104 protein-coding genes and 3 tRNA genes (2 of these 107 only partly in view) are annotated in these 115,343 nt (G+C 35.8%); 68 read left to right on the forward strand and 39 right to left on the reverse strand.

Annotation, left to right across the window (positions count from 1 at the left end):
- The 5 genes from pyk to ACJJVJ_RS10840 all read right to left on the reverse strand — a co-directional run.
- Positions 1–1,344 carry the 5' portion of a pyruvate kinase gene (gene pyk, locus ACJJVJ_RS10820; protein ID WP_104514094.1) on the reverse strand. Its footprint begins 87 nt before the window's first position, so 1,344 of the gene's 1,431 nt are visible here — the first part of the coding sequence; it begins with the start codon at positions 1,342–1,344; the stop codon falls past the left edge of the window.
- Positions 1,344–1,832 (reverse strand): IPExxxVDY family protein, encoded by a 489-nt coding sequence (locus tag ACJJVJ_RS10825; protein ID WP_104514093.1) that lies wholly within the window; start codon positions 1,830–1,832, stop codon positions 1,344–1,346. The genes pyk and ACJJVJ_RS10825 overlap by 1 nt, the downstream gene beginning before the upstream one ends.
- Before the next feature lie 183 nt (positions 1,833–2,015).
- Complete coding sequence (rnc, locus tag ACJJVJ_RS10830) at positions 2,016–2,750, reverse strand: ribonuclease III (protein ID WP_104514092.1); 735 nt, start codon at positions 2,748–2,750, stop codon at positions 2,016–2,018.
- A gap of 18 nt (positions 2,751–2,768) precedes the next feature.
- A complete protein-coding gene (gene fabF, locus ACJJVJ_RS10835) occupies positions 2,769–4,016 on the reverse strand; it encodes a beta-ketoacyl-ACP synthase II (RefSeq protein WP_104514091.1) in 1,248 nt (415 codons plus the stop codon).
- A gap of 10 nt (positions 4,017–4,026) precedes the next feature.
- Positions 4,027–4,263 (reverse strand): acyl carrier protein, encoded by a 237-nt coding sequence (locus ACJJVJ_RS10840; RefSeq protein ID WP_015361896.1) that lies wholly within the window; start codon positions 4,261–4,263, stop codon positions 4,027–4,029.
- A 154-nt stretch (positions 4,264–4,417) separates the two neighbouring features.
- Between ACJJVJ_RS10840 and purN the strand changes: the two genes are divergently transcribed.
- From purN to murI, 6 genes are all read left to right on the forward strand, one after another.
- The gene (purN, locus tag ACJJVJ_RS10845; protein ID WP_104514090.1) at positions 4,418–4,981 is read left to right on the forward strand and encodes a phosphoribosylglycinamide formyltransferase; all 564 of its coding nucleotides are present in this window, start codon (positions 4,418–4,420) and stop codon (positions 4,979–4,981) included.
- Positions 4,981–5,457: a ribonuclease HI gene (gene rnhA / locus ACJJVJ_RS10850; RefSeq protein ID WP_405370241.1), complete on the forward strand. Its 477-nt coding sequence runs from the start codon at positions 4,981–4,983 to the stop codon at positions 5,455–5,457. Before purN ends, rnhA begins: the two co-directional genes overlap by 1 nt.
- A 178-nt stretch (positions 5,458–5,635) precedes the next feature.
- On the forward strand, positions 5,636–5,866 hold the full coding sequence (locus tag ACJJVJ_RS10855; protein WP_104514086.1) for a FeoA family protein: 231 nt from the start codon (positions 5,636–5,638) through the stop codon (positions 5,864–5,866).
- Positions 5,859–7,979: a ferrous iron transport protein B gene (gene feoB / locus ACJJVJ_RS10860; protein ID WP_405370243.1), complete on the forward strand. Its 2,121-nt coding sequence runs from the start codon at positions 5,859–5,861 to the stop codon at positions 7,977–7,979. Before ACJJVJ_RS10855 ends, feoB begins: the two co-directional genes overlap by 8 nt.
- On the forward strand, positions 7,979–8,110 hold the full coding sequence (locus ACJJVJ_RS10865; RefSeq protein WP_104514084.1) for a FeoB-associated Cys-rich membrane protein: 132 nt from the start codon (positions 7,979–7,981) through the stop codon (positions 8,108–8,110). Before feoB ends, ACJJVJ_RS10865 begins: the two co-directional genes overlap by 1 nt.
- 74 nt (positions 8,111–8,184) lie before the next feature.
- On the forward strand, positions 8,185–8,970 hold the full coding sequence (gene murI, locus ACJJVJ_RS10870; protein ID WP_405370245.1) for a glutamate racemase: 786 nt from the start codon (positions 8,185–8,187) through the stop codon (positions 8,968–8,970).
- Here the strand turns inward: murI and ACJJVJ_RS10875 are convergent.
- Genes ACJJVJ_RS10875 through ACJJVJ_RS10890 form a run of 4 tightly spaced genes read right to left on the reverse strand, consistent with a single transcriptional unit; the run spans position 8,967 to position 13,123 of the window.
- A complete protein-coding gene (locus tag ACJJVJ_RS10875; protein ID WP_405370246.1) occupies positions 8,967–9,701 on the reverse strand; it encodes a LytR/AlgR family response regulator transcription factor in 735 nt (244 codons plus the stop codon). The two genes, murI and ACJJVJ_RS10875, sit on opposite strands and share 4 nt — an antisense overlap.
- A 10-nt stretch (positions 9,702–9,711) precedes the next feature.
- Positions 9,712–10,143, reverse strand: coding sequence for a hypothetical protein (locus ACJJVJ_RS10880; protein ID WP_405370247.1), 432 nt, complete (start codon positions 10,141–10,143; stop codon positions 9,712–9,714).
- Between the two features lie 4 nt (positions 10,144–10,147).
- On the reverse strand, positions 10,148–10,777 hold the full coding sequence (locus tag ACJJVJ_RS10885; RefSeq protein WP_405370249.1) for a hypothetical protein: 630 nt from the start codon (positions 10,775–10,777) through the stop codon (positions 10,148–10,150).
- A gap of 3 nt (positions 10,778–10,780) precedes the next feature.
- Positions 10,781–13,123 carry a histidine kinase gene (locus ACJJVJ_RS10890; protein WP_405370251.1) on the reverse strand — a complete coding sequence of 781 codons (2,343 nt, stop codon included), beginning with the start codon at positions 13,121–13,123 and terminating at the stop codon, positions 10,781–10,783.
- 200 nt (positions 13,124–13,323) lie between these two features.
- Between ACJJVJ_RS10890 and ACJJVJ_RS10895 the strand changes: the two genes are divergently transcribed.
- The 6 genes from ACJJVJ_RS10895 (at position 13,324) to ACJJVJ_RS10920 (ending at position 19,263) form a co-directional block, all read left to right on the forward strand.
- Positions 13,324–14,355, forward strand: a complete 1,032-nt coding sequence (locus ACJJVJ_RS10895) for a hypothetical protein (RefSeq protein WP_405370253.1) — start codon at positions 13,324–13,326, stop codon at positions 14,353–14,355.
- A gap of 119 nt (positions 14,356–14,474) precedes the next feature.
- Positions 14,475–17,093, forward strand: coding sequence for a DNA mismatch repair protein MutS (mutS, locus tag ACJJVJ_RS10900; protein ID WP_405370255.1), 2,619 nt, complete (start codon positions 14,475–14,477; stop codon positions 17,091–17,093).
- A gap of 81 nt (positions 17,094–17,174) precedes the next feature.
- Positions 17,175–17,246 (forward strand) — tRNA-Gly (locus ACJJVJ_RS10905).
- A gap of 56 nt (positions 17,247–17,302) precedes the next feature.
- Positions 17,303–17,388: transfer RNA gene (locus tag ACJJVJ_RS10910), tRNA-Leu, on the forward strand.
- A 397-nt stretch (positions 17,389–17,785) separates the two neighbouring features.
- Positions 17,786–18,241: a hypothetical protein gene (locus tag ACJJVJ_RS10915; protein ID WP_405370257.1), complete on the forward strand. Its 456-nt coding sequence runs from the start codon at positions 17,786–17,788 to the stop codon at positions 18,239–18,241.
- A 188-nt stretch (positions 18,242–18,429) separates the two neighbouring features.
- Positions 18,430–19,263, forward strand: a complete 834-nt coding sequence (locus ACJJVJ_RS10920; RefSeq protein WP_405370258.1) for a universal stress protein — start codon at positions 18,430–18,432, stop codon at positions 19,261–19,263.
- 38 nt (positions 19,264–19,301) lie between these two features.
- Here the strand turns inward: ACJJVJ_RS10920 and ACJJVJ_RS10925 are convergent, their stop codons facing one another.
- Complete coding sequence (locus ACJJVJ_RS10925; RefSeq protein WP_405370260.1) at positions 19,302–20,003, reverse strand: Crp/Fnr family transcriptional regulator; 702 nt, start codon at positions 20,001–20,003, stop codon at positions 19,302–19,304.
- 165 nt (positions 20,004–20,168) lie between these two features.
- Between ACJJVJ_RS10925 and ACJJVJ_RS10930 the strand changes: the two genes are divergently transcribed.
- The 12 genes from ACJJVJ_RS10930 to ACJJVJ_RS10985 all read left to right on the forward strand — a co-directional run bounded on the left by ACJJVJ_RS10930 (position 20,169) and on the right by ACJJVJ_RS10985 (position 29,764).
- Positions 20,169–22,571, forward strand: coding sequence for a heavy metal translocating P-type ATPase (locus ACJJVJ_RS10930; RefSeq protein WP_405370262.1), 2,403 nt, complete (start codon positions 20,169–20,171; stop codon positions 22,569–22,571).
- Position 22,572: 1 nt separating this feature from the next.
- Positions 22,573–22,812, forward strand: a complete 240-nt coding sequence (locus ACJJVJ_RS10935) for a hypothetical protein (protein WP_104514074.1) — start codon at positions 22,573–22,575, stop codon at positions 22,810–22,812.
- An 89-nt stretch (positions 22,813–22,901) separates the two neighbouring features.
- The gene (ccoS, locus tag ACJJVJ_RS10940) at positions 22,902–23,111 is read left to right on the forward strand and encodes a cbb3-type cytochrome oxidase assembly protein CcoS (RefSeq protein ID WP_104514073.1); all 210 of its coding nucleotides are present in this window, start codon (positions 22,902–22,904) and stop codon (positions 23,109–23,111) included.
- A 2-nt stretch (positions 23,112–23,113) separates the two neighbouring features.
- A complete protein-coding gene (gene ccoN / locus ACJJVJ_RS10945; protein ID WP_104514072.1) occupies positions 23,114–25,315 on the forward strand; it encodes a cytochrome-c oxidase, cbb3-type subunit I in 2,202 nt (733 codons plus the stop codon).
- 3 nt (positions 25,316–25,318) lie between these two features.
- Positions 25,319–25,513, forward strand: a complete 195-nt coding sequence (locus ACJJVJ_RS10950; RefSeq protein ID WP_104514071.1) for a CcoQ/FixQ family Cbb3-type cytochrome c oxidase assembly chaperone — start codon at positions 25,319–25,321, stop codon at positions 25,511–25,513.
- Positions 25,513–26,466 carry a cbb3-type cytochrome c oxidase N-terminal domain-containing protein gene (locus tag ACJJVJ_RS10955; RefSeq protein ID WP_405370266.1) on the forward strand — a complete coding sequence of 318 codons (954 nt, stop codon included), beginning with the start codon at positions 25,513–25,515 and terminating at the stop codon, positions 26,464–26,466. Before ACJJVJ_RS10950 ends, ACJJVJ_RS10955 begins: the two co-directional genes overlap by 1 nt.
- A gap of 10 nt (positions 26,467–26,476) precedes the next feature.
- Entirely contained in the window at positions 26,477–26,800 is a 324-nt protein-coding gene (locus tag ACJJVJ_RS10960; protein WP_104514069.1) for a hypothetical protein, read from the forward strand.
- A gap of 16 nt (positions 26,801–26,816) precedes the next feature.
- Positions 26,817–28,238 (forward strand): cytochrome c oxidase accessory protein CcoG, encoded by a 1,422-nt coding sequence (gene ccoG, locus ACJJVJ_RS10965; RefSeq protein WP_104514068.1) that lies wholly within the window; start codon positions 26,817–26,819, stop codon positions 28,236–28,238.
- Positions 28,239–28,273: 35 nt separating this feature from the next.
- Entirely contained in the window at positions 28,274–28,414 is a 141-nt protein-coding gene (locus ACJJVJ_RS10970) for a hypothetical protein (RefSeq protein ID WP_170034474.1), read from the forward strand.
- A 32-nt stretch (positions 28,415–28,446) separates the two neighbouring features.
- Complete coding sequence (locus tag ACJJVJ_RS10975; protein WP_405370268.1) at positions 28,447–28,893, forward strand: FixH family protein; 447 nt, start codon at positions 28,447–28,449, stop codon at positions 28,891–28,893.
- A 2-nt stretch (positions 28,894–28,895) separates the two neighbouring features.
- The gene (locus tag ACJJVJ_RS10980) at positions 28,896–29,603 is read left to right on the forward strand and encodes a sulfite exporter TauE/SafE family protein (RefSeq protein ID WP_104514066.1); all 708 of its coding nucleotides are present in this window, start codon (positions 28,896–28,898) and stop codon (positions 29,601–29,603) included.
- Between the two features lie 17 nt (positions 29,604–29,620).
- Positions 29,621–29,764, forward strand: coding sequence for a hypothetical protein (locus ACJJVJ_RS10985; protein WP_405370270.1), 144 nt, complete (start codon positions 29,621–29,623; stop codon positions 29,762–29,764).
- Between the two features lie 82 nt (positions 29,765–29,846).
- On the opposite strand, the gene hemN is transcribed toward ACJJVJ_RS10985, so the two are convergent.
- From hemN to ACJJVJ_RS11030, 9 genes are all read right to left on the reverse strand, one after another.
- Positions 29,847–31,208 carry an oxygen-independent coproporphyrinogen III oxidase gene (hemN, locus tag ACJJVJ_RS10990; protein WP_405370272.1) on the reverse strand — a complete coding sequence of 454 codons (1,362 nt, stop codon included), beginning with the start codon at positions 31,206–31,208 and terminating at the stop codon, positions 29,847–29,849.
- Between the two features lie 91 nt (positions 31,209–31,299).
- Positions 31,300–32,997, reverse strand: coding sequence for an ABC transporter ATP-binding protein (locus ACJJVJ_RS10995; RefSeq protein WP_405370274.1), 1,698 nt, complete (start codon positions 32,995–32,997; stop codon positions 31,300–31,302).
- Complete coding sequence (locus tag ACJJVJ_RS11000) at positions 32,975–33,685, reverse strand: 3'-5' exonuclease (protein ID WP_104514063.1); 711 nt, start codon at positions 33,683–33,685, stop codon at positions 32,975–32,977. Before ACJJVJ_RS11000 ends, ACJJVJ_RS10995 begins: the two co-directional genes overlap by 23 nt.
- A 3-nt stretch (positions 33,686–33,688) precedes the next feature.
- Positions 33,689–36,034, reverse strand: a complete 2,346-nt coding sequence (locus tag ACJJVJ_RS11005) for a transglycosylase domain-containing protein (RefSeq protein WP_405370277.1) — start codon at positions 36,032–36,034, stop codon at positions 33,689–33,691.
- Positions 36,021–36,515, reverse strand: a complete 495-nt coding sequence (locus tag ACJJVJ_RS11010) for a gliding motility lipoprotein GldH (protein WP_405370279.1) — start codon at positions 36,513–36,515, stop codon at positions 36,021–36,023. The genes ACJJVJ_RS11005 and ACJJVJ_RS11010 overlap by 14 nt, the downstream gene beginning before the upstream one ends.
- Positions 36,515–37,990, reverse strand: a complete 1,476-nt coding sequence (locus ACJJVJ_RS11015; RefSeq protein WP_405370281.1) for a stage 0 sporulation family protein — start codon at positions 37,988–37,990, stop codon at positions 36,515–36,517. The genes ACJJVJ_RS11010 and ACJJVJ_RS11015 overlap by 1 nt, the downstream gene beginning before the upstream one ends.
- A gap of 193 nt (positions 37,991–38,183) precedes the next feature.
- Positions 38,184–38,257, reverse strand: a tRNA-Asn gene (locus ACJJVJ_RS11020).
- A gap of 108 nt (positions 38,258–38,365) precedes the next feature.
- On the reverse strand, positions 38,366–39,706 hold the full coding sequence (gene rseP / locus ACJJVJ_RS11025; RefSeq protein ID WP_405370283.1) for an RIP metalloprotease RseP: 1,341 nt from the start codon (positions 39,704–39,706) through the stop codon (positions 38,366–38,368).
- A gap of 102 nt (positions 39,707–39,808) precedes the next feature.
- Positions 39,809–41,755 carry a M1 family aminopeptidase gene (locus tag ACJJVJ_RS11030; protein WP_405370285.1) on the reverse strand — a complete coding sequence of 649 codons (1,947 nt, stop codon included), beginning with the start codon at positions 41,753–41,755 and terminating at the stop codon, positions 39,809–39,811.
- Positions 41,756–41,839: 84 nt separating this feature from the next.
- Here ACJJVJ_RS11030 and ACJJVJ_RS11035 point away from each other — a divergent pair, with 84 nt between their 5' ends.
- The gene (locus tag ACJJVJ_RS11035; RefSeq protein ID WP_405370287.1) at positions 41,840–42,523 is read left to right on the forward strand and encodes an SCO family protein; all 684 of its coding nucleotides are present in this window, start codon (positions 41,840–41,842) and stop codon (positions 42,521–42,523) included.
- A 109-nt stretch (positions 42,524–42,632) separates the two neighbouring features.
- Positions 42,633–43,565 (forward strand): DUF3078 domain-containing protein, encoded by a 933-nt coding sequence (locus ACJJVJ_RS11040; protein ID WP_104514057.1) that lies wholly within the window; start codon positions 42,633–42,635, stop codon positions 43,563–43,565.
- A gap of 78 nt (positions 43,566–43,643) precedes the next feature.
- Here ACJJVJ_RS11040 and ACJJVJ_RS11045 read toward each other — a convergent pair whose 3' ends face one another.
- Positions 43,644–46,055 (reverse strand): outer membrane beta-barrel family protein, encoded by a 2,412-nt coding sequence (locus ACJJVJ_RS11045; protein ID WP_405370289.1) that lies wholly within the window; start codon positions 46,053–46,055, stop codon positions 43,644–43,646.
- Positions 46,056–46,146: 91 nt separating this feature from the next.
- On the opposite strand from ACJJVJ_RS11045, the gene lepA reads away from it, so the two are divergent.
- Complete coding sequence (gene lepA / locus ACJJVJ_RS11050; RefSeq protein ID WP_104514055.1) at positions 46,147–47,946, forward strand: translation elongation factor 4; 1,800 nt, start codon at positions 46,147–46,149, stop codon at positions 47,944–47,946.
- Between the two features lie 98 nt (positions 47,947–48,044).
- Here the strand turns inward: lepA and ACJJVJ_RS11055 are convergent, their stop codons facing one another.
- Positions 48,045–49,901: a sodium:proton antiporter gene (locus ACJJVJ_RS11055; RefSeq protein ID WP_104514054.1), complete on the reverse strand. Its 1,857-nt coding sequence runs from the start codon at positions 49,899–49,901 to the stop codon at positions 48,045–48,047.
- A 122-nt stretch (positions 49,902–50,023) separates the two neighbouring features.
- Between ACJJVJ_RS11055 and ACJJVJ_RS11060 the strand changes: the two genes are divergently transcribed.
- The 5 genes from ACJJVJ_RS11060 (at position 50,024) to ACJJVJ_RS11080 (ending at position 56,176) form a co-directional block, all read left to right on the forward strand.
- A complete protein-coding gene (locus tag ACJJVJ_RS11060) occupies positions 50,024–50,872 on the forward strand; it encodes a universal stress protein (RefSeq protein ID WP_104514053.1) in 849 nt (282 codons plus the stop codon).
- Positions 50,869–53,085, forward strand: a complete 2,217-nt coding sequence (locus tag ACJJVJ_RS11065) for a SulP family inorganic anion transporter (protein ID WP_405370293.1) — start codon at positions 50,869–50,871, stop codon at positions 53,083–53,085. The genes ACJJVJ_RS11060 and ACJJVJ_RS11065 overlap by 4 nt, the downstream gene beginning before the upstream one ends.
- A 63-nt stretch (positions 53,086–53,148) precedes the next feature.
- Entirely contained in the window at positions 53,149–54,003 is an 855-nt protein-coding gene (locus tag ACJJVJ_RS11070; RefSeq protein WP_405370294.1) for an MBL fold metallo-hydrolase, read from the forward strand.
- Between the two features lie 27 nt (positions 54,004–54,030).
- Entirely contained in the window at positions 54,031–55,656 is a 1,626-nt protein-coding gene (locus tag ACJJVJ_RS11075; protein ID WP_405370296.1) for a S8 family peptidase, read from the forward strand.
- A gap of 355 nt (positions 55,657–56,011) precedes the next feature.
- Entirely contained in the window at positions 56,012–56,176 is a 165-nt protein-coding gene (locus tag ACJJVJ_RS11080; RefSeq protein WP_405370298.1) for a hypothetical protein, read from the forward strand.
- Here ACJJVJ_RS11080 and ACJJVJ_RS11085 read toward each other — a convergent pair.
- Entirely contained in the window at positions 56,173–56,757 is a 585-nt protein-coding gene (locus ACJJVJ_RS11085; RefSeq protein ID WP_405370300.1) for a riboflavin synthase, read from the reverse strand. The two genes, ACJJVJ_RS11080 and ACJJVJ_RS11085, sit on opposite strands and share 4 nt — an antisense overlap.
- Positions 56,758–56,816: 59 nt before the next feature.
- Between ACJJVJ_RS11085 and pdxA the strand changes: the two genes are divergently transcribed.
- From pdxA to ACJJVJ_RS11125, 8 genes are all read left to right on the forward strand, one after another.
- Positions 56,817–57,866 (forward strand): 4-hydroxythreonine-4-phosphate dehydrogenase PdxA, encoded by a 1,050-nt coding sequence (pdxA, locus tag ACJJVJ_RS11090; protein ID WP_405370302.1) that lies wholly within the window; start codon positions 56,817–56,819, stop codon positions 57,864–57,866.
- Between the two features lie 62 nt (positions 57,867–57,928).
- A complete protein-coding gene (locus ACJJVJ_RS11095; RefSeq protein ID WP_405370304.1) occupies positions 57,929–58,471 on the forward strand; it encodes a YceD family protein in 543 nt (180 codons plus the stop codon).
- 2 nt (positions 58,472–58,473) lie between these two features.
- Complete coding sequence (gene rpmF, locus ACJJVJ_RS11100; RefSeq protein WP_041495498.1) at positions 58,474–58,671, forward strand: 50S ribosomal protein L32; 198 nt, start codon at positions 58,474–58,476, stop codon at positions 58,669–58,671.
- Between the two features lie 150 nt (positions 58,672–58,821).
- Entirely contained in the window at positions 58,822–59,817 is a 996-nt protein-coding gene (locus ACJJVJ_RS11105) for a beta-ketoacyl-ACP synthase III (RefSeq protein WP_104514046.1), read from the forward strand.
- Positions 59,818–59,838: 21 nt separating this feature from the next.
- On the forward strand, positions 59,839–60,333 hold the full coding sequence (gene accB / locus ACJJVJ_RS11110) for an acetyl-CoA carboxylase biotin carboxyl carrier protein (protein ID WP_405370306.1): 495 nt from the start codon (positions 59,839–59,841) through the stop codon (positions 60,331–60,333).
- A gap of 93 nt (positions 60,334–60,426) precedes the next feature.
- On the forward strand, positions 60,427–61,773 hold the full coding sequence (gene accC, locus ACJJVJ_RS11115; RefSeq protein WP_104514044.1) for an acetyl-CoA carboxylase biotin carboxylase subunit: 1,347 nt from the start codon (positions 60,427–60,429) through the stop codon (positions 61,771–61,773).
- Positions 61,774–61,908: 135 nt separating this feature from the next.
- A complete protein-coding gene (locus tag ACJJVJ_RS11120; protein WP_405370309.1) occupies positions 61,909–65,319 on the forward strand; it encodes a hypothetical protein in 3,411 nt (1,136 codons plus the stop codon).
- 222 nt (positions 65,320–65,541) lie between these two features.
- On the forward strand, positions 65,542–66,318 hold the full coding sequence (locus ACJJVJ_RS11125) for a hypothetical protein (protein ID WP_405370310.1): 777 nt from the start codon (positions 65,542–65,544) through the stop codon (positions 66,316–66,318).
- A 71-nt stretch (positions 66,319–66,389) separates the two neighbouring features.
- On the opposite strand, the gene ACJJVJ_RS11130 is transcribed toward ACJJVJ_RS11125, so the two are convergent.
- The 6 genes from ACJJVJ_RS11130 to panC form a co-directional block, all read right to left on the reverse strand.
- Positions 66,390–66,929, reverse strand: coding sequence for a TlpA family protein disulfide reductase (locus ACJJVJ_RS11130; protein WP_405370312.1), 540 nt, complete (start codon positions 66,927–66,929; stop codon positions 66,390–66,392).
- A gap of 41 nt (positions 66,930–66,970) precedes the next feature.
- A complete protein-coding gene (radA, locus tag ACJJVJ_RS11135) occupies positions 66,971–68,341 on the reverse strand; it encodes a DNA repair protein RadA (RefSeq protein ID WP_104514041.1) in 1,371 nt (456 codons plus the stop codon).
- On the reverse strand, positions 68,342–69,517 hold the full coding sequence (locus ACJJVJ_RS11140) for an alpha/beta hydrolase (RefSeq protein WP_104514040.1): 1,176 nt from the start codon (positions 69,515–69,517) through the stop codon (positions 68,342–68,344).
- Between the two features lie 30 nt (positions 69,518–69,547).
- Positions 69,548–70,483 carry a YbhN family protein gene (locus ACJJVJ_RS11145; RefSeq protein ID WP_405370314.1) on the reverse strand — a complete coding sequence of 312 codons (936 nt, stop codon included), beginning with the start codon at positions 70,481–70,483 and terminating at the stop codon, positions 69,548–69,550.
- A gap of 51 nt (positions 70,484–70,534) precedes the next feature.
- A complete protein-coding gene (gene panD / locus ACJJVJ_RS11150) occupies positions 70,535–70,885 on the reverse strand; it encodes an aspartate 1-decarboxylase (RefSeq protein ID WP_104514038.1) in 351 nt (116 codons plus the stop codon).
- A gap of 62 nt (positions 70,886–70,947) precedes the next feature.
- Complete coding sequence (gene panC, locus ACJJVJ_RS11155; RefSeq protein ID WP_405370316.1) at positions 70,948–71,838, reverse strand: pantoate--beta-alanine ligase; 891 nt, start codon at positions 71,836–71,838, stop codon at positions 70,948–70,950.
- Positions 71,839–71,914: 76 nt separating this feature from the next.
- Here panC and ACJJVJ_RS11160 point away from each other — a divergent pair, with 76 nt between their 5' ends.
- The 6 genes from ACJJVJ_RS11160 (at position 71,915) to ACJJVJ_RS11185 (ending at position 78,374) form a co-directional block, all read left to right on the forward strand.
- Complete coding sequence (locus ACJJVJ_RS11160; protein ID WP_104514037.1) at positions 71,915–72,745, forward strand: glycogen/starch synthase; 831 nt, start codon at positions 71,915–71,917, stop codon at positions 72,743–72,745.
- A gap of 4 nt (positions 72,746–72,749) precedes the next feature.
- Positions 72,750–74,387: a DUF4270 domain-containing protein gene (locus ACJJVJ_RS11165; protein ID WP_405370318.1), complete on the forward strand. Its 1,638-nt coding sequence runs from the start codon at positions 72,750–72,752 to the stop codon at positions 74,385–74,387.
- An 11-nt stretch (positions 74,388–74,398) separates the two neighbouring features.
- Positions 74,399–76,246: a glutamine--fructose-6-phosphate transaminase (isomerizing) gene (gene glmS, locus ACJJVJ_RS11170; protein WP_405370320.1), complete on the forward strand. Its 1,848-nt coding sequence runs from the start codon at positions 74,399–74,401 to the stop codon at positions 76,244–76,246.
- Positions 76,247–76,288: 42 nt separating this feature from the next.
- Positions 76,289–76,495 (forward strand): hypothetical protein, encoded by a 207-nt coding sequence (locus tag ACJJVJ_RS11175; RefSeq protein WP_405370322.1) that lies wholly within the window; start codon positions 76,289–76,291, stop codon positions 76,493–76,495.
- 19 nt (positions 76,496–76,514) lie between these two features.
- Complete coding sequence (atpD, locus tag ACJJVJ_RS11180; RefSeq protein ID WP_104514033.1) at positions 76,515–78,026, forward strand: F0F1 ATP synthase subunit beta; 1,512 nt, start codon at positions 76,515–76,517, stop codon at positions 78,024–78,026.
- A 72-nt stretch (positions 78,027–78,098) separates the two neighbouring features.
- Positions 78,099–78,374, forward strand: coding sequence for a F0F1 ATP synthase subunit epsilon (locus ACJJVJ_RS11185; RefSeq protein ID WP_104514032.1), 276 nt, complete (start codon positions 78,099–78,101; stop codon positions 78,372–78,374).
- 308 nt (positions 78,375–78,682) lie between these two features.
- Here ACJJVJ_RS11185 and ACJJVJ_RS11190 read toward each other — a convergent pair whose 3' ends face one another.
- The 3 genes from ACJJVJ_RS11190 to ACJJVJ_RS11200 form a co-directional block, all read right to left on the reverse strand.
- Positions 78,683–79,108, reverse strand: a complete 426-nt coding sequence (locus ACJJVJ_RS11190) for an ankyrin repeat domain-containing protein (RefSeq protein ID WP_405370324.1) — start codon at positions 79,106–79,108, stop codon at positions 78,683–78,685.
- Between the two features lie 139 nt (positions 79,109–79,247).
- Entirely contained in the window at positions 79,248–79,451 is a 204-nt protein-coding gene (locus ACJJVJ_RS11195; RefSeq protein ID WP_298951872.1) for a helix-turn-helix transcriptional regulator, read from the reverse strand.
- Positions 79,452–79,454: 3 nt separating this feature from the next.
- Positions 79,455–79,994 (reverse strand): DUF2975 domain-containing protein, encoded by a 540-nt coding sequence (locus ACJJVJ_RS11200; protein WP_405370327.1) that lies wholly within the window; start codon positions 79,992–79,994, stop codon positions 79,455–79,457.
- Positions 79,995–80,313: 319 nt separating this feature from the next.
- Here ACJJVJ_RS11200 and ACJJVJ_RS11205 point away from each other — a divergent pair, with 319 nt between their 5' ends.
- The 7 genes from ACJJVJ_RS11205 (at position 80,314) to ACJJVJ_RS11235 (ending at position 87,080) form a co-directional block, all read left to right on the forward strand.
- Positions 80,314–81,435 (forward strand): aminotransferase class I/II-fold pyridoxal phosphate-dependent enzyme, encoded by a 1,122-nt coding sequence (locus tag ACJJVJ_RS11205; RefSeq protein ID WP_405370328.1) that lies wholly within the window; start codon positions 80,314–80,316, stop codon positions 81,433–81,435.
- On the forward strand, positions 81,432–81,845 hold the full coding sequence (locus ACJJVJ_RS11210; RefSeq protein WP_405370329.1) for a hypothetical protein: 414 nt from the start codon (positions 81,432–81,434) through the stop codon (positions 81,843–81,845). Before ACJJVJ_RS11205 ends, ACJJVJ_RS11210 begins: the two co-directional genes overlap by 4 nt.
- Positions 81,838–82,455, forward strand: a complete 618-nt coding sequence (bioD, locus tag ACJJVJ_RS11215) for a dethiobiotin synthase (protein WP_104514026.1) — start codon at positions 81,838–81,840, stop codon at positions 82,453–82,455. The genes ACJJVJ_RS11210 and bioD overlap by 8 nt, the downstream gene beginning before the upstream one ends.
- Entirely contained in the window at positions 82,452–83,729 is a 1,278-nt protein-coding gene (gene bioA / locus ACJJVJ_RS11220) for an adenosylmethionine--8-amino-7-oxononanoate transaminase (RefSeq protein WP_405370331.1), read from the forward strand. Before bioD ends, bioA begins: the two co-directional genes overlap by 4 nt.
- A 101-nt stretch (positions 83,730–83,830) precedes the next feature.
- The gene (locus ACJJVJ_RS11225; protein WP_405370333.1) at positions 83,831–84,958 is read left to right on the forward strand and encodes a beta-ketoacyl synthase N-terminal-like domain-containing protein; all 1,128 of its coding nucleotides are present in this window, start codon (positions 83,831–83,833) and stop codon (positions 84,956–84,958) included.
- Between the two features lie 110 nt (positions 84,959–85,068).
- Positions 85,069–86,157 carry a biotin synthase BioB gene (gene bioB, locus ACJJVJ_RS11230; RefSeq protein WP_405370335.1) on the forward strand — a complete coding sequence of 363 codons (1,089 nt, stop codon included), beginning with the start codon at positions 85,069–85,071 and terminating at the stop codon, positions 86,155–86,157.
- A 50-nt stretch (positions 86,158–86,207) separates the two neighbouring features.
- Positions 86,208–87,080, forward strand: coding sequence for a cupin-like domain-containing protein (locus ACJJVJ_RS11235; RefSeq protein ID WP_405370337.1), 873 nt, complete (start codon positions 86,208–86,210; stop codon positions 87,078–87,080).
- On the opposite strand, the gene ACJJVJ_RS11240 is transcribed toward ACJJVJ_RS11235, so the two are convergent.
- The 4 genes from ACJJVJ_RS11240 to ACJJVJ_RS11255 all read right to left on the reverse strand — a co-directional run bounded on the left by ACJJVJ_RS11240 (position 87,070) and on the right by ACJJVJ_RS11255 (position 89,811).
- Complete coding sequence (locus ACJJVJ_RS11240; protein WP_405370339.1) at positions 87,070–87,543, reverse strand: regulatory protein RecX; 474 nt, start codon at positions 87,541–87,543, stop codon at positions 87,070–87,072. The two genes, ACJJVJ_RS11235 and ACJJVJ_RS11240, sit on opposite strands and share 11 nt — an antisense overlap.
- 102 nt (positions 87,544–87,645) lie before the next feature.
- Positions 87,646–88,620, reverse strand: coding sequence for a porphobilinogen synthase (gene hemB / locus ACJJVJ_RS11245; RefSeq protein WP_104514020.1), 975 nt, complete (start codon positions 88,618–88,620; stop codon positions 87,646–87,648).
- 2 nt (positions 88,621–88,622) lie between these two features.
- Entirely contained in the window at positions 88,623–89,009 is a 387-nt protein-coding gene (locus ACJJVJ_RS11250) for a hypothetical protein (RefSeq protein WP_405370341.1), read from the reverse strand.
- 49 nt (positions 89,010–89,058) lie between these two features.
- Positions 89,059–89,811 carry an SDR family NAD(P)-dependent oxidoreductase gene (locus tag ACJJVJ_RS11255; RefSeq protein WP_405370343.1) on the reverse strand — a complete coding sequence of 251 codons (753 nt, stop codon included), beginning with the start codon at positions 89,809–89,811 and terminating at the stop codon, positions 89,059–89,061.
- Positions 89,812–90,055: 244 nt separating this feature from the next.
- Here ACJJVJ_RS11255 and ACJJVJ_RS11260 point away from each other — a divergent pair, with 244 nt between their 5' ends.
- The 13 genes from ACJJVJ_RS11260 (at position 90,056) to ACJJVJ_RS11320 (ending at position 106,542) form a co-directional block, all read left to right on the forward strand.
- Positions 90,056–91,060 (forward strand): MoxR family ATPase, encoded by a 1,005-nt coding sequence (locus ACJJVJ_RS11260; RefSeq protein WP_104514706.1) that lies wholly within the window; start codon positions 90,056–90,058, stop codon positions 91,058–91,060.
- Positions 91,061–91,173: 113 nt separating this feature from the next.
- Positions 91,174–92,037 (forward strand): DUF58 domain-containing protein, encoded by an 864-nt coding sequence (locus ACJJVJ_RS11265; protein WP_104514017.1) that lies wholly within the window; start codon positions 91,174–91,176, stop codon positions 92,035–92,037.
- Positions 92,034–93,683: a hypothetical protein gene (locus tag ACJJVJ_RS11270; RefSeq protein WP_405370345.1), complete on the forward strand. Its 1,650-nt coding sequence runs from the start codon at positions 92,034–92,036 to the stop codon at positions 93,681–93,683. Before ACJJVJ_RS11265 ends, ACJJVJ_RS11270 begins: the two co-directional genes overlap by 4 nt.
- Positions 93,683–94,693 carry a vWA domain-containing protein gene (locus tag ACJJVJ_RS11275; protein ID WP_405370346.1) on the forward strand — a complete coding sequence of 337 codons (1,011 nt, stop codon included), beginning with the start codon at positions 93,683–93,685 and terminating at the stop codon, positions 94,691–94,693. The genes ACJJVJ_RS11270 and ACJJVJ_RS11275 overlap by 1 nt, the downstream gene beginning before the upstream one ends.
- Positions 94,694–94,812: 119 nt before the next feature.
- Positions 94,813–95,844 carry a VWA domain-containing protein gene (locus tag ACJJVJ_RS11280; protein WP_405370348.1) on the forward strand — a complete coding sequence of 344 codons (1,032 nt, stop codon included), beginning with the start codon at positions 94,813–94,815 and terminating at the stop codon, positions 95,842–95,844.
- Positions 95,837–96,685, forward strand: coding sequence for a tetratricopeptide repeat protein (locus tag ACJJVJ_RS11285; RefSeq protein ID WP_405370350.1), 849 nt, complete (start codon positions 95,837–95,839; stop codon positions 96,683–96,685). Before ACJJVJ_RS11280 ends, ACJJVJ_RS11285 begins: the two co-directional genes overlap by 8 nt.
- Positions 96,685–98,451: a BatD family protein gene (locus ACJJVJ_RS11290; RefSeq protein WP_405370352.1), complete on the forward strand. Its 1,767-nt coding sequence runs from the start codon at positions 96,685–96,687 to the stop codon at positions 98,449–98,451. Before ACJJVJ_RS11285 ends, ACJJVJ_RS11290 begins: the two co-directional genes overlap by 1 nt.
- A gap of 1 nt (position 98,452) precedes the next feature.
- Complete coding sequence (locus ACJJVJ_RS11295) at positions 98,453–99,211, forward strand: tetratricopeptide repeat protein (RefSeq protein WP_405370354.1); 759 nt, start codon at positions 98,453–98,455, stop codon at positions 99,209–99,211.
- A gap of 112 nt (positions 99,212–99,323) precedes the next feature.
- On the forward strand, positions 99,324–101,171 hold the full coding sequence (locus ACJJVJ_RS11300) for a SulP family inorganic anion transporter (protein ID WP_405370356.1): 1,848 nt from the start codon (positions 99,324–99,326) through the stop codon (positions 101,169–101,171).
- A 219-nt stretch (positions 101,172–101,390) separates the two neighbouring features.
- A complete protein-coding gene (locus tag ACJJVJ_RS11305) occupies positions 101,391–102,386 on the forward strand; it encodes an NAD(P)H-dependent glycerol-3-phosphate dehydrogenase (RefSeq protein ID WP_104514009.1) in 996 nt (331 codons plus the stop codon).
- Between the two features lie 14 nt (positions 102,387–102,400).
- Positions 102,401–103,957, forward strand: a complete 1,557-nt coding sequence (locus tag ACJJVJ_RS11310; protein ID WP_405370358.1) for an aldehyde dehydrogenase family protein — start codon at positions 102,401–102,403, stop codon at positions 103,955–103,957.
- Between the two features lie 335 nt (positions 103,958–104,292).
- Positions 104,293–106,107 (forward strand): hypothetical protein, encoded by a 1,815-nt coding sequence (locus tag ACJJVJ_RS11315; RefSeq protein WP_405370359.1) that lies wholly within the window; start codon positions 104,293–104,295, stop codon positions 106,105–106,107.
- Positions 106,108–106,542: a hypothetical protein gene (locus tag ACJJVJ_RS11320; protein WP_405370361.1), complete on the forward strand. Its 435-nt coding sequence runs from the start codon at positions 106,108–106,110 to the stop codon at positions 106,540–106,542.
- A 303-nt stretch (positions 106,543–106,845) separates the two neighbouring features.
- On the opposite strand, the gene folK is transcribed toward ACJJVJ_RS11320, so the two are convergent.
- On the reverse strand, positions 106,846–107,976 hold the full coding sequence (gene folK / locus ACJJVJ_RS11325; protein WP_405371250.1) for a 2-amino-4-hydroxy-6-hydroxymethyldihydropteridine diphosphokinase: 1,131 nt from the start codon (positions 107,974–107,976) through the stop codon (positions 106,846–106,848).
- Positions 107,977–108,040: 64 nt separating this feature from the next.
- Here folK and ACJJVJ_RS11330 point away from each other — a divergent pair, with 64 nt between their 5' ends.
- Complete coding sequence (locus ACJJVJ_RS11330; protein WP_405370363.1) at positions 108,041–108,739, forward strand: queuosine precursor transporter; 699 nt, start codon at positions 108,041–108,043, stop codon at positions 108,737–108,739.
- 9 nt (positions 108,740–108,748) lie between these two features.
- Complete coding sequence (locus ACJJVJ_RS11335) at positions 108,749–111,484, forward strand: AsmA-like C-terminal region-containing protein (protein WP_405370365.1); 2,736 nt, start codon at positions 108,749–108,751, stop codon at positions 111,482–111,484.
- Between the two features lie 73 nt (positions 111,485–111,557).
- Here ACJJVJ_RS11335 and ACJJVJ_RS11340 read toward each other — a convergent pair whose 3' ends face one another.
- From ACJJVJ_RS11340 to ACJJVJ_RS11350, 3 genes are all read right to left on the reverse strand, one after another.
- A complete protein-coding gene (locus tag ACJJVJ_RS11340) occupies positions 111,558–112,361 on the reverse strand; it encodes a TIGR03915 family putative DNA repair protein (protein ID WP_405370366.1) in 804 nt (267 codons plus the stop codon).
- Positions 112,358–113,620: a putative DNA modification/repair radical SAM protein gene (locus tag ACJJVJ_RS11345; RefSeq protein WP_405371251.1), complete on the reverse strand. Its 1,263-nt coding sequence runs from the start codon at positions 113,618–113,620 to the stop codon at positions 112,358–112,360. Before ACJJVJ_RS11345 ends, ACJJVJ_RS11340 begins: the two co-directional genes overlap by 4 nt.
- Before the next feature lie 123 nt (positions 113,621–113,743).
- Positions 113,744–115,343 carry the 3' portion of a DNA polymerase III subunit alpha gene (locus tag ACJJVJ_RS11350; RefSeq protein WP_405370367.1) on the reverse strand. The gene runs 1,523 nt beyond the window's last position, so the window shows 1,600 of its 3,123 coding nt (coding positions 1,524–3,123); its start codon lies off the right edge, out of view; the stop codon is at positions 113,744–113,746.

Below are 115,343 nucleotides of genomic sequence, written 5' to 3' on the forward strand. Positions count from 1 at the left end.
TTCTACATAGCCATTTTCTTTTGCAAATTTATTTACGTCTTCGATAGTCTCGTCTGTGCTAACAAAACGGTCATAGAAAAATGCTTTAACACCCCAAAGTAGACTTAACTGAGTAAGTATGCGATGGTTGCTAGTAAAGGTAAGTATGTGTGCATCTGGTCTCCAGGCGCTTATCTGGAATGCTGTGTAACCAGAGTTAGTCATGGTAGTAATAGCTTTTGCGTCTATTTCATCGGCCATTTTTGCAGCGTGATAACATACCGATTTAGTAATATATCTTTTAGTCTTAATATGTGGTGCGCTATATGGAACAGATATTAATTCACTGTCTTCAACAGCTCTACATATACTCGCCATTTTTTCAATCACTTGAACAGGATACTGACCTACAGATGTCTCTCCGGATAGCATTACAGCATCTGCTCCATCCATTACAGAGTTTGCAACATCATTCACCTCTGCTCTAGTAGGAGTAAGGCTAGTAATCATCGTTTCCATCATTTGTGTTGCGATAATTACAGGAATACGAGCTTTCTTAGCTTTAAGAACTAGTGTTTTTTGTATCAATGGTACTTCGTGTGCAGGAATTTCTACACCTAGATCACCACGAGCCACCATTAAACCGTCACAATAAGCGACGATTTTATCAATGTTTTCAACTGCTTCTGGCTTTTCTATTTTTGCAATAATAGGAATCTTCTCCTCTGAGTGCTCACTTATTAATTCTTGCAATTCCATTAAATCACGGCTGTGACGTACAAATGAAAGAGCCATCCAGTCTACTTGTAGTTCACAAGCAAAAATAGCATCTACTACATCCTTTTCTGTTAGAGCAGGAAGAGATATGTCAGTTTGAGGTAAATTAACACCTTTCTTAGATCTTAATGGACCACCTTGAATAACCTTAGTAACAACGTCTTTTACACCATCGGTAGAGATTACTTCAAACATGAGTTTACCGTCATCTAGTAATATGCGTTCTCCTGCTTTTACATCTCTAGGAAAGTGCTCGTAGTTCATATAAACACGCTCTGCAGTACCTTTAAAGGGCTCTCCGGTAGAAATAGTTATTTGATCACCTGGATGAACAACTACTTCTTCTTTCATAACACCTACACGCAATTTAGGGCCTTGTAGGTCACCTAAAATACCGGTAGCAAATCCATGCTCTTCATTAATATCGCGTATCATTTGCACGCGTTCTCTTACATCTTCATGGTCTGCATGTGAAAAGTTAATTCTAAACACATTTACACCAGCGATCATCATATCTAGTAATACTTGCTTTGAAGCAGTAGCAGGCCCTAGAGTTGCGACGATTTTAGTTTTTTTGTTTTTTGGCATTATTCAAATATTAAATAATCTTGTTGTTTTATTTTAAAAGTATCTACAGGATAGACACTAATAACTTGAGGTATTTCCCCAAGAGTATTTATTAGTTTTTTGAGCGGGAAAAAGTCTTCTTCTTTCTCAATTTTAAGTAAAAAGTCTACCGTCCCATATTCTTTGATCAGTACAGTTTTAACTTGCGTTGCATCTGTTTGATCAAATAAGCTTAACGATACCGATTCTTCATTTGAAATTCCCCAATATTTATTAGGTATCAAATAGAACGGTGCATTCTGTTCTTTGTCAAAATGTTTATACACCGGATAATTTGCGGTATAAGCTGGTTCTATAATATCTTGATCTACCGCAGTTCTTGCAAAATTAATTTGTAAAAACTTATTAAGTAAATAAGCCATTCTATAAGGCTCTATGGTAGAATGTATAGCAATTAATATGAAAGGCTCTTCTTCTAATTCCCAATCTGTTAATTTGTGAACCGCCATATATTTGATATTATTAACCTTGCTAATTTAAGAAGACCATATGCAATTTTACCGCCTATTCACTTTAATTAAACGTAAATAATTACGAAAACGATAGTAGTTATGGTGTTATTTTAAGTATTTGATATTATTCCGCTTTTGCGAAAGCGAGAAATGCAATTAAGATATGCTCAGATAGAGTCTCTAGAATTTATCTTGTAACGCAAAGAATGCTCTCTTACTTGCTTTTTCTTCCGCTTTTTTCTTAGATGTAGCTCTTGCCTTTGCAATTACTCGATTATCTATAGAAAGCTTAACTGAAAAATGTCTTACATCACTAGCACCGGTGTCTTCATAGGTGTCGTAGTCAAATTTCTTCTTATGCTTTTGACACCATTCTATAAATAAACTTTTATAAGAAATAACTTTACCGTCTAGCTTCTCAATATCTACGTAAGGTTCTATAACCTTTTTGAAAATAAATTCTTTACAAACTACATAACCGCGATCTAGATAAACCGCACCTACGAGTGCTTCAAATAAATTACCGTGAATATTTGCGCCAAAGTTGCGAGTAGGAACTTGTGTTTGTGCATGATCTATTAGATTAAAATCTCTACCCAATTCATTTAAATGTTCCCTACTTACGATTTTAGAACGCATTTTTGTGAGATAACCTTCGTCACCGCTAGGTACTTCATTGTAAATATATTCTGCTATGACCGCACCTAGAATAGCGTCTCCTAAAAATTCTAGACGTTCATAACTTTGCGCAAAACCTTTGTCTGTCTTTAATCCCATTGATTTATGGGTAAAAGCAGTTTCGTATAAAGAAATGTCATGGGCCTTGAGGCCTGTCATTTTCTTAATCGCACTAAATAATTTCTCGTTAGTATGAGCTTTACTTCGAGATTTAAATATTTTGCGTATTCTATTCATACGGATTAAAAGATCGGTTTAGATCTTTCTAAAGGCAATACAACAGTTATGTCCACCGAAACCGAAAGTGTTACTCAATGCAACGTTTACCTCTCTTTTTTCAGGTTTGTTCAATACCAGTCGTAATGATGGATCTATATTTTCATCTACAGTGGTATGATTTATCGTCGGTGGGATAATTCCCTCGTTGATAGCCATTACACTTGCAATTGATTCTATAGCACCAGCAGCACCTAGAAGGTGGCCTGTCATAGACTTAGTAGAATTGATACTTATGTTAGGAGCGTGATCACCAAATACGGCTTTTATGGCCTTTAACTCTGCAACGTCACCTAGAGGTGTAGATGTTCCATGAGTGTTAATGTGATCTACGTCTTCAGGATTAATACCTGCATTTTGTAGCGTGTTTTTCATTACAGCTATTACGCCACGTCCTTCTGGATCTGGAGCTGTAATGTGATATGCGTCACTAGAGAAACCACCACCTATAACTTCAGCATAGATTTTTGCTCCACGAGCTTTTGCATATTCATAGTCTTCTAGAACTAGAGCACCAGCGCCTTCTCCTAATACAAAACCATCTCTGGTCGCATCAAATGGACGACTTGCAGTCTCAGGGCTTTCATTGCGAGTTGATAATGCATGCATGGCGTTAAAACCGCCCATACCTGCTTGTGCAACTGCAGCTTCAGAGCCACCAGTTACTATAACGTCACAATGTCCTAGTCTAATATAATTAACAGCGTCGAGCATAGCATTTGCACTCGATGCGCATGCAGATACTGTAGTATAGTTAGGTCCCATAAAGCCATATTTTATAGAAATATGAGCGGGAGCTATATCTGCAATCATTTTTGGTATAAAGAAAGGATTAAATCGTGGCGTACCGTTACCGGCAGCAAATGACTTAACTTCTTCCTGAAATGTTTCTAGACCACCTATTCCAGCACCCCAGATAACACCGACTCTATACTTATCTATAGAGTCGATATCTAATCCAGAGTCGGCTATCGCTTCATCGCCTGCTACCAGTGCATACTGTGCAAATCGATCCATACGCCTAGCTTCCTTGCGGTCTATGAAATCAGTCACCGTAAAGTTCTTGATTTCACAAGCGAATTTTGTCTTGAAATGTTCTGTATCAAAGTATGTGATAGGAGCACAACCGCTCTTACCAGCTTTTAACGCCTCCCAATATTCTTCTAGGTTATTCCCTATAGGAGTAAGGGCACCCATTCCTGTAATGACAACTCGCTTTAATTCCATGTAATATAAATTACGCTTTTGCTTCTTCTATGTATGAAACAGCTTGACCTACTGTAGCTATGTTTTCAGCTTGGTCATCTGGGATCTGGATATCAAATTCTTTTTCGAATTCCATGATCAACTCAACTGTATCTAGTGAGTCTGCGCCTAAGTCGTTTGTGAAGCTTGCTTCTGTTACAACTTCGTTTTCGTCAACACCTAATTTGTCTACGATAATCGCTTTTACTCTTGATGCAATGTCTGACATAATAATCTAATTTTAATTTTAAATGAATCGCAAAAATAACAAACTTTGGGTTAATACCATGTTTTAGTCATTTGAGTTAACTTGCAATTTCATTTATTTTAATAATAATAACTAACTCATCACTGGCTTTGCAACAAGCCTGCCAAATAAATTTATGAAAAAAATAATAATCCTTGCTAGTGGTAATGGTACTAATGCTCAGTCTATTATGGATCATTTTAAAGAGGTGGATTCTGTTCAGGTTTCTTTAGTTTTGTCTAATAAACCTCAAGCATTTGTCTTAGAAAGAGCGAGTAAATTTGGTGTTCCTGCGATGAGTTTTAATAGATCTGCTTTCGCGAAAGCGGGAACAGTAGAAACTCTTTTAAAGGCAGAAATGCCTGATTTACTAGTGTTAGCAGGCTTTTTGTGGAAAATCCCAGAAAGTCTCGTAAAATTATTTCCAAATAAAATTATTAACATTCACCCTGCTTTATTACCTAATTACGGCGGTAAAGGCATGTATGGCATGAATGTACACCGTGCAATTATTGAAAATAAAGAGCAAGAAAGTGGGATAACCATCCATTATGTGAATGAAAATTATGACGAAGGCGCCATAATAAAGCAAGCAACTTGTCGTATTTCTCAAAACGATACTGCCGATGATCTTGCAGCAAAAATTCATAAGTTAGAACAAGAGCACTTTGCTAAGACTATAGAGGAATTACTTAAATAATGGATCAGGTACATATATATACAGATGGATCTTCTCGTGGTAATCCAGGACCAGGAGGTTATGGAATAGTGATGATAGCCGTAGGAAAGAATTTTAAAAAAGAATTTTCTCAAGGATATCGCAAGACCACTAACAATCGTATGGAACTTCTTGCTGTGATTGAGGCGCTAGAAAAGATAAAACCAGATCATAAAGTAGCTATCACTGTTTTTACAGACAGTCGTTATGTAAGTGATGCTATCAATAAAAACTGGATGGCAGGCTGGATAAAACGCAAATGGAAAAATGTGAAGAATCCAGACTTATGGAAACGTTTCTTAAAAGTCTACAATCGTACACAACCTAAAATGCAATGGGTAAAAGGGCATAATGACCACCCTATTAATGAACGTTGTGATGCGCTGGCGGTAAATGCTGCTTTGAATAAATCAAATCATTTAATAGATGAAGGGTTTGAGCAACAGAATAATAAATAGATCTTTAATTAGAGTATTTTAATTCTGTGAAAAATTTCTTAGGTGATTGTTACTTTTATTTCTTCCGCTTTCGCGAAAGCGATATGAAAGCAACCTTCCCACATCTTTAACAACATAAATTTTAACAAACCACTGCGTTAGCTTATTTTTGCTTATTCAAATTTATTCTAAATAAGAGTTGGGTATTACTATCGCACATTTAAAAAGAGGAGAGACGGCTATAATCAAACAGTTTGATGAAATAGACGTGCCGTTAAAATTATTAGAAATGGGATGCCTGCCAGGTAATCGTGTTACTATGATGCAGTCTGCACCTTTTAAAGACCCTATATATCTAGATATTAATGGTACTCATCTTGCGATAAGAAGAGAAACAGCGCTTAAAATTAGTGTAGAAATTCATGGGTAAGTCAATTAATGTATCGTTAATAGGTAATCCCAATACTGGGAAAACCTCTCTTTTTAATAGACTTACTGGTCTTAATCAACAGGTAGGAAACTATCCTGGTATAACGGTAGAAAAGAAAGAAGGAATCTGCAAACTAGATCGTGGTCTTAAAGCACATATTCTAGATCTTCCAGGGACGTATAGCCTTAATACCACATCTTTAGACGAGAGTATAGTTATAGAAACTTTACTTAATAAAAATTCTAAAGATTTTCCAGATGTCGCCGTAGTGGTGTCTGATATTGAAAACCTAAAACGTAATTTACTAGTCTTTACACAAATTAAAGATTTAGAAATCCCTACCATACTAGTCATTAACATGGCAGACCGTATGAAGCGTAAGGCGATTTCTCTAGATATCGAGCTCATGGAAGAAGAGCTTAATACTAAAGTGGTTCTAGTTAGTGCTCGTAAAAACGAAGGGATAAAAGATCTTAAAGATGCGATAGCAAGTTATAAACAACTCACCTCTCAACCTTGCGTAAACGCATCTGTAATAGATGTACCTTATTTTGATACACTAAAAAAAACATATCCTAACCAGCAGGTTTATAAACTGTGGTTAGTAATTACACAAGATGTCAACTTTGGTAAACTAGACCGTAATAGAGAACTAGACGACCTGAAACAACATAAATTTGATATTAAGTCCGAGGCCGACTTAAAGAAAATGCAACACAAAGAAACCGTGGTGCGTTATCAATTTATTAATGGTTTACTTAAAAAGGTACTTACCGTTGACGCGGCAAATGCTAAGGATATAAGAACAAGATTAGATCGCATTCTATTACATAAAGTGTGGGGTTACTTGATCTTTTTTGTAATTCTATTTGTGATTTTTCAGGCCATTTATGACTGGAGTACTTATCCTATGGACTGGATAGATGCAGCATTTGCTAGTATGAGCACTTGGGTTAATAACTTGCTTCCAGCAGGACCACTCACAGATTTACTGTCAGAAGGTATCATACCAGGTCTAGGTGGGATAGTCATATTTATACCGCAAATAGCCTTTTTATTTCTCTTTATAGCCATTCTAGAAGAAAGCGGTTATATGAGTCGTGTGGTCTTTCTTATGGATCATATCATGAAACGATTTGGCCTTAGTGGTAAAAGTGTGGTGCCGTTAGTCTCTGGAGTAGCTTGTGCGATACCAGCAGTAATGGCAACTAGAAACATAGAAGATTGGAAAGAGCGTTTAATAACTATACTAGTAGTGCCGTTTACAACCTGCTCTGCTAGATTACCAGTTTATTTAATTATCATATCTCTAGTAATTCCAGATCAACGCATACTGGGTGGTGCCTTTAATATGCAGGGACTTACACTTATGTTGCTGTATTTATTAGGTTTTGCTGCTTCTATATTTTCTGCATGGGTATTAAATAAAATACTACCTATTAAGCGCAAAACATTTTTTGTTATGGAAATGCCAGCTTATAAGCTACCTATGTTTAAAAACGTAGCTATAACGGTAATTGAGAAGACCAAAAGCTTTGTAGTAGGAGCAGGTAAGATAATCATGGCTATATCTGTTGTGCTATGGATTCTTGCTAGTTATGGTTTAGGAGAACAATTTAATAATGCAGAGGCTATTGTAAAGGAACAATATGCTGGACAGAACTTAAGTGATCAAGAAATGGATCAAAAGATCGCCTCTCATGAATTAGAGTACAGTTTTATAGGTTACATAGGTAAAGGAATAGAACCAGCCGTAAGACCACTAGGGTACGACTGGAAGATAGGAATAGCCATAGTAAGCTCGTTTGCAGCACGTGAGGTTTTTGTAGGTACACTAGCTACTATTTATAGTGTAGAAAGCGATGGAGAAGAAGAGCAAACGATTAAAAACCGCATGGCTGCAGAAACTAATCCTATTCTAGGTGGGCCTTTATTTAACTTTGCTAGTGGTATTTCTCTATTGCTATTTTATGCGTTTGCCATGCAATGTATGAGCACGCTAGCTATAGTAAAACGAGAAACCAATAGCTGGAAATGGCCAGCAATTCAATTTTTCTTCATGACTGCTGCGGCTTATTTTGCAGCTTTAGGAGCTTATCAATTTCTCAAGTAATGGAAATATTTCAAACTATATCTGTATTTGTAATAGCTGTTGTTGCTATTCTCTGGTTATTTAGAAAATCTATTTTCCCTAAAAGATTCAATTCGTCTAGTTGTGGTGATGGTGATTGTGGCTGCCATTAGATTTTGATGGTTCCGCTTTCGCGAAAGCGAGACTAAAATCAATTATCTAGACTAGAATTTTCTATTTTTACCATATGAATGATCGCCCGATAGGTTTTTTTGATTCTGGAGTAGGTGGCACGAGTGTGTGGAAAGAGGTGATAGAGTTATTACCACATGAGAATACCATATATCTTGCCGACTCTAAATATGCACCCTATGGACGCAAGTCAAAGCAACAAATCATTGAGCTTTGTATTAAAAACACAGAATATCTTTTAAGTCAAAATTGCAAACTGATAGCTATACCATGCAATACAGCTACTACTAATGCTATATCTTATTTAAGAGCAAATTACGACGTGCCTTTTATAGGTATAGAACCGGCTATAAAGCCTGCTGCACTTAAAAGTGATACTAAGAAAATAGGAATTCTAGCGACTAGAGGAACACTTTCCAGTGAGTTGTTCAATAAAACTCAAAAAGAATTTACACAAGATGTAAATACCATAGAAATAGTTGGGACTGGTATTGTAGAATTAATAGAAGCTGGTAAGACAGATAGTGAAGAGATGCAGGATCTCCTTATAAGTATTACAGAGCCGTTTATGATCTCAGGTATCGATTATCTAGTCCTAGGCTGTAGTCACTATCCGTATATAAAAGAAATGCTGCAAGAGCTGCTTCCTGCTCGTGTGCGTATTATAGACTCCGGTGCGGCGGTAGCAAGACAGACTTTAAATATATTAAAGTCTCAAAACTTAATTAACCGGAATACAGCGCCTGGTAAACACTTACTTTATTCTAATTTAAAGACAGATGTGCTAGATGCATTAACTCAAGAAATAGCAAATCGCGAGGTTCAATTACTGGACTTTTAAGAGAAGTACTCAAATAAAGCTAATTTTTTACTCGGGCTTACAGGTAGTTCTTTATCACCTAACATCACACTGCCACCTTTACCTTTTTTATAAGCTGTTACATGAGATACGTTAATCAAATGCGATTTATGAATGCGTGCAAAACCTTTATTAGATAACATATCATCAAAATGTTTTAAGGTCTTAGAGACTAGCTTCTTGTCGTTTTCTAAGAAGATATGAGTATAATTATCATCTGCAGTGCAATAGATAATATCCTTTATAGGCAATACCTCAAAACCTTCTTGGGTAGGGATAGTAATTTTATCAGTAAGCTGTGATGTGTTCTCTTCTTTAATACTCAAATCTACATTGACTTCATTTTCACGTTCTTTAATAGCGCTTACTATTTCAGTCGCTTTTATCAATTCATCTATGTCAATAGGTTTAGTCAGGTAATAAGCCGCCTGTTGATTAAGCGCATCTTTTGCATACTGATCATAAGCGGTTACAAAAACCGTCTCAAAAGTACGGTTAGGTAATTTATCAAGAAGATCAAACGCAGTTCCATAAGGCATTTCTACATCTAGAAAAACTAAGTCTACCTCTGTTTTTTCAAGTAAAGTAAACGCCTCTTCTACATTAGTGGCCTCATTAAGAACCTCTACTTGCGGACAATATTTTGAAATGTAATTTTTTAAAATGTCTCTAGAGATTTTCTCGTCTTCTACTATTATGGCGGTTAGTTTCATAGATTTTAGTTTACTTAGATGATTCAATTCTAGTTCTTAAAAAATCAAGATATTTTGGGTCGTCTTCAGAAAAAAGTTCTTCTCCTTCTAGAGCATAAGCACGTATTAATTCGTCGGCCGCCTGGTCTAAGAATTCCATTTCAAATAAGCATTGTCCTAATCTCAAGTGTAAAAAGGGATTTCCTATAGCATCGGGACAGTACATAGCATTGCTCAAATTATCTATTCCTGCCTCGTAATCTTTTCCGAGAAAGTTAGCGTCTCCTATGGCTGCCAAAACCCAGGTAGTAGCTTTCCATTCATTTTTAGGTTCAGGAATTAAATTAAAAGCATTCCAGTATTCTGTAAGTGCTTCATCATATTTCCCTTCCTCGGCTAGCGTATCTCCAGATTGGGATAAGCTTTTGATCTCTTCATGTATTTTGTCTTCTATCCCTTTCATGATTTTAATCTTCTTTTTTCCAGATGTTGAATTCAGTTCTAATGATATCGAGTATTTCACACATGTAAATTAACTCATCGACGTTTGGATATCTTTTTAGATATAGATCTGGATTTCCATAACTAAAGGTATTTGTGCCGTTATAAGTTTTTACTTGAACAATAAACGATTCTCCGTCCGTTGTACTCATTTTTGAGATAGGCGTCCAGTAAAATATTAAGATTTCACCTCTTCTTGAAGTGTCTATTTGTTTAACAACTTCTTTTCTTGATTCTAATTTCCATTCGATTCTTTCCATGTCAGGCAATTCAAGAGCGTAGCTTCTTATTAAATTTTCAAAGACAAATTCTTTATCATTCTTAGATTTCAAATCTCTTTTTTTAATTTTCAAGGTATCTTGTGGGCGGACTTTAGCAAAATGTTCAAAAAACTCTACTTTCCATTCGATGGAATCTTTGTAGATCCTAAAAACAGAAGTGTAGTTAGTTATTCCTTGATCTTGATAAACGCGTATTTCTCGATTATAAGAAAGAGAATCTGTAAGTTTCAAATCTGTATTGATTTGCTTGATGTTTTGCGCAAAGATTCCAGTAGGTGATAAAAAAACTAGTATGATAAAAATATTTTTCAGCATAATTTAATTTTTAAAATTCACAACAACGGTAGTCCCAACATCTGGACTCAATCCAGCATCGCTTACTTTTATATCAATCTCACAATCATGTAATTCATTCAATAAAGCGACACGGTTTTTGATATTACCCAATCCTTTAGAATCGCGCTTTTTTTGATGTTCGGTTTTAATAGCCTTAGACTGTTCTCTACCTATTCCATTATCGGTTATGGTGACTTTGATTCCTTTTTCTGCTTTCGCGAAAGCAACATTTAAATAGCCTTTTTCGTTTTTATAACGCAATCCATGCCACACGGCATTTTCAATTATAGGTTGCAACAACATAGGAGGCACTTGCAAATGAGCTTCTTTTATAGCAAGATCAATGTCTAGCTTAAAATCAAACTTATCTTTAAATCGCTCGTGCTCCAGTTTCAAGTACAACCCTAAAAGATCTATTTCTTTTTCTAGCGGTATAAAATCTAACTCGCTATTTTCAAGAACGCTACGCATCAATTTAGAGAAATCTGCTAGGTATTTGTTTGCAGCACGCTCGTCGTTTTGAGCAATGTAGTTGTTCACAGAATTCAGTGCATTGAATATAAAATGCGGATTCATCTGACTGCGCAATGACTTTAAGGCTAGTAAGTGGTTGTTGATTTTTTGCTGCTTGTTATTGCGGTACATAAAATAAGCCAGGGTAAGTAATAGCAGGCTTAGAGCCACTAGAGAATAAATAATCCAGCGCTGTCGCTGGTTCATCTCTTGAGTCAGTTCTCGCTCTGTGTTGATCAATGCTATTTTATTCTCAGTTAGCTCGCGATCTTTTTCTAAGGTTAGAATTCTAGTCTGTTTTGAAACCAGCTCTTTTGCTTTTCTAGCCGTTTCTTCCAGTTCATTTTCCTTTTCTAAATAAAGCGCATCTACGGTATTGATGTATAGTTCATTATAAGAGAGAGCTTTTTTAGTATTCCCAGCTTTTTTATTCAATTCATAAAGACTTTTTGCCGCGTCTTTCTTGATGGCAAGGTCATTATTAACTGTTGCTTCTTCTAGACTAGCTTCAAAAAAGGAAATTGCTTCACTAATTTTATTTTGAGATTTTAAAGCCTCAGCTATTTTAAGTTGTTCTTTTTGCTTGGTCAGTCCTAAATTAGTGTTTTCTGTCACAGGAGCAATTGAGGTAGTTTCTACTGGACTATCCATGGCTATTTCTTCTATGTCATATTCACTAGAGACACTTTCTGATTCGGCCATGGCTTTAGGGCTGTTTAAAAAACCTTCTTTATGGTCTGTTGTAATACTTTCTGGTTTTCCTTTTACCCTTTTTTTGTCAGCGGCTATTTCGTCTAGAAGTTGTATGTTGTTTTTACGCAGTGCTATTTCTTTGTCAAATTGTGCATTGCTATTGTAGAAATCTGCAGTTTGAGATTGTGTGACCACATTTGCCTTGGGGCTCTCTTTTTTAGATTCTTTAATAGCTGTGTTGTAATAGGACTCTGCGTCGTCCAGTTCACCTAGAGAATTATAAATACTAGCAATATTTGTGTTGATGCTAGTCATTTCGCTCTTTCTATTAGCTAGTGCAGCTATCGATAGCGCTTCCTTGTAGGTTTCTAGTGCTTTAGTCTCGTTGTTTGTTTTTGAATAAGCATCTGCCAGACCATTAAGTCTTGCTAGTTGATCTGTAGTAGTAAGAGCACCAGCTTTTTTATTAGGATTAATTTTATAGGCAGTAATAGCTTCTTGATAATTACCATTTAATCGCAGGGCGTCTGCTTTTTTAATTGTGATTTTAAACGATTTCTCTAGTGCTTCAGCTTGCGTATAATTATCTATAGCAAGATCGTACTGTTTATTAAACGTATAAAGATCACCTAGCTTTTCATAGGCAGCACTTTCTTGTGTTGTAGATAATGATTTAGGGTTGTTAGACAGTGCTGCGATAAGGAAATCGGCAGTTTTTTGAGCGTCTTTTTTCAAATAAAATTGTGCGCTATCCATGGCGATTTTATAAGACAGAGTACTTAGTTTTTGAGTGTCTTGTTCAGGATTTTGAACGCGTATTTCTATATCTTCATTAGATCTAATGCGGTAATAAACGGTTTCAAAATCAAGACCTCTTATCACTATTTCTTCTCCCATATTTGCAGGTAGTTTAAAATAGCCCATCCCATTTGTAGTGGCATAGCGGCCCATTTTACCTTCTACATTTGCTCCAGAAATAGGCGTTCCGTCTTCATTAAGAACACGTCCTTCTAGAGTCATCGTGGTTTCTAGATTCCTCGATGTTTTAAATCCAGTGTTTTGTGCCATCAGTGTTTGAAGGCTCAATAACACAATTAGTAAAGTAAATAGCTGTCTCATTATGGTGTAAACTTAGTCATTAAAAAATATATGCACCTCGTTAAAATGTTCGTTTTGGGCAGTATAGATGGTGTTTTTACCGCTTTCGCGAAAGCTGACTCACCAACTATCTATTTTCCCTCATTCAAACTGCGGTTTCCCTCATTCTAACTATATAAAGGTTTTTTATACTGATAGATTTGATTCAAAATCAAGTCAAAATGAAAAAGATCTTCACTACAGTTTTAATGCTTACTGCGTTAATAATCAGTGCTCAGCATATGGGTGATTTTCAAAATCAGGCAGAAGACCTGTCCATATCAAGAGCAAACATTGCGACCAGTATGGGAAATGGTGCTGTTTATAGAAAAGCCTATGCAGAAGCATACACACCATTGAGACCTACTAACGTGTTGAGTATTAATCTAAGATCGCTATATAATGTTGATGCAACAGATTATACGGCTGTGTTTAACATAATCCAAGTGGGTAAAACTGCCGAGGAGACGACGCAACTTATGAATGATAAAATTGAGTTGATTAAGAAAGAACTGACGCAAAAAGGTTTTCAAGGACAGTTTGCACTTGATATGATTTCCTTTGTACCGCAGTATGAAATAGAAGTGACTAAAAAACTATTTTCTAAAACCTACACAGAAGTTCCTGTAGGTTTTGAACTCCAGCAAAATTTATTAATCAGTTATAGAAAAGATACTGATTTTCAAAAAATCCTCACTGCCTGTGGTAAAGCTGAAGTTTATAACCTGGTTAAGGTGGATTATTACGTAAAGAATCTAGAGGCAGTTTATGAAGATTTACAAAATAAACTACTTGTTGAGGTGGCTAAGAAGAAAGCGTATTATGAGAAATTAGGTTTTGAAATGAAGAATTACAACGTCATGATGGCCGATAAAAAATACTACCATACACCTAAGGATTTTTATAAAAGCTACCTCGCTGCCGAAAATGTAAGTATGGAGTCCTTAAAGAATCAAAAGAGCGTGACTAAGGTGAGAAAACCTACTTCTTATTACTATGATCCTATACCGTATAATGGGTATGATATTGTTGTAAATGCTGCAATTACAAAACCAGTAATACAATTAGGTATGGATTTAAGTCTACAATACACTCTCAAACCTGTTGAAAAGAAACCAGATCCGAAACCTGCTCCTGTTAAAACACCGCATCCTAAGGTATATGTGGTAAGTCCTAATGGACCTATAGATATCAAACAATTACCTAATAATTAAATTATTTCTACTAAAGAACTTTTGTAAGAGTATAATGTACTGTTGAAAAAAGTTCTTTGGTTTAGGATTGATGACAGTGGCTAAATCGTACTTTTGACATTCATAAAAAAGTATCAAATTTGGCCACTAAATCAAAGAAGGTAACGCCTTTAATGCAGCAGTATAATAAGATCAAGACTAAATATCCTGATGCCTTATTGTTATTTAGAGTTGGAGATTTTTATGAAACCTTCGGTGAAGATGCTATCAAAACAGCACGCATTGTTAACATCGTACTCACTAGCCGTAATAATGGTGGCGACCAGATAGAGTTAGCTGGTTTTCCACATCACTCGTTAAATACTTATTTGCCTAAACTGGTAAAAGCAGGTGAACGCGTTGCTATTTGTGATCAACTAGAAGACCCTAAACAGACTAAAAGTATTGTAAAACGTGGGGTTACAGAGTTAATTACTCCTGGAGTATCACTTAATGATGAGGTTCTTAGCTCAAAAACAAATAACTTTCTCGCGGCTCTTTCGGTAAGTAAGAACTTATATGGAGTAGCCTTTCTAGATATTTCTACAGGAGAATTTCTTGTGTCTCAAGGCTCTAAAGAAGAAGTGGATAAGTTATTGCAAAATTTTAACCCTAGCGAGCTTTTAGTCACTCGTAATGATAAAAAAGAACTAGCAATAGAGTTTCCATATGATTTACCATTCTTCCACTTAGACGACTGGGTTTTTCAAATAGATTTTGCAAAAGAATCTTTGCTTAAACATTTTAAGGTAAATTCTTTGAAAGGTTTTGGAGTAGAGAAATTAGATCAAGCATTAATATCTGCTGGGTCTATACTGCATTATCTAGAAGAGACACAACATGATAAACTAGACCATGTATCAAACATCTCTCGTATAGAAGACGACAATTTTGTGTGGATGGATCGTTTTACGGTTCGCAATCTAGAACTTTATACACCACTCAGTCAGGGCGCAGTTACTTTAATAGATATCATAGACCAGACTACAACAGCTATGGGTGGTCGCATGCTCAAAAGATGGATGGCTTTTCCATTAAAAGATGCTTCTCAAATTAAGAAACGTCATGAGGTCGTAGAGTTTTTTACTAAATCACAAGAGCAACAAGAAGAGATTAAATCATATCTAAAACGCATGAGCGATTTAGAACGATTGATTTCTAAAGTTGCTGTTGGTAAGATTTGTCCAAGAGAAATAGTGCAACTCAAAAACAGTTTAGAAGCTATAATACCAGTAAAAGAAAAGGCGATTAGCTCAAATAATAAAGCTCTTAATATCATAGGAGAGAGTTTAAACCCTTGTGTACATTTAATAGATTTATTTAAGCAAGCTATTGATGAGCAGGCTCCTGTAAATATTTTAAAAGGTAATACGATTGCTCAAGGTTATCATGCAGAGTTAGATGAGTTGCGTGGTCTTGCAACTTCAGGAAAGGATTACCTTGATAATATGCTAGCCAGACATGCTGAAGAAACAGGAATTACAAGCCTTAAAATTTCTAGCAATAATGTTTTTGGATATTACATAGAAGTAAGAAACACACATAAAGATAAAGTACCAGAAGAATGGACTAGAAAACAGACACTGGTAAATGCAGAGCGTTACATTACTGAAGAACTTAAAGAATATGAGGGTAAAATATTAGGTGCCGAAGAACGCATCAATGCATTACAGCAAGAGCTTTTTGATAAAGTAGTAAGAGAGATACTTCCTTCTATAAAAACTATTCAAACGAACTCTCAATTAATTGGACAACTAGATTGTCTTATTTCTTTTGCATCTCATGCAGTTAAATCAAATTATGTGCGTCCAGAATTACTGGATAACGATGACTTGATTATAAAAAATGGTCGTCATCCTGTAATAGAAAAAATGCTCCCTGCAGATGAGCCATACATCCCTAACGATGTACAACTAGATAGGGATAGCCAACAAATAATCATGATTACTGGGCCTAACATGAGTGGTAAAAGTGCCATTTTAAGACAGACGGCATTAATTGTACTGCTTGCTCAAATAGGTAGCTTTGTTCCTGCCCAAGAGGTGAAAATGGGAATCGTTGACAAGATTTTTACAAGAGTAGGTGCAAGTGATAATATATCTCAAGGAGAATCTACTTTCATGACAGAGATGAATGAGAGTGCAAGCATCTTGAATAACATAAGCGAGAAGAGTCTTGTGTTGCTCGATGAGATAGGTCGTGGTACAAGTACATATGACGGTATATCTATAGCATGGGCTATTACAGAATATTTACATGAGCATCCTTCTAGTCCTAAAACACTTTTTGCAACACATTATCACGAGCTTAACGAGATGACCTCGCAATTTGAACGTATTAAAAACTTTAATGTTGAGGTAAAAGAGCTTAAGGATAAGGTATTATTTATGCGCAAACTAGTCGCTGGAGGTAGTCATCATAGTTTTGGTATCCATGTTGCAAAAATGGCGGGAATGCCCCAACAAGTGATTTCTAAAGCTAATAAAATCCTCAAAAGACTAGAAAAAACGCACAAACAAGAAGACTCTAAAGAGGCGATGAAGGATTTACAAGAAGAAGAAATGCAATTAAGCTTCTTTAATCTAGACGATCCTCTGCTAGAAAACATCAAACAAGAAATCCTTCAAGTGGACATAAACACCTTAACACCAGTAGAAGCACTCATGAAATTGAATGAGATAAAACGCATGCTTGTAAAAAAAGAGAAAGTAAATCAATAATTTTTCGTTTTTTTCTTTGTAGAATAAAGAAAGTTGTTAAATTTGCAACCGCTTTGAAAAGCAACTGAGTTTTTCAATTTTGCGAAAGTAGCTCAGGGGTAGAGCATCACCTTGCCAAGGTGGAGGTCGCGAGTTCAAATCTCGTCTTTCGCTCTAAAATTTGTTCTTAAATAGATTTTAAATACCAATGATGTGTCGCTGACACAATCGCTCGAGTGGTGGAATTGGTAGACACGTTGGACTTAAAATCCAATGGGTAGTAATGCCCGTACGGGTTCAAGTCCCGTCTCGAGTACTTGTAAGCCTCGTAATCTTTTGATTACGAGGCTTTTTTTTGTCTTTTAATGACATGTTTCTTATCTTTTCGATTTACTTTAATACTTCTTTTATCTTTTTATATAGTAAGCCTCACTTTTATGTTGATTTAGTAAGGCGAGTATTTTTGTAATATTCATTTCACTGATTGATACCGGTGGGTAGTTATCGCATTTTAATACTATATTTAAATTTATTAGTTGCTTTAGCTGGTAGCCAGCATCTATTAGTAGTTAAAAGATAAAATCATTAATAGGTTTATCACTTTGTTGCTACTCGTTAGAGGTGAGTACTAGAGCTAGTTGAGAATATTTCCTATTGTTGGGTTAATTTTGCAAATGCGATGTCAGTACAGATGTATTAAATGTCAAACATAGATGAAAATTAAAATTTTAATAGTTCTGTTTTTTCTGAATCTTTGTTTTTCGGCTTGTAATGAAATTGAAGAGTCTAATTTAAATTACAAAATCAATACTTTTTTATCAAATACCGATGATGAAACACTAACTAATGGATATAAATTTAAAATCTATAATGAAGGGGTAGGTAAAGACATTTCTAAACCTATTCCTAATGATACGATCCTTATATTGAAAAACGAATTTTCCAAGAAAATAATATCCTCTAAAATAAACAGAGGGAAGGTTCTTCTATTGGATAGTACTAAGATTTGTGAGTTGTCCTATAAGCATGATCAAAAAGGGGAGGTGATGAGATCTTTTCTTTTCATTTCACAATGCGATAGAAACAAAGGTTTATCATTAGAAATAAAAAATTGGGTACCACAATATTATGAGCAGTGCTTTAAATGTATTGAAGTGTCTATTAATTAATAATTAAAGTTATTCCCCTGCCAGCAAAAGTGTCCTCGCTCGTTATCCGTTCAACAAGGGCGAAGGGTTGTAATTGAGTAAAGTGAAATTAAAAATCTGCACCTTTTTTTAAACACTGATAAAAGTCACCGTTTGCAAATGGTCTACTGGATTACTTTTGACATATCAAATTTTTAAAAAGTATTCTTATGAAAACCATCCTTATTCCTGTAGATTTCTCTAGTACATCAAATAAAGCTCTTGAAGTAGGAGTAACTATTGCAAAACGTATCAAAGCAAAAATTGTTCTTACCCACATGGCAGGCGTAGAAAATGGTTTAAATAAAGAGCCTAACACTGCAGAGGAGGTTGTTTTCTATAGCAGACTGATAGGTAAAAAATTTGAAGAATTTTTAGACCGTCCATTTCTAGAAAATGTAGAATATGATACGGTTTTAAAACAGCATCTTGATTTTGGTAGTATGAATGACTTTGCCAAAGAGATAGACGCATCGCTTATCGTTATGGGAAGTAACGGTGCAAATGGCATGACAGAGATCTTAAAAGGTAGTAATGCAGAGAAGGTAGTACGATCTTCAGAAGTGCCGGTTCTAGTGGTTAAGGATAATGATATCAATTTTGCTCCAGAGCGTATTTTGTACGCTAGCGATTTTCATCTAGAAACCGTAGGTGCATACCATAGAATTATAGAAGCAGCTACTATGCTTAACGCGCGTATTGACTTCTTATATATCAATTTACCAGGTAAAAACTTTAAGAGCACATCTCAAATGGACGAGACTTTACTTAATTTCTTTAGTGAGGTAAAACACCCTGATCCTGTTGCGGCTATTAAAACAGTAAACCGATATGCAGACCACACGGTAGAAAAAGGTGTTATGAATTATGCATCATTATCTGCTGCAGACGTGATTGCTATCCCTACACATGGTAGGACTGGACTTTCTCATTTCTTTCAAGGAAGTATAAGTGAAGATATTGCAAATCACTCTGTGGTGCCTGTTCTTACGGTAAAGATGTAAGTAGATTACGCTTTCGCGAAAGCGAAACACACAAAAAACTACAAGCCTTCTACTAACCTGTAGAGGGCTTTTTTATCTTCTAATTTTATACGTTTACCGTCGGTGCTTATCCAACCTTCTTTCTTAAATATGGTGAGAGTTCTTATACAAGCCTCCTTTGCAGTACCTACTACATTTGCGATATCTTCTCTAGTAAGAGTCATGATTATGTAACCGTCAGCATCTGTGCCAAAGTTTTTATCTAGATACATCAAGGTCTCTGCAACACGTTGTTTTACTGTCTTTTGTGCCATGTTTACAATCACATTATCTGCAAATTTGAGATCATTTGCCATGTGGATTAATATAGCCTTAGTAAAATTAGGATTAGAATCTAGACTGTCTGTAAGGTGTTTTTTAGGAATGTAACACACTTCCATATCGTTTAAAGCCACAGCGCTTAGGTTGGTCTTTTCTTCAGTTATGACAGAGCGTTGACCTAGTACCTCACCTTTAGTTGCTATTTTCACTATGGTATCTTTTCCATTATCACTTAACTTAGATAATTTAGAAACACCATTGCGCACACAATAAACACCGTCTAGACGTTCTCCTTCTTCAAAGATAGTAGCCCCCTTTTTAATAGATTTTGAGGTTTTACTATCAGAAATACGTTTAAGCTCTTCTTTATTAAGAGCTTTTAATGAGTTTAACTGTCTTACTATACAGTTTTCACAACGACCTTCTACGTGGCTATTCATATTATGGATAAAGTCTTAAAGGTACAGAGGTTATTTACTACCGCAAAGTAAATGCGATGTAAATCTTATAATTGAGTTAAAAAAGGCAGGTGACAAAAGTCATCGTTTTAAAGCGAGAAGTATGAGCAAATTTGCATTAGGTATAATGAGCAAATTTAATAAACTATGGAATCATGTTTCCATTGCGGTGATGACTGTACAACTACAGTTATTGAGCACCAGGATAAGTATTTTTGCTGTCATGGGTGTAAAACCGTTTTTGATATTCTTAATGATAATGATCTCTCGTATTATTACGAGTTAGAGCAATCTCCTGGGACAACACCATCTAGATTTGAAGGTAAGTTTGATTTCTTAGAGAACGATGTAATTGCAAAAAAGCTACTAGAATTTGACGAGCAAGATGTACAGGTAGTCACTTTTGTTATTCCTTCTATACACTGTAGTTCTTGTATATGGGTTTTAGAAAACCTAAATAAATTGCATCCAGATGTTACTACCTCTCAGGTTAATTTCCCTAAGAAAAGTGTGCGTATTACCTATAATTCTGCTCAATTAAATTTACATCAACTGGTTTTATTGTTGTGTAAAATAGGGTATGAGCCCTACATATCTCTAGATGACGCAACAAAGAAAACCTCTACTATAGATCGCAGTCTTATTTATAAGTTAGGTATTGCAGGTTTTGCTTTTGGTAATATTATGTTTTTATCTTTTCCAGAGTACTTTGAGGTGTCAGAGTTTTGGTTAGAGCGTTATAAATATATATTTAGGTGGTTAATGTTTGTGTTTGCGTTACCGGTGGTATTCTATTCTGGTAGTGATTATCTAGTGTCTGCTTATAAAAGTGTGCGTTCTAGAATGCTTAATATAGATGTACCTATTGCGATAGGTATTCTTGTGTTGTTTCTACGTTCTACGGTAGAGATAGTAATGGATTGGGGTACTGGCTTTTTAGACAGTATGGCTGGTCTGGTTTTTTTCTTATTATTAGGTAAGTTTTTTCAGCAAAAAACCTATTCATTTTTATCTTTTGAAAGAGATTATAAATCATATTTCCCGATAGCGGTAACACGATTAGACAAAGCAGATTCTAGCAAGGAAGAACAAGCACAGGTTTATGATCTAGTAGCTGGCGACAGGATCGTGATAAGAAACGGAGAACTCATACCAGTAGATGGTATTCTTATTAAAGGTAACGCACTTATAGATTATAGCTTTGTAACTGGCGAGGCAGAGCCTGTTAGTAAAAACTCTGGAGATAAACTATATGCAGGTGGTAGACAGCAGGCTGGCGTTATAGAACTGGATGTTTTAAAATCTGTAGAGCAAAGTTATTTAACGCAATTATGGTCTAACGAGATTTTTAATAAAAGCGCCGAGAGTCTTTTCCAGAGTATTACAGACCAGATAAGTAAGCGTTTTACCATCAGTATTTTGAGTATAGCGGTACTGGCAACTATGTTCTGGTTGTGGTACCAGCCTTCTCTTGCGCTTAATGTATTTACCGCGGTTCTTATAGTAGCCTGTCCATGTGCCATAGCTCTTGCAGCACCTTTTACATTAGGTAATTTACTTAGGATTTTTGGTAAGCATAAATTCTATTTAAAAAACAGCAGCATTATAGAACAGCTGGCTTCTATAGATACTGTGGTTTTTGATAAAACAGGTACGCTTACTACCAGTCATAAAAGTGTTATTACTTATGAGGGTATCGCATTAACGGTAGATGAGCAGTCTTTGCTTACCTCTACATTGAGAGCGTCTAACCATCCATTGAGCCGTTCACTTTATGGTATGTTACAAGAAAACAACATCTGCTCACTAGACGATTTTAGTGAAGAGATAGGTAAAGGAATTACTGGTGTGCTCAATAACAATCGTGTAAAAGTGGGTTCTTATGCATTTGTGTCTGATGGTAGTTCCGCTTTCGCGAAAGCGGATTTAAATCAAACCACGGTGCACATAAGTGCAAATGAAGTGTATAAAGGTTGTTATGTGTTCTATAACGAATACCGTGACGGCATGAAGCATGTGTTTGACACACTTTCTGTGGATTGTGATCTAGCAGTTTTATCTGGAGATAATGAAGGAGAGAAAGAGCATTTAGAAAATATACTGCCTAAGAATACCGCATTAGTGTTTAATCAGAAACCAGGCGATAAACTTAATTACATCAAAGAATTACAGAGTCATGGTAAGAAAGTCCTTATGATAGGCGATGGGCTAAATGATGCTGGTGCACTTGCTCAAAGTAATGTAGGACTGGTCATTTCAGAAAATGTAAATGTTTTTTCACCTGCTTGTGACGGTATAATCGATGCTACACGTTTTAAAGATATTACCACCTTTATAGATCTATCTCGTAAAGGGAAAAAGGTCATACAGTATGCCTTTATATTCTCGCTTATTTACAATCTAGTAGGCCTAGGGTTTGCCATTTCTGGACATCTAGCTCCTGTAGTTGCTGCTATTTTAATGCCGCTTAGTTCTATAAGTATAGTTGTATTTACTACTATTTACACCTATTTCTTAGGGAGAAAACTTAACCACAAAACAACAATTTAAGATGAAAAAGGAAGCTCTTCAACTCGATTTAGAATTAAACACTCTCAAGAATTTATACATGCAAAGTAATTGTACTGCGTGTGCAGTGATGCAACAGTATTTTAAAAGAGAATACCATAATGCACAAGCACAATTAAAGTCACTAGAGCAACAGTCTTTTACAAAGGAAGATGTGAAAGGTATCTCTATCAATACATTACAGCAGTCTACAGCCCTGTTAGGATTATACATAATGGTGTGATTTTTTACACACAATTAAATTCAAAAGCTGACATATGTCATCGTTTGTAAAAGGTTACCACGGTAATTTTACCACTTTATTAAACAACTATGAATATCATTTATATGCTTCTCGCAATAAGCGTTTGTGTCGCAGTTATCTTCTTTGTAGCCTTTATTCTATCGGTTAAAAAGGGGCAGTATGACGACACATACACACCGTCTGTGCGCATGCTTTTTGACGATGAGCTTATTAAGGAAAAGGGCACGGACAGCGCAAAATCAAATCAACCTATTTTATTGAAAGATCAACTCAAGTAACTATGGAATTACAAAAGTTTTATTACGATAACAAAATCGTACGCAATTTTATCATTGCTACAATGTTCTGGGGCGTTGTAGGAATGAGTGTAGGGCTGCTACTAGCCTTTATGTTTTTATTTCCTAACCTGACAGATGGTATCTCGTGGTTAAGTTTTGGTCGTTTACGTCCATTACATACTAATGCGGTCATATTTGCATTTGTAGGAAATGCCATTTTTGCTGGAGTTTATTATTCTAGTCAGCGTCTTCTTAAGGCAAGAATGTGGAAAGACTGGTTGAGTAAATTAAACTTTTGGGGTTGGCAGGCTATCATAGTAGGTGCTGCGATAACACTACCTCTAGGTTATACAACTTCAAAAGAATATGCAGAGTTAGAATGGCCATTTGATATAGCTATCGCTATTATTTGGGTTGCTTTTGGTGCTAACCTTATAGGTACTATTCTTAAAAGAAGACAGCGACATTTATATGTTGCGATATGGTTCTATCTAGGGACATTTGTTACCGTAGCAGTTTTACATATAGTTAATAGTATGGAAGTACCTGTAGGAGCTCTTAAGAGTTATTCTATGTATGCTGGTGTGCAAGATGCGCTGGTGCAATGGTGGTACGGACATAACGCGGTTGCCTTTTTTCTAACCACACCTTTCTTAGGTTTGATGTATTACTTTGTACCTAAAGCAGCAAATAGACCGGTGTATTCTTATAGATTATCTATAGTTCACTTCTGGTCATTGATCTTTATTTATATATGGGCAGGACCGCACCATTTACTATACTCTGCATTACCAGACTGGGCACAAAACCTAGGTGTTGCTTTTTCAATTATGTTGCTTGCTCCATCTTGGGGTGGTATGATTAACGGATTGTTAACCCTACGTGGTGCATGGGATAAAGTTCGTACAGATCCTGTTTTAAAATTTATGGTAGTAGCCATTACAGGATATGGTATGGCCACCTTTGAGGGACCTATGTTATCTCTTAAAAATGTAAATGCTATTGCTCACTTTAGTGACTGGGTTATCGCTCACGTGCATGTAGGAGCACTAGCGTGGAATGGTTTCTTAACCTTTGGTATGGTTTACTGGATGGTACCTAGATTATTTAAGACAAAGTTATGGTCTACAAAACTAGCCAATGCGCATTTCTGGATAGGAACATTAGGAATCATATTATACGCATTACCTATGTATGTGGCTGGTTTTCAACAAGCGTTAATGTGGAAAGAATTTAATCCAGATGGTAGATTAACCTACTCTTTCTTAGAAACACTTATAGAAATTATCCCTATGTACTGGATGCGTGCTATAGGAGGAACTATGTTTATTATAGGTGCTTTAACAGGTGTTTGCAACCTTATTATGACAGCTAGAGCTGGTTCTCAAGTAACTGATGAGCTTGCCGAAGCAGCAGCTCTTGAAAAAGTAACTAAGAACCGTACTAATAAAGAAGGATACCATACCTGGTTAGAAAGAAGACCAGTTAAATTAACCTTGTTTGCTACAGTAGCTATTCTTATAGGTGGTATGGTGCAAATTATTCCATCCTTAATGGTAGACGATTATATACCAGTAATCTCAAGTGTAAAACCATATACACCTCTAGAACTAGAAGGTCGTGATATATACATAAGAGAAGGTTGTGTAGGGTGTCACTCTCAAATGGTGCGTCCATTTAGAAGTGAAGTAGAGCGATATGGAGAATATGCTAAGGCAGGAGAATTTGTTTACGACCATCCATTTTTATGGGGTAGTAAACGTACCGGTCCAGATTTATTACGTGTAGGTGGTAAGTACAGTGATAACTGGCACTTAAATCACTTTTACGATCCGCAGAGTACGTCAGAGGGTTCTATAATGCCATCTTATAAATGGCTTATTCAAAATGAGCTGGATAAAAGTTCTACAGAAACTAAGATGGAAGCTATGGTGTCCTTAGGTGTGCCATATACTCAAGAAGAAATAGACCGCGCACAAGAATGGATGCTAGAACAAGGTATCGAGATAGAAAAAAATCTTTATAGTGATCCTGATTTTGCAAAAACCTATGAGGCAGATAAGAAGTATGCTCTAGATAATGGAGAAGAGTTTATAGAAATGCGCAACCGTGAATTGATCGCAATTATCGCATACCTACAACGCTTAGGAACAGATATTAAAGTTACAACTGCAGATGGTACTGCACTAAACATAAATCAATAAGTTATGTTGAAATTTATAAAAGGAAACCTAGAAAACATTGATGGAGTAGAGATCTATCCATTGATATCATTACTTATATTTTTCTTCTTTTTCATGGGATTATTCTGGTGGGTATTTACCGCAAAGAAATCACATATTGTAGAGGTAAGTAATATCCCGCTTAATGATGATACTATTAACCCTAATCAATTAAAATAATGAGAAATACAGCATCATATTTACGTGTATTAGGAGTAGCTATTTTGGGGTACTTATTCCTTGATTGGATAGGGACCACAGGAGAAGAATCTATATTTATAGAGCAACCATTATTATGGGCTATTCTAGGTGTTATTATACTGTTTTATATAGCAGGAGAAGCTTGTGTGACGACTTTACAAAGTATTTTATACCATAGTCTTAAACCAGAAGCTCAAGAAAAGTACGATGAGAATGCCGCTGTCGCAAAGGCAAATCAATTTAAATGGATTAAGGATAAATACAAAGCATCATTAGGAAGTAGAGATATAGAAGATGAGCACGAGATTATTCTAGACCATAACTATGATGGTATTCAAGAATTAGATAACAATTTACCGCCATGGTGGGTTTATGGATTCTATGCATCTATCATATTTGCAGTTATTTATCTGGTAAGATTTGAAGTCTTTAATGACTATAATCAAGAAGAAGAATATGAAACAGCTGTCGCTGCTGCAAAAATAGAAATAGAAGAATGGAAAAAAACCGCAAAAGATCTAGTAGATGTAAATACGGTTGTATTGCTTACCGATGCTGCAGACCTTAAAGCAGGTGAAGCCATTTTTGGAGAGAACTGTATCGCCTGTCACAAGATAGATGGTGGTGGTGGTATCGGTCCTAATCTTACCGATAAACACTGGATTCTAGGTGGCGGTATTAAAAATGTATTTAATACCATATCTGAAGGTGGTAGATCTGGAAAAGGAATGGTTTCTTGGAAAAAAGATTTAAAACCAGCACAAATGGCTCAAGTAGCTAGTTATGTCATCAATTTTCAAGGTACAACTCCTGCAGACCCTAAAGAGCCAGAAGGTGATTTATGGATAGACCCTAATGCGCCTGTAGAAACTCAACCAGAGGTAGAAGAGATCGTTCAGGACTCTATTATAGTAGTAGATATTAATAATTAAAAACAGTAAGATGCTTATTCTTAATGAAATGTCTGAAGCGCTAGCATCGAGTAAAGAACCTCTCATAAAACAGATTTATGAGAAAGCAGGAAAGAAACTGCTAGCGATAGGATTGCGTCGTGGAGTAGAATTACCAGAACATATTGCACAAGAAAAGGCAAAATTAATGGTAGTACAAGGAGAGATAGATTTTAATACGGCAACACACAGTTATCGTTTAGAACGTTTTGACTCTTTTGATATCCCTAAGGATATAAAACATTCTGTAGTAGGCGTTTTTGACGCTGTTTTTTTACTGCTACTAGGCGACTCAAAAGAGTTGACTGTTTTTTAAAAATAAATAAATCATCATGGCAGATCAAGGTCAAGAAAATTTTAGAGATACCATAGGCACGCTTAATGAAGAAGGTAAGCGTGCATGGGTATTCCCTAAAAAGCCCTCAGGTAAATGGTATGAGTATCGCAAGTATGTGAGTTATGCTTTATTACTTATTTTGTTCTCTGCGCCATTCATAAAAATCAATGGCAACCAGTTCATGATGTTCAATATTTTAGAACGTCGTTTTAATATATTCGGTTTTCCGTTTTGGCCTCAGGACTTTTACTTATTTGTAATCATGATGATTATAGGGGTAGTCTTTGTTATCTTTTTTACAGTAGCCTTTGGGCGTTTATTTTGTGGCTGGATATGTCCACAAACCATTTTTATGGAAATGGTTTTCAGACGTATCGAGTACTGGATAGATGGAGATAGAGGTAAGCAAATACGTCTTGCAAAAATGCCATGGAATGCTGAAAAAATCAGAAAAAGAGTTCTCAAATGGAGCATCTTTTTTATTATCTCGTTCTTAATAGCAAACATATTCTTAGCTTACTTAATCGGTAGTGATGAGCTTATTAGATACATTACAGACGGGCCGTCGCAACATGGAAGTACGCTCATTTCTTTAATGATTTTTACAGGAGTATTCTACTTCATTTTTGCCTGGTTTAGAGAGCAAGTATGTATTATAGTATGTCCTTATGGACGTTTACAGGGTGCTCTTCTTGATAATAAATCTATAATAGTTGCCTATGATCATAAACGTGGTGAGAAAGAAGAAGGTAGAGCAAAGTTTAAAAAGAAAGAAGATCGTCCAGCATCAGGAAAAGGTGACTGTATAGACTGTTCTGCATGTGTACATGTCTGTCCTACAGGAATAGATATACGTAATGGTACACAACTAGAATGTGTAAATTGTACAGCCTGTATAGATGCGTGTGACCACATGATGGAAGCTGTAGATCTACCTAAGGGTCTTATACGTTACACTAGTGAAGACAACATTGAAAAGGGTGAGAAATTTAAACTGACTCCTAGGCTTAAAGGGTATATAGTTGTTTTAGGAATTCTTACCGCCGTGTTAATAGGAATGCTATTTCTGCGCAATGATGTAGAGGCAAGTATTTTAAGATTACCAGGTCAGTTATATGAACATAAAGCAGATAATATTATTAGTAATGTCTATACCTATAAACTAGTAAATAAAACGGTAGAACCTATTGATAGTATCACCTTCCGTTTAAAATCTCATAAAGGAACAATTAAGCTGGTTTCTAACACGAGTGTAACTGTGCCAGAGGCAGGACTAACGCAAGGAACTCTTTTTATAGAAATTAATGCTAGTGCTATTAAGACTGATAAGGAGCGACTAGAAATAGAAATTATGAGTGGTGATCAAGTAATAGAAACTACTACTACAGCCTTTTTAGGACCACGTAGTTATAATTAATACCGCTTTCGCGAAAGCGTAACAAACATCTAACTATGAGTGCAGAAAAAAAGAATTGCTGTCAGGGTTGTAAAAAAGGGCAACCAGGTTTAAATCAAAGTTGCCAGGCAAAATTAATGATGGAAAAACTGGCCAATAAATCTATTGCTACAGAAAAGAAAGCAGTAGTTAAATAATTAATAGCCGCCGACTAAATCGGATTAAGGAGATGAAATGGAATTGGGGAACAGGAATAGTAGTAGGTATGTCTTGCTTTATAGGCTTTATACTATACTTTGTAATCACCATGATTACAGACCAGCGATATAGTCATGACCTAGTAACAGAAGAATACTATGAGAAAGAAATGTACTATCAAAATGAGATAGATGCAGAGACAAATGCAAATAACCTCTCTGAGAAAATAGTAAGTAAAAGAACTGAAAACGGATGGATGATTACTTTTCCATCGCAGCTAAACGTAGAGAAAATTAAAGGTAAAATGTTCCTTTATAGACCGTCTAATCAAGTATTGGATTTTGAGACTAAACTTTCACTATCTGATCATAATTTGCTCATACCTGACAATAAAATGATAGGCGGTCGCTGGAATATTACTATAGACTGGACGTATGATGGGCAGTCTTACATGTATAAAGAAGAAATACTTTATTAAGAATGTTGTGGTCTGCGCTCATATTTGGTTTACTGGGTAGTTTTCACTGTGTGGGAATGTGCGGTCCTATTGCATTTTTATTGCCATTAGATCGCAAGAGTAAGAGTAAACGCTTTTTCCAGTTATTGGGTTATCATGGAGGTAGGTTGTTTACCTATGGCTTTTTAGGTTTTGTATTTGGTTTTTTAGGTAAAAGCATGCACCTTTTTGGTATACAACAGCAGCTATCTATCATTATAGGTGTCGCGATGATTATAGTGGTTTTGATACCTACTAAGATATTTAATAAATACAACTTTTCTAGACCTATATATGCTCTAGTAGGAAGGGTGAAAAGTGCGATGGGAAAAGAACTTAAAAAGAAAGATCCAGGTACTTTTTTCACTATGGGTTTTCTTAATGGTTTATTGCCTTGTGGTTTAGTCTATATGGCAGTTTTCGGTTCTTTAGCTTCTGGTAGTGCTGGATATGGCGCTTTATACATGGTTCTTTTTGGGCTAGGGACAGTGCCTTTAATGACTACCGCGATATACCTAGGTAATTTTTTAAAGGGACAGGCAAAACAAAAGGTATTAAAGCTGATACCTGTTTTTGTAATAATAATAGGATTACTATTTATAGTAAGAGGTCTGGGATTAGGTATTAAATACATATCACCATCAGAATCTGTTGCTATGGAAACGATATCGGCAAACCAGAGTTGTCATTAACTAATAAATTAAATTATATGAAAGCAATTTTTTTACCTCTTGTAAATTGGGGAATGGGTACTGTTATAATAGGTGTGTTTGCCGTGGTTTGTATAGCGCTAGTGTTAGTAGTCTATAGTCTAGCAAACGGTGATAAAAAAAGTACTGATACAGAGAAGTAGACCTCTAATGTTTGTTCTTTCTAGATAACAAAAAAGGAAAGCCGCAGGCTTTCCTTTTTTTAGTTAAAACTTAAATGTCAATCTATACCGTCATAGAAAATAATTGAGTATCTGGTTTTTTACGTTGCAATCTCATGTCAAAGGGTAGACAAACATTACGCACATAGGCTCTTCCTTTTTCGGTAATTTGAATCTTATGAGCATGAGTAATTACTAGACCATCTTTCTCTAGTTCTAATAGTTTTACAAGTACGTCAGGTAGTTCTTTAAAGAACATAGTATCATCTTGCCATGAGGTCTCAAATTTGCACATAAGATTAAGAATATGCTTTCTTATGATAAGATCTTCCTTATTTAAGATATGACCTCTAAATACTGGTAGCGTTCCTTCTTCTACAAGTGTCTGGTATTCTTCAATGTTTTTTACATTTTGAGCAAAACTGTACCAGCTATCACTAATAGAAGACACGCCTAGACCTATCATTAATTGTGTTTTACTATCACTGTATCCCATGAAGTTTCTGTGTATGGTACCAGTTTCTTGTGCAGTATATAAGCTATCTGTAGCTAGTGCAAAATGATCCATTCCTATCTCTATATAGCCAGCGCTAGTAAGCATTTTTTTACCTAACTCGTACTGTTTACGTTTTTGTACGGCTGTAGGCAAGTCAGAGTCTTTAAAACCTCTCTGTCCGTTTCCTTTTATCCAGGGCACGTGTGCATAACTATAATAAGCAATACGGTCAGGACGCAATTCTATAGTCTTGTTAATGGTATGAATAACATGATCTATAGTCTGAAATGGTAAACCATAAATAATATCGTGTCCTACAGATTTAAAACCTGCATCTCTAGCCATTACCGTAGCTTTCTCCACATTTTCAAAAGGCTGTATGCGATTAATTGCTTTTTGTACAGTAGGGTTGTAATCTTGCACGCCGTAGCATACTCTGGTAAAGTCATTTTGAGCTAGTGTTTCCAGATGTTTCTTAGTCGTGTTGTTAGGATGTCCTTCAAAACTGAATTCGCATTCTTGAGCTTTTACAGCTACTGAAAATATTCCCTTTATCAATTGATCTAAATGCTCTGGTGAGAAGAATGTAGGTGTACCACCACCTAAATGTATTTGTTTTATAACTGGTTGTTCTTCAAAGAGATTTATATAAAGATCAAGTTCTTTTAAAACAGATTTTATATAAGGTATCTCAACGCTATGATTTTTTGTAATGCGTTTATTGCATCCACAAAATGTACACATGTTCTCGCAAAAAGGTAAATGAATATAAAGACTTATACCTTCTGTGCTATTACTTTCTTTAAAACTTTTTACTAGAGTTTGTTTCCATAAATCTATAGAGAAGTTGCTAGCGTCCCAATATGGAACTGTAGGATAGCTGGTATATCTAGGTCCTGCAACATTGTATTTTGAAGTTAAACTACACATAATCTCAATTTTGAGTCAAAAGTATAATTACTCCTCTTGCACAACGATGACTTTTGTCAGCTTATAAGGCATGATTTCTCAAAAAGGGTATTTATTGTGGTATTGCCGCAATCAATTTTTTAGTATAATCACTTTGCGGATTTTCATAAAGAGCATCTGCCTCGTTTCTTTCTTCTATTTTACCTTTGTTCATTACAATAACCTGATCGCAAAAGTATTTAACTACCGCAAGGTCATGGGAAATGAATAAATAAGAGAATCCAAAATCTGCTTTAAACTCATTTAAAAGATTTAAAACCTGTGCTTGTACAGAAATGTCGAGAGCACTTACACTTTCATCACATACGATTAACTTAGGTTCTAAGGCTACTGTTCTTGCTATACCTATGCGCTGTCTCTGGCCACCACTAAATTCATGTGGATACCTGTTGTAATGCTCTTCAGTTAACCCTACTCGTTTTAATAAAGTAAGTACCTTTTCTTTTCTATGAGCATGATTATCTCCTATACCATGCCATTTCATAGGCTCAATAATAGCTTGCCCTACAGTAAGTCGTGGGTTTAATGAAGCAAAAGGATCTTGAAAGATAATCTGAATCTCTTTTCTCAACTCGCGCATTGCTTTGCCTGTAAGATGTGTAATGTCTCTATTGCGATAGATAATTTTACCGCTGGTCACATCTTTCAAACGTAAAATCAGGTTGCCTAGAGTGCTTTTTCCACAACCACTTTCTCCTACTAGTCCTAGACTCTCACCAGGATATAGATTAAGACTGACACCATCTACTGCTCTAAAATAGGTTTGCTTTTTAAAAAGCTTTTTCTTGAGTGGGTAATCTTTTACTATGTCAACTAGCTGTAATAAAGGGTCTTGGTTATAAATATTTTTATGTGTAGCTGCTCGTTGCGATGGAGTGATCAAATCTCCGTCTACCGTATGTTGCATAAAATCACTTATGGTCGGTAGTTTTTTAACGCGCTCTGTAGTACTAGGTCTGGATGCGATAAGTGCCTTGGTATATGTTTCTTTAGGAGTTTCAAAAATAGTTTTACTTGTTCCTTGCTCTACTATTTTACCTTGATACATAACCAGTATCCTATCAGCAATAGCACGTACTAATGATAGATCGTGTGATATAAAGAGAATACTCATCCCGTATTCTTGTTGCAATTCTTTGAGTAATAAAATAATCTCTTTTTGCACGGTTACATCTAGTGCAGTAGTAGGCTCGTCTGCAATTAACAATGCAGGCTTGCACGCAATTGCCATAGCAATCATAACGCGTTGCATCTGTCCACCACTTATTTCATGTGGGTATTTTGAAAACGTTATTTCTGGAGTAGGTAGTTTTACCTTTTTAAAAAGCTCTAAAACTTCTTTTCTAGCACTCGATGTATCAATTTTTTGATGTTGTTGTAGTATCTCTATGACTTGCTGTCCACAGGTTATAGTAGGGTTAAGAGAACTCATAGGTTCTTGAAAGATCATGCTTATCTCGCTTCCGCGAAAGCGAGACCATTCTCCATCATTTAATAGTAATAAATCCTTGCCCAACAAAGAAAGTTCTTGAGCTGTTATTTGTGCTGTGGCATTAGGTAGTAAACCCATAAGTGCCTTGCTAGTGACAGATTTACCACTGCCAGATTCTCCAACTACGGCAAGTATCTCGTTTTTAAATATGTCAAAATTGATATCATGTAACACCTTAACGTTCTCTTTTCCATTTGAAAAGCTAACGTTAAGATCCTTTATGGATGCTACGGTATTATTTTGAGATGATTTGCTCATCTGTAAGTATAGATTCTTTACGCAATTTGAGAACTATTTGCGCTACTGCAACTACATCCTTCTCACAATAGTTTGCTATGCGTTGCACGTCATTTTCTAAATAGAATACATCCCGTACTTGTGATCCATCTATGTCATCCTTAGGCGATGGAATACCTAGAATACGCGTTAATAATTTTAAACTAGTGTAGTGTTTATAATCGCCAAATTTCCATAACTCCATGGTGTCTATGTGTGGCACTTCCCAGGGCTTTTTACCGAATAGGTTCAGCTTTTCTGGAATCTCAACACCTGTAATAATCATTCTTCTTGCAATGTAAGGGAAATCAAATTCCTTACCATTGTGCGCACACAGCAGATTGTTTCTACTAGAAAAATGTTCTTTTAAAAGACTGGAGAATTCTTCTAACAGTTCTTTTTCTTCACCGACAAAACTGCGAGTCCTAAATTGTTTTTTATCTCGGTTAACAAAATAACCTACAGATATACATACTATTTTACCAAATTCTGCCCAAATACCAGCGCGATCATAAAACTCTGCCGGAGAGAATTCTTCTTTGCGCTGGTATTTAGTTTTATCAGCATATAGATGTTGGTCTATAGGATCTAATAAATCAAAACTCTCCTGTTGAGGTACGGTCTCAATATCTAGAAATAAAATATTTTCTAATGAAAGTTTTGCTATCATAATTTACATGTCAAATTCTCTAGAGTCGTCATCTTCACTACCACCTAAAGGAGAGCTGTTCTGAGTCTTTTCATACTCATCACAATCGGTCTCAATAGAGAGGTCTTCTGGTTTTTTGAAAGGCGCTTTAGAAACATCGATGGTCTCGTCTGCATAAAGGCGTTTCATATAACTACCCCATATAGGTAATGCCATGGTAGCACCCTGACCGTATTTAGTAGATTTAAAGTGAATAGATTTACCATCTCCACCTACCCAAACACCAGTTACTAGGTTAGGAACCATTCCCATAAACCATCCATCAGAATTGTTTTGAGTCGTTCCTGTTTTACCAGCAATGTCGTTTTTAAAATCATATGGATAATCTGTGATCACCTCTTTATAGAAACTGTTTTTAGTTGCCCAGCTACCTCTTAATTTTGCCCCACTACCTATTCTAGTTACACCTTCCATAAGATTTACCGTAACATAGGCTGTTTCAGGATTCATTACATCTTTACTCTCTGGCATGTATTGATAAAGAATTGTACCGTTCTTATCTTCTATGCTCGTTACTAGAACTGGTTTATTATAAATTCCACCATTTGCATAAACACCATAAGCACCTACCATTTCATACAGGTTTACATCTGCAGTACCTAATGCTAGAGAAGGGACAACGTCCATACCGTCTGTATTTATACCTAGTTGTGCTGCGCGATCTAGTACAGCCTGTGGGCCTACTTCATCCATAAGTCTAGCAGAGATTGTATTCTTTGATTTTGCTAGTGCTTCTTTTAACGTCATCATGTTACCATAATCACCGTTAGAATCCTTAGGTGTCCAGTCTTTTGTATTACCATGTTTACCTGCAGGTATGGTGTACTCTCCATCAGATAATGTTTTACATGGACTATAATGTAAAAGATCAATTGCCGTAGAATATAAGAATGGTTTAAAAGTAGAACCAGCCTGGTGTGTACCTTGCTCTACGTTATCATATTTAAAATGTTTGTGATTAATACCACCTACCCACGCTTTTACATGACCTGTTTGTGGTTCTAATGACATAAGACCTGTATGTAAAAACTTCTTGTAGTAACGTATGGAATCCATAGGAGTCATTACAGTATCACGCTCGCGGCCTTTTGCTTTCCAGTCAAAGATGGTCATGTCTGTCTTTTCATTGAAGCTTTTGATAATGTCTTTTTCGGCAATACCTTTTTTCTTCATTTCTCTCCATCTTTCCGACCTTTTCATAGCAGACTGTAATCTGATTTCTATTTGGTTATCTGTAAGATCTGTAAAAGGTGCTGTCTTGTTACGTGTCTGTTGATGGTCAAACTCTTTCTGTAAACGTTCCATGTGTGCATAAACAGCTTCTTCGGCCATTTTTTGCATGCGGTGATCTATGGTCACGTTAATCTTTAATCCGTCGTTGTAGAGGTTAAAAGGCTTGTCAGTTTCTGGATTAATGTTATCCTTTGCCCAGGTTTTTAACCAGTCACGTAAATGTTCACGGAAATAAGTTCCCATACCATCATTATGTCCTTCTGGATTGTAGTCTAAAACGATAGGTAAGGCTGTAAGACTATCTTTTACCTCTTCTGTCATTTTACCATTACGTACCATCTGGAAAAACACCTGATTACGACGGTTAAAAGATTTTTCTTTTGAGATTTCTCTATGCGGATTAAACTGTCTAGGATTTTTAAGCATAGCTACTAAAACCGCACTTTCTGAAACAGTAAGATCAATAGGTTCTTTACCAAAATAGATGTTAGCCGCACTACGTATACCTATAGCTTGCTTTAAGAAATCAAACTCATTAAGGTATTGAGTAATAATTTCTTCTTTAGTATATTGTTTCTCTAGTCTAGAGGTGATTATCCACTCGCGTAATTTTTGGATCAATCGTTCTAGCTTGTTGCTACTAGCTTGTTCTGTAAAATAGAGTTTTGCCAGTTGTTGTGTTATGGTACTTGCACCACCTTTACTACCTAAAAAGGCCGCGGCTCTAGCAGTTCCATAACCGTCTATACCACTGTGATCCCAGAAACGCTCGTCTTCTGTTGAGACTAGTGCGTCTATAAGGTTTTGAGGTAAATCGTCAAATTTTACAGGTTTACGGTTATCGTTATAAAAACTACCTAATGTTTTACCATCTACAGTTACTATCTCGGTAGCTAGTTCTGTTTGTGGGTTTTCTAGGGCTGTGTGATCTGGTAAATCACCGAATACTTCCCATGCTGCTAGTAAGAACATAAGGACTACAAGCCCTATTCCTACTGCATAAATTTTCCAGAAAAGAGAAATGTTCTTTTTCTTGTCTGTTTTTTCTTGGGCTATTTGTGCTTTAGTTGCTGCCATCTTGCACTTGTTTTTCTATACTATATCCTACTTCAAGAATCCCTTTTAATTGGGTGTCTCCTTTTACTTCTCCTGTTTTTCTCATTGCGTGTTTAAGTGCTAGTTGGTATGTTCCGCTTTCGCGAAAGCGTACCCCTTCACGTAACCATAATTTATTTTCATAGATGTCATTTGATCCTGTGCCTAAAAAACTACCATCTGGTGCCGCCATTTCATACTGTAATGTATCTGTAACGATTTTTCCATGAGGAAATTTTATCTGTGAGATCAACCAGAGGTTATTATACTCATATTCATGCGTGTTGCGCAGGTTCAAATATAGATTATAGACCGTAGTTGTGTCTTGCGGTGTAATGTTAAAAGTTGCTGTATCATTAATGTCCCATCCAGAAGGTGGTAGACTTTCATAATTTGCGTCTACTAACAAGTCGTCACAAGAGACTATCGTTAATGTTATTAAAATGCATATTAATACTCTCACTAATCTTCTTTTTTAGGCGGTTTACTATCGTTGTTTTTGTTACGATTACGGCTTTTATTACGGTTATTTCTAGGCTTATTAGGCTTTGTTTCACTTGTGGCATTGTTACTTGCCGGTTTTGGTTTATTAGTGTTTCTATTTGCGCTAGCAGGTTTTTTAGTGTTAGGCTTGTTGTTGTTGTTGTTGTTGTTGTTGTTGTTGTTGTTGTTGTTGTTGTTGTTGTTGTTGTTAGTTTTAGCCTTAGGTGTTCGGTTGTTTTGTTTAGGTCTAGGTTTACGAGCAGGCTGTCCTTCTTTAGGTGAAGCAGCAGTTGCTGTCGTTGTTTTATTTTGAGGCTTTGCAGGTCTACGTTTCTTGTTGCGTTTGTTGCGAGATTTTGATTTTGACTTAGGTTGATCAAAACGTGTTAAACTATCCTGACCTACTACGTTTTCAAAACTAACTTCTTCCTCTACTATTAATTCGCTCGCATATTCTTCAATGCTAGCAACTGTTTCTTTAGCCTTGTTTTTTGATACTATTTCATGAACTTGCTCTGTAGTAAGAGTGTGCCAGCTCATCCAGTCACCTTCATAACAATACCACATTAAGCCTTTAAATATGTCTACTTTTTGACATACGGCGGTTCCTTTTTCGGTATAAAGTTTTTGATTTTGTTTAGGAAACGTACTTAGTGCGTCCATGTAAGAATCCAGCTCGTAATTAAGACAGCATTTTAATTTTCCACACTGTCCCGCTAGTTTCTGTGGGTTTAATGATAAGTTTTGATAACGAGCAGCACCTGTAGTTACAGATCTAAAATCTGTTAACCATGTACTACAACACAATTCACGACCACACGATCCTATACCGCCTAAACGAGCAGCTTCCTGACGCAGACCTATCTGACGCATTTCTATTCTAGTCTTGAATTCTGAAGCGTATTCTCTAATTAATTCTCTGAAATCTACGCGATCATCGGCAGTGTAGTAGAAGGTTGCTTTAGAACCATCACCTTGAAATTCTATGTCAGAGATCTTCATTTTAAGTTGAAGACGTATCGCTATCTGTCTAGCGCGTACTTTCATAGGTTCTTCTTTCTCGCGAGCAGTCACCCATTTTTCCACATCTTTTTCATTTGCGATGCGGTAAACTTTTGGAATTTCTCCATTTATTTTAATGCGTTTGCGTTTCATTTGTACACGCACTAACTCACCAGTTATGGTTACTATTCCTATATCGTGACCACTTTGAGTCTCGGTAGCAACTATGTCGCCTATTTTAAGCTGAAGACCTTCTGAATTATGAAAGAATTCTTTTCTGCTATTTTTAAAACGTACTTCCACATATGGGAAAGCTTTTTGACCATCGGGCAGCTCCATGTTTGCTAGCCAGTCAAAAACCGTTAATTTATTACATCCACTTGTACCACAGGTTCCATGATTTTTACATCCACCAGGCGTACCACCACCAGTTCCACAACTATTACAGCTCATTCTTGTATTCTCTATATATTGAAATTGAAACGATTAACTCGCACAATTGATTTCTTTACTCGAATCGTAAATATAACAATTAAAAGTGTGGGATATTGTTAGTAGTCGGGCGTAAAATCTAGAAGAAGAAGGAGAGAAGATTACTACAGGTGTTAAAATGAAAAATCCCAACCATTGCTGATTGGGATTTTTGCTCCTCCTCTTGGGCTCGAACCAAGGACCCTCTGATTAACAGTCAGATGCTCTAACCAACTGAGCTAAGGAGGACTGTGATATACACAAACTCAAGCTATTTGCTTAAGCGATGGCAAATTTAGTATGTTTTTTATATTTGACAAACTTTTAAACTAAAAAATTTGATATTTTTTAAAACTTTTATCCAAACAGTGCCTTAAAGAGGTCATTTCCATTTGCATAGAGCATTAAAGAAAGTAAAATAACGATACCTATAATTTGCGCTTTTTCTAAAAACTTGTCTCCAGGCTTGCGTCCAGTGATAATTTCATACAGTAAAAACATCACGTGACCACCGTCTAAAGCTGGAATAGGTAGTATGTTCATGATAGCGAGAATAAAAGATATAAACGCTGTCGTGCCCCAAAAAGCCGACCAATCAAATGTGTCCGGATATAATTTTGCAATAGTTCCAAAACCACCTAGCTGGCTCGCTCCTTTTTTAGTGAAAACATATTTAAACTGCACAACGTAATCGTGCATGGTCATGTAACCTTTTGAAATACCAGCAGAAATACTTTCACTGAATGAATACTTCTTTCTTGTTACAGATGCATAGTCCTTGTCTGTAGAAGGTTTAGTGAATCCTAGAATTTTAGGTTCTTCAACAGTTTTGGTAAAAAAGATAAAGCTCTTAACTTCTTTAGTTGTGAAGACTACTTCTTTGTCATAAGTTTTACCTTCATATTCCCATACTACATGAAAAGGTTCATGATTCTTTACTTTGTGGTTTATTGCATAGGTATAATCTGTGTTATAATTGATAGGGAATCCAGCAACAGATTTAATCGTTGCTCCAGTTTTTATACCTATACTATCTGCTTTTGTGCCTGCAGCAACTTCACCTACTTTAAATGGGTATCTCGCTTCTAAAGAACTAGGGACTCCTGCTTGAAACATCCTGCTACCTATATCTTCAGGAATAGTAACATCTACTTTTTTACCATCTCTTATTACAGTAACGGTAGAGATGTCTCTAAAAATAAGCATATGGTTAAATGATGGAGCATATTCTATAGTGTCATTGTCTGCAAGAAGTACTTTATCACCTTGTTTAAAACCTATATCTTCTAGTGTTTCTGGAAAACCAAAACCGTATTTATAATCTTCACCTTGCGCTTCATTTGTACCGTTAAAAGCTATTAAACAGATGTATATAACAAAACCAACTACCACATTTACAAATACACCACCTAACATGATAATTAATCGTTGCCATGCTGGCTTAGATCTAAATTCCCACTCTTTAGGCTCCTGAGCCATTTGCTCCTTGTCCATGCTTTCATCTATCATTCCTGATATTTTCACATAACCACCTAGAGGTAACCAGCCTATCCCATAAACAGTTTCTCCTATTTTCTTTTTAAATAGAGAATATTTGATGTCAAAGAATAAGTAAAATTTTTCTACTCGTGTTTTAAATAGTCTAGCAGGTATAAAGTGTCCCAACTCGTGTAAAACGATAAGAAGGGAAAGACTCATTAAAAAGTTTATAATAAGAACAACCGTAGGGTGCATATAATTTTAATTTTAGACCAGCAAAAATAGGTCATTCATAACAGTCCACATAATGCAGTTATAGATTTAGCGTACAAGTAGTTTCTCTATGGTTGTACCTCTTTCTGTAGTTAGATTTAGAAAATATATCCCACTGTTTTGTGGCGCTTTAAAAGTGAGAGAAGGATTATTAAGCAGCTGTTTTTTATAATCGATAATCATTCTTCCATGTAGATCATAGATTTTAAGGGCTGTAAAATCTTCTTGAATGCCTATAATTTGAAAGGTGGAAGAAGTTGGGTTGGGGTAGAGTTGGTATTCCGCTTTCGCGAAAGCGGTATCTAAACCTAGTGTAGCAGTATTGTTCTTACTTATGGTATCAACATCTGGATCTATTTCTATAGAACTAACCACAAATGGTACGCGTATTCTCTTATTTTGAGTCAGACTATTGACCAGAATGGTGTCCCATTGTACTTCTCCGGCGGCACCTATTATTTTAATAGGCAACTGCATTTCAAATAGACTTACGGAAGGATGAGTAGGTGTTTGAATGTAATTTATAGAGATACCATTCGGTATATCTATCCAGTTTATGTTGTGCTGTGGGTAGCCCTCGCCATAAATCCAATCGTTGAAAAATTCGTCTAGATTTTGTCCACTAGTTGTTTCTGCTATTGATTTAAATTGTGGGGTTTTGGCATAGTTGTAAGCGAGTTGCGTGTCGTTAAGATAATTTTGGAGTGTTTGTTCAAAATCAGCATCACCTAATTTTTTGCGTAGCATGTGTAAAACCATACCGCCTTTATTATAAGATAAGTTACCATTAAAAACACGGCCTACACTTAAGGTATCTGTCGCTGGCACATAAACACTGCCGTCCAAGTCTGTAGTTGCTCTATTGTTTGCATTAACGCGCCATGATTTAAACGCGTCGTTACCATCTAGATGCTCTACCGTCATTCCTGTAGAGTAAGTGGCAAAACTTTCATTGAGCCATATGTCTTGCCAGCTGCCACAGGTTACTTTATTACCAAACCACTGGTGGGCTAGTTCGTGAGCGATTAAACCACGACTAAAGTTACCCATAAAACTAATAGTCGTATGCTCCATACCACCACCCCAACCGAATTGTGCATGCCCATATTTTTCATCTCTAAAAGGGTAAGGACCAAAGGTGTTTTCAAAAAAGTTCATAATAGGAACCGTCACTGCGGTGCTCGATTGTGCGCTGACTAGATTTTCTGGATACACATAGTTATCTATAGGAAAAGCCGTTGCACCGCTGCCTACCATCTCGGTATATTTAGAATAATTTGTTACTGCGATAGCTATTAAATAGGCAGGTATAGGGTGATTGTGTTGCCATTTAAAAGTTTTACCTGTAGGCGTTATATTTTCTGAAGTCATAAGACCATTAGAAATACCAGTGTTGCCGGTCGGTACATTTAAAATTACATCTGTCTGGTCTATTTTATCATTAAGATCTTGCTTACATGGCCACCATGCTTTTGCTCCATAAGGCTCAGAAAGTGTCCATATAATACCGGCGTTATTATGCGTAGTCTGTGCAAAACTACCGAAACCGCTTGCTATAGGATTGCCGCTGTAAGTAACACTTAGACTATCTAAAACACTGTTGTTTTGAATCGCAGGAAGATCAATTACTAGTTCATCATTGCCATTATTTATAAAATTAAGCGCAGTACCTCGTTGAGTTACCTGACTTACAACCATATTAGACGCTAGATCAAAAACGACCTGATCCATATCACCTACCGCAGTAAAATGTGACGTTACTGTACCAGAAATTACAGCAACATCTGGATCTACGTCTAGTTCTAGTCGTACATATTTAAGATCGTAATTTGCGGTAAGTCCATTTACTACCCTATTTCCTGAGTTAAATAATGTAGATTTTAAAAGACAAGCATCTACGCCTTCTTGAGATGTAGTGATTTGTGCTTGTGACTGTTCCGCTTTCGCGAAAGCGAGAACTAAAACGATCAAATACATTATTTTAAAATTCTTCATCAAGTTGGAATTTCTAGTAAGGAAAGTTGTTAAACAGTCATCAATAGGATTATTAGGTTGTAATTTTGTAAAAAAGTATCACAAATGCTTCAATTTCTTAGTAAAAATAAATGGCGCATCTTATTTATGGCTATTTTATGTGGTGGAATAATGGCCTCTTTTCAATACGCCTTAACACCAGATAAGACCTTACCTATATTACAGCCAGATAAATTTGATCCTACTCTGGTAGATGATTCTATGCTTTTTGTAAAGAAGTATCACAAGATAGCTCCTTTTCAATTAGTGAATCAGAATGGTGATACCATTACAGATAAGGATTATGATAATAAAATTTATGTAGCAGATTTTTTCTTTACTACCTGTCCTACTATTTGTCCTGTGATGACTAAGAACATGACGCTAGTACAAGAAGAATTTAAGAACGATCCTGATGTGATGATTCTTTCTCACAGTGTAACTCCAGAAATAGACAGTGTAGAGGTTCTTAAAAAGTATGCTGTTAAAAAAGGAGTTATGGATTCTAAATGGAATCTCGTTACTGGTGATCGCAAGCAAATTTATAATCTAGCTCGTAAATCTTACCTGGCTGCCAAGGAGAATAAATACGGTGGTGACTATGCGCTTATCCATACAGAGAACTTTCTTCTAATAGATAAAGAAGGTAGATTAAGAGGTCGCTCTTATGACGGTACGAGTGAAGAAGATGTATTAAAACTTATTGAAGACATCTATATTTTAAAAAGTACGTATGTTAAAGATCGTTAATTATCTTTAAAAAGTGCGTTTAATCGTATTTTTAGTTTTCCTACAAAGATGTTTTAAGTGATTAGGTTAGGGTATTGCTATTTTTGCAGTAATTATAACAATAGTTACTATGAAAAAAATATTATTATCTCTAGTGCTTTTATTTACAGTGAGCACTGCAATTGCCCAAACTGAGGCCGAATTAAAGGCATTGAAAAAGGTAAAACAAGATTCAATTGCTCAAATTCAATCTAGAGTAAATGCTATTCAAGGAAAAATAGATGCTCTTCCAGGATGGAAAAAAGGTGCTTTTGGTACTTTGGGTGTTAACCTATCTAGTTTTGATAACTGGTACTCTCAAGGTAGTGCAAACGTATCTGCTGGAAATATAGGTCTTACTGCAAACGCATTTGCAAACTTAAAGCAACCTAAATACTTCTGGAGAAATTCATTAAACATCAACCTAGGTTGGGTAAAATTTGACGATAAAGATGATCCTACTGATGATGATAGTTTCCAAGAGGCAACAGATGTTTTTAACATCTCTTCTCTTTATGGTTATAAATTAACTGAGAAAATTGCTGTATCAACACTAGCTGAATACCGTACTACTATCTTAAGTAACTTTAATGACCCAGGTTACCTAGACGTAGGTGTAGGTGCAACATGGACTCCTACAGATAATCTTGTAGTAGTGGTACACCCATTAAACTACAACTTTGTGTTTGCTAAGAATGACGCAGTTTTTGAATCTTCTCTAGGTGCAAAAGTAGTTGCAGATTATACTCGTAGTATTGGTAAAGTAAGTTTTAAATCTAATTTATCTGCTTTCTATAGCTATGAAGACAGCGACCTTTCTAATTATACTTGGATCAACTCATTCGGTTACACATTATGGAAAAACATAGGTGTAGGTTTTGAATTTGGATTAAGAGGTAATAAGCAAGAAGCTTTAAACTTTGCTAACGATAACCTAGCGGTAGGTGCTACTCCATTAGATTTTGATACAGTAGATAACAAGTTACAGTCTTACTACTTAGTAGGTCTTAACTACAAGTTCTAAAACAATATATTTCATTTACTTAAAAAGGCTTTCCATTTCTGGAAAGCCTTTTTTATTTTGAATAGGATTTATAGTTATTTATAAACCTACTTCTTTTTTAGTTGTACGATTCTGTTCTTCTGGAGTCGTTATTTCATTATTTTCTAGTCTAAAGTTACCAAAGTTATAAGTGAAGCCCACGCTTATGGTTCTAGTTTCTGGTAGTGCTAGGTAATAATTGTCTTGGTTTAAATAACGTGTAGTAAGTCTTTGATTTTGGGTTTTAAAGATGTCGTTAACTGCAAGAGTTAATTGCGCTCTTCTATTCCATAAACTTTTATTAAAACTGATGCTAGTCGGGAATGAGCCACCCCATTCATAGGTACCGAATAGAAGACTGGAGATATAAGACGCTTCTATGTCCATGGATAAAGTTCTATTATCTGCTAGATTGATTCTATTAAAAGAACTTAAATATAAACCTGTGGTAGACGTTTTCACATCCACATTTCCAGATTGTACTGCTCTAGTTTCATTTTCCATATAGAACAAGCTACTGCTTAGTCCTGTATACCAGCTGTCATTTATGTATCTATAGGTTGCTGCATCTATACTATACTGCAATTCATAATTTAGATTTATGCTTTGCGAGTTTAACTGGTTATTACTGTTATTTTGAAAAGGCACCTCACTCAGCACATCTTTTGTGTATAGAAAATAAGCATCTACAAACCACGTGTTTTTATGATTCCAGCTTAAAGTATATTTATTATTAAAAGCAGGCTGTAGATTTGGGTTTCCTGTGCTGAAGTTAAAGTCATTTATAAAAGAGCTAAAAGGATTTAAGTCAGCATATCTAGGTCTGTCTATGGTTCTTTTATAACTTAGGGTATAGGAGTTATTCTCATTTGCCTGATTAGTTATAGCTAGATTAGGGAAAAACTCTAGGTATTCCTGTGTGTTAACCTGTCCTAGAGATTGAGAATCGCCTTCTACGTCTGTCTGTTCTGCACGCAATCCAGCTGCAATAGACCATTTCTCCCAATTACGCTCTATTTGTGCATATGCAGCATAAATGCTCTCGTCATATAAAAACAAATCAGAGAAGGCTGGGTTAAGTGTACTGCCACTATCAGTGTCAAAAAAGTTCTGTGAACTTGTAGATGTTACATTAGAAAATTTAAGTCCTGAACTTAACTGGTAGTTACCTATACTCGTGTTGTAATCTAATTTTGCGGTGTAGATATCTATTTCTTGAAAAGCATCTGTTAAAAAACTATTAGTACCTGTAGTAGTCTGGCTAGTATCAAAGAAAGTCGAAGTAAGGTTTTGTACCTGATCACTATCGGTAAAGATGTAATTACCTTCTAGGTTTAATGTTGCACCTTTATCATTAAGAACATGTTGCCATTGTGCATTTACAAAACCGTTAGTTCTGTTTTTCTCAAAATCAGAATCGGTATTAAAGCCAGAAAAAGTAGTGGCGCCTTCTTGTAAGATAAAAGTTTCATTTTGATAACTGGCATCATTATTTTCATTACTGCTGTAATTACCAGAAAAGCTCAATGAATTTTTTTCATTTACTGTTATGTCTACGATCGTATTAAAATTATGAGAGGCACTGCGTTCTATTTTTTCTAACTCAGTAAAACGTCTTTCAGACCTACTTCCATCAGGATTAAAGAAACCTATTTGTGAGTCGTCAAATTTAAAATCCTTCCTAGGGTTGTAGTTGTAGTTAGCATAAACATTTAACCAGTTATTCTTATAGAAGTGAGAGGTTCCTATCTGGTATTTAGTAAAAGTACCTTGAGTCCATTTTCCACTTACGTTTCCTTTATAGCCTAGAGAGATACCTTTTGAGGTGTTGATATTAATGACGGCAACACCTTCTGCATCATAACTAGCAGGCGGATTTGTGATAACCTCTACACTCTTGATGTTATCAGCACTATAACCACGTAATAATGCATCTAGCTCTTCATTAGTTAAATACACACGCTTGTTGTTAATATAAATTACAGCAGGAGAGTTTTGAACCATGTAAGTTCCTTCCATCTCAAATATACCAGGTGTCTTTTTTAAAAGGTTTTGAGTATTACCAACGCTTAAAATGGTGTTCTCAACATTAAAAACCAGTCGGTCTGCTTTTTTATCGATGGTAGGTTTTGCAGCTGTTAATACTACTGCGTCTAGCTGTGCTGTGTCTTCTTCTAAGATAAATTCTCCTAACGATTCATTAGTTGTAATGTTTAGCTTTCGCGAAAGCGGTATATATCCAACTGAAGAAAACTGAAATGTATAAGTGCCTTGTTCAAAATTATTAAATTTAAAAACTCCTTTTTCATTTGCCGAGGTGGCTTTATGAAAAACACTGTCAGGCATTTTAAATGTAACTACAGTTGCATAAGGTATTCCTGTTTTATTTGTACTGTTTACAGTACCTGTAAGATTAGTTTGTGCAGTCGTACTAAGTACTATAAGAAAGGTGAGAAAAGGTAGGTATTTCATTTTGAGCGGTTAATGGTTAGCTAAAATACCAAAGATCAAGAAAACTTAAGGACATCTTTTAGATTATATTTGCACCCTATTGTAAAGGACTATGAAGAATATACGTAATTTTTGTATCATCGCACATATTGATCACGGTAAAAGTACACTGGCAGACAGGCTTTTAGATGCTACACAAACAGTTACTAAGAGAGAATCTCAGGCGCAACTGTTAGATAATATGGATCTAGAGCGTGAGCGTGGGATAACTATTAAATCACATGCTATACAAATGGATTATACGGCGCCAGACGGTGAGCAGTACATCCTTAACCTAATAGACACGCCTGGTCACGTAGACTTTTCTTATGAAGTGTCTCGTTCTATCGCTGCCTGTGAAGGAGCGTTGTTAATAGTAGATGCAGCACAAAGTATACAAGCACAAACTATTTCTAATCTTTATCTAGCACTAGAAAATGATTTAGAAATTATACCTGTTTTAAATAAAGTAGATCTTCCTAGTGCAAATCCAGAAGAGGTTACAGATGATATCGTAGATCTTTTAGGTTGTGATCCTAGTGAGGTGATACCGGCTAGTGCAAAAACAGGATTAGGTATTCAAGATATTTTAGATGCTATTATAGAAAGAGTCCCTGCACCTGTTGGAGATCCTGATGAGCCATTACAGGCACTTGTTTTTGACTCACAGTACAATCAGTTCCGTGGGGTGGAGACTATTTTTAGAGTTATAAACGGTTCTATTAAAAAAGGGCAACATATTAAATTTGTAGCCACTGGCGAGAGTTATTATGCAGATGAAATAGGAACCTTGAAACTAAATCAAGTTCCTAAAAAAGAAATAAAAGCTGGTGATGTTGGGTATCTAATTACAGGTATTAAAGAAGCCAAAGAAGTAAAAGTAGGTGACACGATCACAGATCATGCTAAACCTACTACAAACCCTATAGGCGGTTTTGAAGATGTAAAGCCTATGGTATTTGCAGGTATTTACCCTGTTGATACGGAGGATTATGAAGACTTGCGTTCTAGTATGGAAAAACTACAACTGAATGATGCTTCATTAGTATTTCAGGCAGAGAGTAGTGCGGCATTAGGTTTTGGTTTCCGTTGTGGGTTCTTAGGAATGTTACACTTAGAGATTATTCAAGAACGTCTAGAACGCGAGTTCGACATGACGGTAATTACTACAGTGCCTAACGTTTCTTACCACGCATATACTCATAAGAATCCAGACGAGATTCTTATTGTAAACAACCCTTCTGACTTACCAGAGCCTTCTAGTCTTAATAGAGTAGAAGAGCCTTATATAAAAGCAACTATTATTACAAAATCTGATTTTGTAGGTAATGTAATGTCACTTTGTATAGAAAAACGTGGTGTGGTAACTAATCAAACTTACCTTACTACAGAGCGTGTAGAAATGACTTTTGACATGCCACTAGCAGAGATTGTTTTTGATTTCTATGACAGACTTAAGACTGTTTCTAAGGGTTATGCATCATTTGATTATGCTCCTTTAGGAATGCGTGAATCTAAATTAGTACGTGTAGATATTTTATTAAATGCACAGACAGTAGATGCCTTAAGTGCCTTAATTCACTTTGATAATGCATATACCATAGGTAAGAAAATGGTAGAAAAATTACGTGAGTTAATACCACGTCAACAATTTGATATTCCTGTACAAGCAGCTATCGGTGCAAAAATCATTGCTCGTGAAACGATTAAAGCATTGCGTAAAGATGTAACTGCAAAATGTTATGGTGGTGATATCTCTCGTAAACGTAAGCTTCTTGAAAAGCAAAAGAAAGGTAAGAAACGTATGCGTCAGGTAGGAAATGTAGAGATACCACAGCAAGCGTTTATGGCTGTTCTTAAATTAAATGATTAACTAGTAAGATTTTAGTCCTGCTTTATAAAAGTGGGCACAAATAAAAAACCCTCATCAGTTATGATGAGGGTTTTTGCTTTATGTAAGAAGAAGAGAAATTAATCTTGCTCTTCTTCCATAGTTACTTCTCCAGAGGCTTGCTCTACTATCTCTTTACCTATATAAGCAAGAATACTGCCTTCTTCTATTTCCATTTTACCTGACATTGATGGTACGATGTCTATGGCGTTATCGTGACGTATAAATAGAGGTACGATGTCTTCGTCAGTTTTTGTAATCTCTATAAGACCTTCAAAATGTTCCTGAGACTTAATAGTTATCTCATGAATTTTACCGTGGTGACGTGTAACCTCCATCATGTTTACATAGTCATCTGTAGCAGAAAATAAACCAGTGACTGGGTTCTTATTAGGATTGTTAATCTCGTTAGAATGTACCAGTCTATACGCTCCATTTTCTCCAAAACGTTTTTCAAATCGCTCGATAGCATAATCGTTAATTTGAGAATTGCCAGTCAGTGCTAGTAAAAAGCCTATATTGTTAAATTCAATATCGTCTGATATGGAGTCAGAGTAAATGTCTGCTGTAACAGCATCCAGTCCGCTTTCTTTGGCGATGCGTATATTGTTTGCATTAGTATCTACTAAAACGACACTGCGGCCATGTTCCTTAAGGTATTTTGCAATGACTCTAGAGAATTTAGAGGCACCTACTATCATGATACCATTAGATTGTTTAAGGAAAACGCCTACTATTTTTGCAAACATTCTAGCTGTAGTAGCATTAAGTAATACGGTTCCTAACACGATCATGAATACTAGAGGAGTAATGTATTCTGCACCAGGTATTCCTTGAGAGACTAGCTTAGAACCAAAAAGTGATGCGATACCTGCGGCAACGATACCACGAGGTCCTACCCAAGAAATAAATAATTTTTCATTTAATTTAAGTCCACTATTTATTGAGCTAGCAAAAACCCCTAGTGGTCGTATGATAAATGCCATGATTGCAAATAATACGAGAGTTTCCCATCTGTAGATAAGATAAAGATCTTCCATATTTATGTTTGCAGCCAGTAATATAAATAGGATAGAGATTAAAAGAACACTTAGAGACTCTTTAAAATAAAGAAGTTCTTTAATGTTAGGTAAGTTGATGTTTCCTAAAACCATTCCCATTACCACTACAGATAATAATCCAGATTCATGAGCAAAACTGTCGCTCAATACAAAGACTCCTAAAACGGCTGCCAGTGTAAAAACATTCAATAAATAATGTGGTATAAGTTTTTTCTTAATAGAAAAAGCAAGAGCATGGGCAAAAGAAAAACCAAAAGAAAAACCGAACAATACGATTTTACCAAATTCTTCTAAAGCCACTAGTGTAAACTCTCCGCCTGCACCAGCACTTATGAATTCAAATACCAATACGGCAAATAATGCACCTATAGGGTCAATAAGAATACCTTCCCATTTAAGGATGGAACTCACATCTTTTTTTAAAGGTATGTTACGTAATATAGGTGTGATAACCGTAGGCCCTGTAACGATTATCAATGCAGAGAATAGCAAAGAAATCTTCCATGTAAGACCAAATATATAATGTGCAGCAACTCCACCACCTACAAATGTAATGATAACAGCAACTGATATTAATTTACCGATAACAGGTCCGGTGTTAAGAATTTCATCTCTCTTTAAAGTTAATCCACCCTCAAAAAGAATGATACTTATAGCCAGTGACACAAAGTAAAATAAACTGTCACCAGGGAATAGGCCATTTTCCCCATTCCACATAGGTTCGATAATTTTTGAAGCGTCTGCAGTGTAAAGCGACGCTATAGGTCCTACGAGTAGACCTATGATGATTAACGGTAATATAGCAGGGATTTTTAATCTCCATGCCATCCACTGTGCAAGTATTCCAAGTATAATAATTCCTGCTAGTTCTAGCATATTTTTAAATTTTCAGGAAAATTACAACCTTTTTTATCAGTTTTATAGTGGTTACGCTTTCGCGAAAGCGAAATAAGTAATAATTAAGCCTATATTTATGTTTTTTTAACAAATAATAGGCATTGAGTTACACCTCATTTAAAAATATAGCGATAGGAATCGCTTTTTCCCCTACACTAGAAGCAAACGTAAGCGAGGCTGCAAGATTAAGTTGCATGTTCGGTGCAAAGCTGTCTTTAATTCATGTGGGGCAGAGAAGTGATGAAAAAATAAGAACTATAGATCAATACATAGGTAATTGTGGACAGTCACAATTATCTTATGAAATTATCTTTAACGAGGGCGACCCTGTAGAGGTTATTTTAGAAACCGTTAAGGAGCATAAAATAGATTTGTTACTTCTGGGAGCATTAAAGCAAGAAAAATTTGTCAAGTTTTATTTAGGCTCTATTGCACGTAAACTTACTAGAAAAGCGACATGTTCTGTTTTAATGATGACTAATCCTAGTGTGATAAGAAAACCATGCAAACACATGGTGGTAAATGGTCTCAAGGATGCGCACACAGAGCATACCATAGAAACTGCTTTTTATGTTGCACATAGTTTAGGAAGCAATCAACTGACCATTGTGGAAGAGATAGAACAAGAAAAGGTTTCTATAAAAATTGACGACGATCAAAGTTTACGTAAAGCAAACTTGCTCAAAGAGAAACTTAAACGACAAGAAGAATTACGTGTTCAAGGTATATTGAACCATATACCTAGCGAAGAAAAGAAAGATATTCAGGTAAGTACGCAACCTATCTTTGGACAGCGTGGTTATTCTATAGGTCATTATGCTCAAATAGTAAGAGCAGATTTACTGGTCATGAACGCGCCTAAAAAGTCTAGTTTTTTAGATCGGTTTTTCCCGCATGATCTAGAGCATATTTTAAATGAACTGCCTACTGATGTACTTATAGTAAGATGACGAAGAAGAAAACAGACATCAAAGGGTTTTTTAAAGCATTACCCAAAAATATTTTTAGTGGTTTTGTGGTTAGTCTTATCGCGCTACCATTAGGGCTAGGTCTGGCTATGGCTAGTGAGGCACCACCTATTGCCGGTGTTATTGCTGCTGTGGTAGGTGGAGTTTTAGTCTCTATTCTAGGTGGTAGTAATGTCACTATCTCTGGTCCTGGTAATGGGCTAGTGGGTGTTATATTAGTCGCGGTTGCGACATTAGGTTTAAATGGTACCTATGCTGCTATTATATGTTCTGGCGTGTTGTTAACCATACTGGGCTTTTTAAGAATGGGAAAACTAGCAGACTTTTTTCCATCTAGTGCTATTCAGGGAATGCTGGCTGCAATAGGACTTATTATTTTAGGGAAGCAATTTCATATCATGATGGGTAATGAGATGAAGTTACCAGGTAGTATAGATTACCTACTTGCTATACCGTCTACTATAATAGGAGTCTTTTCTTATAACCATTCGGGCTTTACTTATGCCGCGATATCTGGGGTTATAGCACTTGCTATTATGGTGTTTTATCCTAAAATTAGAAATAAATACTTTCACTTAGTCCCAGCGCCTATGTGGATAGTTTTGATATCTATAGGAGTTAGTTACTTCTATGAATTAGTATTACAACAGCCGCATCCAGTAGATCCTAGATACATGATCTCAAATATTCCTACAGGCAGCCAGATTGTGTCTGACATACCTACTCCTAATTTTAATCTTGTTAACTCCATAGGTTTCTGGGGTAGTGTTCTTGCGATTACATTAATAGCTAGTATAGAGTCTTTGTTAAGTATTAAGGCAGTAGACCAGTTAGATCCAGAAAAAAGAAGGTCTAACGTAAATAGAGATCTTAAAGCACTGGGTCTTGCAACTATAGGTAGTGGTTTTTTAGGAGGTCTCAATGTCGTTACTGTAATAGCAAGAAGTTCTGTAAATGTGAATAATGGTGGTAGCAATCGATCTTCTAACTTTGCTCACGCTACTTTTCTAGTTGTTTTTATTCTTTTATTCAGTACGCAATTAACACGCATACCGTTGCCAGCTTTAATGGCCATTCTTGTGTATACAGGTTATAAACTGGCGTCTCCTAGTAACGTAGCAAAGATTTTTAAGATAGGAAAAGAGCAGCTTATAATCTTTTTCACCACATTATTAGTAACACTTTTCATTGGGTTAATTTCAGGAATTCTGGCAGGTGTGTTAATGACCTTTGTTATCCATGTAATTTTAAATAAGGATCTGGAGCTTTTTATAAAAAACTGGCGCAAACCTAATGTGTTGATGTTTAAAGAGAAAAAAGGAGATCAGCATTATTATATTAATGTCAAGCATTTCTGTACTTTTTTAAACTTTTACAGACTTAAAGAAAAATTAAATGCCATTCCAGAGACAGAAGACGTTGTAGTAGATTTATCGTTATGTGAATTTGTCGATCACACAGTAATGGAAAATCTAAGTGCTTATCAAGATGTGTTTCATAAACGAGGTGGACATCTAGAAATTATAGGGCTAGATTTACATGGTACAGATTCACAACATCCATTTGCATTGCGCAGGCTTATACCAGGTATACCTTTTATTACAGGTAACCTTACTAAAAGACAGACTACTTTAAAAGAAATTGCCCAAGACTATTCATTAGAGTATGAGGTCGATGTAAAGGGAAATACAGAGGTTTTAGATAATTTTAGATACTTCAAGACTAAAAAGATTGAAAAAATATACAATAGACTGTTCAATGAAGACAGTTCATTCTCCTTGTTTGATATTCATTATTCTGAGGGTGAATTTATAGCCAAAGAAGATGTGCGTACTACGATGTTACACATTAAACTAGAGCATGCTATTCCAGAATTTACCCTGGATAGAGAAGGTTTTATGGAGCGTCTATATGCTATTGCAGGATATGAAGATATACCTATTGATAACCATTCTGATTTTACAAAACGCTTTTACCTTATAGGGAAAAATCCTTATCAAGTTCAGGAATATTTTAATGACGATTTAGTGAAGTTCTTTGAATGTAATTCATATTATCATGTAGAATCTGACGGTGTTTCCTTATTAATTTTCAGGACACAACGTACTTCTGGGGTTAAAGAAATAAAGAAATTGATCGACTTTGGGAACCGACTTAGAAAAATCGTGGTTAAAGAAGCGCTAGTCGCTTATTAAAATGCTTATTTATTCTTAAAGACATTGTAAGCATGGTGCTACATTTTGTATTTTGCATGCACTATGAAAATACACTCAATAGAATCTGGTAATTTTAAGTTAGATGGTGGTGCTATGTTCGGTGTGGTGCCTAAAAGTCTATGGACACGCACTAACCCTGCAGACTCTAATAACATGATTGATATGGCGGCACGATGCCTGCTTATTGAGAATGGAGATAGACTTACTTTGGTAGATACTGGAATGGGTAATAAGCAGTCAGAAAAGTTTTTTGGCTATTATTATATGGATCATAAATTTGATCTAGATAGTTCGCTAAAAGAAAAAGGATTCTCTCGCGACGACATTACAGACGTTTTTCTGACGCACTTGCACTTTGACCATTGTGGTGGTGTAATTAAGAAGAGTAGTAAAGGAGATTTTTTTGAGCCCGCTTTCGCGAAAGCGGTATGCCACACCAACTCTAGTCACTGGAACTGGGCAATAGAACCTAACGACCGTGAGAAAGCTAGTTTTTTAACAGAAAACATCAAGCCCATAGAAGAAAACGGACAGCTTAATTTTATTTCTCAAAACAGCAGTTATGAGAAACAAAATGAAATGGATTTTGACATCCTTTTTGTAGACGGCCATACAGAAAAGATGATGATTCCGCATATACATCTAGATGGTAAAACATTTGTTTACATGGCAGACTTGCTTCCTACAGTAGGACACATTCCATTACCATATGTAATGGGGTATGACACAAGACCATTATTGACCCTAGGTGAGAAAGAGAAATTTCTAAATGAAGCTGCAACTAAGGGGTATTACCTTATTTTAGAACACGATCCATATAACGAGATTATAACTGTAAAGCATACAGACAAAGGAGTGAGGCTAGATCAAACCTTTACTTTCAAAGACTTATTTTAAAACTAAACAAACAATAATTAATAGAAAATGAAATACTCAATTTTAAAATCTACATTTTTAACTGTTGCAGCAGCTGGTTTACTAGCTAGTTGTGGTAGTGGTGGTGCAATAGTATCTCCAGCTATAGGTAATATAGACAGTACGCCTTTAAAAACACAAGCACTTACTGAAGAACAAGCAAAGAACTGGAAAGACATGGACCTTGTGTCTGATACCATTCCAGGGATGAGTGTGAATAAAGCTTATACAGAAATCCTAAAAGGTAAAAAAGGAGAGACAGTTATTGTAGCTGTTATTGATTCTGGTATTGATGTAGAGCATGAAGATCTAGATGGAGTTATCTGGACTAATAAAGACGAGATCGCTGGTAATGGTAAGGATGACGATAACAACGGTTATATAGATGATGTTCATGGATGGAATTTCTTAGGAGATATCGTTGATGAAAATCTAGAATATGAGAGAATAGTAAGAGATAAAGCTATGCTTCCTGCAGATGTTGTTGCAAAAGCACAGAAAGAATATGACGGTAAAGTAAATGATGCCAAAGAAGAAAAAGCTTTTTATGAGCAGCAAATCGCAGCTATAAAAGGTTTTGATGCAAAATTAATTGCTGCAACTGGTAAAGAAGAATATACTCTTGAAGATGTAAAAGCAATTGCAACTAGTGAAGATCAAGAATTAGAGCAAGCAAAAGCTATTGCAAATAGAGTTTTCCCTCAGTATGAGAGCTTTTCTAAACTTGTAACTTTATTAGAAGGTGAAGTAAGTGGTCTTACCGCGCTTTTAAACGGAGATAAATTAAAAATTAACTACCGTAAAGACATCCTTAATGATGATCAGTACGTATGGGATACACCAGTATATGGTAATAATGAATACTCTGGTCCAGATCCAGAAAAAGCAGATGCTTTTCATGGTACGCATGTCGCAGGTATTATCGCTGCAGAGCGTGATAACGGTTTAGGTGTTAATGGTGTTGCAAATAATGTAGAGATCATGGTACTTAGAGCTGTAAGTATGGGTGATGAGTATGACAAGGATATAGCAAAAGCAATACGTTATGCTGCAGATAATGGAGCGAAAGTTATTAACGGTAGTTTTGGTAAATACCACTCTCCTAATGCACAATGGGTTTGGGATGCTATTAAGTATGCAGAAACTAAGGATGTTCTTTTTGTAAATGCAGCTGGTAATGAAGGTACTGATACTGATTTTACACAAGTATATCCTCAAGATCAAGTAATGGCAGGTGCTGAAATATCTGATAATTTCTTAACAGTAGGAGCTTTAAACTTTGAATACGGTTCTGGTTTATTAGCTGGTTTCTCTAACTATGGAAAAAGTACTGTAGATGTGTTTGCACCAGGTGCGGCTATTTATTCTACTGCACCACTTAATGAATATCGTAATGCAAGTGGTACTTCTATGGCGTCTCCGGCAACTGCAGGTGTTGCAGCGGTAATTAGGTCACAATATCCTAAATTAACAGCGTCACAAGTAAAGCATGTTATTATGGATAGTGGTTTAACAACTAGCGCTAGAGTAATAGTAGGTGGTAATCCAGAAGATACTAGACCGTTTGCAGAGACTACGGTTTCTGGTAAAATGGTAAATCTTTATAATGCACTTATACTTGCTTCTAAGATTTAATTAGATTCAAGAAAATAAAAAGCGGATATTCTTAGCATAAGAATATTCGCTTTTTTTATTGAAATTTTAATTTAATCTCTGTAAACTAAAGTCTGCTTTATATACGTTAATTAGTATGTTAATATAATAAGTTATTAACATGAAAACATTTTAATTAATGCTATATGTTAGGTTCAAATGCATAGTTTATATTTATTTTAACGGTATAATCAATAAAAAAACCGATGAAATACATAAATTAAAAAGATAACGTATAGATGACGATTCTTTTTTGTTCTAATTCATTTTAATATTTACATTCGCATTCCCTACAATAATCGACATGATGTTAGTTAAGTTTCACATTTTTATTTTGATGCTTGTTCAGCAAGCACCGCCGCCACCTGAGTTTGAGACAAAAATGGCTCCTACCCCTGTAGGAGATGTCGTACCCTTAGATACTAATTTATGGGTATTGCTTACGGTTGCTGTAGTCCTAATTGGGTATGTAGCTGTTTTTAAATTTAAAAAGGTAGCTTAAAGATTCATTAATCTTTTTACATATTTACCTATCACATCAAATTCTAGATTTACTTTATCGCCTTGAGATAAGGTTTTAAAACCTGTGTGCTCATAAGTATATGGGATAATAGCTACAGAGAAGCTGTTAGTTTTAGAGTCTACGACAGTAAGGCTTACTCCATTTATACAAATACTCCCTTTTTCAATAGTTACATTATTTAGTTCTTGATCATATTCAAAGCTAAATATCCATGAGCCATCTTTGTTTTCTGCTTGCGTGCAAATAGCTGTTTGATCTACATGACCTTGTACGATATGTCCGTCTAGTCGTGCATTCATCTTCATGGCACGTTCTATATTAACTATAGCACCTTCTTTTAGATCTCCTATATTTGTCTTGTTGAGGGTTTCTTCTATAGCGGTTACGGTATATTGATCGCCGTCTATGGCTACAACTGTGAGACACACTCCATTATGCGCTACGCTTTGATCTATTTTTAACTCGGTGGTTAAATCACAACGCAAGCTGAGGTGTAAATTTGTATTTTCTTTTCTTATCTGCATAACTTTTGCAGCACTCTCTATAATTCCTGTAAACATAACTGATTAAAAAACTTTACTTTTATCCTTTCAAAAATAAGGCTTAAAGCGCGCAATACATGAATAAGGAAGAGAATATCAAAGTAGGAATCACTATCGGTGATCCTAACGGAATAGGTGGAGAGGTTATTTTAAAGGCATTTGAAGATTCTAGAATGCTAGAGATGTTTACGCCAGTCGTTTTTGCTAGTACAAAATTACTATCCTATTACGTTAAAACGTTTAACCTTAAAGTCAAAATTCATGGAATAACTTCTTTGAACGATGTGGTTCCAGGTAAACTTAATGTGTTTAGGTTAATTAAGGAGCCGTTTAAAGTAAACTGGGGTGAGGTAAGTCCTGAAGCTGGTGAAATTGCTGTAAGAAGTCTAGAGGCTGCTACTGCAGCGTTAAAGAATAAAGATATAGATGTGTTGGTGACTGCACCTATAAATAAAGAGTCTATACATTCTGATAAGTTTAAGTTTCCAGGTCATACAGATTATTTGAATCAAGAGTTAGAAGGCGAGAGCTTAATGTTTATGGTCTCAAATGAGTTACGTGTAGGTTTACTTACAGATCATGTGCCGGTAAAAGACGTTCCTGCTAGTATTAATGCTAAGGTTATTAAAACTAAAATAGGTACGATAAAAGAATCTTTGAAAAAAGACTTTGGGATCAGTAGACCTAAAATAGCTGTTTTAGGTATCAATCCGCATGTAGGAGATAATGGTGTTATAGGGACAGAAGATCAAGATACTTTAATTCCAGCTTTAGAACAATTAAGAGAAGATGGGAACATAATATTCGGCCCATATGCTGCAGATTCCTTTTTTGGGAATAAAAAATATAAAGAATTTGACGCTATTTTAGCTAGTTATCATGACCAGGGGTTAATTCCTTTTAAAACTATTGCCTTCGGTAGTGGAGTGAATTTTACTGCTGGACTCAGTCATGTACGAACAAGTCCTGATCATGGGACAGGCTTTGATATTGCTGGAAAAGGAGCGGCAAATCCTGATTCGTTTATAGCTGCGATTAATTACGCGATAGAAATTTATCGCAAGAGAAAAGAGTACGATATTCTTAATAAGAATCCATTAAAAAAACTTTCTCGCAAACGAAGATAATATTAACACTAGATTTTTAATAACTTTTATTATCTTTGCCCGCTCTTTGAAAGAGTAAGATTATGGAACTCAAAGCTTTTATAATATCCTATGCTGGATTAAAAGAAGGGAAACATCAGTTTCAATTCGAGGTCGATAATACGTTTTTTGAAAATTTTGGATTTGAAGAGTTTAATAGTTCATCAATTATTGTTGATGCACAGCTAGATAAGAAAAACACCATTATGGAACTTTCTTTGGAAGCTACTGGATCAGTTAATGTTAATTGTGATGTGACTAACGAGCCTTTTGATTTAGACATAGATACGTCTATGGATCTAGTCATCAAATTTGGAGAAGCTTTTAATGATGATAATGAAGAATTATTGATCCTACCACATGGAGAATATGAATTCAATATCGCGCAATATGTGTATGAAATGCTTGTGCTTTCTATACCGCATAGAAGAGTTCATCCAGGTGTTGAAGACGGTTCTTTAGAATCAGACGTATTAGATAAACTAGATGAATTAAGAGTTTCAAATCCTGAAGAAGAGAATAACACAAAGATTACAGATCCCAGATGGGACGCATTAAAGAAATTAAAAACGGATAATAACTTATAGCCATGGCGCATCCTAAGAGAAAAATCTCGAAAACGAGAAGAGACAAAAGAAGAACACACTACAAAGCGACTGTTCCTCAAATTGCAACAGATTCAACAACTGGTGAAGCTCACCTATACCATAGAGCACACTGGCATGAAGGTAAATTATATTACCGCGGTAATGTACTTATAGACAAGACTGAGGTAGCTGAGGCTTAATCTCAATTATATATTTCTTAGAAAACCTTGGTTTTCAATATGAGATCATAAAAAATGACACGTTTTTATTAAAAATGTGTCATTTTTTGTGGTTTCTAGAGCTTTTTTAGTAGCTTTCGCAGCTCTAATTAAATCACTAGAATCACCAGTATGAGTAAAGTCAAAGCGGCGATAACAGCAGTAGGAGCCTACGCACCAGAGTATAGGCTTACTAACGCCATCTTAGAAACTATAGTCGATACTAACGACGAATGGATCACTTCTCGTACAGGGATTAAGGAGAGGCGCATTCTTAAAGATAAAGATAAGGGTACTTCTTACCTTGCTATAATGGCAGCAAAAAATCTAATTGATAAAAAGAAATTAGATCCTACTACTATAGATTTAGTAATCGTTGCTACGGTAACACCAGACATGCCAGTGGCATCTACGGCTGCTTACGTTGCTTCAGAAATAGGTGCGGTAAATGCATTCTCATATGATTTAATGGCGGCCTGTTCTGGCTTTCTTTATGGTATGAGTACTGCTAGTAGTTATATTGAATCTGGTAGGTATAAAAAAGTTCTACTTATTGGGGCAGATAAGATGTCCTCTATTATAGATTATGAAGATCGCGCGACTTGTATCATTTTTGGTGATGGAGGTGGCGCGGTTCTCTTTGAGCCTAATACAGAAGGTTATGGTTTTGAAGATGAAATACTACGCAGTGACGGTATAGGGCGTAATTTTTTAAAGATAGAAGCAGGTGGTTCATTAATGCCTGCCTCTCATGAATCTGTAGATAATAAACAACATTACGTTTTTCAAGATGGTAAAAATGTTTTTAAACACGCGGTATCAAATATGGCCGATGTTTCTGAACAAATTGTAAAACGCAATAAATTAACTAATGAAGATATAGACTGGTTAGTACCACACCAGGCAAATAAACGCATTATAGATGCAACAGCAAGAAGGGTAGATCTTCCAGAAGAGAAGGTTATGGTAAATATTCATAAATTTGGAAATACTACCAGTGCTACATTACCTTTATGCTTAAATGATTATGAAACTCAGTTAAAAAAAGGAGATCGACTAGTATTTGCTGCCTTTGGTGGTGGATTTACTTGGGGTTCTGTATATTTAACGTGGGCTTACGATAGTTAAACTTAATAACCACCCTAATTTATGGACATTAAAGAAATACAAAATTTAATCAAATTTGTTGCAAAATCTGGAGCAAGTGAGGTAAAATTAGAAATGGATGATATTAAAATCACCATTAGAACTGGTAGTGAAACTGGTGATGTAACTTACGTTTCTCAAGCTGCTCCTATGCAAATGGCTCCTGCTCAACAAGCAGTACCTATGCAACAAGCTGCTCCTGCAGCGGCACCTGCTGCACCTGCACCAGAGGCTGCTCCTGCTGCTAGTAATGATAAGTATATTACTGTAAAATCTCCTATTATTGGAACTTTTTATAGAAAAGCATCTCCAGATAAGCCTGCATTTGTTGAGGTAGGAGATAGTATTAAAGAAGGTGATACATTATGTATCATTGAGGCAATGAAACTTTTCAACGAGATTGAAAGTGAAGTTTCAGGTACTATTGTAAAAGTGCTTATCGATGATTCTTCTCCGGTAGAATTCGATCAGCCATTATTTTTAGTAGATCCGTCTTAAGTAAAAGAAGGATTTTTATGTCTTAGTGTTGGTATTGCTTCCGCTTTCGCGAAAGCGAACCATATACCGATACCTTAACTAAAAAGAAACATCATGTTTAAAAAAATATTGATTGCAAATCGCGGTGAAATAGCTCTAAGAGTTATACGTACTTGTAAGGAGATGGGAATAAAAACAGTAGCTGTTTATTCTACTGCTGATGCAGAAAGTCTTCACGTGAAATTTGCAGACGAAGCTGTGTGTATAGGACCACCTTCTAGTAGTGAGTCTTACTTAAAAATGTCTAACATTATAAGTGCCGCAGAAATTACAAATGCAGATGCAATCCATCCTGGTTATGGATTTTTATCTGAAAACGCAGACTTTTCTCGCATTTGTGATGAACATCAAATTAAATTCATAGGTGCTAGTGCAGACATGATCTCTAAAATGGGAGATAAAGCAACTGCCAAAGAAACTATGAAAGCTGCAGGTGTACCTTGTGTACCTGGTTCTGAAGGAATCATGGTAGATTTTGCTGACTGTTTAAAAACAGCTAGAGAAACCGGTTACCCTGTAATGCTTAAAGCTACTGCAGGTGGTGGTGGTAAAGGTATGCGTGCTGTGTGGAAAGAAGAAGATCTTCAAGACGCATGGGATAGTGCTCGTTATGAGTCTAAGGCTGCCTTTGGTAATGATGATATGTATATGGAAAAGCTTATTGAAGAGCCGCGCCATATTGAAATACAAATCGTAGGAGATAGTTATGGAAAAGCATGTCACTTAAGTGAGCGTGATTGTTCTGTACAAAGACGTCACCAGAAACTAACTGAAGAGGTGCCTTCTCCGTTCATGACTAAAAAATTACGTAAAGAAATGGGTGAAGCGGCTGTGAAAGCTGCTGAGTACATCGCTTATGAAGGTGCAGGAACTGTTGAATTTCTAGTTGATAAGCACCGCAATTTCTACTTTATGGAGATGAATACTCGTATCCAAGTAGAGCACCCTATTACAGAACAAGTAATAGACTTTGATCTTATTAGAGAGCAAATTCTTGTTGCCGCTGGTGTTAAGATTTCAGGAAAGAATTATGAGCCTGCGTTACACTCTATTGAGTGTAGAATAAATGCAGAAGATCCTTATCACGATTTCCGTCCATCTCCAGGAAAAATTACAACATTACATGCGCCTGGTGGTCATGGTGTAAGATTAGACACGCATGTATATGCTGGATATTCTATCCCACCTAATTATGACTCAATGATTGCAAAGTTGATTACAACTGCAAGAACACGTCAGGAAGCAATAGATAAAATGAAGCGTGCTCTAGATGAGTTTGTTATAGAAGGAATTAAAACTACTATTCCTTTCCATAGACAGCTTATGGATGAGCCGGCTTATGTAGAAGGTAATTATACTACAGCTTTCATGGATACATTTGAAATGAAGCCTAAAGCTTAAGTTAGACTTAAATTATATTATAAAAATCCTATCTAGTGCTACTAGGTGGGATTTTTTTATGGAATTAATCTATCTTATACAGTTCTATTATTAGTTATTTAAAATATTTTTGATCCAGATCTGTTTATTGTAAATATGAAATTCAAGTTCTTTCTTATTCTTTTGTTTTACAGCAGTATTGCTGGTGCACAAGAATATGCAGACTTGATAAAAAAACGCATTGCGGTTAAAGATTCTGTTCTTGTGGATTCTATAAGTATTAGTCCAGCTTATTTTAAAGTTATGGATAAAAATGGCATCGTTATAGATAGTTCTAGATATACCATCGATTATTCTAGGTCTTTACTTTTATTTAAAAATAAACTAGAAATAACGACAGATTCTATAGATGTAGTTTATAATCCGTTACCAGATTTTCTTACTAGAACGTATAGAATTTACGATCCTAAGATTATACTTGATAATGATAGCAAGCAAGAACAGCTTATCACCTTGCAAGAGCCTACTGTTACTAACGCATTTGTACCTTTTAACGGTCTTCAAACTTCTGGTAGTATTACACGTGGTGTGAGAGTAGGTAACAACCAGAATAGTGTTGTAGACTCAGAATTAGATTTAAGGATTACAGGGAAATTAAGTGATAAAGTTTCTTTGCGTGCGTCCATACAAGATGCAAATGTACCGCAAACTCAAAATGGGTATTCGCAGCGTCTAGACGAGTTTGATCAAATTTTTATTGAATTATATAGTGATGACTGGAGCATAAGAGCTGGAGATGTAGATTTAATTCAAGAAGATTACCAGTTCAACAACTTTACAAAGCGTGTTCAAGGAATTTCTGGGCAAGTACAATTTAATGGAGAAGATTCTAGAGGTTATGCAGGTGCTGCAGGTGCTCTAGTTAGAGGAACATTTAATATAAGCAGGTTTACTGGTCAGGAAGGAAATCAGGGACCCTATAAACTTACAGGTCAAAATGGTGAACTTTTCATACTTGTAGTTTCTGGTAGTGAGCGTGTTTTTGTTAATGGAATTCCGTTAACACGAGGTGAGAATAAGGATTATGTAATTGACTATAACGCAGGAGAGTTGCGATTTACACCTACGTTTCCTATTACGAGTGAGATGCGTATTTCTATAGAATATCAATACAGCGAGCGTAATTTTACTAGATTCATAGGTTATGGTAAAGGTGGTTATGAGTCTAAAAAGCTTAAAATAGACAGTTATATTTATACAGAAACTGATGCAAAAAACCAGCCTCTACAACAAAATTTAAGCGATGAGCAAGTCGCCATATTAGTGCAAGCAGGTGATGATCCTGATCTTGCAATCGCACCTAGCGCTATTCCTGATGATTTTTCTGAAAACCAAATTCTATACCGCAGGGAATTCATTAATGGAGCAGAACGATTTATATTTTCTCAAGACCCTAATGATGCTTTATTTAATGTAAGGTTTAGTTTTTTAGGAATTAATCAAGGTAATTACCGTCTTATCAACGATCAGGCGATTGCAAATATTTATGAATATATCGCTCCTATAAACGGTGTGCCGCAAGGTAGTTATGAGCCGGTTATACAGTTGTTTACTCCAGAGATTCTTACTATAGCTGGTCTTAAAACAAGTTATGAACCTACCGCAGGAACTCAGATTTTTACAGAATTTGCAGCGAGTAATAAAGATTTAAATAAATTCTCTACCATTGATGATGGTGATAATAAAGGGGTTGCTTTAAAAATAGCGGCACAACAACAATTATTAGGTAAGGATAGCTTACAGTCGTTAAGTGTACACCTCAATACAGATTTTATACAAGAAAACTTCAGAAATGTAGAACGTGTTTATAACATAGAATTTAATCGCGATTGGAATTTAGAAACTGTGCAAGGCAGTCAGTTATTTACCACCTTAGGTCTTAATTATGCACGAGACTCAACTATTTCTGGCTCATATACCTATCAACATTTAGAATTTGATAAGTTCTACAAAGGAAATCGTCATGAATTAGTAGCATCTTATCAAGATAGTTTGTGGTTAGCTCGCTTTCGCGGAAGCGTGCTTAACACTAGCTCTATAGAACAAGAATCTCAGTTTAACCGTATCAATGTAGATGTTCTAAGAAAAATAAAAAAGTATTATGCCGGTACTCGAATAGAAAGTGAAGATAACCAGCAACGACTAGCTGTGACTAACGAGTTGTCTGGTTTATCTCAAAGATTTGCTGGATATGAGTTTTATGCTGGCCGTGGAGATACTACTACGACTTATGTGGAAGTAGGATATAGAAACCGCGTCAATGATAGCCTGCGTGATGACGGTAATCTGTCTAGAGTAAATGCTTCTAATGATTATTACGTAAGATCTCAACCTATAAAAAATAAGGTAAGTACTCTATTAGTGTATGCAAATTATAGAAAGTTGAAAAGCGAGCTAGAAGACGTAGACGACGAGGTTTCTTTTAATTCTAGAATTCAATACAAGCGTAAGATATATGGAGGTAAAATACTTTTAAATACCACTTATGAGACGAATAGTGCAAGAATAGCAAGACAAGATTTTACTTATGTGTCAGTAAATCCTGGTCAAGGAACTTTTACCTGGATAGATTATAATAACGACGGCATTCAAGACCTTAATGAATTTGAAGTAGCACAATTTCAGGACCAAGCTAGTTTTGTGAGGATATTGCTGCCTAATCAGGTGTTCTTACCTAGTCATCAAAATAAATTCTCACAAACACTCACTTTAAATCCTATCTCGTGGACTAGTGAAAAAGGTTTTAAAAAGTTTCTTTCTAGATTTTACAACCAGACCAGTTATTTAATCGATCGTATGGTTGCTAGAGAAGGTGAGAATTTTAACCTTAATCCGTTTAGTACAAGTGATGATCAGTTAGGGTTAAATTTAAGTTTTAGAAACAGTTTGTTTTTTAATCGTGGTAAGCAAAATTACACCACTAACTATACCTATTTAAGCACGGCAAATGAGAACTTGCAAAGTATAGGTAGTATCGCCAGTGATATAGAGAATCATCAACTACGATTTATACACAAGTTAAAAGATACGTGGTTGTTTAGTTTTAATGCTCAAAAAGGGAAGAGCGCTAGTAGTAGTGAGAATTTTTCTAATAGAAATTACGAGATCGACGATGTGTTATTGAATCCTCAACTGTCTTATTTGTTTGATAATAGCAACCGTCTAGAGGTATTTTACGAATTTCAAAGTAAAGACAATCAGGTAAATGATGTAGCTGTGTTAAACCAGCATAATGTAGGTTTAGGCTGGGCGTTTAATAAGGCTCAAAAATATGCTGTAAATGGCGAAATCAAATATGTAAAAAATGATTTTGAAGGTCAGGCATTCTCACCGGTAGGCTTCCAGATGTTAGAAGGATTACAGCCAGGAACCAATTTTACTTGGAATTTTTTATTCCAGAAAAACCTGACTAAATTTCTAGATCTTAATTTAAGTTATAATGGTCGTAGTAGTGAAACTGCACAAACTGTCCATACAGGAAGTGTGCAGTTGAAGGCTTTTTTTTAAATATATCAAATATTTTCATTTTTCTTAAAATTAATAAATGGAAATGCTTAATCAATCCATAAATAATAAGTTATAAATTTATATACTGTTTTAAATGTAGTGTTTTTCTGTTAAAATTATAGTGTTTTGTTAAGGCTGGGCGTTGATATATAATATTATAGGAATTATTAAATTATCTTTAACGTGATCGATCATCAATTATTAATCAACTAATCTTAAAAGGTGAAAAAACAAAAGCTTCTAGGGATTATGCTTTGCATGATCCCTTTTTATACGATTGCACAAAATGATGATGACGCAGTAAAGTTATTTGAAAATAATTCTAAATTTTCTTTTTCAATAAAGTATCAAAATCTTTATTGGAGTAATGAAGGGGATTCTAGTGTTTTTTTTGAGGCTCAAGATACTTGGGTACCAGCTTTAGGATTAGAATACAATTTTAGCCAACGAAAAAATTGGAATTGGAGTGTCGGATTTTTTGTTCGTAATATGGTTAGAAAAGATTCGGAAACATTTTTAGCAGAAGATGTGGGACTTAGTACTGATCTTACAATTTTGAGCTCTGAATCTCCTTACTGGAGTTACCATCTACCAGTTGATCTCTCTTATGTCAAAGAAGTAAATGATTGGTTTTTTATTTCTGGTCATGTAGGTTTAGAAGTTATGTACTACGCCGTTACAGAAGGAGACGATCTAGGTGGTAGCACAGGCATCAATAATATTGCTAGAAGGATATCATTTGAAAGCGAAGTAGATAGTCCTATTACTGGTGGAGCAAATATAGGTTTGGGTTTTTATCTCAAATCTAAAAATACGATGTGGCGCATAGATATGACTTATCATTACCATTTTGTAGATATAATAGATCAAGCCGTTCTTGCAACTAATCTTGATGTATCACCAGATACGGTGACCCAACACAACTGGACAGGAGATTATTTAAGTTTTTCCATAAACATCTTCCCACGTAAAGGGTGGATTTTTAAGAGCAAGAAATAGCTGGAAATATATCATTTAAAAACCCCTTACAATTTATTTTGTTAGGGGTTTTAAATTACTGAAAACACATTTTATATCGCTAGAAACCCATCAATAGTGGTCTCAAGATCTTTTTCTGCTGGTCTTCTGGCATTGTCATCTACCATGCGGCCATTTTTATCAAACAACATATATCTAGGTATAGAACTCACATTGTTATCTTGAAATAACTTTGCTTTAGGATAGTTGCGAGCAAGAAAACTATTTTCTGTCAGGTTAAATTGTTTTGCAGCTCTTTCCCATTTTCCAGGATCTTGGTCTGTAGAAATAAAGATAAAAGTCACGTCTTTACCTTTGTACTTTTCTTGTAGTTTTTCAGAATAGGGCATCATCGCTTTACAAGGACCACACCAGCTGGCCCATATGTCTAGATATACTACTTTACCTTTATTGTCTGCTAAAATTTGATCTAGGTTAGTGTAATTATCATCAAAATCTGTAAGATGTACAATGTCATTACTAGATATATCAGCGTCTGCAAATTTTACAGCTTGTTTCTTTTCTATTTTTTTAGCTTGCTCACCACAGCTTGTTATTAGTATTGCTGCTAGAATTATAAATATATTTTTCATTTTCTTGTTTTTGACTTTGATGTTCTTGAAACCTATTGTTTCTAACTAAACAAATATCGAACTAAATCTTCAATTTTTGAAAAGGCTTGTACTTCAGTTCCTGTGTTTTTAAATTCTTGTTTGCTAGGCGCGATAAAAACCTTATCAAAACCTAATTTTGCCACCTCATTCACACGTTGCTCCATGCGGCTTACTGGTCGTATCTCACCACCTAATCCTACCTCTGCACTGAAACAGTGCTGTGAGGATAACTCTAGGTCAAAGTTAGAAGATAAAATAGCAGCTACAACAGCAAGGTCTATCGCAGGATCATCTACAGTGATTCCGCCAGTGATATTTAGAAACACATCTTTCTGACCTAGTTTAAAACCAGCCCTTTTTTCGAGAACGGCTAGAATCATGTTAAGTCTTTTGAGATTGTAACCTGTCGCACTACGTTGTGGTGTTCCGTAAACAGCTGTGCTTACTAGCGCTTGCACTTCTATCATAAGTGGTCGCATTCCTTCCATGGTGGCAGCTATCGCAGTACCGCTTAGTGTCGCACCACGTTGTGAAATTAAAATCTCACTAGGGTTAGTTACTTCTCTTAATCCATGACCTAGCATTTCATAAATACCTATCTCATGCGTACTACCGAAACGATTTTTAAGCGCTCTTAATATTCTGTACGTGTGATTGCGATCTCCTTCAAATTGTAACACCGTATCTACCATGTGCTCTAAGATCTTAGGACCAGCGATATTACCATCTTTAGTAATGTGGCCGATAAGGAGCACAGGAGTGTTCGTTTCTTTGGCAAATTTAATAAGCTCACTAGTACATTCTCTAATTTGAGAAACACTACCAGGAGAGCTCTCTATATGATCTGTTTGAAGTGTTTGTATAGAGTCTATAATCAAAACATCTGGCTCTACTTCAGTTATTTGTCTGAATATGTTTTGCGTTTTAGTCTCTGTGAGGATATAGCAATTAACAGCCTCTTCTTTGATGCGATTTGCTCGCATTTTAATTTGTTGAGCACTTTCTTCACCAGACACATAAAGTGTTTTAAAAGGTAAATTAAGGCATACTTGAAGTAGTAAAGTTGATTTTCCTATACCAGGTTCACCACCTAAAAGAGTAATGGAGCCAGGAACTAGTCCACCTCCTAGAACTCTATTGAATTCTGCATTAGTGGTGTCCAGTCTAGGACTCTCGGCAGCATTTATTTCAGATATTAATTGTGGTTTTGGGGCACGCTTTCGCGAAAGCGGAACTTCTCCAACAGCACTTTCCCAAGTTTTTTTCTGTTCCTTTTGAACGACCTCTTCAACTAGTGTATTCCATTCTTTACAAGTGGAACACTGTCCTTGCCATTTAGAATGTTGCGAGCCGCAACTTTGACAAAACCAGGTAGTCTTTACTTTAGCCATTTACTCTTTTTCTTTTATTTGTAGCAGTTCTACTTTATCAAGAACATCTTCTTTGCTTATACCTACTGCAGGTTCTAGTCCATAGGCAGCATTAAAGGCTTTTATCGCTCTAGATGGTCTGCCTATTCCTTCATATCCTAGTCCTTCTATATAACGGCCATAAAGAATATCTGGATATACCTCGTTTGCTAGCACACCTATATCTATAAGTTGATCCCAGTCTTGTTTAGATTCAACATAATCGGCTATGGTGACTAGATCTACCAGGCGCAGTTTCATATCTACTCCATAAACCTCTTTTATTAATCGATATTTTTCTTGAATGCGATCAATGATGCGTACCATTCCTTTTTTCTTCTCATCTCCTTCAAATTTAGCTTCTTCGGCAAGGTCTTGTTCTAGTAGTTGCTCTTCGTCTATAAGCTGGTATTCTTGAAAAATGAAATCTAAACCACGAGGTATTGCATGTGCTGCAACCGAGTATTTATTAGTTCCTTCTATTTTATCATGTTTCAGGTTAAGATTTTTCTTAGTTGCAAATAGTGAATCGGTCTCGGTAGTTATTATCTCACTTAGGGAGTTGTCCTTTTCTGGAGTAGCTACATAGAAATAGTTGTATTCCTGCAATTGGCTAATTTTAGGAATCAGATTTTGTTGAATTATAGGAGAGTACTCTGGGTCAATCTGTATCAATGCATCTATTGCTATTTTTTTTCGCATTAGGTAAAAGCTAGCAAGGTTTGCTGTAATATCTTTGGCAACTATAACGGTAAAAGGTGCAACTCTATATTCATTTACCATGGTTTGTTTTATCTCCATAACAAAATCCATGAATTTAAGAGATTGTTGCTCTGGAAAACCAGAATCCTGATTTATTTCAGTGTCGTCATAACGGCTTTGTCTTTGATTTATTCCCACTACAAAGGACTCTGGCATCTGATCCCAATAAGCAAGATAGTCTGCAGTTCCTGCTACTGGTTCAAATAAAAAATCTCCATCTAATACTATAATAAGAGGATAAGTCTTTTCTGGATTTTTAGAATAATTACGTGGTTTTAAAATTTTCACATTACGGTCTTCACCCAGTACGTCACTTGGAAAAGATCTATATAATGCTTGAGAGAATGCTAGGTGTCCTATGAATAGGAGGGTTGCGAGGGTTGTAAACTTATTCATCAAGAGAAATTTATGATCGGGAATTTACAATTATTTACTTGAAACGCTACCTCTCAAGGATAACAATAGTAAAGATATTAGACCGTATACGAGAACTAACATAGTTTGAGAAAGCCATAATATCCATCCAAATGATGTTCCTAATGTTTCTGAAATACCAAAAACTAACAATACCTGTGCGATAAAATATGGGTAAGCGCCAAAGCCTCCATTTGTGAATGCTACTGCAAAACTACCAGCTACAAAGGCGCATAAAATGGCGCTTATGGGTATAGTTTCAATACCTGGGATAGCATAAATACTAACATAGAACATGACTAGGTACATGCTCCAAATAAATAAAGTATGGAAGAAATAGAGCCACTTTTTTTTCATGGTCCATATGGTCATAAATCCTTCTTTCATTCCTAGAATAAATCCTTTTACTTTATTGAATAATTGAAGTTTTCTAGAGATAAAAATGATCAATATGATAATTAATAAAAAGATAGCAATGTAGAGAGTTGCTTTTACTGGGTCCGCTTTCGCGAAAGCGGATTCTAAATGATCTTTAAAGAAACCAATAATGGCATCGCCCGCACTAAGTATGGCAGTAGCTGTTATTATTAAAAGAATGATAAGGTCTAGAACACGCTCTGCTATAATGGTTCCTATCGCTTTGTCCATAGGAATGTGGTCAGACCGGTTGATTATGGCTGCTCTAGAGATCTCGCCACTGCGAGGTATGATAAGATTCATGGCATACCCTGCGCCTATAGCCATAACATTAGTTATGAATTTAGGTTTTTTACCTAGAGTTTCTAGCATGTAATTCCATCGCCAGGCTCTTGATAAGTGGCTCAAAAAGGCAAATGTAACTGCAAGTACTATCCATGCATAGTTGGCATCTAGAAGATAAGAGTATACTTTTTCTCTTTCTTCATCAGTAAACTGGTTGTAAGAAATGTAAATAAGAAAAAAGCCCAACAGTAGTGGTAGGGCAATTTTTATTATTTTAAAAGCAAGAGCCTTCAATACTTATGAAAGCGTGTTGTCTTCTTCATTAGGAAAAAGAAGCGTTGGTTTAAATTTCTTTGCTTCTTCCATGCTCATTTGCGCATAGCATATGAGGATCAATACATCTCCTTTAGAAACTTTTCTAGCGGCGGCACCGTTAAGTGTTATTTCTCCACTACCACGAGGTCCTGGAATAGCATAGGTTTCTAGGCGATTACCGTTATTATTATTAACGATTTGTACCTTTTCTCCTTCTACGATGTTTGCACCATCCATTAGGTCTTCATCAATTGTGATGCTACCTATGTAGTTAAGATCTGCTCCGGTTACCTTAACGCGGTGAATTTTTGATTTTACAACTGTAATTAACATGTGGCAAATATACGATTTACTGTAAATTATTTAATCATAGCTTTTAATTTCTTGTTTAAGAGCTAGTTTTGGGGTAATGAGATGTTATCTATTAATCGCACTCCTTCTATACGAGCGACTATAAAACCTCTATAATGGTGTTTTTTGTATTTGCGTGTTACTGGGTGCAGGGTCTCTTCACTAGTGATTGTGAAATACTCAAGTGTAAAGTCAGGTTCTTTTTTAAAAAGATCGTGAACTAGTTGTTGGGTTTTTAAAATGCTGTTTTTCTTAAAATAACTTTGAGCTTTAAGTAAAGTGGTATTTATAAAAGCTGCTTTTTCTCTTGCAGTTTTAGATAGTTGCTCATTTCTGGAGCTCATGGCTAGACCATGAGGTTCTCTTTTAATAGGACAACCTATAATTTTTAAGTCTAGACCTAGTTTTTCAACTAGTTTTTTAACTATTTGTAATTGTTGGAAATCTTTTTCTCCAAAAAAAGCTTTGTTTGGCGTTACTGCTTTAAATAGAAATTCTAAAATGGTACCTACACCATCAAAATGTCCAGGGCGGTTTGCACCTTCCATCACATTTTCTAATCCGTCGTAAGAATAGCTTTTTGCGGCGGCATTATTTCCATAAACATCTTCAACACTGGGTGCATAAACAGTTAGTTTATTAGGGTCCATATGTTCTTTAATAAATAGAACGTCCTTTTCTACAGTACGCGGATATTTATCTAGATCATTTCTATTATCAAATTGAGTGGGATTCACAAAGATGGATACTACCAGGTGATCGCATTCTGAAATAGCTTGCTTCATTAAAGATATATGCCCTTCATGAAGAGCGCCCATAGTTGGGACAAATCCTACAGTTTTTTTACTGTGAATATGATTGTTAAGGTATTCTGTAAGTAGTTTGTGTGAATCAAAAATCATAACATTCTTTAACATGATAGTGCCTACAAACATAAGGTTTACAAAGCAAAGTGCAAGAAATTGCTTATTTTTGCAACTTGCTAAAAGTTAGGCAACAATAAAAAGATCTATGAAGGAAAAAAGAGTTCTATACGTATCGTCAGAAGTTATACCATATTTACCAGAGACAGAAGCCTCATCTATGTCTTATTTTGCCCCTAAAATGGTGAACGATCGTGGTGGTCAAATACGTATTTTTATGCCAAGATTTGGTAATATAAATGAGAGAAGACATCAGTTACACGAGGTAATTCGCCTTAGTGGTATGAATTTGATTATCAATGATCTTGATATGCCTCTCATTATAAAAGTTGCGTCTATTCCTAAAGAACGTATGCAGGTTTACTTCATTGATAATGAAGATTACTTTAAAAGAAAGGCAACTCTTACAGATGAAGATGGTGAGTTGTTTCCAGATAATGATGAGCGTGCGATTTTCTTTGCAAAAGGAGTTATTGAAACAGTGAAAAAATTGAACTGGGCACCAGATATTATTCATGTTCATGGATGGTTAGCTAGTCTTCTTCCTCTGTATTTGAAAAATTATTATGGTAATGATCCATTATTTGAGGAAAGTAAAATAGTTACCTCAATATATAATCAATCCTTTGAAGGAGCGTTAGATGATGAGATGATTGAGAAACTTCAATATGATGCATTAGATGACGAGGCTCTTGAAGAATTTGAAGACCCTACTTATGTTAATTTAATGAAGAGCGCAATTAAGTATAGTGATGCTATTATTAAAGGAAGTGAAGAATTAGATTCTGAAATTGATGAGTATATTGACGGGCAAGAAGATAAGCCTGTTTTAAAGTACTACTCACCAGAAGAATTTGCTGATGCTTATGAAGAGTTCTATCTTGATCAAGTTTTAAACGAAAAACAAGAAGAAGCTTAAGAAAATGAAAAAAATGTTATGTAGTGCTGCGATTGCTGTCGTGGCTATGTTAGGAGTGGTGTCCTGTGATAATGATTTAACTCCTTTGGGAGCAAACTTTTTAGGAGAAGATGCCTCTGATGTGATTCAAGAGGCTGTATTTGATGTGAAGACATACAGTGTGCCAGTTAATCCTGTGCAAACTAATAATTTCACTTCTTTTCCTTTTGGTACTTATAACGATCCTGTTTATGGAACTTCTAATTATGGATTTGTTACTCAGGTGAATATTGCTAATGTCAACCCTGATTTTAGTGGAAATGCAGAAATTAAAGAAGTAATTATGGAAGTTCCATATTATTCTACAGCGATTTCTATAGAAGATGAAGTAACGACTTACGAAATAGATTCTCTTTATGGCAGTAGTCCGGTTCACTTACAAGTTTATCGTAACAATTATTTTTTAAGCAGTTTTGATTCTGCTGATGTAACTCAAGGAGCTGCTTATTATTCAGATTTAGAAAGTACTATAGATATGAATAAGGGGGAATTAATTTATGAAAATGATGCCTTTTACCCTATTAGTAGTGAGATTGCTATTACAGAAATAGATGATGAGGGAGAGTTAGTCACGACTAGTAGGTTGTCTCCGAGATTGAGGGTTAGTTTACCGATTGATCAATGGAAGGAAATTCTTTTTCAACTAGATTCAGATCCTGACCGATCTATAATAGATGCTAGGCCTGAATTAGCTACTTCAAGTAATTTTCAAAATTATTTTAGAGGACTTTATTTTAAAGTTGAGGGAAGTAGTACTTTAGGAAATATGGTTCATTTTGATTTGACAGATGCAAATATTACTTATGTTGTAGAAACTGATACAGCTATAGAGGATACGGCAGATGTTGATGGTGATGGTGATGTTACTGAGTTTTTAAGAGTTAGTTCTGATTTTGTAATTAATTTTGACGGAAATAAAGTTGGGTTCATTGATCATAGTTTCCCTGCTCCTATACAAGCAGATATTGCAGCTTCAAATGATCCGATTAATGGTGCTGAGAATTTATATTTAAAAGGAGGATCTGGTTCTTTAGCGGTTGTAGAGTTATTCGGTCAGGCCACTAATGATATAGATGGTGAAGCACCTGCGCTTTCTAGTATTATAGCAAACGATTGGCTTATAAATGAAGCTTCTATTGAGTTTTTTGTAAATCAATCTATTGTTGAGGGTGGAGAATCAGAACCTGAGCGTATTTTAATATACGATTATGACGAGAATACGGTGCTTGCTGATTTTGTTTTTGGAACATCTACTTTAACAGGTGTAGACGCTAATACAAATCACTTAGGTAGGTTAGAAAGAGTTGTTGCAGATGATTTAGATTCCGACGGGACGTTTTATAAGCTTAGAATTACTCAGCATTTAAATAATATTATTCAAGGTAATGTTGAGAATAATAGATTGGCTATTGTTACTAGTCAAAATGTTTCGCTTTTAGGGAATACAGGTGTTTCAGATGCTCCTGTCAATAATCCAGATCTAGAAGCGATCCCTCTTAGTGCAGCTATTTCTCATGAAGGAACAGTTATTTATGGAAACCTTTCCCCTGAGGTGGATAAAAGGCCTGTCTTAAAGGTGTATTATTCAGAAACAACCAACTAAAAAAAACAAATATGTGTGGAATCGTAGGTTACATAGGGCACCGTAAGGCATACCCTATAGTATTAAATGGTTTAAAAAGACTTGAGTATAGAGGTTATGATAGCGCAGGAATTGCTATTTATGACGGTAAAGAATTAAAGTTTTCTAAGACAAAAGGCAAAGTAGCAGACTTAGAAAAAAAACTTGAAGCAGAAATTTCTACTGATGGTACTATCGCTATAGGTCATACGAGATGGGCAACTCATGGAGTGCCTAACGATGTGAATTCACATCCTCATTTTTCTAATAATGGTGATTTAGTTATCATACACAACGGTATTATTGAAAATTACGAGCCATTAAAGCAAGAGTTAAAAAATAGAGGTTATACTTTTCAGTCAGATACGGATACAGAGGTTTTAGTTAACCTTATTGAAGATGTGCAAAAGAAGGAAAAAGTAAAGTTAGGGAAAGCTGTTCAAATCGCACTGAATCAGACTATTGGTGCTTATGCTATTGCAGTCTTTGATCGCAAAAAACCTAATGAGATAGTTGTAGCCCGTTTAGGGTCTCCACTTGCTATAGGTGTTGGTGATAATGAGTATTTTATTGCTAGTGATGCAAGTCCGTTTTTAGAATTTACTAAAAATGCTATTTACTTAGAAGATGGAGAGATGGCTATTGTGCGCACGCACAAGGATATGAAAATAAGAAAAATCAAAAATGATTCTTTAGTAGATCCTTATATACAAGAGTTACAAATGAATCTTGAGCAAATTGAAAAAGGTGGTTACGATCACTTTATGCTTAAGGAGATTTATGAGCAACCGGATGCAATACGAGATACTTTTAGAGGTCGTATGCTAGCCGATCAGGGTCTTATTAAAATGGCTGGTATAGATGACCATATAGATAAATTTATTAACGCAAAACGTATCTTAGTCGTTGCTTGTGGTACTTCATGGCATGCAGGTCTTGTGGCTGAGTATGTTTTTGAGGAGTTAGCACGAGTACCAGTTGAGGTAGAGTATGCTTCTGAATTTAGATACCGAAATCCAGTAATTGATAAAGACGATGTTCTAATTGCTATATCTCAATCAGGAGAAACAGCAGATACTATGGCGGCTATTAAGCTGGCAAAAGAAAGTGGAGCGTTTGTTTTTGGTGTATGTAACGTTGTAGGTAGTTCTATTTCTCGCGAGAGTCATGCAGGAGCTTATACTCATGCAGGTCCAGAAATAGGTGTAGCTTCTACAAAGGCATTTACTACGCAAATAACTGTGCTTACATTGATAGCGCTACAATTAGCTAAGAAAAAAGGTAAAATTTCTACTAGTGATTTCCATACCTATCTTAAAGAGTTAGAGACTATTCCTGAGAAAGTTGCTGAGGCATTAACAACTAACGATCTTGTAGAAAAAATTGCTGCTATATATAAGGACTCAAAAAACTGTCTTTATTTAGGTCGAGGATTTAATTTCCCTGTAGCACTAGAAGGAGCTTTAAAACTTAAAGAAATAAGTTATATCCATGCAGAAGGTTATCCAGCTGCAGAGATGAAACATGGTCCTATCGCTCTTATTGATGATCAAATGCCTGTTGTCGTGATTGCGACTAAAAAAGGTCACTATGAAAAAGTAGTTAGTAATATTCAAGAGATCAAGGCGCGTAGCGGTAAGATTATAGGTATTGTTACTAAAGGGGATGTAGATGTTAAAAATCTTGCTGACCATGTAATAGAAGTGCCAGAGACTATTGAGTTTATGACACCTTTATTAACTACTATTCCGTTACAATTGCTTTCTTATCATATAGCTGTTTTGTTAGATAAAAACGTAGACCAACCTCGTAACCTTGCAAAAAGTGTTACTGTAGAGTAAGTTGATTATATTTAAAAAGTTGAAAAGCCATTTCTTTAAGGAATGGCTTTTTTTATTCCCGCTTTCGCGAAAGCGGAACACGGCTTATTCCTATTGGTCTTATTTACAGATATGTGGGTTGATAAGTCCCTCTTTAAATGGTTAATATTAAAGAGTCCTAAAAAAATTAAAAAACACCTTATTTTTATAGAGATGAAAGCAGTATCTTTGCGCGACGAAAAACAGCCGTTAAAAGCTGTATCTTTTTAAGTTTTAAAACATTATATAAATGTCTCAAATTACAGGTAGCGTTTCACAAATCATCGGACCGGTGGTAGATGTAACATTCGACAGTGCAGAAGGCGCACTTCCTAAAATTTATGATTCACTAGAAATCGCAAAAGAGGACGGTTCTTTACTGGTACTAGAAGTACAATCTCACATAGGTGAGAGCACAGTAAGAACAATATCTATGGATTCTACAGATGGTCTTAGTCGTGGTACAGCGGTTAAAGCAACTGGTAATCCTATTAAAATGCCAGTAGGTGATGACGTTTACGGTCGTCTATTTAATGTAATCGGTGATGCCATTGACGGTTTAGGAGATCTTCCTAAAACTGGAAAAGATGGACTTTCTATTCACAGAGATGCACCAGCATTTGAAGATCTTTCTACTTCTACTGAGGTACTTTATACAGGTATCAAAGTAATCGACCTTATTGAACCTTATGCAAAAGGTGGTAAAATTGGACTTTTCGGTGGAGCAGGAGTTGGTAAAACAGTATTGATTCAAGAATTGATTAATAACATTGCAAAAGGTCACGGTGGACTTTCAGTATTTGCTGGAGTTGGTGAGCGTACTCGTGAAGGGAATGACCTTCTACGTGAGATGTTAGAATCAGGGATTATCAAGTACGGTGATGACTTCATGCATTCTATGGAAGAAGGCGGTTGGGATCTACAGAAGGTTGATAAAGCTGGAATGAGAGAATCTAAAGCAACTTTCGTATTTGGACAAATGAATGAGCCACCAGGAGCACGTGCTCGTGTAGCGCTTTCTGGTCTTACGATTGCTGAATATTTCCGTGATGGAGCTGGTGATGGACAAGGAAAAGACGTTCTTTTCTTCGTTGATAACATTTTCCGTTTCACACAAGCAGGTTCTGAGGTGTCCGCACTATTAGGTCGTATGCCATCTGCAGTAGGATATCAACCTACACTAGCAACAGAAATGGGTGCGATGCAGGAAAGAATTACTTCTACTAAAAAAGGATCTATTACATCTGTACAAGCGGTTTACGTACCTGCAGATGATTTAACGGATCCAGCACCAGCAACAACGTTTGCTCACCTTGACGCTACTACTGTATTGTCTCGTAAGATTGCAGAATTAGGTATCTACCCAGCGGTAGATCCTCTAGATTCTACATCTCGTATTCTTGCAGCAGATATTTTAGGTGATGAGCACTACGATTGTGCTACTCGTGTAAAAGAATTATTACAGCGTTATAAAGAGCTTCAGGATATCATCGCCATTCTAGGTATGGAAGAATTATCTGAAGAAGATAAAATGGCTGTAAACCGTGCACGTCGTGTACAACGTTTCTTATCTCAACCTTTCCACGTTGCAGAGCAGTTTACTGGTCTTAAAGGTGTGTTAGTTGATATTAAAGATACTATCAAAGGATTTAATATGATTATGGATGGAGAGTTAGATCACCTTCCAGAAAGTGCATTCAACCTTAAAGGTACTATCGAAGAGGCTATCGAGGCAGGAGAAAAAATGCTTTCTGAAGCATAATATAAGTATACAGTTACCGTCGTCTTGATCTGATTAAGACGACTGGATACTGTGATATAAAATTATACAAATATGATTTTAGAAATAGTTACACCAGAATTAACACTTTTTAAAGGTGAAGTAGAATCTGTGTCTGTACCTGGTATAAATGGACAGTTCCAGATGTTAGATAATCACGCGCCAGTAGTGTCGTTATTATCTAAAGGTGCTGTAAAGATATTTGGTAATGTAGTGTTAGATAAAGCTAACGCTGCTCTTTTTACTAAAGAAGATGGTACTACTAACTTTGCTATAACTGGTGGGGTTCTAGAAATGAAAGATAATAAAGCGATAGTCCTAGCAGACTAATAACGTTCTTATCATAATATATTAAAGCCTCGATCTATGGATCGAGGCTTTTTTTATATAGGACATTTGATTTCTTAAGATTCTTTCTATTGCTTCTTTAAGGAGCTTCTTGTGTGTTTTACTAGAATGTTCTTAGGTTTAATCAGTTTAATGGCTCTAGATTACTTCTATCAATTTTCAAACTGTTGCTGATTGTGTTTTTAGAAACCGACGGTAATTTTAATGCAACAAAAAACCTGCAAAGTAGGCTTTGCAGGTTTTATATAAATTCCCTCGATACTAAGAACGAGGTATGTTGTTATAATAAATTACTTTAATAATTTAATGGTAGCTTCATTACCATTTGCCATTGCAAGATCTAATGCAGACTTACCATCTACTTTAACAGATTTATCAGCTCCAGCTTCTAATAGAAGAGATACAGTATTATCGCGTCCCATTTTTGCTGCCCACATTAATGGAGTGTTGTCTCCACATGTTTGGTTTACGTTTACTTTAGCATCGTCTAATAAATAAGAAATAACGTCACCGCTATTCATTTGTACGGCTAATTGTAGTAAAGTCGATTGTCTAGTACCAGCTTGGAAACAATTATCTTTATTAGAGTCGGTTACAAAAACTTTAAGGTCAGTAGGACTGTCGTTTTTAAGGGCAATTGTCATGTCTCTAGTTAAATCTTGAGCGCTTACTGTTCCTGCTAGGATTAGAGCGAGAATAAAAAGAACTTTTTTCATCATTGTTAGGTTTTAAGATATGCTAATATAACACTATCGTTTAAAACCTTTTATCTGTTTATCAATAGATTTTAATTTGTAGGGATTTAGCTTTAAGAGAAAATACAATTGGTTGGCCAGGTGAATAGTTCTTTTAGAGTTATTTTCTGTATTCTAGTATATCTCCAGGCTGACATTCCAGGGCTTCACAAATAGCCTCAAGAGTTGAGAAACGCACCGCTTTTGCTTTGCCTGTTTTAAGTATGGAAAGATTTGCAGTGGTAATCCCTACTATGTCTGCTAGCTCATTACTTTTCATGCCTTTTTGTGCTAGAACTATGTCTAAGTTGATGTATATGGGCATGAGTTATATCGTTAATTCATTTTCTTCTTGAATAATGATCGATTCATTCATGATTTTGGAGATGATAATCAAGAATATACCAAAAGCCAAAAGTACAAATGCAGAGTCAAAAGAAATACCAAGGTGAACGCTGTTGGAAGAATCTGAAAGATCCATGTCTTTAACTATAGGCATTGTTACATATTTGTAAATGTAAGTAGGTAATTTTGTAATTAATAAACCGATCACACAAAACAATCCTGCCTTATATAAATGTACTTTAATAAGCTCATCAATAAATCTATGCGGTGAGATACGGTAAGAAGCTTTTCTCAAATGATAAATCATTCCTAGAAAAAACCAATATCCTATCACAGATAAAGCTAGCACTAAATAAAACGTCCAGTGAATATTATAAATGTCTTCACCAAAGTTGGTAAATTTCGTTGCTAATCCATCGGTAAAAAGGAAGAGTGTAAATGGCGCAAGAACTGCACTTATCCAACTGAAGAAATATACTAGCGTAAGTATTGCTCTTAAGGTACTGAGCCAAGTTATTTTCATAATAATTATTGTTTTTCAATAACAAACCTATCATATTATTATTGATTAACAATAATAAATTATCGAAAAATGATAATAAAATTCGTTAAATAACTTAATATGTGATGTTTAATTGATTGAAGTGTATTAAGGTGAAGTTTGATCTTTAATTTGTTTTCTCAACTATATAGCCCTTTTGCTTGCTCTATACGCTGTGACGAGCTCATCGTCTACCTGTTTTGCTTTTTTAACAAGAAATTGTTTTTATTTTGATGTAATGGTAACTTGTATTTTTTGAGAACAACAAATAACCGAATACTAAAACACTTATTTTTGCATCATGCTTCCAGAAAAACTACAGACTCTTTTAGGTATGCGTTACTTCTCAGGGAGTTTGCGTAAACTTACTGTAAACGATCATCTTATAGATTTCTCTTCAAATGATTATCTAGGTTTTTCTAAGATACATGTGTCACATAAAGCGCAATCTAATGGCGCTACTGGCAGTAGACTTATTTCTGGACATAGCGATTTACATAACCAGATAGAAGATCAAATTGCACAATTTCATAATGCACCAGCTGCTCTGCTATTTAATTCAGGTTATGATGCAAACATAGGTCTCATACCTGCACTTACAGATCGAGCAGATTTGATACTTTTTGATCAACTCGTTCATGCTAGTATTAGAGATGGGATACAATTATCGCAGGCAAAATCTCTTAAATACCGTCATAATGATTTAAGACATCTAGAAATTTTGCTATCAAAATTTAGTGAGGCCGAGGGTCGACAGGTGTATGTGATCACAGAATCTGTGTTCTCTATGGATGGCGACATGCCAGATCTTAAGAAATTGATAGATTTAGTTAGCAGGTTTGACAACGCACATTTAATATTAGACGAGGCGCACGCACTAGGTGTTATAGGAAAAAATGGCGCCGGACTTGCGCAACATCTGGATCTAGAGAATGATGTTTTTGCACGCGTTATGACCTTTGGTAAAGGTTTGGGATGTCATGGGGCAGCTGTTTTAGGTAGTGAAGACCTTAAAGAGTATTTGATTAATTATGCTCGCAGTTTTATTTATACCACAGCATTGCCAGAGCATTCATTGCAGTGTATTTTAAATGGGTACCTTACTTTGAGTCGTAGTGAAGATGTCATCTCTCGATTAACTAGTAACATTATATTGTTTAATAAACTGGTATTGCAAGCTGGATTGAGATTACGCTTTCGCGAAAGCGAGACCGCCATTCAAACTTGTATCATACCTAATAACGAGGTGGTAAAAAAAGCCGCATTTACGCTCCAAGAGAATGGATATGATGTTAGGGCGATACTGTCACCTACGGTTAATAAGGGTGAAGAACGACTGCGTATATGTATTCATAATTTTAATACAGAAAATGAAATGAGTGGCATGCTACAATTACTTGCTAAAACTCTGAAAAACCTATGAGTAAATTTAAAACCATAGCCGTATTTGCTTATCCAGCAGAGGCTGTTGTAGTAAAAGGTAAGCTAGAGAGTGAGCAGGTAGAGGTTTTCTTAAAAGATGAGTTTACCGTTGCAACAGATCCATTTGCTACTAACGCTATAGGTGGTGTTAAAATGCTGGTGTATAAAGAGGATTTTATAAAAGCGATGGGTATTTTAGAACAATCTAATCCTGATTTATTAAAATATCGTGTAGAATATATAAAATGTCCCAATTGTGAAAAAACAGACGCTAGAGAAATACGTGATATTGAAACGGCACCTACCTTTGCAGATAAAATGAAAGCGGTTGTTTTAAACATCTTTCCTTTTTCTAATTCTTACAATTATCAGTGTAAGAGTTGTTATACAAAATTTGACGTGAATGAGTAAAATATTTATTACCGGTATCGGTACAGATGTTGGAAAAACAGTTGTTGCGGCTATAGTTACAGAATCACTTAAGGCAGATTATTGGAAACCGATTCAAAGTGGTCTAGAAGAAACTGATAAAGCGACTATCTCTACTTTATTATCAAATACAATAACTACTATACATCCAGAAGCTTATAGATTAGTAACACCTATGAGCCCGCACAAGGCGGCTCAAATAGATGGTGTTACTATCGATCTAGATAAAGTAATACGTCCTGATACTGAAAATACTCTGGTTATAGAAGGTGCGGGCGGTCTATTAGTTCCTTTAAATGATAAGGATACTATTGTGGATCTTATAATGCCAGAGGATAAAGTCATTTTAGTTAGTTCTGGATATTTGGGTAGTATCAATCATACGTTGTTAAGCGCGGCGCTTTTAAAATCAAAAGGACTCAATTGTGTAGGCGTTATATACAATCATGTAGATCTTGATGGTACAATTGAGGTTATTGAAAAAATGACGGGACTTAATACTCTAGGTCATATATCTAAAGAAGAAGAAATAAACGCGTCGGTAGTGGAGAAGTACGCTTTAAAATTTCAAAAAGCTTTAAAAGCATTATGATCAAAAAGGATATCATAAAAAATGATGCCGATTTCATTTGGCATCCACTAACGCAACATAAAACGGCTAGTGAGCCTCTTGCGATTGCTAATGCAAAGGGTAATTATCTGTATGATTTTGATGGTAAAAAATACTTTGACGGTATTTCTAGCTGGTACACCTGTAGTTATGGGCATACAAATCCTGTTCTTACTGGCGCAATTAAGAAACAAGTAGATCAATTGCATCATGTGGTTTTTGCTGGTATGACTCATGAGCCTGTTGCTACATTGGGTGAGAAACTGATCGGTATCTTGCCAGATAACCAGCAAAAACTGTTCTTTTCTGAGAATGGTTCTACTAGTGTAGAGATAGGTCTTAAAATGGCTTTTCAGTATCACTTTAATAAAGGTGAGAAACGAAATATGGTAGTTGCCTTAGAAAATGGTTTTCATGGAGATACCTTTGGTGCCATGAGTGCTAGTGGTTTATCAGTCTATAATGGACCATTTGAAGACTTTTTTATAGATGTGGTGCGTATTCCTGCTCCAACAAATGAGAATCTTCCTCAAGTTTTAGAATTAGTACACTCTCTTTTAGAAAAACACGAGATTTCTAGTTTTATTTATGAGCCGCTAGTTCAAGGAGCTGCAGCCATGCAACTTAATGATGCTGCTGCGCTGTCTCAAGTGATTAGAAAATTTCAACAACAAGGAGTTATCGCCGTGGCAGACGAGGTGATGACAGGTTTTGGTAAAACAGGGACTTATTTTGCTAGTGATCAAATAGAGGCAAAGCCAGATGTTATTTGTTTATCAAAGGCGCTCACCGGTGGTATCATGCCTATGGCAATTACTTCTTGTACACAAAAGGTGTACGATGCCTTTTATGATGATAATCTTGCCAAAGGATTATTCCATGGACATACCTATTCTGGTAATCCACTAGGTTGTGCAGTCGCTGCAGCTGCTATCGATTTATTAATCTCTGAGGACATTCAAGCAGGTGCAAAAAATATAGAGGTGTCTAATATAGAATTTAAAGCAAAAATTGAATCACACCATAATGTGGCCGCAGTTAGAACTAGAGGTGTAATACTTGCTATAGACCTTGCCATAGAAATGGAGCGTTATGGAAATAAACGTAACGAGATGTTTCAGTGGTTTTGGCAACGTGGTTTGTTTTTAAGGCCACTAGGTAAAACAGTTTACATTGTGCCACCATTTACTACCACGTCAGCAGAATTGGACTTTATTTATCAATTATTAGAAGAGTTTTTAGATCAGATTAGTTAATCTAAGGATCTAACAATCTGTGTTGAAACGGTATAAAAGAACTTATTAATAGATTTTTAATCTAAGTTCTTTTCACGATTTTTGCAGTCGTAAATAAGCTTGTGAAAAACCCTATATATATTAACGATGCAGCCATGGTAGCTGCGGTAGACTCTTTTAAAGATCAACAAGAAACTAGTTTTTTTAATAAAAAAGACAGTGCTTGGGTAGGTCCTATTTCTAGCGAAAAAGAATCTCAGTTAAATGCATTTTTAAAAGAAAATGAATCGTATAGATCCTTGGACCGTAGTGTGCAACTGGCGTTATTATCAGCTAGTTCTTTAAAAAATGTTCCATCACAAACGGGCATTAATATAGGTTCTAGTCGTGGTGCAACTGGTTTATGGGAAGAGTTTTATTCTCGCTTTCGCGAAAGCGGAACCGTACCAACGGCAACATCTCCATTAACTACACTAGGTAATATATCGAGTTGGGTAGCACAAGATCTAGGTCTTAAAGGAACTGCTTTTTCACATAGTATTACCTGCGCAACGGCATCTCATGCGATACTTAATGCTATTGCATGGCTAGAAAGTGGTATGGCGACTAGCTTTATAGCTGGTGGTAGTGAAGCGCCATTAACACCATTTACAGTGAGTCAAATGCAAGCTTTACGCATATATTCACGAGATACCGATCAGTATCCATGTAAAGCACTGGATCTAGATAAGACACAAAACTCCATGATTCTAGGAGAAGCTGCTGCTGTGTTTTTACTTTCTAAAGAAGATAATAACAGTGTTGCAAAAATAACAGGTTACGGTAGCGCTATAGAAAAACTAGCTAGTGCAACATCTGTAACCGCTAGTGGAGACTGTCTTCAAGAATCAATGAGGCAGGCAACACAGCATATGAATCTAGAAGATGTAGATGCAATTATCACTCATGCACCTGGAACAATAAAAGGAGATAGAGCAGAGTTTACTGCGATTAAGAGCGTTTTCGGAGATCAATATCCGCGTTTATGTAATAATAAATGGCAATTAGGTCATGCGCTAGGTGCAAGTAGTGCGCTTAATCTAGCTATGGGAATAGAAATGTTGCAATCCCAGAGTATGTTTACTGTTCCATTTTTAGAAGATTCATTTGTGAATCCGCGTGGAGATGTTAGAATACCTAAACGCATTTTAATCAACGCGACTGGCTTTGGTGGTAATGCAGTAAGTTTACTGATAGAAAAATTATACTAGAATTAAAAACTAATAATTTGATAATAATAAGTGCTTTTCTTTAACATTAATTCATTGTAGCTATTACTTAAGGAAACCTTATTTTTACCTTTTTAACGTAGAATACGATTATGAGACACGACTGGACTAAAGAAGAAATATTAGAAGTTTATAACAGACCTATTATGAATTTGTTATATGATGCGGCGACTATTCATAGAGAATTTCACAATCCTAATCAGGTACAAGTTTCTACGCTTCTTTCTATTAAAACTGGCGGTTGTCCAGAAGATTGTGGGTACTGTCCACAGGCAGCTCGTTATCATACCGACGTAGAAGGAAATGATTTAATGTCTGTGCAACAAGTAAAAGCACAGGCTTTAAGAGCAAAATCTAGTGGTAGTTCTCGTGTATGTATGGGAGCAGCATGGAGAAATGTAAAAGACGGGCCAGAATTTGACCAAGTGTTAGAAATGGTACGTACTATTAATAAATTAGATATGGAAGTGTGTTGTACTCTAGGTATGATCACTGAAAACCAGGCACACCGTCTAGCAGAGGCTGGATTATATGCTTATAATCACAACTTAGACAGTTCTGAAGAGTATTATAAAGAAGTAATTTCTACTCGTGGCTACCAAGACAGACTAGATACTATAGATAACGTACGTAAAACTAATGTTACCGTATGTAGTGGTGGTATTATAGGTATGGGAGAAAATATAGAAGATCGTGCAGGTATGTTAGTTGCACTAGCTAGTTTAAGCCCACAACCAGAAAGTACACCTATCAACGCACTTGTTGCCGTAGAAGGTACACCACTTGAGGAGCAACAACCTGTTTCTATTTGGGAAATGATACGTATGGTTGCTACTACGCGTATAGTAATGCCACAAACACAGGTAAGACTAAGTGCTGGTAGAACAGACATGTCTAGAGAAGGACAGGCGATGTGTTTCTTTGCAGGAGCTAATTCTATATTTGCAGGTGATAAATTACTTACCACACCTAATCCAGATGTGAATGAAGACATGAAAATGTTTGAATTATTAGGACTAGAGCCTATGAAACCATTTGTAAAAAAGGCACAACCAGAAACGGTAGAAGCTCAATATTCTGAATATCAGGATCAAGGTGAAAAGCCTAAATGGTCTCGTCCAGGTCACAAGATCGAGCGTAATGAGGAGGCTAAACAAGCTGGTAAAGCCGTTAAAGCATAGTTAACTACGTAGACTTTCTTTGTTTCATTACTTAAGTTTGTACGCTATTTATGCAACTCAACCTTAAACAAATACCGCGTGTTTCCACGATAAGTAAAGATGATTTTATAAAAAATTATCTCAAGCCACAGCGCCCTGTAGTTATTGAAAAATTAACTCAAGACTGGCCCGCTTATAAAAAATGGAATCTAGAATATATAAAGCAAGTTGCTGGAGATAAAACCGTGCCTCTTTATGATGACCGTCCTGTAAAACATGACGAGGGTTTTAACCAAGCACACGCAGAGATGAAGATGTCTGAATATGTAGATCTTCTTAAAAAGAAACCTACTAATTTCAGAATCTTCCTCTATAATATTATGAGCGAGGTTCCGGCACTTCAGACAGATTTTAAATTCCCTAAATTAGGAATGCGATTGATCAAGGGTTTACCGATGATGTTCTTCGGTGGTACGGACTCTAAGGTTTTTATGCATTTTGATATAGATTTCACTAACATTCTTCACTTCCATTTCCATGGTAAAAAGAGATGTGTGATTTTTCCTCCAGATCAGTCGCCTTATTTATATAGAGTGCCACATTCTTTAATTGCTAGAGAAGATATAGATTTCTCAAATCCAGATTTTGAAAAATGGCCAGCTTTAAAACAGGCACAAGGTTTTGTATGTGAGCTTAATCATGGCGAGATGTTGTATATGCCCGAGGGATACTGGCATTACATGCATTACCTAACGCCTGGGTTTTCTATAAGTTTGCGTTCTTATCCTAGAAAGATTAAAAATTTAAGTAAAGCGCTTTATAATTTACTGTTTATGCGTCATTATGATAACTTTATGCGCAAACGTAAAGGACAGGAGTGGATAGATTATAAAAATGAAAAAGCGATAATTAGAACCCACGAAAATCTAAATATCAAGGAATAAGCTCTACAGCTTTTGCATAAACTAGGTGGCTTTCCCAGCCTCTATAGAGCAGGTAATCGGCAAGTTTTTTACGCTTTTTATATTTATCATTTTCGGTAGTTATTTGTTGTAATCGCTTTCGCGAAAGCGTATCCAAAGCAATCTCATAATCGACATCAGATATCTCTTTGAGTCCTATCTTTATAGTACGTTCATTAAGGCCTTTCATTTTAAGTTCGCGTACTATACGCACTCTTCCCCATTGTTTAATACGGAACTTACCTCTTGCAAAAGCCTCGGCATAACGTGTTTCATTCAAGAATTTGTGATGGATCAAGTGGGGTATGATTTCATCTATTGCTAGTTGAATAATACCCATGCTTTTTAACTTATCCTCCACATCTTTATGACAGCGCTCTTGATAGGCACAGTATCGCTCAATGGAACGAGTCGCTTCTTCTACGGTGTAAGAATCTTTGGGCATTGGTTTTTAAAAGTTCTAAAACTAATGGTAATTGATGGTTTTAAAGAAAATCCCCTAAGGGTAGAATTAATTCTAGCTTTAGGGGATAAAATTTGTTCTTATTTATGAAATCAACTTCACTACATCTTTTGCAAAATAACTAGCTATTAAATCTGCTCCAGCTCTTTTAATAGCGATAGTTTGTTCCATCATTACGGCATCATGATTTAACCATCCTTTTTCTGCAGCAGCTTTAAGCATGGAATATTCTCCACTTACTTGATACACGCTTACAGGAACATCTACTTCGTTTTTAATATCTCTAACTATGTCTAGGTAACATAATCCAGGTTTTACCATAACGATATCTGCTCCTTCATCGATATCCATTAAAGTTTCTTTTATGGCTTCATTTCGATTTGCAGGATCCATTTGATAGGTTTTTTTATCTCCAAACCCTGGTGCGCTATCCAGTGCATCTCTAAAAGGACCGTAAAAAGCACTAGCATATTTTGCAGAATAACTCATGATTCCAGTATCTGTAAACCCTTCTTCCTCCAGTGCTTCTCTTATGTAAAGAATACGACCGTCCATCATGTCGCTAGGTGCGAGCATGTCTGCACCAGCTTGTGCATGAGAAATACTCATTTGTGCAAGTACCTCGCAAGTAGCATCATTAAGAATTTTGTTATTCTCTACTATTCCATCATGACCAAAACTAGAAAAAGGATCCAGAGCCACATCTGTCATTACATACATTCCTGGTGCAACATCCTTAACGGTTTTAATAGCTCGTTGCATCAGTCCATCTTTATTAATAGCCTCGGTCCCTTTGTTGTCTTTTAAATGGTCTGGTACTTTAACAAAGAGTAAGACGCTTTTTAATCCCATGTCCCATAATAATTGTACTTCTTTCTTTAAAAGATCTAGACTGTATCGGTAATAGTCCGGCATAGAGGCTATTTCTTCCTTGATGCCATTTCCTTCTACTACAAATAATGGTACTATAAAATCATTAGGTGAGATCAACGTTTGTTGTACTAAAGATCTTACAGCTGGGCTAGTTCTTAATCTTCTGTTTCTTCTTAATGGGAACATATTTATAGGTCTAATTTGTTAATTAAATTGAGGTAGTCCACCTCATAGTTAGGAATTTTCAAAGTTACCTTCTTTGCCGTATTTAATACAATTATAGAAGGGGTTTCCTTATTATTACTGTCGTGTTGTTTAAATTTTTCTTGGATAAGTTGGTTAATCAGTAATGCCTCATCAAAGGAGATTGTTTTTCTTACCACACTATCATTTGCTTTGTAAACTAAAATGTCTTCAATAAAACTCATTGATTCTACCCTTGCATCTGTCAGATGATACTCGATAGTAAAATCTTTGCTTTCAAAAATAGAATTCATATTTTCGATAGTAGGTTCTACTTCTTGTGTGCATGACGCAAGAAGTATAATGCTCAGTAAGAGGATTAATTTTTTCATGATTTGTTTATTTTATCTTCTTTTAAAAGCTTTGATAAGAAAGGTGTTTCTAGTCTTTCTTCAACACTACGCTACTTGCCTGTGAGGTACACATCACAGTCAAGTCTGCAATGTTAACATGCGGTGGTCGTGTTACGGCAAATAGAATAACCTCTGCAACATCTTGTGGTTGTAAAGCCATGTAACCTTGGTATACTTTGTCAGCACGTTCTTTATCTCCTTTAAATCGCACCTCACTAAAATTAGTCTGTACCAGTCCTGGATTTACAGCACCTACTCTTATGTTATATGGGTTTAAGTCCAGTCGCATACCTGTAGTGATAGCGTCTACAGCGTGCTTAGAGCCACAATACACGTTCCCATTTGGGTACACTTCTTTACCAGCGGTAGAACCTATGTTGATGATATGTCCGTTTTTACGTTCTCTCATTTTAGGTATAATCGCATGACTTACATAAAGCAATCCTTTTACATTTATATCCATCATAGCGTCCCAATCTTCTAGGTTACCTTTATCTATAGGGTCCAGTCCATGAGCGTTACCTGCATTATTTATTAGGATATTGATCTCATTAAAAGGGAATTCTGTAAGACTGTTAATTTGTTCTTCTACTTTTTCTTTATCACGTACATCAAAGCATAAAGTCTCCACAGGAACGAGTTCAGAAAGCTCTTCTTTTAATTCGGCCAGCTTCTCTTCGTTACGTCCACAAAGTACAAGGGCATAATTGTTATCGGCTAGAGTTTGTGCGGTTGCCAGTCCTATTCCACTAGTTGCGCCAGTAATTAAAGCAGTTTTCATATCAGGTTCTTTGTACAAAAGTAGGGAAAAGGTGTTAGCAAGATGTTTATTTTAACCTCGCTTTCGCGAAAGCGGTAACGTTAACAATCGATAACATAAAAGTATACTTCTGTGAAGTTTATCAATGAGACCTTCTTTAAATTTGGTAGTCACAGATGTAGGGCTAATTTTAACAGCTTTTAAACAGTTCAAAATTTAATGTTTGGACATTTTTGCAATTAATAAGATTAAAGAAAATACTATTATGGATCAACAAAGCACGCAGGTAGATATTGCGAGTATCAATGAAAAGGTAGCACAAGAAAGCCAGTTCGTAGAATTACTTGTTAATGAAATGAACAAGGTAATTGTAGGTCAACAATACATGATAGAACGATTGCTTATAGGTCTTTTAGGTCGCGGGCACATTCTATTAGAAGGTGTACCTGGACTAGCAAAGACACTTGCTATTACGACTCTTTCTAAGGCGGTAAGTGGATCTTTTTCAAGAATACAGTTTACACCAGATTTATTACCGGCAGATGTTGTGGGGACATTAATCTATAACATGAAGGATGGTGAATTCAACATCAAGAAAGGGCCTATTTTTGCAAACTTTGTCCTTGCAGATGAGATAAACCGTGCGCCAGCAAAGGTGCAAAGTGCTCTACTAGAAGCCATGCAAGAGAAGCAGGTTACTATAGGTGATGAGACTTTTAAATTACAGAAACCATTCTTAGTAATGGCAACTCAAAACCCAGTAGATCAAGAAGGTACTTATCCATTACCAGAAGCGCAAATGGACCGTTTTATGTTAAAAACGGTAATAGATTACCCAACTATTGCAGACGAGCAATACATAATGCGAGCAAATCTAAAAAAAGACTTTACAGAGCCTAACGCTGTAGTGTCTGTAGAGCAAATTTTACGCGCTCAAGATGCGGTAGAAATCGTATATATGGACGAGAAGATCGAGAAGTATATTCTAGATATCATATTTGCGACTCGTTATCCGGAAAAATATAATCTGGCAGACTTGAAGCCGTTGATCTCATTTGGAGCATCACCTCGTGGATCTATTAACCTTGCCAAAGCTGCAAAATGTTATGCATTTATTAAGCGACGTGGTTATGTTGTGCCAGAAGATGTGCGTGCAGTAGTACTAGACGTATTGCGTCACAGAATAGGTATTACTTATGAGGCCGAAGCTGAGAACTACACAACTGAAGATATAGTAAACAAGATCGTAAACACGATCGAGGTACCATAGTTCTATTGAAATAAAATCAATAGGTGTTGATTCTTGAAAAAATAGAGTCGTTCATAATCTATTGATGCTGATAAAAAATCAATTTCAATTAACTGATATAGAGTACACGCTGTATGAATACACAAGAACTTCTTAAAAAAGTACGTAAAATCGAGATCAAGACTCGTCGTTTAAGCGACGCAGTATTTGGTGGCGAGTATCATAGTGCTTTTAAAGGTCGTGGAATGACTTTTAGTGAGGTGCGACAGTACCAGTTCGGTGATGACGTACGTAATATAGACTGGAATGTAACTGCTCGTTATAGTGAGCCATATATAAAAGTATTTGAAGAAGAGCGCGAGCTTACCCTCATGCTGGTTGCAGACATAAGTGGGTCGACACTTTTTGGTACACAAGAGCAAATCAAAAAAGAGATCATTACAGAATTGTGTGCAACACTAGCTTTTAGTGCGATGCAGAATAATGATAAGGTAGGTTTGCTTCTATTTTCTGATCAGGTAGAATTGTTCATTCCGCCTAAGAAAGGGAAATTTCATATTCTTAGAATTATACGAGAATTGCTAGAATTTCAACCTAAAGGTAAGGCTACAGATATAGCAGGAGCTTTAAAGTTTCTAGCTGGTGTGCTTAAGAAAAAAGCAATCGTTTTTGTGATGTCAGATTTTATGAGCACCGATTATAAAAAGACATTACAAATAGCAGGTCGCAAACACGACGTCACAGGAATTAGAGTTTATGATGAGCGTGAGACGGTCATGCCTAAAATGGGTCTAGTCCAGTTTAAAGATCAAGAAACAGGGCAATCACAATTGATTAATACCAGTTCTAAATCTGTACGTAATAAATATGCAGCTTATCATAAAGAGAGCGCTGCCTATTTTAAAGAAGCATTTACTAGATCTGACGCAGGCGCTATAGATCTAGAAACTAGAGAGAATTACACAAAGAAATTATTAGGATACTTCAAAGCACGATGATTAAAAAACTAGTATACATATTATTTTTATTATGCGTTGCCATAACTACAGCCCAGACTCAGGATAAAACTGAGGTGGCTACAACTGTAGATCGGGACCTTATTAAAATAGGTGAAGAAGTAAAACTGGGCATAAGTGTCGATGCAGATCTGGGAGATTTGATCATCTTTCCAGAGCAGCAAACCATGGGCGCACTAGAGGTGTTACAAAGTTATCCTGTAGACAGTCTAAGGATGGCAGATAAAATTAGACTCTTTAAACAGTATGGTGTAACACAATTTGATTCTGGTGATTACTGGGTGCCTAGATTAGAAATTCTTAAAAATGACCGTCGTTTAAAATCAGATTCTATACTTATAAGTGTGCGTGAGGTAGAAGTAGATACTACTAAACAGGGTATGTTCCCTATCAAGGGTTATGTAGATATAGAAGATAAATCTACAGCATCTTATGGATGGATGTGGTGGTTGTTACTTTTAATACCAGTTATTATCGCTGTTGTTTTGCTTACGCGAAAACGAGAAGAAAAAACCTATGAAGAGACGTTACAACCTTATGAGTGGACTAAGTATCGTTTAAAATTACTAGACGAAGGCTCTTACTTAGATAACCGCCAGTGGAAAGAATATTATACAGAGCTTACCTATATTATAAGAAGGTATATAGACTCTAAGGTTTATGGTCATACACTAGAAAGTACAACAGGACAGCTAATAAAAGAATTGAAAATAGCCATGTCAGAAAAAGGCATGCATATTACAGATAAAACGCAATCTCGATTAGAAGAAATTCTTCAAAAAGCCGATTTGGTAAAATTTGCAACCGCTAGTGGTGACGCAATAAGTGCCAAAGAAGATAGACAGCGCACCATGGAAATTATCAATAATATCCATAAAGTACTGCCACCGCCTACTGAAGAAGAGCTCATGCAAGATGCGCGTTATAGACGTAAACAAGAAATAAAAAAACGTACTCGCAATATATTGATAGGTGTCGGTATAGGAATCGTTGCACTTGCTATTGCCATGGGAATATGGAGCTATGTCATAGGTTTTGATAATGTAAAAGATAAAGTGTTCGGTAACGCACAACGCGATCTTACAGAGCAAACCTGGTTAACTAGTGACTACGGTATGCCGCCTGTTCAATTAAACTCGCCAGATATTTTAGTACGTCAGGACACGACTACATTAGGAGATCAATTTAAATTGATGTCTACATCTATAGACCAGTTTGCAACAGGTGAAATCTCTGATGACTTTTACGTAGGTGTTATCACTTTCACATTAAAAGGAGACGGTTTTAAAGAAGATGACCAGTTGCCACCTGCCGTAGTACGAGATAACATGACCAAAGTTCTTGATGGACTAGGGGCTACAGATATTCTTATGCTAGAAGATGAGGTAGAGATAAATGGTGTAAAAGGAGTTTCTTTAGATGGTACTTATAAACTAGATGATAAGGATTATGAATACGAGATTCTTATGATGGCAAATAAAATAGGTATAGATCAAATTATCATTAGTAACTTAAAAGATGATGAGGAGAATCGCGATCGTGAGTACGGTAGAATATTGAGAGAAAGAGTTAGAAGTTCAATTACGTTCCCATCCTTTGACGATGGTAAAAAGAAAGAAAAGGAATAATGGACTGGTTTACAAATATCAAATTTGCCTCACCAGAGATGTTTTGGTTGTTGCTGCTTTTACCGCTAGCGATAGGTTTTTACATCTGGACTTTTAGAAGGCAAAATGCACAGGTTAAAGTGTCTACTATTAAAGGTTTTCAACCAGGCAGATCTCTATTAGGTAAATTAAGACCTGTATTGTTTTTATTGCGTTTACTCGCATTAACATTAATAATTGTGGCGCTAGCAAGACCACAAACTACAGACGTTACCACAAAGACTAAAACTACAAATGGAATCGATATAGTTCTTGCGGTAGATGTAAGTGCAAGTATGCTGGCTCGAGATTTTGAACCTAATAGATTAGAAGCAACTAAGGAAGTCGCTGCAGATTTTATAAACGGTAGGCCTAGCGATAGGATAGGAGTCGTGGTTTATGCAGGAGAAAGCTACACTAAAACACCTATTACTACAGATAAAACCATATCACTTAAGGCAATTAAGGATATTAAATTTGACGGTGTTCTAGAAAATGGTACAGCAATAGGAATGGGGCTCGCCACAGCAGTGAACCGACTTAAAGAAAGTGAGGCGCTAAGTAAAGTGATTATTTTAATGACCGATGGGGTCAATAATAGCGGTTTTTTAGATCCTAAAATAGCAAGTGAGCTGGCTGTAGAATTTGGTATTAAGGTTTATACTGTAGGGATAGGTACTAATGGTAATGCGCCATCTCCATATGCACAATTACCTAACGGCAGATTTCAATTTAAGATGGCGCCAGTAGAAATCGATGAAGAATTAATGAAACAAATTGCTGCAGATACAGGTGGTAAATACTTTAGAGCTGATAATAATAAGAAACTAAAAGAAATCTATGCCGAAATTGATAAGCTAGAAAAAACAGAAATCGAACAATTTGAATTCTACAATGTAGAAGAAAAATACCGCGACCTAGTTTTACTAGCATTGATGTTAATAGGTGTAGAGATGTTATTGAGGTATACCATTTTTAAAACGGCGGCTTAATTGATTGCAACTATAGGTTGATTTAAAAATAAGCGTCCGTTTAATCAATTGAAACTTTAAAATAAAAATACTGCCACTCATTAAAAAAGAGAATAACGGCGACTAATAAATACGAACAAGTGTATATACTAGAAGAAAAAATATATTTCTGGCTTTTGTGTCTTATCCCAGTATTAGTGGTTCTATTTATAGGACTTTCTTTCTGGAGGTATCGCGCACAAAAAAAATATGCCACAAAAAAGATGCTGGGTCATTTAATCCCAGATAGATCTTGGTTTAAACCTGTATTAAAATTAGTAACTGTGTGTATGGGTATAACCTTTTTAATACTTGCACTAGTAAACCTCAAAGCAGGCGAAAAACTAGAAACAGTAAACCGAGAAGGTGTAGATATAGTTTTTGCAGTAGATGTTTCTAAATCTATGTTGGCCGAGGATATCGCGCCTAGTAGATTAGAAAAATCACAAAGACTCGTTACCGAAATTATTAATAACCTAGCTAGTGACCGTATAGGACTAATAGCCTATGCTGGTAGTGCCGTGCCCCAACTACCTATAACCACAGACTACGGTAGTGCACGATTATTTCTCCAATCTCTCAATACCGATTTAATATCCAGTCAGGGAACAGCAATTAATGAAGCAATTCAACTGGCTGAGAGTTATTATAGCGACCAGACAGAAGCAGCAAAAATATTGGTAATCATAAGTGATGGAGAAGATCATGAAGGTGATAGCGCTTCAGTTGCTGAGGCTGCTGCAGAAAAAGGAATACGCATCATAACCATAGGTGTAGGTACAGAAAAAGGTGGTACCATACCTATTAAAGTTAATGGCGTTGTTAGAGAATTTAAAAAAGACAGAGACGGTAAAACTGTAATTACTAAGTTAAATGCAGAAACCCTTAAAGAAATAGCTAGCGCTGGTAACGGTGCTTATATAGACGGTACGGTTACTGCAACAGTAATAGAAGAATTAAAGGAGCAGCTATCAGGTATAGATAAGGTTGCCTTTGATTCCCAACAATATTCAGATTTTGAATCCCAATTCCAGTGGTTTTTAGGCTTTGGATTGTTCTTCTTATTTTTAGATATATTTTATTTAGAGAAGAAAACAGGATGGCTCAAAAAATTAAACTTGTTCAATGAGTAAGATGATGATGAAACAGATAATAGTAGTTTTAGTGTTTTTGGGTGGTTACGCTTTCGCGAAAGCGCAAGAAAAACCATCTATAGATCCAGTTTATGAAAATGAGATTGCCAAAGCTCAAGCATACGCAAAGGAAGGAAATTTTAACCTAGCCGAAGCAGCCTATAAAAAGGCTAAGGCCGTAAATCCTAAAGCGGCAGATGCTGCTTATAATCTAGGGAATCTCTATTACGATCACACAAAAAAATACAATGCGTCTAATAATTATATAGCTGCTTCCGAGGCTGCTACAACTAAAGAAGAGAAGCATAGAATTTACCACAATCAGGGAAATTTATTACTAGAAAATAAGGAGTATAAAAAAGCAGTTGAGGTTTATAAAAAAGCTTTGAGAAATGACCCTACTGATGAAGAGACACGTTACAATCTAGCGCTAGCCAAAAAAGAGGAAGAGAAGCAAGGCGGCGGCGGTGGCGGTGGCGACGATGAGAATGATAAGAAGGACGACAGCGAGAGTGACGACCAGGATAATAAAGAAGGAGATAAGGATAAAAACTCTGACGGTAAAAACGACGGCAAGGAAAACGAGAAAGAAGGTGACGATAAGAAAGGTGATGGAGAAGGAGATAAGGATAAAGACGGTAAACCTAAAGACGGAAAAGATGGAGACGGTGAGCCTAAAAAACAAGATCAAAAAGCACCACAACGTGTAGAAGGTAAAATGACGCCACAACAAATTAGTCAAATACTGGAGGCGATGAATAATGAGGAGCAAAAAATAAGAGATAAAGTAAATGCTAAGAAGGCTCAAGGGCCAGCTAAGAAATCAGAAAAAGATTGGTAATGAAACATTTGATTTATATACTATTTCTTTTGAGCAGCTATTTGACCTTTAGTCAGGTAGAATTTACTGCAAATGCTAGTCGTACTAGAATTGCGGTTAATGAAAGGTTGCGCATTGAATTTAAAATGAATGTAGATGGTGATAATTTTACACCACCTAATTTTGTAGGATTTCAGGTAGTTGCTGGTCCTAGTCAGGCAGTTTCTCAAAGTTGGGTAAATGGTAAAAGCAGTATGACAAAGTCATATACATATGTTTTAAAACCTACTAAAACAGGTAAGTTAACCATACAACAAAGTGTGATGACTTATAACGGTAATGAGTATAAGACTACACCTCAAGTTATTAATGTTACTGGCGCTGTGGCACAACCTAAAGGTCCAGATGATCAATCTATAAGTGTAGAAGATAGTATACACCTAGTTGCCGAAGTGTCAGATGCTAACCCTTACCTTAATGAAGCTATAAGAGTAGTGTACAAGCTTTATGTTTCTAATGAAACTGGTGTTACTGGATGGAATGAGCTGGACAGTCCTAAGTATAGAGATTTCTGGTCGCAAAATATTGATAACCGTAATAGACAGGTAAAAAATGGAACCTATCAAGGACAGCCTTATAGATACCTAGTATTACGAGAAGCTGTTTTATATCCTCAAAAAACAGGTAAATTAGAGATAGAGCCATTAACACTAGATGTTCAAGTACAAATACCGACTAGTAGAAGAGACTTTTTTGGTAGACCTTATACAACAACAGTAAGTAGAACGGTAAGCGCAGGTAAAAGAGCTATTACAGTTAAAAACTTACCTGCTATAGGTAGGCCAGCGAGTTTTACAGGAGCAGTAGGAGAATTTGATTTTAAGGTAGAAACAGATAGAGCACAATTAGACGCAGGAGAAAGTCTTACTGCTACGGTAGGTGTTTCTGGTTCTGGAAATTTAAAATTAATGGAACTACCTAAGTTGAAAGCACCACAAAGCCTAGAGGTTTATGATCCTGAGCGCATTAATAAGGTGAGTACAAATATTTATGGTATGCGCGGTAGTATTAAAGATTCTTATACCGTAGTACCTCAATACGGTGGTAAATACGTTATACCACCAGTAGAGTTTTCTTATTTTGATCCTAAAAAAGAACAGTATATTACTAAGTCTAGTGGCGAGATATTATTAATGGTAGAAGGTGATGCACCTACCACTGCAAGTAATGATACTGCCGTTGCTAGTGAGAGTGAATCTAAAAATTTGATTAAAAGCAATGTGCCATTTGCATTCATTAAAACAGATACACAATTAATAGATAAGACAAAAAGCTACTTCTTTAATACAACTACCTATTGGGCTATTCTAGGAGGCTTATTATTAATCTTACCTGTCGTGCTATTGTACCGTGGGCAAGTAGAAAAACGCAGTGCAGATGTGGATGGTAATCGCATAAGAACCGCAAATAAGTTGAGCAAGAAATATCTTAGTACGGCAAAGAAAAACTTGGGTAATCACGAGTTATTTTACATTTCACTAGAAAAATCTTTACATAATTATTTGAAATCTAAACTTCATATTCAAACGGCAGACATGTCTAAGGATAAGGTAGATGAGTTGTTAGATCAAAGAAATGCTAGTCCGACGACTAGAAAAGAATTTAGTGAGTTGCTAGCTAGTTGTGAATTTGCTCGTTACACTCCATCTTCTGAGGCTAGTATGAAAGAAGATTATGAAAAAGCTGGTAGAGTATTAAATGATATAGATAAACAATTAAAGAAGTAAGATGAAGAAGATGTTATCCATATTGTTGCTGCTTTTTGTGTTTATAGGTTATTCACAAGAGTCTTTTGAGGCAGCTGCGTTCACAAAAGCAAACGAGGCGTACACAGCAGAAAACTTTGACCTTGCTATTGCTGGTTATGAACAAATACTTAAAACAGGAAAGCACAGTGCTGAGGTTTATTTTAATCTAGCAAATGCTTATTATAAAATTAATGCGGTAGGACCAGCAGTTTATAACTTTGAAAAAGCACTTCAGTTAGATCCAGAAAATGCAGATATACAGAACAATCTCAATTTTGCTAATCAGATGAAAATTGATGCGGTAGAAGATACTCGAGTAGAAAGTATAGGATCTAACTTAGAAAAATATGTTACCTCTTTAAGTGTAGATGAGTGGGCTTACTTTGGTATTCTACTAGTTCTGTTTACCGTTTTGATGGCGGTATTTTATTTCTATGCACATACAGCAGGTAAAAAAAGACTGTTTTTTATTTTTACGTTTGTAGGTATTCTGTTTTCTGCATTAGCTATTTATGCGGCTTTTTATTCTAAAGATCATTTGAACAAAGAACAGTATGCCATAGTCTACACGGCAGAGTTTATTACGAGAGAAGAACCTAAAGAAACTGCCAAAGAGAGTTTCATTCTTCATGAAGGTACTAAGGTAGAAGTGCAAGAAGAATTTAATGACTGGGCATTAGTTTCTTTGTCTAATGGTAATAAAGCATGGATGCCTCTCGATAAGATTAAAAAATTATAAAATTTAATCTTTTACTAATCTTTAAACACCTTTTCCTATCTTACATTTATTGCAGTAACTTTAATCTATTGCTTGTAGCAATTTGATATGTATATTTTAATAAAGTAGAGATATGTTTAAACATCTTAAAGGAGATTTATTCGGTGGTTTAACCGCAGGAGTAGTAGCATTGCCACTGGCACTTGCATTTGGTGTACAGTCCGGTATGGGGGCAGTTGCAGGCCTGTACGGTGCTATTTTTATTGGTTTTTTTGCATCATTATTCGGTGGTACTAGCACACAAATTTCTGGACCTACCGCACCTATGACTGCTGTTAGTATGGTAGTCATCGCAGGAATAGTACAAGTTTATGAAGGTGAACTAGCAAATGCTTTACCAGCTATTCTAGCAGTATTTATTATGGCCGGTATCATGCAAGTCTCTTTAGGGATTTTAAAACTAGGTAAATACATCAAATACATACCTTATCCAGTAGTTTCTGGATTCATGACAGGAATAGGTGTGATTATTCTTATCACACAAATTTTACCAGCTATAGGTTATTACCCTGCCGAGGATGATCAGTTTATAGAAAAGTACAACCCAATCGCAAGAGAAGTAGTATTACAAAATATAATTAAAGATCAAGTAGACGGTAAACTACTCGTAATAGAAAACCTAGAAGCCACAGTTGAAAAAGCAAAAGAAATCACGCCAGATCAAATTCTAGCAGAATCTAAAACACAGGCCAAAAAAGATAGTAGTGGAGTTCTAGGAACATTGAAAACATTACCTACCGCCATTCAAAAAATCAACTGGTTAGAATTAGGGCTTACCTTGTTAACCATATTTATAATCTTTGGCTTTAAACGTATAACTACTACTATACCTTCTACATTAGTAGCCCTTCTAGGTGTCTCTATCGCAGTATATTTTATAGGTCTAGATGTGCGTAAGATAGGAGAAATACCGACAGATTTACCTATGCCTAATTTTGCTATAATAACAGATTTTAATCTCGGTACCGTCGCTCCATACATTTTCACTGCTCTCACACTAGCTTTTCTAGGCGCTATTGATTCTCTACTTACCAGTGTAGTGGCAGACAATATGACTAAAACCAGACACAACCCTAATAAAGAACTCATAGGTCAGGGAATAGGTAATAGTATAGCGGCTTTCTTTGGTGGTATTCCTGGGGCAGGAGCAACCATACGTACGGTAGTTAACATTAATTCTGGCGGTAAGACTAGACTGTCAGGTATGATAGCGGCTGTGATGTTACTTATTATAGTTGTTGCTCTAGGTGGTTTTGCTGAGAATATTCCTAGCGCTGTACTTGCAGGTATATTAATAACCGTAGGTATAGGTGTTATGGATTATAAGGGTCTTAAAGTATTAAAATCTATTCCTAAAAGTGATATTGTCGTCATGTTTGTTGTCTTGATTCTCACCGTTTTTTGGGACTTAGTTTATGCAGTGGGAATAGGGCTAGTCATAGCTAGTTTAATTTTCATGAAAAAAATGGGAGATTCTAATAACCATAAGTCTGCTATTAAGAAACTGTCTGATGTTGAGAATCTAGATCATGCAGACTATTCTCGCATACCGATTAAACTAAGAGAAGAGATTTTCATTAAAGAACTTTTTGGACCTATGTTTTTTGGATATACTAGTGATTTTCAATCCATGTCTAGAGATGTTCCTAAATATGCTACTCATGCTATTATACGTATGAAAAAAGTACCATTCATAGATCAATCAGGACTTTTTGCTTTTGAAGACGTATTGCAAAATCTTATTCAAAAAGGAATCCAGCCGTTGCTAGTGTCCGTGCAAGAGCAGCCTTTATATAGATTAGAAACTATAGATATAATTCCTGATTTAATAGGAAAGGAACATGTTTTTGAAAATTATGAGGACTGTCTCAAATGGATAGTGGAGCATGTAGAAGACACGGTGCCAGCTATAGAAGAGTAGATAGAAATTGTTCTCGCTTTCGCGAAAGCGGAAACGTCATAAATATGAATTGTAAATAATAAGATTAAAGAAATCAAAAGTCACTGTGCAAGTCTTTATTTAATAAGAAGCACAAAGTCTTAGGGTTTAATAAATTCTTTGTTATCGCGCTGTTTGCATGCGATATTGATAAATTTATTGCTTTAAAAAAATGGTATCTTTGATCTCCAAATAAATTATATGGATCAGACCAAAAAAATTGCTGTAATAGGTGGTGGTAGCTGGGCGACAGCCATAGTAAAAATGCTTTGCGAAAACCTCGATACCGTTTACTGGTACATGCGTAGTGATTATGCTATCGAGCACATAAAACGCAATGATCACAACCCTAACTATTTAAGCTCTGTAGAGTTTAAAGTAGATCAATTGCATCTTTCTAGCGATATTAATGAAATCATAAGCCTGGCAGACCTTTGCATCTTTGCAGTGCCTAGTGCTTTTGTATATAAAGAATTAGAAAATCTAACGGTATCTCTTAAAGATAAAATCATCTTTAGTGCTATTAAAGGAATTGTTCCAGAAACTGGACTTATAGTAGGAGAACATTTTCATGAGCATTATGATATAGAATTTGAGAACATAGGTGTTCTTACAGGACCATGTCATGCAGAAGAAGTTGCCCTAGAAAGACTTTCTTATTTAACTATCGCATGTGCTGACGAGGTAAAGGCAAAATTTCTTGCTGAGAGAATAGAAAGTGACTACATTAAATGTAAAATAAGCGATGATATTATAGGTACAGAATATGCTGCAATGCTTAAAAATATCTATGCTATCGCAGCAGGAATTGCTCACGGTCTAGGTTATGGAGATAATTTCCAAAGCGTATTAATGAGTAATGCCATACGTGAGATGAAACGTTTTATCAAAAAAGTACATAAGATGAAACGTAATATTAACGATAGTGCCTACCTAGGTGATTTACTTGTGACAGGTTATTCTGGTTTCTCTCGCAATCGCTTATTCGGTAATATGCTCGGTAAAGGATATACAGTTAGAAGTGCACAAATGGAAATGAGCATGGTGGCCGAAGGTTATTACGCCACTAAAAGTGCTTTTAAAATTAATGAAGAAAAAGGAGCTAAAACTCCTATCCTAGATGCCGTTTACAGCATCTTATACGACAATAAAAACCCTAAAAAGGTATTTAAAAAACTGGCTGATAAGCTGGACTAAACCAAAACTATACAATGTCAACACTTGCAAAAGATTTTGGGATGGATGTTGCTCTAGAGCAATTGGGTCTCAAAGAAACAAATCACGGTACGTCTACTGGTAACCATCATTTCGGTAATGGAGCTACTATCACTTCTTCATCTCCTGTAGATGGTGCGGTAATAGGTAAGGTAACTACTACAACTCAAGAGGATTATGAGAAAGTAGTGGCTAGTGCCCAAGCCGCTTTTAAAGACTGGAGAATGAAGCCTGCACCATTACGTGGTGAGATCGTACGTCAGTTCGGTGAAGAATTAAGAAGATTAAAAGAACCTCTAGGTAAACTTGTTTCTTATGAAATGGGTAAATCTTATCAAGAAGGTCTTGGAGAAGTACAAGAAATGATAGACATCTGTGATTTTGCAGTAGGTCTTTCTCGTCAGTTGCATGGTTTAACGATGCATTCTGAGCGTCCAGGACATAGAATGTACGAGCAATACCATCCACTAGGGATAGTAGGTATTATAAGTGCATTTAACTTTCCAGTAGCAGTTTGGGCATGGAACACGGCTCTTGCATGGATAAGTGGAGATGTTTGTATCTGGAAACCAAGTGAAAAAACACCTCTTTGTGGTGTTGCCTGTCAGAATATTATCGCGACAGTTCTTAAAAATAACAACCTTCCAGAAGGAATCTCTTGTCTCGTAAACGGAGATTACAATGTAGGAGAAATGATGACTACAGATAAGCGTGTGCCACTTATTAGCGCAACAGGTTCTACTCGCATGGGTAGAATAGTAGCTAGTAAAGTAGGTGAGCGTCTAGGTAAATCATTATTAGAATTAGGTGGTAACAATGCAATAATAGTTACTCCAGATGCAGATGTTAAGATGACTGTTATAGGTGCTGTTTTTGGTGCTGTAGGTACTGCAGGACAGCGTTGTACTTCTACACGTCGTTTAATCATTCATGAATCTATGTATGATAAAGTAAAAGACGCAGTAGTTGCTGCTTATGGACAGCTTAAAATAGGTAACCCACTTGATGAAAATAATCACGTAGGTCCTATTATCGATAAAGATGCAGTTGCTGGTTATAATAACGCTCTAGAGCAAGTTGTAAAACAAGGTGGTAAAATACTTGTAGAAGGTGGTGTACTTTCTGGTGCTGGATATGAAAGCGGTTGTTATGTAAAACCTGCTATTGCAGAGGCTACTAACGACATGCAAATCGTACAACACGAGACATTTGCTCCAGTGTTATACTTATTAAAATATTCTGGTGATGTAGAAAACGCACTAGATTTACAAAATGGTGTTGCACAAGGATTATCAAGTGCGATCATGACTAATAATTTAAGAGAAGCAGAACACTTCCTTTCTCAAAGAGGATCTGACTGTGGTATCGCAAACGTAAACATAGGTACTAGTGGTGCTGAGATAGGTGGAGCCTTCGGTGGTGAAAAAGATACCGGTGGTGGACGTGAGTCAGGATCTGACGCATGGAAAGTCTACATGAGAAGACAGACCAACACGATCAATTATACTACAGAATTACCTCTTGCTCAAGGGATTAAATTTGATCTAGATTAAGTAGCAAAGAGATGGATTAGTAATTGTCTTTCCAGAAAATTTGGCGAGATAATAATTAATTTAAAGAGAATGGTTGTTCCAAATTTATCTGGAATCTCTTGATGTTATCGCAATCTATAAATTTTAAAAGTATCATGCTTTTATAAAAACCGCCTTAGAAATAAGGCGGTTTTTACTTTTAGATTGTTAGATAAATTAACATTTTATACCCATTAAGGGGTATTGTTTGTTGATTCTATTTGCTTTAGTTTTGAAATAACTAACCTGTTTTTTTAATATGAACACCAAAACACCAAAACACCAAAACACCAAAATGGACTGAATTTGTCTGTTTTTTGCTATTATCACTAAGTCTGTCATTGATAAGCTGTGAAGAAGACTCTGTTAATGTAGAACAACAGGAAGTAACACAAAAAGCGATTTTTGAAACCGCTCAGCTTAATAAAAGAGATATTATAAACCGTATTGGTCTTCAAGATGCTCTATCTAAGGCAAAAGAACAACTTATACCATCTGTACAATTGAAGTCAGCTGTTTATGATAGTTTGAATAATATCTGGATAGACGAAGATCATATAAGTTATGTGTCTAGTGGAGATTATGAGAGTTATACTTTTGGAATCTTAGATAGTGATACTACAAAGCTTAAAAACTTGTTGTTTTCAAAAAAAACGAACTCAACTTATACTTCGTTTCTAATTACTTATGATCTTAATTATATATCGAAGCAAGATATAAGAATGGGTTCAATACCATTTGATTTTTCAGAATATATAAATTATCAAGAAATAACTACTAGTTTTCAACTTAAGACAGGTATTGTGATAGGTGGTTATGGTGGCTGTGTGTCGTCTGTAACACTACAAGAGGCAAGGAATTGTGGAGGAAATGATCATCATGTGCCCGGCGATTCTTCTTGCCCATTAGCTGACGGTCCTCGTGCTGCAGAAGAAGCTGTCATAATTATCATATATGAACCTTGTTCAAGTTCTGGTGGTGGAGGAAGTATAGGGACACCAGTTACTGGCCCACCAGGTAATGATCCGGTAATAGGTTTTCCAGGAGGTAATCCAGGAGGATCTGGTACTCCAGGTAGTGATCAAAACATACCTATCGTTACTCCTAGCCCAGAAGATGATAATCTTGTAGGAGATTTTGATACCACATGTATAAGTTTATCAAACGGAGATTGTAGAATAGTAACTAATCCTGTACTACCTATTTCTTTAAATGAGGTTTCTGATAATACACAGTCTCTATTTGATTCCTTTAATGATCCCAGCTCAGGTAATTATAATCCAGATGTTTATGAGTTTATTCAAAGCTTTGAACAAAATGAATTAAGGAATGATATTAATAATTATATTAGATCAGAACGTAATTCTTTGGAAGCTCAAGGGTTTGCTGTAGAGGCAACCATTGCAAGTGAAGAAGGTGCTGAGGTGGATTTTGATGATAAGATCATCAATGTACTAACAGGAAAGGCATCGATGATTTATAACCAATTGCAGACGACAAGTACCGGGTTTCGTAGTGCTATCAAAAATTTTGAATCAGATTTCCCAGTCGCACATTTAAAATTTGAACTTGGCGATACTGGTAGATCGAGAGCTTTAACAATTATTCCTAACAGTAATCCAAACACTCCAAATTCTCCTGATTATGTAATAACAATTCGTTTAAATAATAATAGTTCTTTAAGTGGGGTTGACCAAAGACCTGATCTGTTAACAGCTAAAACAATCATACATGAAGTTATTCATGCAGAAATGTATAGAAAATTATTAGCTATTCTTAATAATGGAGGTACTATAACAGGTGTCACAAGACAAAATGTAGAAGATGCACTGGTAAATTCGGATTACCCTGGTATGTTAGACTATTATACTAGATACAGAAATTGGCAACATCAACAAATGGCAGCTCATTATAGAGATGTTATGGCGCGAATTTTGCAGGAATTTGACACTGGGACTGTTGTTACGGCAAATCAACAACCTCAACAACTATATATGGATTTAGCATGGGAAGGTTTGATTTATGAATTGAACCCTACTACTGCGGTTACTGCTTGGATATCATTACCACAAGTAGAAAGAGATCGTATTAGACAAGTTATCTCTGATTATATTAGATTAAATTCACACTAAATGAAAAATATATTAATAAATTTAATTTTCGTAAGCACCGCTTTTGCGTTTGGTCAAAACCTCCAAAAGGAGAAGGTATATATATTATTTGAGAATTCATCTACTGAAAAATGTTTCGAGGAGGATGGATCAGGGAACACTAATTACGTTAATAAATTCAGAAAAGAATTATTAGAGGACCATGTCTATTTTAGAATTTGTAATGAATTGTTTAGCTCCAAAAAAGTATATATATCAAAAAATGTATATTCTAAAATTGAAGTAGATAGTTTAAATTTAGTAAACATTAATTATTTAAAAAGTAAATCAAAAGGAGTTAAAGATTTTAATCATCAAATCTTCAATAACATCTTTTTAATAGAGGAGATCAGCAAAGACAAATTTTATATTCATGAAGTTAGTTGGATAGACGATATACTTATTATGGAAAATTGACTTCTTAAATTTACGATTACAATATTCAAAACCGCTCTAGAAATAGAGTGGTTTCTGTTTTCAATATATAATTAATACCTATGACTTTTTTTAGATTTGACATGTCAACTATTCGTTTAGGCATTGTCTAAATCAGTTCTCGATGTTTACTAACCGTAAGAAATCAATTTTAAGTAAATTGAGAAAGCTTTAAAGCGATTCCGCATCTGCAGTGTAATGATGATTAAAAGATGATTTTTATTCTACAGCAAAATGACCAACTAGAAAGTGAATGTCTTTAAAGAAACAATCATTTAGTAAACGTTAACTCTCCAGAATCAACTCCAGCACCTTTAAATAATCTTCTTGATTATTCACAAAATCCAAGTCACTTACATCGATCACTTTTACTTTTAACTCTTGCTGCGATCTTATAAAATCGGCGTAGCCTTGTTGTATTTGAGAGAGGTAGCTGGCTTCTATATTCTTCTCATAGTCACGACCGCGTTTTTTAATATTCTCGAGTAATCTATCTTCTGTCTGATAGAGGTAGATGTATAAGTCTGGCTTAACCAGTTCTTTATACATCATGTTAAAAAGACGTTTATATAAAGAGTATTCTTCTTTTTCTAGTGTTATTTTACTGAAAATAAGCGACTTAATTACATAGTAATCTGCAACGGTAAATTCTTTAAAAAGATCTTGTTGCGCAACATCATCGCTTAATTGCTGGTACCTATCGGCTAGAAATGACATTTCTAGAGGGAAAGAATAACGCTCTTTATCTTCATAGAAAAGAGGCAAAAAAGGATTGTCTGCAAAACGTTCTAAGACTTGTTTTGCATTAAAATCTTCTGATATTTTATGCGTGAGACTGGTTTTTCCACTACCTATATTTCCCTCGATGGCTATAAAGTTAAGGTCTTGGATAGGATACCGCTTTCGCGAAAGCGGAATTTCAACCACCACCTTATTTTCTAATTGCTCTAGACCATTAGAAATTTCTTTCATGGTTTTACCCAAGACAGGATGTTCCATTTTTGCAGCAATATCTACCAGTGGTTGCATTACAAAATTGCGATCCTGCATTTTACAGTGCGGTATCTGTAGATGTGGAGTCTTAATAACCTGATCGTCATAAAGTGCTATATCTAGATCAATTACTCGATCTTCATAAACATCTCCAGTGCGTGGTACACGGCCCATGTCACGCTCTATTTGTTGTAAAATTTCTATGGTCTGTGTGGCCGTTTTATTACTGTGGACCAGTATACAAGTATTTAAAAAATCACCACCAGAAAATCCAGCTGCAGGCACTTCATACACGCTAGCAACTTTAATGATAAGGCCTAATTGCATTTCTATACGGCGTACAGCGTCTATCAGGTGATGTGCTCTGTCGCCTAGATTACTGCCTAATGCAATGAATATCTTATGGTTATGATTTGTTGAGATACCGTTAAATTTTGCAGCAAATTAAGGAATAATAGCACACTGTTGAAGTACTTTTACCATAATTATGAAGACACTTACTGGTAAAAAACTACGACTGGCTCATCGCATTTATTTAGTGCTCGGTGCATTATTTATTTGCTCGCTAGTAGTTTCTAATCTTATTTTCCAGAAATTCTTCCATTGGAATCCCATGGGGCTCTATAATTTTGAAATATCAGTGGGGTTATTGCCATATCCTATTACATTTCTGGTAACTGATTTAGTTAGTGAGATTTATGGACGTCGCAAAGCAAATGATCTAGTTCTAGCAGGTATATTTGCATCGGTATTTAGTTTAGGAATAGTTGCTGTTGCAGACGTTGCACCGGCTATAGAAGGTAGCCCTATTCAAGATGCCGTTTTTAATAAAGTATTTGGTGCCACAACTATTGCTGTAATGGCGAGTATGACCGCTTATTTATTTGCTCAATATGTAGATATACAGATTTATCATTTTTGGAAAAAACTTACTGGCGGTAAGATGCTCTGGTTACGTAACAACTTCAGTACCATATTTTCACAGTTTGTTGACACTTTAAGCGTGTTATTATTGTTATGTTACTACGAGGTATTGTTATGGGAACAATTCTGGCCATTGTTAACGGCTGGTTTCCTGTTTAAAATGCTAGTTGCATTAATAGATACACCATTGTTATATGGTGGAGTTTACGTTTTCAGACGTTTATTTAAACTGGAAATAGGAGAAGAAATTAAAATTGATTAAAAAGAAATCATGAAAAAGTTATTTAAAATATTAGGAGTTACGTTGCTAGCAGTTATCGTTTTGATCATTGCAGCGCCATTTTTCTTTAAGGATCAAATAGCCCAAATTATTAAAGATAAACTCAATGCATCTATGGATGCTCAAATTGATTTTGCTGAGGTAGATTTGAGCCTTTTTAGCGCTTTTCCAGATGCACGATTAAACATAGAAGGCGTTTCTATTATCAATAAAGCACCATTTGCTGGAGATACTTTATTCTATGGTAGAGAGGTGAAACTAGACTTGCCTATAGGTGATTTATTTAATGACGCTAGCGAGCCTATTCATGTTAATGAGTTGATAGTTAATGGTGCAGTAAGTCGTCTTACGGTAGATGAAGAAGGTAATTCCAGTTGGGATATTGCAAAGGAAGACACTGCTGTAGTCACTACGGAATCTGAAACAACAGAAGAAAGTACTGGATTCTCTTTTGACCTGAAACATTACGAGTTTACAGATACAGAACTTACTTATGAAGATAAGAGCACGCAAATGAAGTTTGCGATGTCTCAAATGAATCATTCTGGTAATGGAGATTTTTCTTTGGGACAGAGTACATTAGACACCTATACAGAAGCACTTGTTTTCTATACCATGGATGGCATTGATTATTTATCTGGCCAGCAGGTAAAACTAGATGCAGAGATTCTTATGGATCTAGAAAATCAAAAGTATACTTTTCAAGAAAACAAAGCATTTATCAATGATCTAGAATTAAAACTGAATGGTTTTGTAGAGCTAGAAGAGACTTATACTATGGTGGATTTAAGTTTTGACACACCATCTTCTGACTTTAAAAACTTCTTTGCAGTAATTCCTGAAACGTATCGTAAAAACCTAGATGGAATAACCACTACTGGAGATTTTACAGTAAATGGTATCATAAAAGGTGAGGTGGATGATACACGTATTCCTAAAATGGATATTAAGATCAGTTCTAATAATGCTTCTTTTAAATATCCAGATTTACCTAAAACGGTAACTAATATAAATATAGATGCACAGCTTAAAAATGATACAGGTAATGTAGATGATACTTATTTTAATGTAGCGCAAACTTCATTTAATATAGGTAGTGATAGAGTAAGTGGTAGTGCGATGATCAAAAATCTAACGACTAATATGAATGTAGATGTTAATGCAAAAGGTAATCTAGATTTTCAAAACCTTGCACAAGCATTTCCTCTTCCAGATGGTATGAAACTAGATGGTAAACTGGCGCTGGATATGGTAGCAAAGTTTGACATGGAAAGCATTGAGAAAGAACGTTATGAGCGTATCAATACAAAAGGAACTGCTAGCCTAACAGAATTTAAATATGAAGGTGACGCTATGACTAAGCCTCTTATTATTAATAAGGCAAATATAGATATGACTACTTCTAGAATTAAACTAGAAGACTTTGACGCGCAAACAGGTAATACAGATCTAAAAGCTAGTGGTACGATTAATAACCTAGTAGGGTTTTTGTTACAAGATCAAGATCTTAAAGGAACATTTAATGTACGATCTAACACACTTGACGCGTCAGACTTTATGACTGCTACAGAGGTAACACCAGCAAAAAAAGCAACCGATAAAACGCAGACTTCTACATCATCCACTACAACAGAGGCTATTAAAATACCAGCTTTTCTAGATGCAAATTTAGACTTTCAGGCAAATCGTGTTTTGTACGATGGATTAGAATTAAAGAATGTTAGTGGTATAGCATTAGTGCGTGACGAGACACTAACCCTTAATAATGTAAAGACCGATATTTTTGATGGTAATATAGGTGTAAACGGTTCGGTAAGTACAAAGGGAGATACACCTGTATTTAATATGGCGCTAGATATGACAGATCTAGATATTGCAAAATCTTTTGAAGGCTTTGATATGTTCAAGTCTTTTGTGCCTATTCTAAAATCGTTACAAGGTAAAATCAATACCGATATAACCCTATCTGGATCTTTAGATAATGAGTTGTCACCTATATTAAGTACACTTGCTGGAGATGCATTTGCACAATTATTAACTAAGGATATCAACGCGGCTAACAATCCGTTGTTGGGTAAACTAGACGATAAAATAAGTTTTATTGATTTAGATAAATTTGATATATCTGATATTACTACAAAATTAAATTTTAAAGATGGTGCTGTACAAGTGTCACCATTTGATTTTAATATTAAAGGTATTAAAGCAACGGCTAGTGGTAAACACAGCCTTACTAACGAGATGGATTACACACTAGCGCTAGATGTACCAGCAAAGTATTTAGGTAAAGAAGGAGCGAGCCTACTTTCTAAATTACAAGCTGAAGATGTAGAAAAGATAAATGTGCCTATTCCGGTTAAGTTTTCTGGATCTTTTTTAAGTCCTAAAATTGATTTGAATCTAGACCTTGCAGTTAAAAACTTAACTAATCAGATTATAGAAATTCAAAAGGCAAAACTAAAAGACAAAGGAGAAGATGCGGTTAATAACGCTGTGAACGATATTATAAGTGGTAACAATCCTTTAACCGGTATTAAAGATTTAATAAATGGTAACGGTACTAAGGCTAGCGACTCTACTAAAGTCACTACGCCTAAAGATTCTACCGGAACAACTAAGCCAGTTTCTACTAGTACTGAAGACAAAGTAAAAGAGGCCGCTGGTGGTTTAATTAAGAACTTGTTCGGTAAAAAGAAAACAGAAACAGACACTACTAAGACCAAGTAGATTCTGTACAAATACTTAGATTCCCCAAGAATAGAGTTAATTCTATTCTTGGGGAATCTTCTTTTTAATATAATTATACTTTCTCACTTAAATACTTCCAGTATCGTTTTGGAACATGTTGTAGGTGTAGTTTTAAATTTTTTCTAGACTCTATATTGGTACTCTTAAAATATTGATTCCAGAGATCTTTGTAGTTGTTCTCGCTTTCGCGAAAGCTACCTTTTACAGTCATTTCATCATCTTTTCCAGAGACAGTCGTGTTTAAAATACCACGTTGCCCTCGCGCTTTATTAAAATCAATTTGCACTTCTTGAACGGTTTTAAGATCATAACTAATTCCGTAATTGCGTTTTAGGTCATATATGATCCATTTCTGGTCGGCATAGCGATTTTTAAAATGCTTCATTATAAGGGGTAAAACATTAAAATCTGGTTCTATATTAGCATAATAAGTTTCTTCATCGATAAGGTGAAAACGTACAAAGGCCTCCATGCGGTGCTTTTCACGACCTACCATTTTTGCAGCCTGTGATAGTTTAAGAACAGTCGTGTTTGCATAATCACCACTAGGCGCTTTTTGATCGATAAAAGTCATTTTTAAGTACTCATAAATAGTATTTTCTATACCTATAATTTCACTTAAAAAAGCACAGTACACTTGATGAGAATCACGAGAATTACATAAAGATTTAAACCGATTCCATACACGTTGTGCTTTATCAGGGTCTGTAATTACCAGTTCTGTTCCTTCAAAAAGGTCGTTCTGTGTTCGAGAATCTAAGGCTATAATAGGTAGTTTTATCTTACGATCATAAATCGTAAAAATGGCAGTCATTAAACCATTTAAACTACCATCATATAATAAGGTTGTGGTCATGAGAATAAGTTTAATTGATTACTGAAGTTCTTGTGGTACTTGCTGCTAGAATCTAGCATGATTAAATTCTTAATCTTTGCACTAGTTAGATCCCTAGATTCAAACTCACGAGAGTCACAGGTCATAAAATACTTAGATCTATTCATAGAGATACCTATTGCTTTTAAATGTTCCCAGTTTAATTTCCTGAAACGTCTCGCACTTAAAATCTTCCCTACAGATCGCATTCCTATACCTGGTACACGCGCCAGCATTCTTTTATCTGCCTTATTAATATCTACAGGAAACTGATCTAGGTTGCGCAATGCCCACGATAATTTAGGGTCTATATCCATATCTAGATTTTGATGTGTGTCGTTTAAAATCTCTTTTACATTAAAACCATAAAAGCGTAGTAGCCAGTCCGTTTGATAAAGTCTGTTCTCTCGCATCATAGGGACTTCGGTACCTATGGCAGGTAGTCTAGAATCATTTGCCACAGGTATATAACCAGAGTAATAGACACGTTTCATCTTGAATTTATCATAGAAAAAATTTGCGCTATACATGATATCTCGATCACTCTCTCCGGTAGCACCTACTATCATTTGTGTGCTCTGACCGGCAGGCGCATAAATAGGAGTGCTTTTAATAAGTTTCTTTTCTGATTTATAGATTTGAATAGAATTTTGAACCGCCTTCATCGGTTTGATAAAATCCTTGTGGTCTTTGTCTGGTGCGAGTAATTTTAATCCAGCCTTAGTTGGGATTTCAATGTTTACAGATAATCTGTCTGCATACAATCCTGCTTCTTGCATTAACTCATCACTAGCACCAGGAATAGATTTTAAATGTATGTAGCCATTAAAGTTTTCTTCTTCCCTTAGTTTCTTAGCTACACGTATGAGTCTTTCCATAGTGGCATCTGGACTTTTAAAAATACCAGAGCTCAAGAACAATCCTTCTATATAGTTGCGGCGGTAAAAATTAATGGTCAGGTCAACAACTTCTTGTACAGTAAAAGCAGCACGTTTTATATCATTAGACTTTCTAGTCACACAATAAGCGCAATCAAAAATGCATACATTAGTCAGTAAAATTTTAAGTAACGATACACAGCGGCCATCTTCTGTATAAGTATGACATATTCCCATACCGCTAGAATCACCTAATCCTTTGTTCTTATTTTGTCGTTTACTACCACTACTGCTGCAGCTTACGTCATATTTTGCAGCGTCGGCTAGTATTTCTAGTTTCTCTTTTATTCTCTCGTAGTTCATATTAATTGTCCACACAGGTGGATGTTTTTTTTGTCATTCCGCACTTGAAGTGGAATCTGCTTATAACTTTCTCGATCTTATTTTAACACCATCTTCGACAAGCTCAGATTGACATCTTGTTTGTTATCCAGACTTTCTCGATTTTCTAGACCCACCAGGTTGATGAATCTCCATTTTCTCTTGTGGTAATTCCTGTTTGCGGTAGCCATTGCTATTTCCCATTCTTCGGTCACGTAGACTAGATTGTTTATCTAGTCGTTGTATGGTCTGTGGGTTTTCTTCTGCATATCGTGGATCTTGAATGTAGTCTGCTTTTTGCATATCATGGACTTCGATAGAATAGAAGTCAAATTCTTCTACGACCTTACCATATATTTTATAAATACCGCTTCCGCGAAAGGTGATTTTTGCAGCCACCGGCGGAAACATAACCGTATCAAAAAACCTACCGTTACAGTCTAAAAATGTACCAAACTGCATGCGTTTGCCCTTTGCTGTATGAGTCGTTTTAATGTTAACTACATAACCATAAATGAGTATCATTTTGTTATGGTGGCTTTTCATGTCTTCTAGACCATAATTATTTATAGGTTCTTCTACTAATAATTCAAAATGAGAGCACAAGGGAAAACCCAATAGTTCAATCTGTTCATAAGCTAGTTCTAATCTAGTGGTGTGTAATTGCGGTATGGTAGCTGCTCTATGTTCAGGAACAAATAATTTATTCTGAATATATTTTTGAGGTGATTTATCTAGTTTATAATGCGCCTGCCATAACAACTCATATCGATCCATACCGGTAAATCTAAAAGCATCGATACGTATTAAAATAGATAGCTGCTCTATACTTATGAGAACACGATTTATAAAATCTTCTAGAGAAACAAATAAGCCATCTAAATGACGCGCCTCTATAAGACGTATCATCGTTTTCTTTTCTAGTTCTTTAAGATAGCTGTAACCTAGATAGATACTTTTACCTTTAATAATATTTGCTATGTTGCTATGGTTAATACATGGTGCTTCTATAACCGCACCGCACATTCTAGCTTCATGTACATAAAGTTCTGGGCTGTAAAATCCACCACCATTATTTAATGTTGCTACCATGTATTCTAGCGGGAAATAACGTTTTAAATAAAGGCTTTGATAACTTTCTACAGCGTAGGATGCAGAGTGACCTTTCGCGAAAGCGTATCCAGCAAAACTCTTGATCTGATTCCATATTTCTTTAGTCTGTACAGGATCATGCCCTAGATCAAGACAGTTTTTAAAATACTTATTCTCTACTTTTTGAAACTCTTCTCGTGACCTGTATTTACCGCTCATTCCACGACGCAGTACATCAGCTTCCGCTAGGTCTAGTTTTGCATAATAATGCGCGACTTTAATAACATCTTCTTGATAAACCATTATCCCATAAGTTTCAGGCATGATTCCCTGCATGATGGGGTGCGCTTCTTTACGTTTTTCTGGATATCTCGTGCGTAAAATAAACTCACGCATCATACCACTTTGAGCAACACCAGGTCGTATCACAGAACTGGCTGCAACTAGTCCTATATAATCATTAGTTGCTAGTTTGCTCAATAGCATTCTCATAGCTGGTGATTCTATATAAAAGCAACCTATACATTTTGCTTGCGAGATCATGTTGTTGATCTCAGGATCTTTCATGAATTTTTTTACGTCGGTATGTACGTTTGCAATTTGCGCATCTGGC

Source organism: Nonlabens sp. Asnod2-A12, assembly GCF_045063745.1.
Lineage (GTDB): Bacteria > Bacteroidota > Bacteroidia > Flavobacteriales > Flavobacteriaceae > Nonlabens > Nonlabens xylanidelens.

Bases quoted from the DNA above. Each gene is read 5' to 3' on its own strand.
- ACJJVJ_RS10825 (WP_104514093.1), bottom strand. From the start codon at position 1,832: ATGGCGGTTCACAAATTAACAGATTGGGAATTAGAAGAAGAGCCTTTC.
- rnc (WP_104514092.1), bottom strand. From the start codon at position 2,750: ATGAATAGAATACGCAAAATATTTAAATCTCGAAGTAAAGCTCATACT.
- fabF (WP_104514091.1), bottom strand. From the start codon at position 4,016: ATGGAATTAAAGCGAGTTGTCATTACAGGAATGGGTGCCCTTACTCCT.
- ACJJVJ_RS10840 (WP_015361896.1), bottom strand. From the start codon at position 4,263: ATGTCAGACATTGCATCAAGAGTAAAAGCGATTATCGTAGACAAATTA.
- purN (WP_104514090.1), top strand. From the start codon at position 4,418: ATGAAAAAAATAATAATCCTTGCTAGTGGTAATGGTACTAATGCTCAG.
- rnhA (WP_405370241.1), top strand. From the start codon at position 4,981: ATGGATCAGGTACATATATATACAGATGGATCTTCTCGTGGTAATCCA.
- feoB (WP_405370243.1), top strand. From the start codon at position 5,859: ATGGGTAAGTCAATTAATGTATCGTTAATAGGTAATCCCAATACTGGG.
- ACJJVJ_RS10865 (WP_104514084.1), top strand. From the start codon at position 7,979: ATGGAAATATTTCAAACTATATCTGTATTTGTAATAGCTGTTGTTGCT.
- murI (WP_405370245.1), top strand. From the start codon at position 8,185: ATGAATGATCGCCCGATAGGTTTTTTTGATTCTGGAGTAGGTGGCACG.
- ACJJVJ_RS10875 (WP_405370246.1), bottom strand. From the start codon at position 9,701: ATGAAACTAACCGCCATAATAGTAGAAGACGAGAAAATCTCTAGAGAC.
- ACJJVJ_RS10880 (WP_405370247.1), bottom strand. From the start codon at position 10,143: ATGAAAGGGATAGAAGACAAAATACATGAAGAGATCAAAAGCTTATCC.
- ACJJVJ_RS10885 (WP_405370249.1), bottom strand. From the start codon at position 10,777: ATGCTGAAAAATATTTTTATCATACTAGTTTTTTTATCACCTACTGGA.
- ACJJVJ_RS10890 (WP_405370251.1), bottom strand. From the start codon at position 13,123: ATGAGACAGCTATTTACTTTACTAATTGTGTTATTGAGCCTTCAAACA.
- ACJJVJ_RS10895 (WP_405370253.1), top strand. From the start codon at position 13,324: ATGAAAAAGATCTTCACTACAGTTTTAATGCTTACTGCGTTAATAATC.
- ACJJVJ_RS10915 (WP_405370257.1), top strand. From the start codon at position 17,786: ATGAAAATTAAAATTTTAATAGTTCTGTTTTTTCTGAATCTTTGTTTT.
- ACJJVJ_RS10920 (WP_405370258.1), top strand. From the start codon at position 18,430: ATGAAAACCATCCTTATTCCTGTAGATTTCTCTAGTACATCAAATAAA.
- ACJJVJ_RS10925 (WP_405370260.1), bottom strand. From the start codon at position 20,003: ATGAATAGCCACGTAGAAGGTCGTTGTGAAAACTGTATAGTAAGACAG.
- ACJJVJ_RS10930 (WP_405370262.1), top strand. From the start codon at position 20,169: ATGGAATCATGTTTCCATTGCGGTGATGACTGTACAACTACAGTTATT.
- ACJJVJ_RS10935 (WP_104514074.1), top strand. From the start codon at position 22,573: ATGAAAAAGGAAGCTCTTCAACTCGATTTAGAATTAAACACTCTCAAG.
- ccoS (WP_104514073.1), top strand. From the start codon at position 22,902: ATGAATATCATTTATATGCTTCTCGCAATAAGCGTTTGTGTCGCAGTT.
- ccoN (WP_104514072.1), top strand. From the start codon at position 23,114: ATGGAATTACAAAAGTTTTATTACGATAACAAAATCGTACGCAATTTT.
- ACJJVJ_RS10950 (WP_104514071.1), top strand. From the start codon at position 25,319: ATGTTGAAATTTATAAAAGGAAACCTAGAAAACATTGATGGAGTAGAG.
- ACJJVJ_RS10955 (WP_405370266.1), top strand. From the start codon at position 25,513: ATGAGAAATACAGCATCATATTTACGTGTATTAGGAGTAGCTATTTTG.
- ACJJVJ_RS10960 (WP_104514069.1), top strand. From the start codon at position 26,477: ATGCTTATTCTTAATGAAATGTCTGAAGCGCTAGCATCGAGTAAAGAA.
- ccoG (WP_104514068.1), top strand. From the start codon at position 26,817: ATGGCAGATCAAGGTCAAGAAAATTTTAGAGATACCATAGGCACGCTT.
- ACJJVJ_RS10970 (WP_170034474.1), top strand. From the start codon at position 28,274: ATGAGTGCAGAAAAAAAGAATTGCTGTCAGGGTTGTAAAAAAGGGCAA.
- ACJJVJ_RS10975 (WP_405370268.1), top strand. From the start codon at position 28,447: ATGAAATGGAATTGGGGAACAGGAATAGTAGTAGGTATGTCTTGCTTT.
- ACJJVJ_RS10980 (WP_104514066.1), top strand. From the start codon at position 28,896: ATGTTGTGGTCTGCGCTCATATTTGGTTTACTGGGTAGTTTTCACTGT.
- ACJJVJ_RS10985 (WP_405370270.1), top strand. From the start codon at position 29,621: ATGAAAGCAATTTTTTTACCTCTTGTAAATTGGGGAATGGGTACTGTT.
- hemN (WP_405370272.1), bottom strand. From the start codon at position 31,208: ATGTGTAGTTTAACTTCAAAATACAATGTTGCAGGACCTAGATATACC.
- ACJJVJ_RS10995 (WP_405370274.1), bottom strand. From the start codon at position 32,997: ATGAGCAAATCATCTCAAAATAATACCGTAGCATCCATAAAGGATCTT.
- ACJJVJ_RS11000 (WP_104514063.1), bottom strand. From the start codon at position 33,685: ATGATAGCAAAACTTTCATTAGAAAATATTTTATTTCTAGATATTGAG.
- ACJJVJ_RS11005 (WP_405370277.1), bottom strand. From the start codon at position 36,034: ATGGCAGCAACTAAAGCACAAATAGCCCAAGAAAAAACAGACAAGAAA.
- ACJJVJ_RS11015 (WP_405370281.1), bottom strand. From the start codon at position 37,990: ATGAGCTGTAATAGTTGTGGAACTGGTGGTGGTACGCCTGGTGGATGT.
- rseP (WP_405370283.1), bottom strand. From the start codon at position 39,706: ATGAGTCTTTCCCTTCTTATCGTTTTACACGAGTTGGGACACTTTATA.
- ACJJVJ_RS11030 (WP_405370285.1), bottom strand. From the start codon at position 41,755: ATGAAGAATTTTAAAATAATGTATTTGATCGTTTTAGTTCTCGCTTTC.
- ACJJVJ_RS11035 (WP_405370287.1), top strand. From the start codon at position 41,840: ATGCTTCAATTTCTTAGTAAAAATAAATGGCGCATCTTATTTATGGCT.
- ACJJVJ_RS11040 (WP_104514057.1), top strand. From the start codon at position 42,633: ATGAAAAAAATATTATTATCTCTAGTGCTTTTATTTACAGTGAGCACT.
- ACJJVJ_RS11045 (WP_405370289.1), bottom strand. From the start codon at position 46,055: ATGAAATACCTACCTTTTCTCACCTTTCTTATAGTACTTAGTACGACT.
- lepA (WP_104514055.1), top strand. From the start codon at position 46,147: ATGAAGAATATACGTAATTTTTGTATCATCGCACATATTGATCACGGT.
- ACJJVJ_RS11055 (WP_104514054.1), bottom strand. From the start codon at position 49,901: ATGCTAGAACTAGCAGGAATTATTATACTTGGAATACTTGCACAGTGG.
- ACJJVJ_RS11065 (WP_405370293.1), top strand. From the start codon at position 50,869: ATGACGAAGAAGAAAACAGACATCAAAGGGTTTTTTAAAGCATTACCC.
- ACJJVJ_RS11070 (WP_405370294.1), top strand. From the start codon at position 53,149: ATGAAAATACACTCAATAGAATCTGGTAATTTTAAGTTAGATGGTGGT.
- ACJJVJ_RS11075 (WP_405370296.1), top strand. From the start codon at position 54,031: ATGAAATACTCAATTTTAAAATCTACATTTTTAACTGTTGCAGCAGCT.
- ACJJVJ_RS11080 (WP_405370298.1), top strand. From the start codon at position 56,012: ATGCTTGTTCAGCAAGCACCGCCGCCACCTGAGTTTGAGACAAAAATG.
- ACJJVJ_RS11085 (WP_405370300.1), bottom strand. From the start codon at position 56,757: ATGTTTACAGGAATTATAGAGAGTGCTGCAAAAGTTATGCAGATAAGA.
- pdxA (WP_405370302.1), top strand. From the start codon at position 56,817: ATGAATAAGGAAGAGAATATCAAAGTAGGAATCACTATCGGTGATCCT.
- ACJJVJ_RS11095 (WP_405370304.1), top strand. From the start codon at position 57,929: ATGGAACTCAAAGCTTTTATAATATCCTATGCTGGATTAAAAGAAGGG.
- rpmF (WP_041495498.1), top strand. From the start codon at position 58,474: ATGGCGCATCCTAAGAGAAAAATCTCGAAAACGAGAAGAGACAAAAGA.
- ACJJVJ_RS11105 (WP_104514046.1), top strand. From the start codon at position 58,822: ATGAGTAAAGTCAAAGCGGCGATAACAGCAGTAGGAGCCTACGCACCA.
- accB (WP_405370306.1), top strand. From the start codon at position 59,839: ATGGACATTAAAGAAATACAAAATTTAATCAAATTTGTTGCAAAATCT.
- accC (WP_104514044.1), top strand. From the start codon at position 60,427: ATGTTTAAAAAAATATTGATTGCAAATCGCGGTGAAATAGCTCTAAGA.
- ACJJVJ_RS11120 (WP_405370309.1), top strand. From the start codon at position 61,909: ATGAAATTCAAGTTCTTTCTTATTCTTTTGTTTTACAGCAGTATTGCT.
- ACJJVJ_RS11130 (WP_405370312.1), bottom strand. From the start codon at position 66,929: ATGAAAAATATATTTATAATTCTAGCAGCAATACTAATAACAAGCTGT.
- radA (WP_104514041.1), bottom strand. From the start codon at position 68,341: ATGGCTAAAGTAAAGACTACCTGGTTTTGTCAAAGTTGCGGCTCGCAA.
- ACJJVJ_RS11140 (WP_104514040.1), bottom strand. From the start codon at position 69,517: ATGAATAAGTTTACAACCCTCGCAACCCTCCTATTCATAGGACACCTA.
- panD (WP_104514038.1), bottom strand. From the start codon at position 70,885: ATGTTAATTACAGTTGTAAAATCAAAAATTCACCGCGTTAAGGTAACC.
- panC (WP_405370316.1), bottom strand. From the start codon at position 71,838: ATGTTTGTAGGCACTATCATGTTAAAGAATGTTATGATTTTTGATTCA.
- ACJJVJ_RS11160 (WP_104514037.1), top strand. From the start codon at position 71,915: ATGAAGGAAAAAAGAGTTCTATACGTATCGTCAGAAGTTATACCATAT.
- ACJJVJ_RS11165 (WP_405370318.1), top strand. From the start codon at position 72,750: ATGAAAAAAATGTTATGTAGTGCTGCGATTGCTGTCGTGGCTATGTTA.
- glmS (WP_405370320.1), top strand. From the start codon at position 74,399: ATGTGTGGAATCGTAGGTTACATAGGGCACCGTAAGGCATACCCTATA.
- ACJJVJ_RS11175 (WP_405370322.1), top strand. From the start codon at position 76,289: ATGGCTTTTTTTATTCCCGCTTTCGCGAAAGCGGAACACGGCTTATTC.
- atpD (WP_104514033.1), top strand. From the start codon at position 76,515: ATGTCTCAAATTACAGGTAGCGTTTCACAAATCATCGGACCGGTGGTA.
- ACJJVJ_RS11185 (WP_104514032.1), top strand. From the start codon at position 78,099: ATGATTTTAGAAATAGTTACACCAGAATTAACACTTTTTAAAGGTGAA.
- ACJJVJ_RS11190 (WP_405370324.1), bottom strand. From the start codon at position 79,108: ATGAAAAAAGTTCTTTTTATTCTCGCTCTAATCCTAGCAGGAACAGTA.
- ACJJVJ_RS11195 (WP_298951872.1), bottom strand. From the start codon at position 79,451: ATGCCCATATACATCAACTTAGACATAGTTCTAGCACAAAAAGGCATG.
- ACJJVJ_RS11200 (WP_405370327.1), bottom strand. From the start codon at position 79,994: ATGAAAATAACTTGGCTCAGTACCTTAAGAGCAATACTTACGCTAGTA.
- ACJJVJ_RS11205 (WP_405370328.1), top strand. From the start codon at position 80,314: ATGCTTCCAGAAAAACTACAGACTCTTTTAGGTATGCGTTACTTCTCA.
- ACJJVJ_RS11210 (WP_405370329.1), top strand. From the start codon at position 81,432: ATGAGTAAATTTAAAACCATAGCCGTATTTGCTTATCCAGCAGAGGCT.
- bioD (WP_104514026.1), top strand. From the start codon at position 81,838: ATGAGTAAAATATTTATTACCGGTATCGGTACAGATGTTGGAAAAACA.
- bioA (WP_405370331.1), top strand. From the start codon at position 82,452: ATGATCAAAAAGGATATCATAAAAAATGATGCCGATTTCATTTGGCAT.
- bioB (WP_405370335.1), top strand. From the start codon at position 85,069: ATGAGACACGACTGGACTAAAGAAGAAATATTAGAAGTTTATAACAGA.
- ACJJVJ_RS11235 (WP_405370337.1), top strand. From the start codon at position 86,208: ATGCAACTCAACCTTAAACAAATACCGCGTGTTTCCACGATAAGTAAA.
- ACJJVJ_RS11240 (WP_405370339.1), bottom strand. From the start codon at position 87,543: ATGCCCAAAGATTCTTACACCGTAGAAGAAGCGACTCGTTCCATTGAG.
- hemB (WP_104514020.1), bottom strand. From the start codon at position 88,620: ATGTTCCCATTAAGAAGAAACAGAAGATTAAGAACTAGCCCAGCTGTA.
- ACJJVJ_RS11250 (WP_405370341.1), bottom strand. From the start codon at position 89,009: ATGAAAAAATTAATCCTCTTACTGAGCATTATACTTCTTGCGTCATGC.
- ACJJVJ_RS11255 (WP_405370343.1), bottom strand. From the start codon at position 89,811: ATGAAAACTGCTTTAATTACTGGCGCAACTAGTGGAATAGGACTGGCA.
- ACJJVJ_RS11260 (WP_104514706.1), top strand. From the start codon at position 90,056: ATGGATCAACAAAGCACGCAGGTAGATATTGCGAGTATCAATGAAAAG.
- ACJJVJ_RS11265 (WP_104514017.1), top strand. From the start codon at position 91,174: ATGAATACACAAGAACTTCTTAAAAAAGTACGTAAAATCGAGATCAAG.
- ACJJVJ_RS11270 (WP_405370345.1), top strand. From the start codon at position 92,034: ATGATTAAAAAACTAGTATACATATTATTTTTATTATGCGTTGCCATA.
- ACJJVJ_RS11275 (WP_405370346.1), top strand. From the start codon at position 93,683: ATGGACTGGTTTACAAATATCAAATTTGCCTCACCAGAGATGTTTTGG.
- ACJJVJ_RS11285 (WP_405370350.1), top strand. From the start codon at position 95,837: ATGAGTAAGATGATGATGAAACAGATAATAGTAGTTTTAGTGTTTTTG.
- ACJJVJ_RS11290 (WP_405370352.1), top strand. From the start codon at position 96,685: ATGAAACATTTGATTTATATACTATTTCTTTTGAGCAGCTATTTGACC.
- ACJJVJ_RS11295 (WP_405370354.1), top strand. From the start codon at position 98,453: ATGAAGAAGATGTTATCCATATTGTTGCTGCTTTTTGTGTTTATAGGT.
- ACJJVJ_RS11300 (WP_405370356.1), top strand. From the start codon at position 99,324: ATGTTTAAACATCTTAAAGGAGATTTATTCGGTGGTTTAACCGCAGGA.
- ACJJVJ_RS11305 (WP_104514009.1), top strand. From the start codon at position 101,391: ATGGATCAGACCAAAAAAATTGCTGTAATAGGTGGTGGTAGCTGGGCG.
- ACJJVJ_RS11310 (WP_405370358.1), top strand. From the start codon at position 102,401: ATGTCAACACTTGCAAAAGATTTTGGGATGGATGTTGCTCTAGAGCAA.
- ACJJVJ_RS11320 (WP_405370361.1), top strand. From the start codon at position 106,108: ATGAAAAATATATTAATAAATTTAATTTTCGTAAGCACCGCTTTTGCG.
- ACJJVJ_RS11330 (WP_405370363.1), top strand. From the start codon at position 108,041: ATGAAGACACTTACTGGTAAAAAACTACGACTGGCTCATCGCATTTAT.
- ACJJVJ_RS11335 (WP_405370365.1), top strand. From the start codon at position 108,749: ATGAAAAAGTTATTTAAAATATTAGGAGTTACGTTGCTAGCAGTTATC.
- ACJJVJ_RS11340 (WP_405370366.1), bottom strand. From the start codon at position 112,361: ATGACCACAACCTTATTATATGATGGTAGTTTAAATGGTTTAATGACT.
- ACJJVJ_RS11345 (WP_405371251.1), bottom strand. From the start codon at position 113,620: ATGAACTACGAGAGAATAAAAGAGAAACTAGAAATACTAGCCGACGCT.